The sequence below is a fragment of the Pantoea sp. T14 genome, from assembly GCF_036663535.1.
In the GTDB taxonomy this organism is placed as follows: Bacteria; Pseudomonadota; Gammaproteobacteria; order Enterobacterales; family Enterobacteriaceae; genus Pantoea; species Pantoea phytostimulans.
On record NZ_JAWUEB010000008.1, the window covers coordinates 1 to 94,682 of the forward strand.

General features: G+C 49.3%; 76 protein-coding genes and 5 pseudogenes. 39 read left to right on the forward strand and 42 right to left on the reverse strand.

Going from position 1 to position 94,682, the window contains the following annotated elements; all coding sequences use genetic code 11:
- The 4 genes and pseudogenes from SC127_RS02160 to SC127_RS02175 form a co-directional block, all read right to left on the reverse strand.
- Nucleotides 1-119, reverse strand: a pseudogene (locus SC127_RS02160) (type 1 glutamine amidotransferase domain-containing protein); the annotation flags it as partial.
- Between the two features lie 330 nt (nucleotides 120-449).
- Nucleotides 450-1,865: an NAD-dependent succinate-semialdehyde dehydrogenase gene (locus SC127_RS02165; RefSeq protein WP_332624987.1), complete on the reverse strand. Its 1,416-nt coding sequence runs from the start codon at nucleotides 1,863-1,865 to the stop codon at nucleotides 450-452.
- Nucleotides 1,866-1,964: 99 nt separating this feature from the next.
- Nucleotides 1,965-2,777 (reverse strand): helix-turn-helix transcriptional regulator, encoded by an 813-nt coding sequence (locus SC127_RS02170; RefSeq protein ID WP_332624988.1) that lies wholly within the window; start codon nucleotides 2,775-2,777, stop codon nucleotides 1,965-1,967.
- A gap of 286 nt (nucleotides 2,778-3,063) precedes the next feature.
- Complete coding sequence (locus SC127_RS02175; protein ID WP_442955734.1) at nucleotides 3,064-3,267, reverse strand: N-acetylmuramoyl-L-alanine amidase; 204 nt, start codon at nucleotides 3,265-3,267, stop codon at nucleotides 3,064-3,066.
- A gap of 64 nt (nucleotides 3,268-3,331) precedes the next feature.
- Here SC127_RS02175 and SC127_RS22540 point away from each other — a divergent pair.
- Nucleotides 3,332-3,418 (forward strand): annotated as a pseudogene (locus SC127_RS22540) (Tn3 family transposase); the annotation flags it as partial.
- A gap of 1,270 nt (nucleotides 3,419-4,688) precedes the next feature.
- On the opposite strand, the gene SC127_RS02180 reads toward SC127_RS22540, so the two are convergent.
- Nucleotides 4,689-5,330, reverse strand: a complete 642-nt coding sequence (locus tag SC127_RS02180) for an HD domain-containing protein (protein WP_332624992.1) — start codon at nucleotides 5,328-5,330, stop codon at nucleotides 4,689-4,691.
- A 113-nt stretch (nucleotides 5,331-5,443) separates the two neighbouring features.
- Between SC127_RS02180 and SC127_RS02185 the strand changes: the two genes are divergently transcribed.
- The 3 genes from SC127_RS02185 (at nucleotide 5,444) to SC127_RS02195 (ending at nucleotide 8,812) form a co-directional block, all read left to right on the forward strand.
- Entirely contained in the window at nucleotides 5,444-6,424 is a 981-nt protein-coding gene (locus tag SC127_RS02185; protein WP_332624993.1) for a GlxA family transcriptional regulator, read from the forward strand.
- Nucleotides 6,425-6,779: 355 nt separating this feature from the next.
- Entirely contained in the window at nucleotides 6,780-7,670 is an 891-nt protein-coding gene (locus SC127_RS02190; RefSeq protein ID WP_243080062.1) for a LysR family transcriptional regulator, read from the forward strand.
- Between the two features lie 149 nt (nucleotides 7,671-7,819).
- On the forward strand, nucleotides 7,820-8,812 hold the full coding sequence (locus tag SC127_RS02195) for a zinc-dependent alcohol dehydrogenase family protein (protein ID WP_332624996.1): 993 nt from the start codon (nucleotides 7,820-7,822) through the stop codon (nucleotides 8,810-8,812).
- 228 nt (nucleotides 8,813-9,040) lie between these two features.
- Here the strand turns inward: SC127_RS02195 and SC127_RS02200 are convergent.
- The 4 genes and pseudogenes from SC127_RS02200 to rtcR form a co-directional block, all read right to left on the reverse strand.
- Nucleotides 9,041-9,276 (reverse strand): annotated as a pseudogene (locus SC127_RS02200) (GNAT family N-acetyltransferase); the annotation flags it as partial.
- Between the two features lie 209 nt (nucleotides 9,277-9,485).
- Nucleotides 9,486-10,181 carry a cyclase family protein gene (locus tag SC127_RS02205; RefSeq protein WP_243080060.1) on the reverse strand — a complete coding sequence of 232 codons (696 nt, stop codon included), beginning with the start codon at nucleotides 10,179-10,181 and terminating at the stop codon, nucleotides 9,486-9,488.
- A gap of 1 nt (nucleotide 10,182) precedes the next feature.
- Complete coding sequence (locus tag SC127_RS02210) at nucleotides 10,183-11,532, reverse strand: MFS transporter (RefSeq protein ID WP_243080059.1); 1,350 nt, start codon at nucleotides 11,530-11,532, stop codon at nucleotides 10,183-10,185.
- Nucleotides 11,533-12,077: 545 nt separating this feature from the next.
- A complete protein-coding gene (rtcR, locus tag SC127_RS02215) occupies nucleotides 12,078-13,652 on the reverse strand; it encodes an RNA repair transcriptional activator RtcR (RefSeq protein WP_332624998.1) in 1,575 nt (524 codons plus the stop codon).
- A 188-nt stretch (nucleotides 13,653-13,840) separates the two neighbouring features.
- On the opposite strand from rtcR, the gene SC127_RS02220 reads away from it, so the two are divergent.
- From SC127_RS02220 to SC127_RS02255, 8 genes and pseudogenes are all read left to right on the forward strand, one after another.
- Nucleotides 13,841-15,064: an RtcB family protein gene (locus SC127_RS02220; protein WP_243080057.1), complete on the forward strand. Its 1,224-nt coding sequence runs from the start codon at nucleotides 13,841-13,843 to the stop codon at nucleotides 15,062-15,064.
- Between the two features lie 21 nt (nucleotides 15,065-15,085).
- A complete protein-coding gene (locus SC127_RS02225; RefSeq protein WP_332625000.1) occupies nucleotides 15,086-15,889 on the forward strand; it encodes a nucleotidyltransferase domain-containing protein in 804 nt (267 codons plus the stop codon).
- Between the two features lie 12 nt (nucleotides 15,890-15,901).
- Nucleotides 15,902-17,482, forward strand: coding sequence for a hypothetical protein (locus SC127_RS02230; protein ID WP_332625002.1), 1,581 nt, complete (start codon nucleotides 15,902-15,904; stop codon nucleotides 17,480-17,482).
- A gap of 618 nt (nucleotides 17,483-18,100) precedes the next feature.
- Nucleotides 18,101-18,380: pseudogene (locus tag SC127_RS02235) on the forward strand (IS3 family transposase); the annotation flags it as partial.
- 641 nt (nucleotides 18,381-19,021) lie between these two features.
- Complete coding sequence (locus tag SC127_RS02240; RefSeq protein WP_332625003.1) at nucleotides 19,022-20,041, forward strand: RepB family plasmid replication initiator protein; 1,020 nt, start codon at nucleotides 19,022-19,024, stop codon at nucleotides 20,039-20,041.
- 858 nt (nucleotides 20,042-20,899) lie between these two features.
- Nucleotides 20,900-21,076 carry a hypothetical protein gene (locus SC127_RS02245; protein WP_243080054.1) on the forward strand — a complete coding sequence of 59 codons (177 nt, stop codon included), beginning with the start codon at nucleotides 20,900-20,902 and terminating at the stop codon, nucleotides 21,074-21,076.
- Nucleotides 21,077-21,307: 231 nt separating this feature from the next.
- Nucleotides 21,308-22,516: an AAA family ATPase gene (locus tag SC127_RS02250; RefSeq protein ID WP_332625006.1), complete on the forward strand. Its 1,209-nt coding sequence runs from the start codon at nucleotides 21,308-21,310 to the stop codon at nucleotides 22,514-22,516.
- Nucleotides 22,513-23,493: a ParB/RepB/Spo0J family partition protein gene (locus SC127_RS02255; protein WP_332625007.1), complete on the forward strand. Its 981-nt coding sequence runs from the start codon at nucleotides 22,513-22,515 to the stop codon at nucleotides 23,491-23,493. Before SC127_RS02250 ends, SC127_RS02255 begins: the two co-directional genes overlap by 4 nt.
- A 324-nt stretch (nucleotides 23,494-23,817) precedes the next feature.
- Here the strand turns inward: SC127_RS02255 and SC127_RS02260 are convergent, their stop codons facing one another.
- Nucleotides 23,818-24,837 carry a LacI family DNA-binding transcriptional regulator gene (locus SC127_RS02260; protein ID WP_243080051.1) on the reverse strand — a complete coding sequence of 340 codons (1,020 nt, stop codon included), beginning with the start codon at nucleotides 24,835-24,837 and terminating at the stop codon, nucleotides 23,818-23,820.
- Between the two features lie 400 nt (nucleotides 24,838-25,237).
- On the opposite strand from SC127_RS02260, the gene SC127_RS02265 reads away from it, so the two are divergent.
- The 3 genes from SC127_RS02265 to SC127_RS02275 are packed head-to-tail and all read left to right on the forward strand — an operon-like array spanning nucleotide 25,238 to nucleotide 29,080.
- On the forward strand, nucleotides 25,238-25,957 hold the full coding sequence (locus SC127_RS02265) for a gluconate 2-dehydrogenase subunit 3 family protein (protein WP_332625010.1): 720 nt from the start codon (nucleotides 25,238-25,240) through the stop codon (nucleotides 25,955-25,957).
- Nucleotides 25,958-25,995: 38 nt separating this feature from the next.
- Nucleotides 25,996-27,768: a GMC family oxidoreductase gene (locus SC127_RS02270; RefSeq protein WP_243080049.1), complete on the forward strand. Its 1,773-nt coding sequence runs from the start codon at nucleotides 25,996-25,998 to the stop codon at nucleotides 27,766-27,768.
- A 1-nt stretch (nucleotide 27,769) separates the two neighbouring features.
- Nucleotides 27,770-29,080, forward strand: a complete 1,311-nt coding sequence (locus SC127_RS02275) for a c-type cytochrome (protein ID WP_332625012.1) — start codon at nucleotides 27,770-27,772, stop codon at nucleotides 29,078-29,080.
- 202 nt (nucleotides 29,081-29,282) lie between these two features.
- Here the strand turns inward: SC127_RS02275 and SC127_RS02280 are convergent, their stop codons facing one another.
- From SC127_RS02280 to SC127_RS02310, 7 genes and pseudogenes are all read right to left on the reverse strand, one after another.
- Entirely contained in the window at nucleotides 29,283-30,293 is a 1,011-nt protein-coding gene (locus SC127_RS02280) for a Gfo/Idh/MocA family protein (RefSeq protein ID WP_243080047.1), read from the reverse strand.
- Between the two features lie 30 nt (nucleotides 30,294-30,323).
- Nucleotides 30,324-31,145 carry a TIM barrel protein gene (locus SC127_RS02285; RefSeq protein ID WP_332625015.1) on the reverse strand — a complete coding sequence of 274 codons (822 nt, stop codon included), beginning with the start codon at nucleotides 31,143-31,145 and terminating at the stop codon, nucleotides 30,324-30,326.
- 136 nt (nucleotides 31,146-31,281) lie between these two features.
- Nucleotides 31,282-32,742 carry a sugar porter family MFS transporter gene (locus SC127_RS02290; RefSeq protein ID WP_215845120.1) on the reverse strand — a complete coding sequence of 487 codons (1,461 nt, stop codon included), beginning with the start codon at nucleotides 32,740-32,742 and terminating at the stop codon, nucleotides 31,282-31,284.
- Nucleotides 32,743-33,302: 560 nt separating this feature from the next.
- Nucleotides 33,303-33,467: pseudogene (locus tag SC127_RS02295) on the reverse strand (transcriptional regulator); the annotation flags it as partial.
- Between the two features lie 1,074 nt (nucleotides 33,468-34,541).
- The gene (gene pckA / locus SC127_RS02300; RefSeq protein WP_332625019.1) at nucleotides 34,542-36,173 is read right to left on the reverse strand and encodes a phosphoenolpyruvate carboxykinase (ATP); all 1,632 of its coding nucleotides are present in this window, start codon (nucleotides 36,171-36,173) and stop codon (nucleotides 34,542-34,544) included.
- A gap of 178 nt (nucleotides 36,174-36,351) precedes the next feature.
- Nucleotides 36,352-37,731, reverse strand: coding sequence for an MFS transporter (locus tag SC127_RS02305; RefSeq protein ID WP_332625021.1), 1,380 nt, complete (start codon nucleotides 37,729-37,731; stop codon nucleotides 36,352-36,354).
- 240 nt (nucleotides 37,732-37,971) lie between these two features.
- Nucleotides 37,972-39,198: a LysR substrate-binding domain-containing protein gene (locus SC127_RS02310; protein WP_243080045.1), complete on the reverse strand. Its 1,227-nt coding sequence runs from the start codon at nucleotides 39,196-39,198 to the stop codon at nucleotides 37,972-37,974.
- Between the two features lie 127 nt (nucleotides 39,199-39,325).
- On the opposite strand from SC127_RS02310, the gene galB reads away from it, so the two are divergent.
- The 15 genes from galB to hpaI all read left to right on the forward strand — a co-directional run bounded on the left by galB (nucleotide 39,326) and on the right by hpaI (nucleotide 57,056).
- Nucleotides 39,326-40,066, forward strand: a complete 741-nt coding sequence (galB, locus tag SC127_RS02315) for a 4-oxalmesaconate hydratase (RefSeq protein WP_332625024.1) — start codon at nucleotides 39,326-39,328, stop codon at nucleotides 40,064-40,066.
- A complete protein-coding gene (locus SC127_RS02320) occupies nucleotides 40,063-40,779 on the forward strand; it encodes a 4-carboxy-4-hydroxy-2-oxoadipate aldolase/oxaloacetate decarboxylase (protein WP_332625026.1) in 717 nt (238 codons plus the stop codon). Before galB ends, SC127_RS02320 begins: the two co-directional genes overlap by 4 nt.
- Nucleotides 40,780-40,781: 2 nt before the next feature.
- Nucleotides 40,782-41,864: a 4-oxalomesaconate tautomerase gene (locus tag SC127_RS02325; RefSeq protein WP_243080042.1), complete on the forward strand. Its 1,083-nt coding sequence runs from the start codon at nucleotides 40,782-40,784 to the stop codon at nucleotides 41,862-41,864.
- Nucleotides 41,865-41,873: 9 nt separating this feature from the next.
- On the forward strand, nucleotides 41,874-42,746 hold the full coding sequence (locus SC127_RS02330; protein ID WP_243080041.1) for a DUF1932 domain-containing protein: 873 nt from the start codon (nucleotides 41,874-41,876) through the stop codon (nucleotides 42,744-42,746).
- 437 nt (nucleotides 42,747-43,183) lie between these two features.
- Complete coding sequence (locus SC127_RS02335; RefSeq protein WP_332625029.1) at nucleotides 43,184-44,929, forward strand: tannase/feruloyl esterase family alpha/beta hydrolase; 1,746 nt, start codon at nucleotides 43,184-43,186, stop codon at nucleotides 44,927-44,929.
- A 461-nt stretch (nucleotides 44,930-45,390) separates the two neighbouring features.
- Complete coding sequence (locus SC127_RS02340; RefSeq protein WP_243080039.1) at nucleotides 45,391-46,623, forward strand: MFS transporter; 1,233 nt, start codon at nucleotides 45,391-45,393, stop codon at nucleotides 46,621-46,623.
- A gap of 414 nt (nucleotides 46,624-47,037) precedes the next feature.
- Nucleotides 47,038-48,018, forward strand: a complete 981-nt coding sequence (locus SC127_RS02345; protein ID WP_243080038.1) for a VOC family protein — start codon at nucleotides 47,038-47,040, stop codon at nucleotides 48,016-48,018.
- A 576-nt stretch (nucleotides 48,019-48,594) separates the two neighbouring features.
- Complete coding sequence (locus SC127_RS02350) at nucleotides 48,595-49,332, forward strand: PadR family transcriptional regulator (protein WP_332625032.1); 738 nt, start codon at nucleotides 48,595-48,597, stop codon at nucleotides 49,330-49,332.
- A gap of 349 nt (nucleotides 49,333-49,681) precedes the next feature.
- Entirely contained in the window at nucleotides 49,682-50,701 is a 1,020-nt protein-coding gene (gene hpaD, locus SC127_RS02355) for a 3,4-dihydroxyphenylacetate 2,3-dioxygenase (protein WP_332625034.1), read from the forward strand.
- Nucleotides 50,702-50,800: 99 nt separating this feature from the next.
- On the forward strand, nucleotides 50,801-52,036 hold the full coding sequence (locus tag SC127_RS02360) for an MFS transporter (RefSeq protein WP_215845105.1): 1,236 nt from the start codon (nucleotides 50,801-50,803) through the stop codon (nucleotides 52,034-52,036).
- A gap of 48 nt (nucleotides 52,037-52,084) precedes the next feature.
- A complete protein-coding gene (locus SC127_RS02365) occupies nucleotides 52,085-53,371 on the forward strand; it encodes an FAD-dependent monooxygenase (RefSeq protein ID WP_332625036.1) in 1,287 nt (428 codons plus the stop codon).
- 38 nt (nucleotides 53,372-53,409) lie between these two features.
- Nucleotides 53,410-54,456, forward strand: a complete 1,047-nt coding sequence (locus SC127_RS02370) for an amidohydrolase family protein (RefSeq protein WP_243080034.1) — start codon at nucleotides 53,410-53,412, stop codon at nucleotides 54,454-54,456.
- 130 nt (nucleotides 54,457-54,586) lie between these two features.
- The gene (locus SC127_RS02375; RefSeq protein WP_332625039.1) at nucleotides 54,587-55,462 is read left to right on the forward strand and encodes a fumarylacetoacetate hydrolase family protein; all 876 of its coding nucleotides are present in this window, start codon (nucleotides 54,587-54,589) and stop codon (nucleotides 55,460-55,462) included.
- Nucleotides 55,463-55,465: 3 nt separating this feature from the next.
- The gene (hpaH, locus tag SC127_RS02380) at nucleotides 55,466-56,269 is read left to right on the forward strand and encodes a 2-oxo-hept-4-ene-1,7-dioate hydratase (protein WP_332625041.1); all 804 of its coding nucleotides are present in this window, start codon (nucleotides 55,466-55,468) and stop codon (nucleotides 56,267-56,269) included.
- 7 nt (nucleotides 56,270-56,276) lie between these two features.
- A complete protein-coding gene (gene hpaI / locus SC127_RS02385) occupies nucleotides 56,277-57,056 on the forward strand; it encodes a 4-hydroxy-2-oxoheptanedioate aldolase (protein ID WP_332625042.1) in 780 nt (259 codons plus the stop codon).
- Between the two features lie 51 nt (nucleotides 57,057-57,107).
- Here hpaI and SC127_RS02390 read toward each other — a convergent pair whose 3' ends face one another.
- From SC127_RS02390 to uxuA, 9 genes are all read right to left on the reverse strand, one after another.
- Nucleotides 57,108-57,965 carry a DUF2218 domain-containing protein gene (locus SC127_RS02390; RefSeq protein ID WP_215845101.1) on the reverse strand — a complete coding sequence of 286 codons (858 nt, stop codon included), beginning with the start codon at nucleotides 57,963-57,965 and terminating at the stop codon, nucleotides 57,108-57,110.
- Nucleotides 57,966-58,171: 206 nt separating this feature from the next.
- Nucleotides 58,172-58,558, reverse strand: a complete 387-nt coding sequence (locus SC127_RS02395; RefSeq protein WP_215845100.1) for a RidA family protein — start codon at nucleotides 58,556-58,558, stop codon at nucleotides 58,172-58,174.
- A gap of 25 nt (nucleotides 58,559-58,583) precedes the next feature.
- Nucleotides 58,584-59,915, reverse strand: a complete 1,332-nt coding sequence (locus tag SC127_RS02400) for a hypothetical protein (RefSeq protein WP_215845099.1) — start codon at nucleotides 59,913-59,915, stop codon at nucleotides 58,584-58,586.
- A 163-nt stretch (nucleotides 59,916-60,078) separates the two neighbouring features.
- On the reverse strand, nucleotides 60,079-61,305 hold the full coding sequence (locus SC127_RS02405) for a DUF3500 domain-containing protein (RefSeq protein ID WP_332625046.1): 1,227 nt from the start codon (nucleotides 61,303-61,305) through the stop codon (nucleotides 60,079-60,081).
- 15 nt (nucleotides 61,306-61,320) lie between these two features.
- Nucleotides 61,321-62,178, reverse strand: a complete 858-nt coding sequence (locus SC127_RS02410; RefSeq protein ID WP_243080028.1) for a fumarylacetoacetate hydrolase family protein — start codon at nucleotides 62,176-62,178, stop codon at nucleotides 61,321-61,323.
- A 29-nt stretch (nucleotides 62,179-62,207) separates the two neighbouring features.
- Entirely contained in the window at nucleotides 62,208-62,585 is a 378-nt protein-coding gene (locus SC127_RS02415) for a nuclear transport factor 2 family protein (protein ID WP_332625049.1), read from the reverse strand.
- A gap of 17 nt (nucleotides 62,586-62,602) precedes the next feature.
- Nucleotides 62,603-63,385, reverse strand: coding sequence for an SDR family oxidoreductase (locus SC127_RS02420; protein WP_332625052.1), 783 nt, complete (start codon nucleotides 63,383-63,385; stop codon nucleotides 62,603-62,605).
- A 529-nt stretch (nucleotides 63,386-63,914) separates the two neighbouring features.
- Entirely contained in the window at nucleotides 63,915-65,246 is a 1,332-nt protein-coding gene (gene gntP, locus SC127_RS02425; protein WP_332625054.1) for a gluconate permease GntP, read from the reverse strand.
- A 78-nt stretch (nucleotides 65,247-65,324) separates the two neighbouring features.
- Complete coding sequence (gene uxuA / locus SC127_RS02430; protein ID WP_243080025.1) at nucleotides 65,325-66,389, reverse strand: mannonate dehydratase; 1,065 nt, start codon at nucleotides 66,387-66,389, stop codon at nucleotides 65,325-65,327.
- Nucleotides 66,390-66,822: 433 nt separating this feature from the next.
- Here uxuA and SC127_RS02435 point away from each other — a divergent pair, with 433 nt between their 5' ends.
- From SC127_RS02435 to SC127_RS02445, 3 genes are read left to right on the forward strand one after another with little or no spacing between them, the layout of a single operon-like run.
- Nucleotides 66,823-68,181 (forward strand): MFS transporter, encoded by a 1,359-nt coding sequence (locus SC127_RS02435; RefSeq protein ID WP_332625056.1) that lies wholly within the window; start codon nucleotides 66,823-66,825, stop codon nucleotides 68,179-68,181.
- Nucleotides 68,182-68,215: 34 nt separating this feature from the next.
- Nucleotides 68,216-69,571 carry an NAD(P)H-dependent oxidoreductase gene (locus tag SC127_RS02440; RefSeq protein WP_332625058.1) on the forward strand — a complete coding sequence of 452 codons (1,356 nt, stop codon included), beginning with the start codon at nucleotides 68,216-68,218 and terminating at the stop codon, nucleotides 69,569-69,571.
- A gap of 57 nt (nucleotides 69,572-69,628) precedes the next feature.
- Nucleotides 69,629-70,513 (forward strand): NAD(P)-dependent oxidoreductase, encoded by an 885-nt coding sequence (locus SC127_RS02445; RefSeq protein ID WP_332625060.1) that lies wholly within the window; start codon nucleotides 69,629-69,631, stop codon nucleotides 70,511-70,513.
- Here the strand turns inward: SC127_RS02445 and SC127_RS02450 are convergent.
- The 6 genes from SC127_RS02450 to xylF all read right to left on the reverse strand — a co-directional run bounded on the left by SC127_RS02450 (nucleotide 70,506) and on the right by xylF (nucleotide 79,263).
- Nucleotides 70,506-71,549, reverse strand: a complete 1,044-nt coding sequence (locus SC127_RS02450; RefSeq protein ID WP_243080021.1) for a LacI family DNA-binding transcriptional regulator — start codon at nucleotides 71,547-71,549, stop codon at nucleotides 70,506-70,508. The genes SC127_RS02445 and SC127_RS02450 overlap by 8 nt on opposite strands.
- Nucleotides 71,550-72,128: 579 nt before the next feature.
- Nucleotides 72,129-73,811: a methyl-accepting chemotaxis protein gene (locus SC127_RS02455; RefSeq protein WP_332625062.1), complete on the reverse strand. Its 1,683-nt coding sequence runs from the start codon at nucleotides 73,809-73,811 to the stop codon at nucleotides 72,129-72,131.
- Nucleotides 73,812-74,262: 451 nt separating this feature from the next.
- Nucleotides 74,263-75,441, reverse strand: coding sequence for a D-xylose utilization transcriptional activator XylR (gene xylR, locus SC127_RS02460; RefSeq protein ID WP_215845198.1), 1,179 nt, complete (start codon nucleotides 75,439-75,441; stop codon nucleotides 74,263-74,265).
- Nucleotides 75,442-75,524: 83 nt separating this feature from the next.
- The gene (xylH, locus tag SC127_RS02465) at nucleotides 75,525-76,700 is read right to left on the reverse strand and encodes a xylose ABC transporter permease XylH (protein WP_215845074.1); all 1,176 of its coding nucleotides are present in this window, start codon (nucleotides 76,698-76,700) and stop codon (nucleotides 75,525-75,527) included.
- Nucleotides 76,693-78,219, reverse strand: a complete 1,527-nt coding sequence (locus SC127_RS02470) for a xylose ABC transporter ATP-binding protein (protein ID WP_332625063.1) — start codon at nucleotides 78,217-78,219, stop codon at nucleotides 76,693-76,695. Before SC127_RS02470 ends, xylH begins: the two co-directional genes overlap by 8 nt.
- 57 nt (nucleotides 78,220-78,276) lie before the next feature.
- Entirely contained in the window at nucleotides 78,277-79,263 is a 987-nt protein-coding gene (gene xylF, locus SC127_RS02475; protein WP_332625065.1) for a D-xylose ABC transporter substrate-binding protein, read from the reverse strand.
- Between the two features lie 379 nt (nucleotides 79,264-79,642).
- Here xylF and xylA point away from each other — a divergent pair, with 379 nt between their 5' ends.
- Genes xylA through SC127_RS02490 form a run of 3 tightly spaced genes read left to right on the forward strand, consistent with a single transcriptional unit; the run spans nucleotide 79,643 to nucleotide 82,778 of the window.
- On the forward strand, nucleotides 79,643-80,965 hold the full coding sequence (gene xylA / locus SC127_RS02480; protein ID WP_332625067.1) for a xylose isomerase: 1,323 nt from the start codon (nucleotides 79,643-79,645) through the stop codon (nucleotides 80,963-80,965).
- Nucleotides 80,966-80,978: 13 nt separating this feature from the next.
- Nucleotides 80,979-82,439 (forward strand): xylulokinase, encoded by a 1,461-nt coding sequence (gene xylB, locus SC127_RS02485; protein ID WP_332625069.1) that lies wholly within the window; start codon nucleotides 80,979-80,981, stop codon nucleotides 82,437-82,439.
- A gap of 39 nt (nucleotides 82,440-82,478) precedes the next feature.
- Complete coding sequence (locus SC127_RS02490) at nucleotides 82,479-82,778, forward strand: hypothetical protein (RefSeq protein WP_332625070.1); 300 nt, start codon at nucleotides 82,479-82,481, stop codon at nucleotides 82,776-82,778.
- A gap of 280 nt (nucleotides 82,779-83,058) precedes the next feature.
- Here SC127_RS02490 and SC127_RS02495 read toward each other — a convergent pair whose 3' ends face one another.
- Complete coding sequence (locus SC127_RS02495; protein ID WP_332625072.1) at nucleotides 83,059-83,322, reverse strand: hypothetical protein; 264 nt, start codon at nucleotides 83,320-83,322, stop codon at nucleotides 83,059-83,061.
- 398 nt (nucleotides 83,323-83,720) lie between these two features.
- Between SC127_RS02495 and SC127_RS02500 the strand changes: the two genes are divergently transcribed.
- From SC127_RS02500 to SC127_RS02510, 3 genes are all read left to right on the forward strand, one after another.
- Entirely contained in the window at nucleotides 83,721-84,740 is a 1,020-nt protein-coding gene (locus tag SC127_RS02500; protein WP_442955735.1) for a tyrosine-type recombinase/integrase, read from the forward strand.
- A gap of 296 nt (nucleotides 84,741-85,036) precedes the next feature.
- A complete protein-coding gene (locus SC127_RS02505) occupies nucleotides 85,037-85,468 on the forward strand; it encodes a DUF2382 domain-containing protein (RefSeq protein ID WP_215845061.1) in 432 nt (143 codons plus the stop codon).
- A gap of 3 nt (nucleotides 85,469-85,471) precedes the next feature.
- On the forward strand, nucleotides 85,472-86,431 hold the full coding sequence (locus SC127_RS02510) for a YsnF/AvaK domain-containing protein (protein ID WP_332625075.1): 960 nt from the start codon (nucleotides 85,472-85,474) through the stop codon (nucleotides 86,429-86,431).
- 246 nt (nucleotides 86,432-86,677) lie between these two features.
- Here the strand turns inward: SC127_RS02510 and SC127_RS02515 are convergent, their stop codons facing one another.
- The 9 genes from SC127_RS02515 to SC127_RS02555 all read right to left on the reverse strand — a co-directional run.
- Nucleotides 86,678-87,826, reverse strand: a complete 1,149-nt coding sequence (locus tag SC127_RS02515) for a Fic family protein (RefSeq protein WP_243080072.1) — start codon at nucleotides 87,824-87,826, stop codon at nucleotides 86,678-86,680.
- Nucleotides 87,827-88,326: 500 nt separating this feature from the next.
- Nucleotides 88,327-89,067, reverse strand: coding sequence for an SDR family oxidoreductase (locus tag SC127_RS02520; RefSeq protein WP_332625077.1), 741 nt, complete (start codon nucleotides 89,065-89,067; stop codon nucleotides 88,327-88,329).
- A 19-nt stretch (nucleotides 89,068-89,086) separates the two neighbouring features.
- Entirely contained in the window at nucleotides 89,087-90,217 is a 1,131-nt protein-coding gene (locus SC127_RS02525) for an alkene reductase (RefSeq protein WP_332625079.1), read from the reverse strand.
- A gap of 71 nt (nucleotides 90,218-90,288) precedes the next feature.
- Nucleotides 90,289-90,969, reverse strand: coding sequence for a type 1 glutamine amidotransferase domain-containing protein (locus SC127_RS02530; protein ID WP_332625081.1), 681 nt, complete (start codon nucleotides 90,967-90,969; stop codon nucleotides 90,289-90,291).
- A 125-nt stretch (nucleotides 90,970-91,094) separates the two neighbouring features.
- Nucleotides 91,095-91,700, reverse strand: a complete 606-nt coding sequence (locus SC127_RS02535; RefSeq protein WP_215845057.1) for a TetR/AcrR family transcriptional regulator — start codon at nucleotides 91,698-91,700, stop codon at nucleotides 91,095-91,097.
- A gap of 69 nt (nucleotides 91,701-91,769) precedes the next feature.
- On the reverse strand, nucleotides 91,770-92,030 hold the full coding sequence (bhsA, locus tag SC127_RS02540) for a multiple stress resistance protein BhsA (protein WP_215845056.1): 261 nt from the start codon (nucleotides 92,028-92,030) through the stop codon (nucleotides 91,770-91,772).
- Between the two features lie 144 nt (nucleotides 92,031-92,174).
- Nucleotides 92,175-92,996: an alpha/beta fold hydrolase gene (locus SC127_RS02545; RefSeq protein ID WP_243080069.1), complete on the reverse strand. Its 822-nt coding sequence runs from the start codon at nucleotides 92,994-92,996 to the stop codon at nucleotides 92,175-92,177.
- A gap of 135 nt (nucleotides 92,997-93,131) precedes the next feature.
- Nucleotides 93,132-93,887 (reverse strand): alpha/beta hydrolase, encoded by a 756-nt coding sequence (locus SC127_RS02550; RefSeq protein WP_243080068.1) that lies wholly within the window; start codon nucleotides 93,885-93,887, stop codon nucleotides 93,132-93,134.
- 156 nt (nucleotides 93,888-94,043) lie between these two features.
- The coding region (locus SC127_RS02555) for a type 1 glutamine amidotransferase domain-containing protein (RefSeq protein ID WP_332625085.1) at nucleotides 94,044-94,682 on the reverse strand (639 nt) is incomplete at its 5' end.

Here is a 94,682-nt window from a genome sequence, read left to right on the forward strand (position 1 = left end):
TCTGCGCCTGCATCTTTAAAGGCGTAGTAAGGTGCGGCCAGCTCTTCCAGCCAAAAGCCGGTCTGGCGGCCGGTGTCACCCAGTTTGTCGTGTGAGGTTAAGACCATAAGAATTTTCATGATTACTCTCCTGCATTTCAGATTGATAGTTTAATTAGACCGGTCGTCTATTAAGTTCTTAAATAAAAATGTTATTACCCGTGCCTAATATTCCGGCCAGCTCTGCGTGCTGTTTCGTTCTACCGGAACGGCTGTCGTGCTATGTCACTCGGTCGCCGTTGGCATGTGTATAAGCTAGCAACTAATAGACCGGTCGTCTATAGATAATTAAAAAACTTTTTTCATCTTTTATGTGCCAAGCACCTTCTCATAGCGGGTGCCTGTCACGATGAGTTAAGCCGTTAATTTTAATACTTATTCAACTGCGTTTTTCATGTGTCTATGATCCACTTAGTCGACTTTCTTTGCCCAAACTGCCTGAGCATTTGTGAATTCACGCAGGCCAAAGTGCGAGAGTTCGCGACCATATCCACTCTTTTTTACACCGCCAACCGGGATGCGTGCATTAGTGGCAGAAAATCCGTTGATGAATACGCCTCCTGTTTCTAAGCGCCGCGCGATTCGCTGGGCACGAGAAACATCGCTGGTCCAAAGGTTGCCCCCTAAGCCGTAATCGCTGGTATTTGCCAGCTCAATGGCATGCTCAACGTCATCTGCGATAGTGAGAGCGGCAACAGGACCGAAGGTTTCCTCATCAAATGCAGCCATTCCCGGACCTACATCGCCCAATACGGTAGGCTCATAAAAGTTGCCACTGCCCGCGATTTTATTCCCCCCAAGAAGTAGTGTCGCGCCTGCTGCGAGAGTTCGTTCTACTTGATTATGTAATTCATCACGCAAATCTTTTCGTGCCATTGGCCCGATTCTATTTTGCGGGTCCAGCGGATCGCCAACCTTCAACAGTCTGACGGCCGCGATGAATTTTTGTGTGAATTCCTCCGCGATGGGTTTTTCCAAAATAAACCGTTTCGCGGCTAAGCACACCTGGCCAGCATTTTGGAATCGCGCTTCAACAGCAGCTGTAACAGCCAAATCAATATTGGCGTCAGCTAGCACAATAAATGCGTCTGAGCCACCTAGCTCAAGCAAGCTTTTTTTCAATGCCTTGCCTGCAATCGCCGATACGGCAGACCCCGCCCGCATACTCCCTGTCAATGTCACTGCTGCAATGCGATCATCCTCAATAACTTCTGCAACAGTTTCGTTATCAGCAATAAGATTGGCGAATAAACCTTTAGGGAAGCCTGCTCTCTCATAAGCATCCTGCAAAGCATAGGCAGAGCCCATAACATTGGGCGCATGCTTGAGGATAAAACCGTTACCCGACAGCATAATCGGGCCCGAAGCGCGAATGACCTGCCATAAAGGAAAGTTCCAGGGCATTACGGCCAAAATAGAGCCAATCGGCAGATATGAAACATGTACCTGATCGTCATTTTCGACTGAAACAGGTTCATCTGCGAGGATTGCTGGGCCATTGCTGGCAATCCAATCAATAGTAGCTGCACACTTCTCAACTTCTGCGCGGGCTGCTGCTAGTGTTTTCCCCATTTCAGCAGTGATGATCCCTGCCAAAATTTCTGAGCGCTCGCGCAGAATCGCTGATAAACGACGATAAGCTTCTACGCGTGTCGACATGGGAGTAGCACGCCACAGGCGAAAAGCCGCGTTATTATCTGCCAGCATGCCTTCTACTTGATCTGCAGTTTGAAATTCATAAGTCGCGATCAACTCGTCCGTCGTAGGATTACGTGAAGTCGCGACATCAAGAGACAGCGTATTCTGTGTAACATGTTGAGATGACATAGTTTTTGCCTCATAAACGGTTTAAGAGAAGCACGTTGTGTGCTTCGATAAAATCCAGTTTATGCAGGTCTAATCATCCCTGGAAGGCATCTTGTTATCCTATGACTGGGAGTCATAGGCAACGTGTCGAGGAATATAGGTCACCAGAGAGAGGTCGGGTCTCCCCTCTGGCGTGAGTGCGACGTAGGTAAATTCAATATGTCCAGAAGTGGGATGCATAAGCCGCTTGCTCCCCTCTCCCATGCCTTTAACTTCCGTATCCTGCCACCATGCTTTGAATTCCGGGCTTTTTTCAGAGAGTTCTTCAATGAGATAGTCAAAAGGCTTTTTGTCCTGAGCATGGGCGCGTGATGCGCGGAAAACGGAGATCATCCCTCGTGCCATCTGCTCCCAATCCAGGATCTGCGTGCGATACGGACGATAAAGAAACAGCAGTCGCAACGTATTACGCTCATGAGGTTGCAGCGAACCATAATCGATAAACAAATCAGCAATAGCATCATTCCAGGCGAGAATATCAAGTCGGGCATTTCTCACATATGACGGAATGGGATCGATAGCGCGCACTAAACTTTTCAGGCCATCACTCACTCCATCCTCGAGGGGATGTGGTAACGGCTCTTCGCGCGGTGAAAGGGCAAAAAGATGGGATGATTCAATTCTGTTAAGTTTAAGAACTTTGGCTATACGTTGGAGTGCATCTGCCGAAGGTTTAATCTCTCTCCCCTGCTCCAGCCAGGTATACCAACTCACACTGACTCCAGCCAGCACAGCAACTTCCTCGCGACGTAAACCGGGCGTGCGGCGAGTGCCCTGATGCATGCCAAAGTCCTGAGGATTTAGCCGTGCGCGCCGGCTTACAAGGAAAGCACCGAGTTCACGACGCTGCTCTGAAGTGGTTTTTTTAACCATAATAGTTTGCCTATAAATGTGCCTGTTTGGCCAACGCTTCATCAAAATGCTGATGAATCTCTTCTTTTTTCATCTGAACCCTATGCTCAACAGCATAATTTATGCACAAAAATCCTTCACTTCCGTGGCTAACGTTGGTTGCCACGGGCGTAGAAAACTGTGTCCGACTGGAATTGCCTTCCTATCAACGAGGCAAGGATGCATCGGTTCTGCACCTTTATGTATTCATCTTTTTAAATCAACTTACTAAAGAACGTCCCAAAAGGGTCTCAACTCAGCAAATTATTTATATTTCATTGAGGAAGTAACTGTTAATGCCGGTCGCCAGTGCGCGGGCCATATTCTTCTGAAAGTCAGGTTCGCCAAGCATTTTCTCTTCGTGCTTGTTGGTAATAAATGATTTTTGCGCCAGCACCGAGAGAACTCGCGGCGATTTCAACACCGCAAATCCCGCCTGCTCAGGGGTAGTAAGTGATAGCCTGCAGCATATTGATGTCCGCTATACTCGTTGCCTCGGCCAACGTATCAGGAATCCATTGATGCAGTAACAGCACAGCGCCGTGGGCTTCGGCCTGTTCTGGTCATTGGGATACCAATTCTCACCGCGATTGGCAGATGCCGGTGATGCTGTTTTCTGGCGAGCAGTGTGCTGCCGCCCTCTCCCCTACCTACCGCGCAAACCCCACCATACCCTGCCAGACGCCGTTGAAGCAGCGACCTATCAGGCGCACAGAAGCCAGGCGGTCGCAGACAAAAGAAAGCACCCGCGACACCGCTAACAGCAACCCCGAAGCAAGTAGTTACACCATTCATTAATCAACAACTCCATTACCGGCCCTCCGGGCCGGGCGGCGAGGGCTGTTCAGTGGGGGCAACTGGTCTTCAAGCCGGCGCTGGTTTTTCGTGGAGAGGGGCATGGGGTTTCAGGTCCGGCTCGGACGAAAGGTTAAACGGAAATATTAACGGATGATGTAACTAGTACACTTTACCCACCGCCAGTCGGCGGGTGCTACTTCAGATTCTGAGTAGCGCGGCCGCTGGAGGCGAAGGCATTGAATTTATCCTCGAAAAATACGGGAGAACAGTGAGGGGGTAAGTAATTTAAGCTATTACTTTATCTGATTACTGCTGCCTCAGGAGGTAAGGGCTGACAGACTTGTCCACCGGTTGATGCAGCAAAACATCTCCGTTTCCACAGCAGAACCATTCAGCCCCTCAGATAGCGTGCCGCGCGCTATTCGCCTCGCTCTTGGCACAGCCACAATTAACCAGCTAAGCGAGGCATTCACTACGATTAAAGAGACTATTGAGTAGGAAAGAGATTTCTGAGCTGATGTCCGCTTTTCGCTCGTAGAAGACTGTGCCCTCTCGCCTCGTCCGTAACTGAGAACACCACTTAATTTGGACTCAGGACATTGACCATTTTCCCTTTTTTCGGCCTCATTTGAGGCCAGCCTGCGCAGTCAGCAGCAGGAACGTGCTTTACCGTTGCCATCAGACCCCAGCCGCCAGGCCCGGAACACATCTTTTCGCGGTCCGGCGGAGCTTACCGGCTATGACGGATGGCTGAGTGTCGCTGTCGACCAGTATCGGAGCCGGATGGAGCCATAAATCTGCTGTCGCTTCAGCAGGTAAAACGCATTATTCAGAACCGTCGGCAGCACCGTAAAAGCCCCGGTATGGTGGGGATAAGCATCAGTAAATAAGAAAAGAGCAGGAGGCAGCGACTGGGAGGGAAAAAGCGCAGGCAACAGGTTATGATATCTGCCTTTTGTACCAGAGTAGTTACCTGTGCCCGCATTTATGCCTTTATCCTGTTAACCAGTACTTTGTGAACCGACCGATTCGTAATGTCTGTCCTTCGCCTCACACTTGTAAAACCAGTATCAGAAGCTGACTTTCTAATTAAAATTAACCCTGCCAGCGGGACTGCCGAATGACATTACAGAAATTCAGCGGAGAAAAATCCGGCTCTTTCTCTCTGATCACGTCGGCTTTGACGTTTCCAAAAGTAGTCTGCGGTTTGTGTCTGATACCCTCATAAAAAGCCTGAATAATTTCCTCTTTGAACGCCGCAGGACGCGGATAGATTTCAGTCACCGCACCGGTTTCTGCCTCAGTGAAATTCTCAAAGCCGATACCCAGCACGTCCATTTCCACCCCGGCGGTCACGAGAGCAATTTCAGGTGCCATGAATTCTGGGATACCTGGCGTGGTATGCAGCGCAATGGCTGTCCAGACTTTATCAATGTCAGCAGGAGCTATTCCATATCCTTCAAGAAAAGCACGCGCGGCATTAGCGCCATCCACTTCGAAACGTTTGTCGCAGCTGCAATGTTCATGGGTCAGGCCAATGTCATGGAACATACAACCGATGTATAACAACTCCCTGTCTACGCTGAGTCCACGCTGCTGACCGGCAAGCGCCCCCCAGTAATAAACCCGGCTGGAATGATTAAACAGCAGATCTGATTCAGTATCACGAATGAACTCTGTTGCTTCACGCGCCATTTTGCTGTCCGGAATGCGAATACCCGTAATTTCAAAGCTCATGATGTGTCTCCTGTTGGTTGTCTTTTTTGAGCATATAGCGCACCCTCTATGTCTTAAAGTGCCTTTTAAAGACGTTTAAAGACATTGCGACTTTTTACGACATGGAGAAATCAATGAGCCATGAGATAGCCGTTCTGGCGGTGCCCGGCGTACAGCTACTGGACGTCTGTGGACCGCTGGATGTTTTTGCAGAAGCGAACCGCCTTCTTAAGCGTCAGGTTTACACGTCTAAGGTTATTTCTGTGGGCGGACTCGTCGTTCACGCTTCGTCAGGCGTCAGGCTGGCAGCGGACATGGTGCTTACTGAGACGGCAGACTATACGCCGCATACGTTTTTGATAGCCGGCGCACCGGGAATCGACAGCTTTGTTCCGGATGCTGCAACTCTTGATTCTCTTACCGGCTTATGTGAGCGCAGTAAACGGTTCGGCTCTGTTTGTAGTGGCGCACTGCTGCTTGCACGCACCGGCATGCTAGCAGGAAAGCGAGTCACCACTCACTGGGCATGCGCCGGTGCTCTGGCAGCTCTCTATCCCACGATTACGTTAGATGCGGATGCGTTATGTATCACTGATGGTCGGGTCCGCACCGCCGCTGGCGTGACCTCAGGGCTTGACCTGGCGCTGCGACTGGTTGAAGAAGACCTGGGACGAGAGATTGCTGCAGATATTGCGGCTCAGCTTGTCATGTTTTTTCGCCGCCCGGTCAGCCAGGCTCACTTTGTCCGCAGCAACAGGCTGTCGCTTAACGGGCGCTCGGCATTACAAGAGTTACAGCGATGGGTTATTGCCCATATTGATGTGGTCAGAACGGTAGCGGAGATGGCAGAACATATGAATATCAGCGAAAGACATCTGAGCCGCCTGTTCCGTCAGGAGGCCGGCATAACACCCGGTCAGTGGCTTGAGCGTGAGCGCGTCGCGAAAGTTAAACAGCTGCTGGAGCAAAAAGCTCAGCCTGCAAAAACACTGGCGATGCAGTGTGGATTTTCCGGCGCAGATGTTATGCGCCGCGTTTTCAGCCGGGTGACAGGCATGACGCCCGCAGCTTATGGCAAGCTTAATCGCGCTAAGGAAAGAAATGAAAACAATTAACTGATCATTAGCTTAATCCTGCCGCGGCTTGTTTTAAGGATTCGGCCCTCTCGTTAAGTGCAAATTATTTGCGTTTTTTTGTCCTCAGACCCCAGCCGCAATGCTTTTCCCGAAACTTTTCACGGTCCGCTGGTCCTGTCGGTTAGCGAAGTGGGGCTGACGACCCGGCAACGCCGGGGAGCCGGAGGGGGCCATCAGGATAGTGATACTGATGTCTGCTTTGTGCCAGGAGCGGACATTGTGAGAGCCTGAAAGTCCTTATCTGGCTGGAAAGGATTAATACTTTTGGGATGGTTTTACTTACAATGCCTGCCTGAAAGGGCTTAAAAAGTCAGGTGATCAATTGCATTCCAACATGATTGAATATCTAAATATTTTCATACAGGTTGTTGAGCAGGGTAGCTTCACAAAGGCCGCTGACATTCTTCAAATACATCGTCCAACTGTGAGCAAAGCGATACAGCAAATAGAAGACGATCTGGGCGTAAAACTCATTCATCGCACAACCCGAAAGCTGAGTATTACAGCTGAAGGGGATGAGTTCTATCATCATGCCAGACACGTTCTGGCCGAAGTTAATGACATGATGGCCAGTTTTTCACCGACTCTGCCACCGCGAGGGCGCCTCAGGTTGGATGTTCCGCTGGCGCTGGCTCATGCCATATTGATTCCAAACCTCAAAGATTTCCAGGCACAGCATCCCGGCATTGAAGTTGTGTTGGTCTCATCGGATAAAAAAACTGATTTGATAACAGAAGGCGTAGATTGTCTTGTTCGACTGGGCGCGCTTCAGAATTCAAGTTTTATCTCCAGGCGCATTGGTGATATCAGGATGGTCACCTGCGCAGCTCCGTCTTATCTGCAACAGCACGGTCGGCCAGAGACACTGGCAGATTTGAAGCAACATCAGGCGGTTAACTTTTTTAGTGATCACAGTCGTGACGTTATGGAATGGAAGTTTATTGAGGACGGGAGCGTCGTGTCGCTGCGTCCTACCAGCAGCGTGCTGGTAGATAATTCCGACATTCTGCTCTCCTGTGGCCTTGCCGGTCTGGGCATTATCCAAGCCACCTGCGATGCCCTTGCCCCCCATATCGCTTCCGGTGCTCTTGAAGAGGTTCTGACACAATACCCTTCGGTATCAAAGCCCGTATCAGTGATGTATCCGGACAGGCGCTACCTTTCTCCAAAAGTCCGGGTCTTTATCGACTGGTTCAGTGATGTTCTGGCCATGCAACTCCGCTGAAACAGCTGGATTGTTAATGGATAATTAACACTGAAGTTCCATGGCGGCTATTTTTCGTGCATCCATAACAACGTAGATTGCTCTCAAACAATTTGGGTACGTCTTCAGCATTATTATGAAGATATGCCGCTAACTGACGAGAGCTGAACATGTCTAAAGTTGTTACCTTTAACCGCACCGGCGGTCCGGAAGTACTGGAAATTACTGATGTAGAGGTGCCCGCGCCAGCAGCGGGTGAAGTACAGATTCGCGTACATGCGGTTGGTCTTAACCGTGCAGAAATTATGTACCGCAACGGCCAGTATGTCATTGAGCCAGAATTTCCAGCACGTCTTGGTTATGAAGCGGCTGGCGTCGTGCAGGCTGTTGGTGAGAACGTTGAAGAATTTGCCAGTGGAGACCGGGTGAGCGTGATACCTTCATTCATGTTTAATGAATACGGCATGTACGGCGAACTGGTCAATGCACCGGTGCACGCTGTCGTGAAGCATCCTGAAAATCTTTCATTCGAGGAAGCTGCTGCAAGCTGGATGATGTATGTCACCGCCTATGGTGCGCTGGTTGAATATGGCAACCTTCAGGCCGGTCAGAACGTGGTGATCCGCGCAGCATCAAGCAGCGTGGGCTTGGCTGCCATACAGATAGCTAATATGTTGGGTGCAAAACCCATCGCGCTTACGCGTACCTCTGAAAAAAGCGAAATGCTCCTGAAAGCCGGTGCCGCCGCCGTCATTGCTACTGCGGAGCAGGATATGGTTGCTGAAATCAGTCGTGCAACAGATGGCGCGGGCGCTCATATTGTTTTTGATCCCGTCGGCGGCCCTGACGTGGCAAAACTAACTAAGGTAATGGCTCCGCAAGGCATGTTCTTCCAGTATGGCGCGCTCGACAGCCGTGACATGCTTGTGCCTGTATTTGATATTCTCGGTAAGCATCTGACTTTACGTGGATATGAGCTGTTTGAAATCACAATGAATCCTGAAAAAATGACTCGCGCAAAAGCCTTTGTCACGGAGGGTTTACGCTCGGGCAAACTGAAGCCGGTCATTGATAAAACGTTCCCGCTTGAAGAAATTGCTAACGCCCAGCGTTATATGGAAGCAAATGGTCAGGTAGGAAAAATCATCGTGGTCGTTGAGTGATTTTTACCTCAACCTTTTAAAAAATGAGTTTGGTGAAGCCTGGAAATCATCCGGGCTTTTTATCATCTTTAATTTCGATCCGATGGCTCAATAACTGTTTTACCGCAAACTGACATTGATATTCACTGCTTCCTAATTAAATGTCCGCTCCTGGCACAGAGCGGACATGCGCACGCTGCACAAACAGGGGCATTCAGCCGAAGTACGCTTACGTTGAGTAGCTTTATATCAGTCTTGTAATGGATTAGAGAAACATACATCCATTTCCCGGCCTATGTATGGTCCGTAATTCTCAATGCGGATGTAGCCATTTTTTTTATAAAACTGTACAGCCCTGTGGTTAACAAGCCGGGTTTCAAGCCAGAGCTCGGTATACCCATTCTCTTCGCGGAAGTTTCGAGGAAAGTAAGTAAAGCATTACCCGGAGAGCTCCGGTCTGAAAACATCCTTTTAAATTTGCTCACAAAATCAATTTTACGTGAGGCACAACTGCTCGTTATCATGCCGCCGGGTGCAAAAAGCATATTCTGAGCCCCTGAAAGCGGTCAGCCTGTAGATACCGGTTACCGACCCGCCTGATACAGCCAGGCTGGCTGAGAATAAAATAGACGGTAACCGGATTAATCCTGCGCCTCTAACATTGCGTCCTGTTCAGGCAAATGCGTGTGCCATTTTACGCCACCAGCGCCACTGCCCGGATTGGCGAAGCCGATGCCCCTTTAATCCTGAGCGGCAATGCCATGAAAATAAATTCGGAAGGCAAGGCTTGCAGGTTTGCCAGATTCTCAATGATCAGGCAATCAGAGCCGAGAACGGCAAGATGAGCCGGGTGTGCTTCATTACTGTATCTGTCCAGCGACATGGCATCTGTACCGAAAACAGTAACGCCTTTTTCAATCAGATAATGTGCACCTTCGCCTGACAAACCCGGCCAGTTTTGCAAAAATGGCGCCTGGTTTGGACGACAGCGCCACTTCTGATCATAACCCGTTCGAAATATCACAATATCTCCTGCAATGATTTTCCCTTTATCAGCTTCCCATGACTGGATCATTTCTACAGTGATGTCACTGTTCTCTGCCAGATGTGACATATCCAGGCAGCGTCCCCGTCCGGTGAGCTGGCGCACATCGACCTGTTCAATCGTTTTTCCACCTTCAATGAAATGAACAGGCGCATCCACATGAGTACCGCAATGATCGCCGAGGCTGAGCTGACAGTTATAGTTGCCATCACCAGCAATGTAGTCTTCGGCACGGCTGCAGAAGAATTTTCCATGCGTTGGCCAAACGGGCATGAACTCTTCATAGAGATGGTTTAGCTCAATAAGTTTATGGTGACGTAATAACGTGATCAGATCGCTGGTCATATCAGGCCTTTTTTAACGTTACGGTTTCTTTAATGAACCAAAGTGGAATACAAGAGAGGAGTAACACCGCGACAATCACCAGATAGTGCACGGTGAAACCGTAGCTGTGGATAATCCAACCGCTAACGGGCGCGACCAGAATACCGGCGATGCCAACCGCGAGGCCGATCATTAATCCCATGCTTGACGCGGCAGCACGAGGAGATGAGTCGATAAGCAAAGCATAAGCCACGGGATAAGGTGAGTTGCGAAACAGGCCCCAAAAGATAAGAATGGCCCAGCCAAGCGTAGCGGAATGGATGAACATGCACAGCGCCGCTGCCAGAACCCAGCCCGTAATAATGATACCCAACGAGCGCTTACGCCCTTTCACATCAGAGAAGCTGCCCCACAGAATCTGTCCAATCCAGCCGGTCAATCCCGATGCACCAGAGATGATTGCTGCGGTCGAGAGATCGAGTCCAACTTCACGCGTCAGTTGCAGCGTCAGAAAGTTAGCTATCCCCATCTCTGCCCATGTAAAACCAAAAATCAGCAGAATAGCCATTTGGCAGTTACGATTTTTCAAACAGGAAGCGGCATTAGCCCATACAGAACGCTTCTCAACGGTGTTCTGCAAGGATTCGGTAACGGGCGGCGTCAGCTTGTTATCAACGATCCAGTCATTAACCTTCTGGTGATTTTTACGTGTGCCAATGATGAGTTGTGCCACCAAAATAACTAAGCCAATCAGCGGAATAAACAAAAAGGCTTCACGCCAGGTCGCAAAAGCCAGAATAGCGGCGATTAGGATAGGACCGATAAATTGCCCCAGCGGAAATCCGGTGTGATGCACCCCAATAGCAAATCCACGGTTCTCTTTCTGCCACCACTCGCCGAGCAGAGCGACGTTAATCGGTTCCGACCCACCAGTTCCCATGCCCATCGTGACACGCAGCACCTGAAACGCTCCCAGCGTTTTACAAAAAGCAGTCGCCACACCTGAGATAATTTCCACCAGCACCGTCACGCACCAGCTGTAACAGCGCTTATGTCCGGCACCTAACCAGTCTGAGAACAAACCGAAAATCACTGCGCCGGCTAAGGTTCCAACAAAGCTAAGTGAATTGAGCCAACCCGCCTGAACTTCTGTCAGGTTAAATGACTGCATAATTGCCGGAAGCAGAGTAGGAAGAATAATCCGGTCAATTGAGTTCATCAGGATCGCAAGCGTCGTAATGACCAGCATCCACCAGGAGAGAGGGTGCGCTCTGGGCAGAAAGCGATACAGCCCGCTGCGTGGAACGTGTTCAGCGGCAGTAGCGGTCTCTTTTGTCGGTTGTTGTGTCAGTTCAGATGAGGGAGGTGTCATATCCAGTGCCTTAGAAAAATCATCATAGTCTGCAGCCTTACCCTGATGCTATTGGCCAGGCCACGCCCTGTTTTGTCGTTATTCTTGTAATGTTTAAAATTTAATCAGCAGAGCAAAAATTAAACACGCTGATAACATAATTATCAAGACTACTACCATACAAGTGGGCATCGATTGATACTGGACCTTGATCACAGTTAATCGATAGTTGGATAAAAAAAGCACAAGAGAGATCACATTGTTTAGGCAGAGCGGTGAGGTGTCCTGATCGGTTTACTCGTTTTTTTATAAAAATTTAACCGTTTGCAGGGTTATGCCCGCAAACGAATGCCTGGATTTTTCACGGCATTAACCCGCAAGATGATTCAGCGATGACCCGCAAGCTAAGCAGGGCTATGCACCCTCTTCTGGCGGAGCTGTTTTCCTGTTGGAGATGCGCTAATATTTTTCGGGCGTTAATTAACTCAATGCGAAAGGGCGTCAGTGCATAGGCAATGAGCGAGGTCGCGCTCCCAGGAACAGACACAACCCTGCCTGCAGTTAAGTCATCCCTTTTGCATATCCTCCCAGCTTAAATCAAAACGCATGAGGTATTTACGCAATCGGTCCGCATCGTTTGGCTGTTTTTTCTGTTGGCGGGAGATGGCGAAGAGCCTGCGGCCAGCCTCTGAAAGCGAGGCTGAGCGCCGGCAAACGTCAATAACCGTTTCCAGCTGCTTTTGATCAAACAGATCGATCTCATTATCGACTGGTAATGCCACCAAAGATTTCTCTTCTGTATACCAGTTTGCCTGCAAACGGATGATCTCTTCATCCACCAGCGCGACTGTAATGCGTCCGTTTTCTGCCAGCGTTGCCATACGCGCTACGCTGGCACCGAGTTCACGAAAATTGCCACGCCAGACGGCGTCATCTGAGTTCGCAAAACGCAGGTAATGGCCACGCGCGTCCTTATCGAAGCGTACCTGACTCTGCTGGTCGCGCATGAAGCGCTGAAGTTCGTACTCGATGTTAGGTTCAATGTCTTCACGGCGTTCGGCAAGGCCCGGCAGGCTGAATGTCCACATATTGATGCGTGCGTACAAATCTTCACGAAAGCGCCCTTCTCTTATCCATTGCCGCATATCCCGATGCGTGCCCGCGATCAGCTGGAAATCGCTGCTGACTTCACGGTCTGCACCAAACGGGAAGAAGCGCTTCTCTTCGATCGCACGCAACAGCATGGCTTGTTCATCGAGCCCTAACTCTGCGATTTCATCCAGGAAAAGGATGCCGCCATCAGCCTCACGCAGTAATCCCATGCGCGCAGCCAGTGCGCCGGTAAATGCCCCTTTGACATGGCCAAACAGCGTCGACATGGCGTTATCGCCACGTAGCGTAGCGCAGTTTACTGCCACAAATTTCCCTTTAACCTGATGACGGGACTGCCGCAACCGGAAGATACGCTCTGCCAGAAAAGATTTCCCTGCCCCCGTTGGTCCCGTTAAAAGAATAGGTGCACTTGATCGCTGCGCCACACGTTCGATTTGTTCGATAAGCACGTTAAACGTGGGGTTGCGGGTTTCAATACCTGATTTAAGAAATGAAACTGAGCTCTGCTGCTCATGCTGAAAGCGACTGGTTAATGTGGCATAACGACTCAAATCCAGATCAATGATCGAGTACACGCCTTCTGGCGTTACTTCGCCCTTTAGGCCCGGTCCGGTCTGCAACAGGCTGGCTGGCAGGTAATGCGCTTCTGTCAGCAGGAACCAGCAAATCTGCGCCACGTGAGTCCCTGTGGTGATGTGCACCAGATACTCTTCGTTCTCAGTATCGAAGTGATAACGGCTGGCGAAATCAAGAAATGCACTGTAGACCTCTTCGAAATCCCATGGGTCAGCAAGACTGACTGCATGCGGTACGACCTGCGTCTGCGGCGAGACCTCTCCAATATCTTCTGCCAGTCGTTCCGCCAAACTGATGTCACCCGGCTGGTGTAACAACTCGAAGCGGTCAATGGGTAAATCCGCGTGCTGGCACAGCGCCACGCTGGGACGCCATTTGGTCCAGCGATGCTGACGTTTGCCGCGCCTGTCAAGTTGAGTGCCCAGAACGCCAATCACGACTCGTCGCTTCATGCCTTATCCTCTAAGATAAATTCTTATTTAATAAGATAAGAATATCTCTCCAAATTATCCAAGACAAATCTGCTCATTTAAATAAAAAACATTAAAATCAGTAATTTATTCATATTTTTTCATGAATATAATTTCTGGCACGTTATTCGCTATGTATAGAGTCACTGATACTGCAAAAGAAAAAGAAAATGAAACCTCAATTTGAAGTACTCAATTCTGTCTCGGGTGCGCCGATAAAAATGTGGACACAGGGCGTGCCGGTAGAGCCTGAAGCCAGACAGCAGCTGCTTAACACGGCCAGCATGCCCTTTATTTTTAAACATATGGCAGTCATGCCCGATGTACATCTGGGCAAAGGCTCAACAATTGGCAGTGTAATACCGACACGTGGCGCCATCATCCCGGCGGCAGTAGGCGTAGATATTGGCTGTGGCATGATTGCCGTGCGCACCTCACTGGTTGCAGCCGATCTGCCCGACAACCTGTTGGGACTGCGCAGCGCCATCGAACAAGCCGTACCCCATGGTCGCACCAGCACCCGAAGCAAGCGGGATAAAGGTGCCTGGCACGACACGCCAGCCGACGTTGATGCGCACTGGGCAAAACTGGCGTCCCGGTTTAAGCATCTGACGGACAGGTATCCACAGCTGCTGAAAACCAATAACCATCAGCATCTGGGTACGCTTGGCACAGGCAATCACTTTATCGAGATCTGCCTTGATCAGGCTGACCGGGTATGGGTAATGCTGCACAGCGGCTCGCGCGGGGTGGGTAATGCCATTGGCACACTGTTCATCGCACTGGCACAGAAAGACATGCAGCAGCACATCGCTAATCTTCCGGATCGTAACCTCGCCTATTTCAGTGAAGGGAGTCGTCATTATGAGGATTACCTGGAAGCGGTGGGTTGGGCACAGGATTATGCGCATCACAACCGCGAGGTCATGATGAATCGCGTACTGGCTGCCATGTCCGCCTGCATAACTAAACCGTTTGCCACGCATCAGGAAGCGGTGAACTGCCATCATAACTACGTGCAGCAGGAGCAACACTTTGATGAGCAGGTGCTGGTTACGCGTAAGGGTGCGGTGTCCGCGCAAAAGGGACAGATGGGTATCATTCCTGGTTCGATGGGTGCAAAAAGTTTTATCGTGCGCGGCCTGGGAAATGAAGAGAGCTTTTGCTCCTGTAGCCACGGCGCAGGACGCACCATGAGCCGTACTGCCGCTAAAAACCGCTTTACCCTTGACGATCAAATACGTGCTACAGCCCATGTGGAGTGCCGTAAAGATCGTGACGTGATAGATGAAATACCTATGGCCTACAAAGACATTGATGCCGTCATGGCAGCGCAATCCTCACTGGTAGAGATCGTTCATACGTTGCGTCAGGTGGTGTGTGTAAAAGGATAAAAGGATAAAAGGGAGAACAGGATGAATATAAAAACAGGATTACACGGCGTTGATGAAACCATGCGCGAGCGCGTTCGCGGCGTCCTGCAACAGATAGAGGCCGAGTACGACGTACGTGTGCTGTTCGCCTGTGAATCAGGCAGTCGTGGCTGGGGATTTGCGTCACCGGACAGTGATTATGATGTGCGTTTTCTCTACGTGCACAAACCGGAGTGGTACTTGCGTGTTGAATCGCCGCGAGACGTTATCGAAAAACCGATAGATACCGAACTCGACGTCTGCGGCTGGGAGTGGCGAAAAGCGTTGGGTCTTCTGAAGCGTGCCAACCCGACCCTTATCGACTGGCTGGATTCACCTGTTATATACCGGCAGAACGACGATGTAATGGCTCGTGTGAATGCAGTTAGCGATCGTTTCTTTTCACCGGAGCGCGCGCGCTGGCACTACCGGTCTATGGCGCACAAAAATTTTCGTCACTATCTGCAGGGTGATGAAGTCAGGCTGAAAAAGTATTTTTATGTCCTGCGCCCTCTGCTAGCCGTGCGCTGGATTGAAGCGGGTAAAGGTGCACCACCCATGCGCTTCGATCGACTGCTGAAGGAAACAGTGCATGAAGGACCGTTGCTGCAGGAAATTGCTGAGTTGCTTACCGCGAAACAGCGCGCCGGGGAAGCGCAATATGGACCCCGCCGGCCCATTCTGCACGCTTTCATCGAAGCTGAGCTGGCACGAACTGAAGCAACACTTGCCCCGTCACCTGGCAAGCGCGATGACGCATTGCTGGACGCACTGCTGTTTGAAACAGTTCTGGGACATCACGCATAACAGGGAAGGGATATGAACAGCTGGCTTAACCGGTTTCTGGGGAAAAAAACACAACATACCTTCCCGCTGGTGTGGGATACACAATTGGCATCGATCTATGCACGTCTTGAACAGGCCTGTAATCAGCCACAACCACTGGCATGGGATAACAGCGTTTTAGAGAACCAGCCGTTAGGTGATTCAGATGAAGCGTTTTGGGCACCGGGTGCGCTTGAAGGCACGATGATTTATCACTTCGGTGTAGGAAGTGAAGGCCCAAGTGCAGAGGACATTCTCTCTGCGTTGCAACAGGTGCTTGCAAAACCGGACTTAACGGCAATGCAGGGGCTGTATGACCTGATAAATCATGACTCACCGCTGCATTACATTGATGACCTGTTGAAAGCCATCTCAGATTCTCGTGATCTGCGAGCGGATAAGCTCAATGAGCTGGTGTTATTACTCTGCACCCAGAGCCCGGATTGTAATGCGGTAAAGTTTGCCATGGCGGTTTTGGCCTTCTTTCCACATCCGCGCAGTGTTGAAGTATTGCAGGTGCTGGCAAGCCATGATGAGTTTACGCTGTATGGTATTGTCGCGCTGCGCGTTATGGTCGAGCCAGAGCAGTATGCTGATATCTGGTTTGACATGGCGCTACGTGTCAACGGCTGGGGACGTATTCATCTGATGGAGCGTATGCCAGACACAATGGATAAAACGATTTGTGACTGGCTATTGCGCGAGGGCTTCGCCAATTCAGTCATGAACGAGTACACCGCGGTGAACAGTGCGGTACGCGGAGGGCTGGCGGATGCGCTGGCAACGGAACACGACGATGCCCTTCTGTTGGGTGCAGCGGAGATGATTTATGCGCTGTTAAACGAAGGTCCGGTTCCCGGTATGTCAGTTTACGATGATGGTGCTAAGGTCTGCCTGCTCTATTTGCACCATGTTATTGCCTATCAGCCCGCTCATCCCCTGCACTATCTCACTGCCAGCCGGATCGGGGAGTGGGCACAGAGTGAGGAATCAATGGAGACAGACCTTTCCTCGCAATTAGTGGCAATAAGCGCCGGAGTACTGGCGTTAACGATTTGGGATAAGGTGATTAAACTGGCTCTGGCAGGCGACGAAGATTACGCATTCAATCTTGCTATTGAAGTGTGCCGCGCTCGTCAAGAGGATCCCTTCCCTGCTCTGTTTGCACGCCAGCGCGATAATCCTGAGTCAACCCTCTGGTACCAATTGATGCAAACAGAGGACGCAGGCCAGGCCAGCCGCGTATGCAGTCTGGCAGAAGCACAGTTTGATCTTAAGGCGATTGCGAGTGGGCCGACGCTGAGCAGCGGCATGGGCCCGAAATGGAATTCTCAACGTCATCTGGATTCGGTATTACAGGAAATGAAGCGCTTCCCAGAAATGGGATGGCCTTTACTTGCAGCTGCACTGCGGAGCCCGGTGATCAGAAACCGTCAGATGGCAATTAACGCTCTCGAAGTGTGGCCCTCTGACAGCCTGTCGGTTCATCGTAAGTACATTGTAGAATGCGCTAACGGTGAGCCTCATGAAGAGGTGCAGCAGCGTCTGAAAAGTTTGCAGGAACGGTTCAATTAAATCCGCCTCAAAAATGGAAAACCCGCTTTTTAGCGGGTTTTCGCTTTATCTGAAAAAGCCATCCACTGCTTCATTACACTCTTGATTTTCTGTTATTAGCGGTCAGCAAAAAGCTACTCCAGCAGCATCCGATTCTGCCGTCGAAATGAGCCTTAGCTGTAGCGATTTCCGCAAAAAGGAACTGGGAATTTCAGTGTGAAATAAATTATAAAAAGTGATTTAAAACAAAAGCTTATCATAGAAAACCTGCAGGGATTTTTTTAATCTTTAGAGATACAAAAATTGTCTCCAGATTTAAATCATTCAACTATCCGCGATAACGTGCAAAGGGTAGGGGGCTTGAATAGACACTAAACTAAGTTCGTTTTAATTCAGCTGCCAGTTAAACGTTGCAGCTAAAGACAGATACTCGAGATAATAAATGAGATGCACTAAGGTTCTGACGTGCTCTCCATTGATTAATACCTCACGATGTCAGTAATGTCTTTATCAGTAACATGAGGACCTCTCCGTGAAGAAGCGTTTTTACAACGAACAGTGCATCCAGATTCTCCGCAAAGCCGAAACCCCGATTTCCGTCCGTAATCACACCATCTCAGAATCGTGCGGTCACTAAGTTATCCTGCAACGATAAGAACCGATCAGAGTCCTGAATTTACATGTCGGACACTGGATCAATCGGCTTATAAACATGCCTTGACGCTGCGGTTAAGTCAGTCTGGTAAGCCAATACAGAATGGGTTCAGCGACAGCATTCACATCAGGAAATGATTAAAGACTGGCGGCAGGACAATAACGTATGCAGGCCACATTCAGCACTGATTTTCAGACGCCATCAGAGTTTGTAGTGGGCTGGCGAAACGGAGAATTTGAAAGTAAACACACTACCATGAGTAACTGGCGGCTCTGTCTAATACCAAGAGCAGGCAGAACCTTCATGCCCGCGCTAAAAACAGTGTGTTAAGTATGGATTGATTACATGAAGTAAATCGAGCGAGCCTTGGAGCCAGGCAACGAATTCCTCATTCCAGCTCCCACTGACTGCAAGGCACAAGATACGTTGAATGAAAGCTCCATCACTGCGGTTTTCAGGTGACATGGGACTAAATGTAAAAAATACGTTTTAGTAAAACTGCATTCAGACGCTTCTTTCAATCTTTTAATGATTAGTTGTAGGTTCTGACGTGCTGATACATATCGATTGCGTATCCGCGGCTTCCCGCATCCTTCCTGTGAGTCTGCTTTTTACTTATCCCCGTTATCAACAGGATAGATCCAGTAATACGATCTTAATACGATCTAATATCGATCCAAAAAAGCCTAAACGATCCCCGCACCTCTGCAGCCCTTGCTGTGTCTGGCTTAAATGGCAATTGAGGTTATCCGTCATATGCAAAAAATTATCAGTTGTATGCATTTGGTTACTGTTCGTATGCTTTAGGTTATCGGTTATATGCTCTTTGATTTCCATTGGTATGCTGATAAGGTTATCCGTCGTATGCAGCGTAGAATTCACCTGTTGATAAACGGAAGTTGTTTATGACCAAAAAAGTCAATGACTTAGATAGCATGACTGATGAAGTGAATAAAAAGACGGGTGAACTTGTCCACCTCAATCCTACGGCTAACGCAACGGTTCAGCCGGTCGCCTTAATGCGCCTTGGGCTTTTTGTTCCCAATACCGACCATGCAAAATCTAAATCCTCAGTAAGCACGGTTAAATCGACCGTGGATGCATTTGAGGATCTTTACCATCTGGAAGTGGTTAAGCGGGAAGGCTACAAGGATATCTCTATTCGTTCCGAACGGCTTGATATGGCCACTGACTTTCGGGTGTGGTTAGGGATCATACGTTCCATCTACGATAATGGCAGTTTCGCAGGTAAGCTGAAACTGCCATTCACAAAGTTTCTACAGAACTGCGGGTTCGATTCGAAGCGCTCTAACAAAGACATGAAGAAGCGTATAGATGAATCCCTTATGCGTTTACGTGGCGTGACGATACAGTTTCGTAATGAGACCGGCTCTCTTACAACAGGTCTTGTAAACAGCGCGCATTACAGCATGACAAAAAATGAAGTCGAGATAGAAGGCGATCCTCGTCTTACTGACCTCTATCAGATGGACTATAAGGTTTATCTCCGTCTTAAGGCAATTGACCACCTTCCCCGTAAAGAATCTGCCCAGGCGCTTTACACGTTCATTGAGAGCCTACCGAAAAATCCGGCTCCGGTTTCAATGAAACGCCTTCGGGAAAGATTACGCCTGAAATCGCGCATTGCTTATCAGAATCATATTGTGCGTAAAGCCCTGGCTGAATTGAAGGAAATCAATTATCTGGAGTACAGCGAGTTTAAGCGCGGGAGATCGGTATATTTCAATATCACAAAGAGAAATCCGAGCTTAGTGCCTGATAAAGCCTTAAAAATGAATGATACCTATGCTGCTGAACCTCAAATTCTTGATGAGGCAATGATATCTAAAATCAGTAAGCTCAAGGATTCAGGTTTTACAGAGGAAGAGATTGCAAAAATCCTGATCACCCTCGATAGCAAATGACCAGTAACCAGCGTTAGCATACGACTGCCAACCTTTCCAAAATAATGAGCTTATTCAAATGATTATGAATCAGCTCATCAGCATAATTTCATTTCTCATGAGTGCTTGGCTGGCTTTCGGCTCGTTCCAGGTCCCTTTTTAAACAGACGCCCGCATACGACCGATAACCTTTAACGTAATCTCTTATGTTAGAGCATACGACGGGAAACCTTTGCGGATTCAGTCATACCTCAGACAGCATGAAAACGTTGCTGATTACAATTTTATCTCATATAAAAAACAGTTTAAGTTATTGAATTTAAATAATTATAATTTAAATTTTATGTAAAAAGATGACCACAGCGCTGTGGCTTAGGGCTTAGCAATATGTTTTTGAAATTGCATATGGCTGATAACCCTCGCGCATACGACTGATAACCTTCTCTCAATCCTCGCCAGTCAGATACTTCATAGCCCCGCCTGAATAACAGGAATATGCATACGACCGATAACTTTCTGCATGCGAACGATAACTACCAGCATATTACCGATAACTTTCCCAGATACCCTTTTTAAGGATAATCCACCCTACTAACACCCTTCATTAAAGCCTTCTCAAGCATATAAGTGATAACTTCTGCATACGACTGGAAACTTTTTTTGCGGGAGATAAGCCTATTTCGAGTCCTTTGTTACAGCAGCAGATTATGACCAGAGAGTTTCTTACCTAAGCAGTGTTTTTCATTGGTAGGGCAGGGCTATTACACCGTAATTAGCATACGACTGATAACGTTTGGGCCAATCGTCAACGTTCGTTGTTGGCATCAGAAGTTAGAGGGTTGGCGCTCTGCGCTTTTCCAGCCTGAGCGGAGCATACGAATGGAAACCTATGTATTACGCAAAACTTACTTACCAGGGAGTAGACCAAATGATTTTTATAAAAATAGTATTAAGTTAATGATTTATATAAAAAATATTCAACAGGAACACATCATTGAGGCATTAAAATCTAATCAAGAACAGACGACCACGGTAAAAAAGAGATGCTTAGCCTGAACCTCTAGCATATGACCGATAATCTTTAACCCTTTTCCGTGGCCATGCTTACTCAGCAACTCAACAAAGATCAATCTTAGGAGCCCGGTACAGGTGATAAGCCAGGCTAAACCCTAAGCTGACGGTGACAAAACTTATTGCTATGTACAACTTTTTCCTGAATATCGAAATTTATTGCACATAACAATACTGTGTGTACACTTACGGAAAATTTGCCAATGGAGTAGCGGGATGAAAAGCAATTACGGTGGCGTAGACGAGACGGCTCGCAGGGCAAATGCCATGCTGCGCAGCATGAGCGACGACATTATCGATAAACGCCAGGAATTTGGCCTTGATCGGTACTATCAGACTTTCACTCGTAACTCTGTGGCAAATATGCCTAAGCTCAGTCGTCGAGCCGTTGAGCAGGCTATAGAAGAGATGGAAGCGAAGGGGCATTTGTTCGGTAAAAAGGATGCGGGCAATGCCAAGCATTACGCGCTGACCGTGCAGGATGTGGTCGATATTTATGCGCATCGTAAGGTGCCGAAATATCGTGACCTGCATGAAGGGGAAGGCCCGTTTGTGATTTTCGTGGTTAACCTGAAAGGCGGGGTATCGAAAACCGTGAGTACGGTAACCCTTGCCCACGGGCTTCGCGTTCATCCAGATTTGTTACAGTATGACCTACGTAACCTTGTGATTGACCTGGATCCACAGGCATCCAGCACGATGTTTTTGAATCATACCAACAGCATCGGTTCAATCATGGAGACCGCAGCGCAGGCCATGCTTAATGACCTGGATGCTGAACAACTTCATAAAGATATTATCCAGCCGACTATCATTCCGGGTGTCGATATCATTCCCGCCTCCATTGATGATGGCTTCGTGGCCAGCCAATGGAACGACCTTGTTCATGAGCATCTATCTGGCGTGCTGCCCTCAGAGGTTCTGCGGCGTAATATCATTGATCGGGTCGGTAAAGATTATGATTTTATCTTTATCGATACCGGGCCGCATCTCGACGCCTTTATGCTTAATGCCATTGCCGCCAGCGATCTGCTTTTAACGCCAACGCCGCCAGCTCAGGTCGATTTCCACTCCACTCTTAAATACCTCACTCGTTTGCCAGAGATGCTCGAGCAGCTGGAAGAGGAGGGCATTAATCCTCGAATTAAGGGCAACATCGGCTTTATGTCGAAGATGACCTCCAAGCGCGACCATGAAATGACGCATGGCCTGGCTCGGGATGTTTTCACTTCTTATATTCTGGACGCCACACTACCCCGCTTAGACGGATTTGAGCGCTGTGGAGAGACTTTTGACACTATCGTCAGCGCCGATCCGCAATCCTACCCAGGGAGCGCGGAGGCACTGAAAAATGCAAAACGTGAAGCTGAACGGTTTACACAAGCGGTGTTCAAGAGAATTGAGTTCGTAAGGGGTATCAAATGACAAAAGTAATGAAAAAGATGGGCCGTACGCTGGGCAATTCAAATTTCTCGAAAATGCTGAGTGAGACGGAAGGCGCTCGGGTATTCGTACTGAAATCAGGTGCCGAAGCACGCTTCGTTCTCACAAAAATATTGCATGATGATATTGAAGCCCAGACCTATGTAGATGCCTCAGTTAACGGTCGGGACCAGTCGTTACTTACGCCTGAATCCGTTAGTGACATTGCCCGTACCATTAAGCTGCAACAGTTTTTTCCTGCAATTGGCCGGGAGATTGATGGTCGTATTGAGGTACTGGACGGTTCTCGCCGCCGCGCAGCGTGTCTCTATAATGGTACTCCTTTTGAAGTGCTGGTAACCAAAGATGATCTTGATTTAGCCGATGCGCGCCAGTTAGCGAAAGATATCCAGACAGCTAAAGAACACACGCTGCGAGAGCTGGGAAAGCGCCTTCAACTGATGTATCCGGAAGGTATGAATCAGTCGGATATTGCCAAAGCCGAAGGACTTTCCGCTGCAAAAATAACCCGCGCTTTTCAGGCTGCAGCGGTGCCTGATGAAATGATTGCCGTGTTTCCCTCAGTAAGTGAGCTTTCCATTACCGATTATCAGGCATTACTCGATATTGCAGACAAAGCTAGCGTTCAAAATATTGAAATAGGGGAGTTGGTTGACAGCGTACGTAACCGAATTGAAAACGGGATCGCACTCGATTTCGACGATCCAACAAATAAAACCAAAATTATCGGCTATTTTCGCGTGGCAAGTGCTGGCAGGAAAGCCACGAAAGTAGATAAAAAGATTGTCACTGAGAAGATGGGAGAATTTGCTGATAAAAAGCAATTTGCCCGTAAGAAAGTTGATGTTGAAAAGCGATTAGTCACCTACGAGTTCTCACGCTTACCGGCTGCTTTTCAGACTGAGCTTGATGTGGCTGTTAAAAAAGTGATTGAGAAAATGCAGTTACAGGAGAAATAAAAGCTTTAATCTTTTAAATCTCATACATGATGGGCCACAAAGCTGCGCTTGCAGTTGAAGTGGTCCTTTTTCTATACCATGTGGCAAAGTCATATCCGCTGAAAACATTTCCCAATGATTTTTTCATCTAACAGTATGTTTTTGAAGATTAAAGTGTTCATATTTCAGTCTGAAATTCCCTCGGATTTCAAAAGCATTGAACCTGACGGCAACAGATTAATGTTAATTGAAAGCCAATAAAAACAACCTTTATCAACGCATGTTTGATATGAGATTGACTCATTGGCGTTCATAGAATTAACACGGCTTTACCAAGAAACGGTATTAGGACATGTTTTCACTCGTAACAATCCTCAAATCAACATTGCCATCTGAATAGGTATCAGGTTTATAACCTTGTTCAAGATGCCTGAGCATAATATGTATGGCTGAGGTAGCATGATGATGAGCATTTTGATCAAGCGTATAGTCAAGTTGATCACTTTCTAATAATTGACGCGTTACTGATGAAAGTTCATGGGTAATATAAAGGCATGATTTATCTAAGTGATAATGGCGTAGTATTTTGCTTATATCACTATTTCCCGTACCAGTATTATATAAGCCAATAATATTATCGTTCCGTTTCAAAACCGTATTTAAAAGTGATCGAATTTTGTCAGGCTCATCCTGCCCAGCAAGCACCTCATGAAGTGCCAGATGTGGAGCGCGTTGTTCAATCATATCTCGAAAGCCTGCAACACGCTGAATATGAGCATGAAAATCAACACGCCCGCTGACCATGATTATGGTACCTGGCGTGGTGCGGCTCTTACTCATCAATAATCCCGCAGTTCGACCGGCCTGGTATTGATTGATACCTACATGGCAAAGCCTGTTGGCATTGGGTAGATCGGTCGCGAGTGTAATCACCGGCACACCTTTTTCCATGCAGTATGTGAGCGCTTCGTAAATTATCGGATAGTTATGTCCAAAAACGATTATTCCATCACGGATGTGACTGCTTTGTTTGATTTTTTTGGCAAGCTTATCGGGCTCAGATTCTGGGACTAAGGTACGATGAAGTGTTATTTTACGATAGCCAAGGTTATTCGCGACCAAAGCAAATTCTTTTGCTAACTGGCGAAAGAAAAAGGATTCAAGGCTGCTCAAAAACACTTCAATTTGCCAGGGATGACTGTTTTCTTCAGGTAATAAGCGCTGAAGGCCGGCAGCACGAGCCGCTATTAACACTTTACGAACAGTTTCAGGTTTTACTCCGCCGCGCTCATTTAACACCCTGTCAACCGTGGCGATTCCAACACCCGCTTTTTCAGCCAGCATTTCCAGGGTCACTTTTTTCATTTTTTCTCCACAACGGTGCAAAAGGAATCAGGAATTGATTTTTAAATGTACAGAGCAAAGCTTATTATTATCCTAAGCACAAACACTCAAATAAGTGAATAGATGCCGCCAAGACACCGAGTATTTTTTCAGAGCGTTCATATATTACTCATGATGGAAAACCATCAAGAAACTCCTTTGAAACTTAAGGGGAAGTCCTTAGCATTGCGCCGCTGTTAAATTTTCTTTAAGAAAACTTTCGAAAATGTAAACAATAAAAATATATAAGTCGGAAGTTTAGAATTAAAAATACCTCATGGAAATGTTCCGCTTTCAGCGGTTCCCTAATCAATTTTGGCAATTTGTGTTTGTTCTTTTAATTAGTCCATTTTGATGTGGCCAATTCAATAGCAGGGATAATATGAAACGCAGAGAATTTCTCACTTCCATGACGGCGCTGGGAGTGGCCTCTTCTATACCTACAGTTGCTAAAGCTGATGTGATTAATGGCGGCCAGCCCTGGCAGCCAGGTCAAGTAAATACCCCGCCTCCACCTCCAAGACAAGGAGGATTGCAATATTTAACACCCCATGAATTTGCAACCGTTGGTGCTATTTCTGAGCGCTTTATTCCTGCTGATGAAATGAGTATCAGTGGTAAGGATGCGGGCTGTGCGATCTTCATTGATAGACAACTTGCAGGCGATTATGGCAATGCCGTAGCCGTGTACCGTCTAGGGAAGTTTGTGAAAGGCACACCAGAGCAGGGGCCGCAGTCTGCGCTGACGCCTGCTCAGCGCTACCGACTTGGCATTGCCGCATTGGATCAGGCTACCCAAAAACAATACGGCAAAGCCTTTGTTGATTTATCGGGTGATCAACAGGACAACGTTTTAACAGCAATGGAAACGAATCATATCAATTTGGGTGAGGAAGTTGAGACCAAGGTATTTTTCGAATTACTGCTTCAAAACGTCCGCGAAGGGTTCCTGTCCGATCCTATTTATGGCGGAAATAAAGATATGGCTAGCTGGAAAATGATTGGTTTTCCCGGCGCGCGTTATGACTTCCGCGACTTGCTCGCTAAGAAAGGGAAAAAGCTCAAAATCATCCCAACCAGCCTGATTGATAACACCCTTTAATTCACCGACGCTATTGTTGCGCAAGTACGAGTTTTAAAATGAAAAATATTCGACCAAAAGCTGACGTTGCCATCGTCGGCCTGGGATGGTGTGGCTCTTTAATCGCCGAAGAGTTAACACGTGCTGGTTTAAATGTCGTCGCTATTGAGCGCGGCCCATGGTTTGAAACCGCAACTGATTTTCCCCCTTCGATTGATACTGACGAACTGCGCTGGGATACCCGCCGCAGCATGCTACTGCCACCCGCAGTTGAAACCACAACGTTTCGCAATAACACAACGCAAACCGCACTGCCTTCCCGTGACTGGAACCTGAATGAGCTGGGATATAACGTTGGCGGTTCTGGAACACACTGGGCGGGCATGGCATGGCGCTTTACGCCTTTCGACTTTGAGCCCTACAGCCAAACTGTAAAGCGCTACGGTAAAAAGCAGATTGCTAAAGGCATCATTCTTCAGGACTGGGGAGTGACCTATGACGAGCTTGAACCATTCTATGATCGCTTTGAACGTATCGCAGGCGTTTCAGGTAAAGCGGGAAAACTCAACGGTGAAATTGTTCCAGACGGCAACCCATTTGAGGGCAACCGTAGCACTGAATATCCTTTGCCGCCGCTTGAAGGCATGCGCTTAACCGATATTTTTCGTGACGCGTCAAAATCTCTGGGCCTGAATCCCTTTATGGTTCCTGCAGGCCAGGCTTCACGCGCTTATGTGAACCCATTGGGTGTCAGGATGGGACCTTGTACCTATTGCGGTTATTGCCTCTACTATGGCTGCGGTAACTTCTCAAAATCCAGCCCTAATGCCTGTGTTATTCCGGCTTTAATGCAGCGTGAAAACTTCACCGTACTGACTGATTCCGCTGTAGTGCGTGTTAATAAATCTGCTGACGGCAAGACTGCTACTGGCGTGACTTATCTTGATAAAAATAAAAAAGAGTGGGATCAACCCGCTGACATCGTCATCCTTTCTGCCTTCCAGATGCAGAACGTCCGCCTGTTGCTTCTTTCTAAAATTGGTAAACCTTACGACCCTGTAAGCAAAACGGGTGTAGTAGGGCGAGCGTACAGCTTCCAGACGGTATCTGGTGCCAGCTTATTCTTCGAAGATGAAAACTTAAATCAGTACATCGGTGCTGGGGCACTTTCACAGCAAGTTGATGACTGGAACGGCGATAATTTCGATCACACCGGGATGGACTTCATTGGTGGTGCCGGCATTTTGGTTGTTGCACGTGGTGCCAGGCCCATAGGCAATGCTGATGTTCTTCCTCCGGGTACGCCGCGTTGGGGTAAAGAGTGGAAAAAGGCTTATACCCACGCGTTCCAGAATGGCACGTTCATCTTTGGGCAGGGCACCAGTTTCTCTCATGAGGATTACTACCTCGATCTCGACCCAGAATACAAAGATGATAACGGCAATCCGCTGCTGCGTGTCACTTTTGACTACAACGATAATGATCGTCTTTCCGCAAAGTTTATCGAAGAGAAAAGTGTCGAAATTGGTAAAGCGATGGGCGCAAAAATTGTTATTGGTACCAATTCCGCGTCAGGCCATTACTCACCGTATAACTTCGCAAGTGACCACACTATCGGCGGTGCAGTAATGGGCGTTGATCCTGAAACCAGCGTACTCAACCGCTATCAGCAAAGCTGGGATATGCACAACCTGTTTGTTCTGGGTGCCTCTTCTTTTCCAAACAATGCCGGATATAACCCGACGGGCACGATTGGCGCACTGAGCCTGTGGACGGCGAAAGCCATTATCGAACAGTACATGAAGAATCCCGGCCCGTTGGTAAAGGTGTGATATGAAAAAGACAACGATTGTCGCTGGGGTTGCTGTTGTAGCTGCCACCGTTGCTGCTGCTCTATTGTGGGAAAATGGTGATACGTCATCAGATAATGTTGCCAGCACTGACGTTTTAACCAGCCAGCCTCCCTCCGCCTCTGATGGCGAGTCAGTGGCGCGTGGTCGCTATGTGGCTGTTGCGGGAGATTGTATCGCCTGCCACACCGCGCCCGAAAGCAAGCAGCCATTTTCCGGTGGTTACTCAATCAGTACACCCTTTGGCGGTATCTATGCCAGCAACATCACCCCTGATGCAGAGACCGGCATTGGCAAGTGGACCGAACGCGATTTCTACCGTGCCGTTCGTCATGGCAAAGGTAAGGAAGGTGAAAACCTCTATCCAGCCATGCCTTATAATGCGTATGTAAAAATCAGCGATAAAGATATGCACGATCTCTGGATGTACATGCGGTCAGTCAAGCCAGTGAATTATAAAGTGCCAGAGACTAACCTGAGTTTTCCTTATAACATCCGTCTGGCAATGATGGGGTGGAACCTGCTGTTCTTCAAAAATCAGGGTTTTCAAATTGATACTGCAAAGTCCCAGATCTGGAACCGAGGCGCCTATTTAGTTGAAGGTCTGGAGCACTGTGCTGCATGCCATACAGCCAAAAATATCATTGGTGGTGATACCAGCGACTATCTACAAGGAAGTAACCTGGCCGAGTGGCATGCTCCCGACATCACCCCTAACACGTATACAGGCATTGGCCGCTGGAGCCAGGATCAAATCATCGATTACCTGAAGCTTGGCAGTAACCACGTTGCGGTAGCCTCTGGTCCTATGGCTGAAGCGGTAACAAATTCCACCCAACACCTGACAGATGAAGACCTGCGTGCGATTGCTGTCTATTTGAAAGCTGTTCCAGCTTCAAAGAATAAAGCGCCAGCGGCGTTATCAGTCAGTAATGCCCAAATGAAAATGGGTGAAAACGTTTATTCAGCTAACTGTACTGCCTGCCATAATAGTGATGGTAAAGGCATTCCAAACCTTGCAGCGAGCCTGGCAGGTAACTCAGGGTTGATGGCTGAAGATGCATCTTCCATTATCACAACGATTCTACAGGGTGGGCGTGGCGCGGTGACTGTCGGCAATCCTACCAGCGGTGCTATGCCAGCCTTTGACTGGAAATTATCAGATGAGCAGGTTGCAGCTGTCGCAACCTATCTGAGAAACAGTTGGGGTAATGCGGCAACGGCTGTCCCGGTAGAAGATGTTACCGAAAGCCGGAAGTTACTGAAGTTAAAACCGCAGGTGGCAGCGCATTAAGGTGACATGATGTCCTCAGATCAGGACGACGGATAAAGCCTGACTGGTTTGATAGGCTGAGGATTTTAAAGGGTTCATTCTGTTCATGAACCCTTTTTTAATACGCAAATTTAAGTGCGGACCCTGTTCCAATGAGCATTAAAAATGATATGGCGAGACCACGATAACCGCGGCCACGCCGTAAAGCCGAGTCATACTCTAATCAGGCATAAAAAGCAGGTTTCGGCGGCATCTTAACAGGCAGAATTTCACCTGAGTTCTGGGCTGCGACACAGGCATCTGCAGCAACAGCTGCGGCATAACCATCCCATGCCGAGGGTCCGGTCATTTCACCTGAAGCCACGTTATCAATGAAGTCCTGCAGCTCTACATCGTAGGCATCAATAAAGCGTTTTTTCCAGTCAGTGAGAATGGCTGTTGACAATTTTGCTGCGCTACGCGTTTGAACGGAGACGGGTTCTGGTAGGCGTGCAATACCTAATTCGCCAACAACTTCACACTGGATATCATAGCCATAATCGCAGTTCACGAAGATTTCGACATCAATGCGGGTTCCCCGGGTTGTTTCAAGCAGCACGATTTGTGGATCGCGTAAGTGTGATGAAGCATTGCGTGTTTTACGCGGGAAAATAACCTGCGCACTGACGTAATCGTCATTCAGTAGCCAACGCAGGACGTCAAGCTCATGGATTAAGGTATCGGTAATGGCCATGTCCGTGGTGTAAGCGTCACCAACGCTGGGATTACGATGCGCACAATGCAGCATTAATGGCTCACCAATATCTCCACGGGTGATTACCTCTTTCAGGGCACGGTATCCGCTGTCATAGGGGCGCATGAAGCCCACCTGTACCAACTTTTTACCTGCATTAATTTCAGCTTCAACGATGTTCAGACAACCTTGTGCCGTCACAGCAAGTGGCTTTTCACAGAATACTGGCTTACCTGCTTTGATACAGGCCAGCACAAACTCTTCATGGGTGGGCCCCCAGGATGTCACCAAGATAGCCTGGACAGCAGTATCGTTAATGAGATCATGCGCGTTGTCGTAAATTTGCGCATCAAGTCCTAATTCATTAATCACCTGTTCGCAGTTGCTGCGGTTTATATCGTTTAATGCCACTACGCGCGAGTTTTGAAGAACCTGACTGCAACGACGGATATGTTCACGTCCAATTGCGCCGGTTCCGATAACACCAATATTAATCGTCATAAGTTTATTTCCTGTCGTTGCTATATCAATTTATTGATTCAAGAAAAGAATGCTGTTCTTAATTTCACGAGCAATATCTTCTTCAGTCCATGAGTCCATAACAGATGAGAACGGTTCAAATGCGTAAATACCGCGATAGCCCATCTGCTCAAGCCTGTTTACCTGCTCTTTGGATTTAAGAAGATCGCCTTCACTAAGCATGATGCGTTCTTCATCAGTCAGGAGGTGAGTCGCACGCGTGTCAGTCACGCCAGACAGATGCACCAGGCCAATTTGGGTAATATCAATATCCTGCTCGAAGTCATTCTCAGCATCTTCGAAGAGATGATGATGGAAGGTATCTAAAACGAGTTTAAAGGGTACACCGGCTTGTTTAATCAGGGACTGGGCAACAGTGGCAGATCGTAAAGAGCTTTGAGGAAAGCCCAGCGGCTCAACCAATCCCTGAATGCCATATTCCGCAAACAAAGGCGCGAGCGTTTTCAATGCGGAAATCGTTTCGTCATCTGAGATCTGGGTACCGTCATTAAGCGGGCACAGCACCAGGGATTCGGCACCCACGTCACGTGCATCACTCAATAACTGACGAGTCCGACTCAGAACGTCATCATTCAACTGATTAAAGGGATACACTGCGTTGATCGTGATGATTTTTATGGCAGCTTTGTCGGCCATGTTCCTTACCGCATCGCCACCTTTACCGTCAGTCACGCTTCCGCCGTTCATATCGTTGCGAAGCTCAACTTTATTCAAACCAAGCTCTTTCACCAGCTCGAAAAAACGTTCAATACTGATGGACGGTGCTATTTTTCGGTTAATGCAGAAACGGTCATTAGTAATGTTGATAGACATAAGATATTCCTGAATGTTAATTCTTCAATAGAGGGCTAGTTTTGTATTTATCAATAATTTAAAACGCTAAGGTGTGTTTTTTTATCAGCATTTCGCAGGCTTGAGGCTAATTAAAAAATATATGCTTAACGCAGGGTTATATTTTATTCAGAGCAGGCTTTTTATGGTTATAAAGCTCATAGAAATAATGCTCCACTTGCTCAAGACTTCTTCCTTTTGTTTCTGGAATAAATCGTATGACGAAAACGCTACCTGCAATCCCAATAACAGCGAAAATTAAAAACGCGCCGGCAAGGCCGAATGCGGCTAGCAGCAAAGGAAACGCCATCGAAATAGCAAAGTTGGCGATCCAGAGTGAGAACACTGCGCCTCCCATGCATATTCCACGCATTCTGGCTGGGAATATCTCTGAAAGAAGTAACCAGGTAACGGGTGAAAGCGCACCCTGCTGGAAGCAGAGAAAAATTAGCATGCCAGTGAGCACCAGATAAGCACGAAGTAAGTTAACCTCGCCAAGATGATATTCAGGCATAAAGAAGCAAATGGCACCGATGAAGAACAGGCTACAGGTACAGCCAATCTGACCAATCAGCACGAGGGGACGCCGCCCAACCTTTCCAATTAGCCAGATACCCACCAGCGTCATAACAACCGATATGACACCATTGGAGATCGTAGCAAACAGAGCGGCATCATTACTCAGCCCAGCCGCGGTAAGCATGGTTGGAGCGTAATACATAATGGTGTTCACACCAGTAAGCTGCTGTATGGCGGCAATACCGACGCCGAGAAAGAATATCTTCATCAACCATGGCGTGGCTAAATCACGAAGACGACCTTTACCCTGTTGTCGGTTTTCCTCGATAGTCTCTTCTATTTCTTCCAGTTCCCACTCAACATCTTCAGCAGCACGCGTTTTTTCAAGTACCTTGCGTGCTTCATTTGAGTTCCCTTTCATTACGTGCCAGCGTGGACTCTCGGGCATAAAAATCATGCCGAGCCATAACAGAACGGCCGGTACGGTAGAAAGGGCGAGCATCCAACGCCAGGTATTTTCCCCACCCCATATATCATTGAATGTTGCGTTTGAGATGTAGGCGAGCAACTGCCCTGAAACGATCATCAACTCCTGAAGGGTAACAAGCTGGCCGCGTTTATTTGCCGGGGCAATTTCAGCGATGTAGACAGGCACGGTGGCGGCAGCACCACCCACGGCGAAGCCTAAAAATAGTCTTGAGGCAATCATCCATTGCACGTCTGGCGCAAAGGCTGAACCGACTGCACCCACCGCAAAAATAATCGCAAGAATGATGATGATACGTCTTCTTCCTACGCTGTCGGAAAAATGACCCGCAGCCAGCGCGCCAAACGCGGCTCCAAATAACAGGGAGCTCGTAACCAGGCCAGTTGTGAAGGGGGTGAGTTCTAAATCACCACGCATGAAAAGTAGAGCGCCGGAAACAACACCGGTATCGTAACCAAATAGCAGTCCGCCCAACGTGGCGACGATAGCGATGATCTTAACAAACGGCTCAGTACGGGTAGCGCTGTTAGGGCCAGATGCAGGATTCGACGAGATGTAGAGTTCTTTATCCATGAAACCTCCTGGTAAAAACGGCTAAGAAACATTTAAGAATGTTAAGTGGCGCTCACCCTACCGGTATTTATATTCCGAGTTAAATATTATATGAAATTTTACTTTCATTTTGTGAGCTCAAGCATTTCATAAACTTTATTTTGATGGGTTCACATCAATCACAAGTGTTGTCCGTGAATTGTTACCTTTCACTTATTATTGATATAGGCTTGCCGAGTTTTTATGAGGTATCCGGTTTTAATGAGCCAGATAGAAGCTACTTAAAATATTCAGATAAAGAGTGATGCGATCATGCATTTTTGATTAATTTAAAAAGTCCTCTAAAAAATCATCTATACACGCTTGATTGTTTTGATTTAACGATCTTCCGACAAAGATATTTGATACCAATTTTATGTGAATGCAAGAGTGTTAAATATAGTGTCTTAATTTTATAAGGTTCGGTTAATTCTACTGCGTTGCCGAAAGAAAGTAATTCCCATTGAGATCTTATAACTGGCAATAATATGTAAATCAGCGCATTCATAACACGATAATAAATATCATTCTTTAAATTTACGTTAAGCACTGTTCTCGGAGGTATAAATCACAAAATCTACTTTGCCCTCCGCGTAGGTATCCGGTTTCTCGCCTCCTTCCAGATGACGCAGCATGAGCTCTAGTGCCAGTTGAGCATGTTGCCGGGTATTTTGATCCAGTGTTAGCGCGATACTTTGCTGAGCCAGCAAAAATTCAGTATGACGCAGGAGCAACGCAATCTCGCTGGATCCCGGCCTCCTGAACAGAGGCTGCCCTACTGCAGCTAATCATTGAATTATGCGTTGTACTTCAGTACGCAATTTGAGATCAGCGATCTGTTTAGTGCGCGTGCGCTTGATACAATCATTGGCTGTGGTGTTGCAATAACGGCACCACGTGCGGCTTTCCACCAAGTTAATGCTGAAATCAGATATACGATCAGCGTCGCACAGTATTTAACCATTTCATTGGCGCAAGACAATAGCGCATCTTCGGATTCCCTCAATGCCAGGCGAAACCTGCATCACCATACTATTGTTTTACAATAAGTTACTGATGCTGAAATCGATGCAGTCAGGCAGCGACAGCATGAGTCCCTTCCCATTTTGACGGCCGTTAGTGCAACAGAAAAACGGGTCTGGAAACTGTAAGTTCATGCCGGGTTATTCTTGCAGAAAAAATGCATGGTAATGACGTTCTTAAGACTCCCCGCGACTACATACAGACTGCGCAGTGGCTGGAGAAGCTGCATCGACAGCGCGAAGCGGAAAATATCCCTGCAAAATAAGCAGGACTGAGATGAGTTACGCGACATCAAGCGACCCGATGACTCTGCGTGCTCATGGCAGTAGGCAAAGCGAGCGTAACGGAATGAACAGAATATCTGCATTGGCGGGTGCGGCAGCATTGGTAACTTATTTCAGGTTCATTATCAGAAGGCAAGCTGCGTTCATTTGTTGATGACCCCCCTATATAAATAAGGGGGTAAAAAGCCGATGTTGATGCAAGCGTTTTACTGAAGCATTGTATGTACCAACGTCACACGCATGCCATAAAACAGGGAACACGCTTGTACCCGGAAATAGAGCATGTGTTACTCGTGTATTTTGTCGGCAGGAGCAATGGACAGAAATCGCTGTTCGCATCAGGCCAGTGATTTAATCGAACCTCTAAAACCATCTTTGTTTGCATTATCGATGATGTTTAAACTGGCAAATCTGCTGCGCCAGCGAGCGTTTCCACCTGCTACTCTTTATGGCTGAATGCCACATAGTAGGCTTTTAACTTTCCTCACGTAAATCTGGTCCTGCAAAAGCCAGCAGTTTGCCCGCTTCTGTGTCACTGTATTGCTTAAAGTTATCAACAAAAAGCTGCGCCAGCTTGTTGGCTGCTTCCAGCCATTCCTTTTCCGAGTCCCAGCTGTTACGCGGATCGAGCAGGTTATTATCAACGCCCGGTATGTTGTCTGGTACAGAAAGATTAAAGACAGGAATTTCTTTATAAAGTGTATTGCTGACAGAACCGTTAAGGATGGCACTGATAATGTTGCGGGTGTTGGTGAGAGATAAACGCTCGCCTTTGCTGTTCCAGCCCGTGTTAACCAGCCAGGCTTGTGCGCTGGTGTCAGCCATTCTGGCTTCAAGCACGCTGGCATATTGTGTCGGATGAAGCAGCAGAAAGGCGGCGCCATAACAGGCTGAGAACGTTGGAGTAGGATGCGTAATACCTCTTTCTGTACCCGCCAATTTTGAGGTAAAGCCGGAAAGGAAATGGTACTGCATTTGCTCGCGGTTCAGACGCGATACCGGGGGTAATACGCCGAATGCATCGGCCGTCAAAAATATGATGTGCGCCGGGTGGCCTGCGTGTGAAACCGGACGGACAATATTGTCAATGTGCGAAAGTGGATAGGAAACGCGCGTATTTTCCGTTTTACGACCATCAGCGTAGTCCACGCTGCCGTCTTCTCTCACAACAACATTTTCCAGTAATGCTTCGTGACGAATGGCTTTATAAATTTCAGGCTCAGCTTGCTCGCTTAAATTAATCGTTTTTGCATAGCAGCCACCTTCGAAATTGAAGATTCCGTCATCATCCCAACCATGCTCATCATCACCGATAAGCTGACGTTCGGGATCGGTAGATAACGTCGTTTTCCCCGTTCCTGACAGACCAAAGAAAAGGGCCACATCGCCATTGGCACCTCGGTTGGCAGAACAGTGCATTGATGCAATGCCACGTTGGGGAAGAAGGTAATTCATAACGGAGAAAAGGCCTTTTTTCATTTCTCCGCCGTACCAGGTGCCGCCAATCAACTGGATCTTCTCTGACAGGTTAAAAGCGACAAAGTTTTCGGAGTTGAGGCCCTGAGCCTGCCAGTTTGCATTGGTACATTTGGAACCGTTTATTACCATGAAATCGGGGGTAAATTGCTCAATTTCTTCGGCATCAGGAGTAATAAACATATTTTTTACGAAATGGGCCTGCCAGGCAACTTCGGTAACAAAGCGCACAGCCAGTCGCGTAGCAGCACTCGCCCCGCACCACGCATCAATCACATACAGTTTTTTGCCTGAAAGTTGAGAGGCGACGAGCGATTTGAGTTCTGCCCAGACTTCAGGTGACAGCGGTTTATTGTCATTACGTCCCGTTCCGGAGTTAGCCCACCACAGGCTATCGCGCGTTGTATCATCCAGGACGATATATTTATCTTTAGGCGAGCGTCCGGTGAATTCGCCAGTGTCCACAGCAACTGCACCGGAAGTGGTCATCACTCCGCGCTCGTAGCCCTCCAGTTCTGCTGAAGTCTCATGCTCTATAAGAAGATCATAATTAGGGTTATAAATCACTTCTGCTGTTTCATTTATCCCAACTGACAAAAGTGTTTTTTCAACAGCCTGCTGAATATTCATATAATTTCTGTCCCATATACAGATGACGTCTTACTAAGATTTTTTTAAACAGAAGAATCACGTCCTATCAATTCTTTGCCGATCTTCTTGCTACTTGCTCGATTAACGAGAAATCCGATGACCAGAGTATGAGAAACCCTAATTCCACGAATAAGCTGAGCCATAAGAGCGGCTTCACTTATCGGTTATTCAACGTTTGCGACAGGGCCGGAATTTCACCAAGTCCTGCGCCTTTTACCTTCATGGATAGTTGAATATTGCGATGGAAAACGATGCTGATCGCGGCAAGCAGCGCGGGCAGGGCAAGAATAAAAAAGATGGCTGACTGGCCCGGGAAAGCCCCCATCAACAGACCACCCAGTGATGAGCTGAGGATAGCGCCAATACGACCTATCCCGTGCATCCAGCTTACGCCCGTCGCACGGATCTCGGTTGGGTAGTATGCAGGCGAGTAAACCTGCAGCCCATTTTGCGCGCCGTTAATGCACATGCCGGTGATAAAAATAATCACACCCAGCGCCACGCCACTCAGTCCAAAAAGACCTTGCGTAATGAGACAGACACAGCCGATTAAATACACCACGCCAATAACCCATTTCGCGCGCAGTTTATCCATCAGCGCACCAACAATGATGCCTCCCACCGGGCCACCTAGCTGGAACAAACCGGCAATAATGGCGGCTTGCTCCAGTGAAATACCGCCGGAACGCATGATGGTTGGCAACCAGCCATTCAGCAGATAAATAACGAACAGCCCCATAAAATAGGTCAGCCAGAGAATGATGGTGCCGCGCGCAAAGCCGTGACGAAACAACTCTGCAATGGTGCTGTTGCGCTTAATACTGGGAGAGTTAAGGATAAAGGCACTCTCATCAGTGAAATGTCCGCCCATACGGTTCAGCAGCGCGGCAATTTGCGCACGCGGAGCCTTGCGTACCACCAGATTCAGCGCCGATTCCGGTAACAGCCAGGCAATAACCGGCAGCATGATCAGCGGCAGCGCGCCACCGAAAATCAGCACGGCAGGCCAGTGATAATGAGCCAGTAGCCCGGCGGCGATAAATCCGCCCAGCCCCGAACCAATGTTAAAACCGCTGAACATCAACGTGATCATGATCCCTTTACGACGCTCGGGCATGTACTCCGACAATAGAGTCACGCAGTTCGGCATCACTGCGCCTAATCCTAATCCGGCAATAAAGCGCAACAGGGCCATTTGTGTGGGCGAAGCGGCATACGCACAGGCCAGGCTGAAAGCGGAGAAGATCAGCACCGACAGTAAAATGACCCGCTTCCGGCCATAGCGATCGGACATTGGCCCGGCAATCAGTGCACCCAGTGCCACGCCAAACATTGCCGCACCGAGAATCGGCCCCATTGCTGAGCGACTGATACCCCAGTGTTCAATCAGCGCCGGGGCAATAAAGCCCATTACGGCAGCGTCATAGCCGTCAAACATAATGATAATCAGGCACAGCACCAGTACGCGCCACTGAAAGGACGAGATGGGACGTACATCAATCCACTCTTTTACATTAACCAGGTTATTCGCTGTCATCGGGTACGCTCTCTTCTGTGCTACCTACGGCAGCTATCGTTGTGGTGAGAGAAAGGCAACAATCGAATAACACGTTAAGCGGGGTAAACAGCCATGTCTGTCAAAAAAGGCTTTTAGAGATATGAGTTAGCTTTATATTGTGATGCGTTTAACATTGTCGTTAGGTCATTAAAATGGCGCAAATGGGCATAAATATTGAAGCCTTGCGCCTGATACGTTTAGTGGATGTATGAGTTTCGTTTAGGTTGTGCGAGTCAGCGTCTCATCGATGCAGTCTAAGAGCGCTTTTGCCGCAGGAGAATGCAACGCCCCGCGACGAAAAGTCAGACCAATTTCACGGCGTGTGTCAGGCAGATTAAGCGCCAGAGGGGTAAGGATTTTAGCGCGTAATTCATACTCAAGCTGATGCGAAGAAACGGCTGCCACCATATCGGAATCAAGAAGTAGCCCGCGCACTATCGCCAAATCTCCGCTTTCCACTACCGGTTGTGGGGCAGACATGCCTAACGTTTTAAAGGCACGGTCCAGTAAATGTCGTGCGGGTGAGTTATCGCGCGGCAGGATCCACTGTGTCAGCTTCAGGTTATCTGGGGTTAAGGGTCGGCCAGCCAGCGGATGCTGCGGCCGTGCCAGTAAAATAAGTTCTTCATCGAATAAAAGCTGATTTTGAATATCCGGCACCGCGTCGTGCTGACGCAGTGCGCCAAGAATAAAATCAATATCGCCAGCGCGTAATTCAGTGATCAGCGCGCTAAAGGCGCTTTCATTGGTCACTATTTTGATACCGGGATAGCGCGTCACTAGTCGGGTAATGGCCAGAGGCAACACGCTGCTGCGGCAAAGCGGCAGCGCGCCGACATGTACTGTGCCGGTAAGGATCCCTTGCTGAGCAGCGAGATCTTCAGGTATATGCCGCATCTCGTTCAATGCGCGACTGATAAACGGGGCGATTTCTCGTCCGGCGGGCGTAGGCATCATGCCTTTGGGCGTGCGCTGAAACAGCGTTAATCCTGCTCCTTTTTCCAGTACTTTCAATGCTGCGCTGACAGCCGGCTGGCTAATACCGATTGATGTTGCCACGCTCTGAGTGTGATGGAGCTTGAACAGTTCAAGAAAAATTTGTAGCCGTCTCAGATTGAATAGCCAGATCGGCTCAGCCTCTTCACGACCGTTGTCACGCTGTTTCAATTTGCTGAGTACCGAGGGGATCAGGTGCAATTCCTGTATAGCGCGCTTGGCTCTCGGCAGAACACATTTTCCCATTTCCGTCAGCATCATGCCGCTTGCGTGACGCTCGAATAACGGCGTGTTTAAAGTGTGTTCAAGGTCACGAATTGATCGGGTGATTGCCGACTGGGTACGAAATAATTTGTTCGCAGCCTCGGATACAGTTCCACGTTCAGCGATCATACAAAAAGAGCGTATTTGCATGATTTTTAACTGATTTTCTTCATTAGCCTTTTTCATTTTTATCGCCGAGAGTTTGAGGTCTGAATCACAACATAAATAAAAGTCATAACTGACGCAATGAAAGGCATTACCCGCACGTTAGACCGCATGTCAGGATGAAAAAAACAGCAAAATGCAGGATGACATGATGGAAAAGATCGCAAAAAAGAGTGCTTTAGTCGTCAGTGCCCACTCCGCTGATTTCGTCTGGCGTGCAGGTGGCGCGATTGCGTTGCATGCCTCTCAGGGTTACGACGTGCATGTGGTATGCCTTTCCTATGGTGAGCGCGGCGAATCAGCAAAGTTGTGGCGCAAAGGCAATATGACTGAAGCAATCGTGAAGCAGAGTCGACAAGAAGAAGCCGAAGCTGCGGCCAAGATTCTCGGGGCAAGCATTGAATTCTTTGATCTTGGCGATTATCCACTACGTGCAGATAAAGAAACGCTGTTCCGCCTTGCAGACGTGTTCCGTAAAGTCCAACCGCACTTTGTTCTGACTCATTCAGTGAATGACCCCTATAACTACGATCATCCGCTGGCCGCTAACCTGACTCAGGAAGCCCGCATCATTGCGCAGGCCGAAGGTTATCGTCCCGGTGAAACCATTATCGGTGCACCTCCGGTTTACTGCTTTGAGCCACACCAGCCGGAGCAGTGCAACTGGAAACCCGATGTTCTCCTGGATATTACGTCGGTCTGGGATAAAAAATATGCCGCCATCCAGTGCATGGCGGGGCAGGAGCACCTCTGGGAATACTATACGCGCGTGGCATTACAACGTGGTGTACAGGCTAAGCGTAACGTAGGGATCACCTCATCTAAAGTGATTAGCCACGGCGAGGGCTATCAGAGCCTGTTTCCGCGCGTAACGGAGGATTTGTCATGAGCATCGTGAATAAAAAAGGTGTAGTCGTGAGAAATATTGAGCGCGCCGAGTCCGAGCTGGTCGCACAATTTGCACGCTATGGCGTGGCGACTACACATGAAGCGCAGGGACGAAGTGGCCTGCTTGATGTTCGTGTGCGCCCGGTTCAGCAAAACCGCACGGTCGCGGGCAGCGCCGTGACCGTGCTGGTCTCACCCGGTGATAACTGGATGTTCCACGTTGCAGTAGAACAGTGTCAGCCGGGCGATATTTTACTGGTAGCGCCGACCTCAGATTGTCATGACGGTTTTTTTGGCGATTTGCTGGCAACGTCATTGCAGGCGCGTGGTGTGGTCGCTCTGGTAGGCGATATCGGTATCCGTGACAGCCAGACGTTGCGTGACATGAATTTTCCCGTCTGGTCGCGAGCTGTTTATGCGCAGGGTACGGTGAAAGAGACATTAGGCTCGGTAAATGTGCCGGTAGTCTGTGCCGGGCAACTGGTCAGTCCGGGCGACATCGTGGTGGCCGATGATGATGGCGTGGTCATTGTGCCGCGTGAGCAGGCTGAGGCAGTTAGTGCTGCGGCACAAAAACGCGTTGATGCGGAAGAAGGCAAACGTCAGCGACTCGCCGCCGGTGAGTTGGGTCTGGATATTTATCAGATGCGGCCAGCGTTAGCTGAGAAAGGGCTGCGCTATGTGAATTCCCTTGATGAACTGAAGAAGGGCTGACGATGAAACAGACCTTGCTCCCTTGCGTCCTAATGCGTGGCGGCACCTCTAAAGCGGCCTGCTTTCTGGCATCAGATCTGCCCGCCGATAACGCCACGCGCGATCGCGTGTTACTGGCCGTCATGGGTTCACCCGACACGCGCCAGATTGATGGTATCGGCGGCGCCGATCCGCTGACCAGCAAAGTTGCGATTGTTTCAGCCTCAACGCGTCCCGACGCGGATGTTGATTACCTGTTCGCGCAGGTTAACGTGAATAAAGCCGTAGTAGATTACGGGCAAAACTGCGGCAACATTCTCGCTGCGGTCGGGCCGTTCGCAATTGAAAAAGGGCTGGTGGCGGCGCAGGGAGAGGTCACACGGGTGCGCATTTTTATGGTGAACACCGGGCAAATCGCAGAAGCATGTATCGCCACGCCTGAGGGAGCTGTGGAGTATGAAGGCGATGCGCAGATTGACGGTGTGCCGGGTTACGCAGCTGAGCAGATACTGAATTTCCAGGATATTGCTGGCTCCAGCTGTGGTGCGTTGCTGCCGACGGGGAATGCACGCGACAGCTTTGACGGAATTGATGTGACCTGTATTGATAATGGCATGCCTGTGGTGTTGTTACGCGCAGCCGATCTGCAACGAAGCGGGCTGGAAACGCGCGAACAGTTGGACAATGACGACGAGCTGAAAGCGCGGCTGGAGTCGATCCGCCTACAGGCTGGCCCACGAATGAACCTTGGCGATGTGGCACAGCGTACGGTGCCAAAAATGACGCTGATTGCCGCTCCGGAACAAGGCGGTGCCCTGACTACACGCACCTTTATTCCGCACCGCTGTCATGCATCCATTGGCGTATTAGGCGCGGTGAGCGTGGCAACCGCCTGTCTGATCCCCGGCTCTGTTACGGAAGGGCTTGCTGAGGTCAGCACTGCCCATGAACAGAGACTGGCTGTTGAACATCCCACTGGCGAGTTCAGCGTAATACTGACACGTGATGCGGCGGGCAACGTTATTAATAGCGGACTGATTCGCACGGCACGCCTGCTATTTGAGGGTCGAGTAGCCATTCCGGGAACACTCTGGTCAGGCAACTGAGGAGTACACATGACAGGTATTGCGATTATCGGTTTTGGTGAAGCCGGACAGGTTTATGCTCAGGATTTAGCGGGTATTGCAAACGTGCGTGTCTGGGACAAAAAGTTTCTCAGCCAGCACGCTGAGCATTTGCGCGGGCTGGCGGGGCAAATCGCCGTTCAACCAGCAGGTTCACTGAATGAGGCGCTGGACGGCGCAGATTTAGTGTTTTCCCTGGTAACAGCATCCAGCGCGCTGGACGTCGCAAAACAGGCAGCGCCGCTGCTGCGTGCCGGCCAGATTTTTCTGGACTTTAATTCCGTTGCACCGGAAACCAAGCGTGCTGCCGCTGAGGTAATAGCAACAGGGGCAGGAGCGTATCTGGATGTTGCGGTCATGGCACCGGTGCCGCCAAAGCGGCTTGCTACACCGCTGCTGATTGGCGGGTTTGCAGCGTCTCTCGCTGCGGACACGTTAAGTGCGCTGGGTTGCAACGCGCGCGCTGCCAGTGAGCATATTGGTGACGTGTCGGCGATCAAGATGTGTCGCAGCGTAATGATTAAAGGTCTGGAAGCCTTAACCACCGAATGTCTCAGTGCGGCGCGGCAGTATGGTGTAGAAGAAGCCGTTTTAGCCTCTCTGCATGCCAGTTTCCCGTCGCTGGGATGGAACGATCAATTGCCGCATTATCTTATCAGCCGGGTTGCGGAACATGGCGTCAGGCGCGCGGAAGAGATGGGCGAAGTGGTGAAAACCTTGCAGGATGTCGGCGTGGCGGGGGTAATGAGTCAGGCGACACAGCAGGTGCAGGCCGGATTGCCGGCAAGAATGGCGGAGCAGTGCGTTCGCTACAGTGATTTTACGCCATTCGTCTGGCAGGAAGCGTTAGATCGTTTGAGGTAATTGATCATGAGAGCGTCTACAAGCTACTGAGTCGTTGCTTAAAACCCGGCCTCAGATTTTCATTGCAGAGAAGATGAATAAAGGCCGCTTTATTCATTAACTCTTCTTCTGTCTGCTCATGCGCTAAAGGCCATAACAACCGAGCTTTTGCTGAGAATGTGGCAGAGCTGGCGGTAAAAAAGGTGCCGGCTTTAGTCAGCGCCTTTTTGCGTGGCGTGATTAACACGGTAACAGGGTGCTATTTCCGCCGCCAGCTCGGCCAGCAATGAATCATTCGCACCATACGGCCTGCGCCTACTACTTCACCGTTGAACCAGGTAAAACATATTTCCTTACGCTGCTTATCTAAATGCTGACTTTCTCCACGAAAAGATTTCGCAGTGAAAATATGCAATAAATTTATACTTGCCACACACGGTATTACCTCAGGGAACCTTATGAAGAACAAGCTTTTTTACGGTCTGCAGTTGCTGTCACTGCTGGCCGTTTTTTTAATATTGCCGGAAGCACATGCAGCCAATCTGGCAATGATGAAACCCGCGGTCAGCTGTGACAGCCTGAAATCTACTGACCTGACAGAGATCGGTGGTAAAGGCAGTCAGGTTAACAGCACCTCGGTTATCAAACTGAACAATGCTCAGTGGTGCAAAGTAGAAGGGACGCTGGCTCCGGAAATTAGTTTTCGTCTTTTATTACCCGCAGACAGCTGGAATCAACGATATATGCAGGTAGGCTGTGGCGGCTTATGTGGCTCCATTACGCTGCAGCCCGGCGCAGCGGCAGGATGCGCACCGCTCAACAGTAACGGCTTTGCTGTGGCGGCGACAAATATGGGGCATCGTGAAGAGGAAGCGGACTGGGGAAATGACAGCCAGAAACGCAGCGATTTTGCATGGCGGGGACAACATTTGACTGCGCTGGCCGCTAAAAAACTCATCGCCGCGTTCTATCAAAAACCGGCAGCATTTGCTTACTTCAACGGCTGCTCCGACGGTGGGCGCGAAGCGCTGATGGAAGCGCAGCGTTTCCCGCATGATTTCAACGGCATCATTGCGGGTGCGGCAGCCATGAATTTCCAGGTGCAGAACGCGATGTATCATGCCTGGCAGGTAGTCAGCAACCGGGACAAAGACGGCAACGCACTACTGACGTCAAAAGACCTGCCGTTGATACATCAGGCTGTGCTGAATCAGTGTGATGCGCTCGACGGACAGAAAGATGGCCTGATTGCCGCGCCGGAAGCCTGTCATCCCAACCTGGATGTGCTTCGCTGTAAAGCGGGTCAGCAGGACGGTAAATGCTTGAGCAACGTACAACTTACCGCGCTGAAGAAACTCTACGACGGGCCACGCGATGCAAAAACCGGTCGTAAATTGATTGTCGGCGGGCCGCAGTATGGCTCTGAACTTGCCTGGCAGGGCGTGTTTATTCCTGAAGAAAAGAGCCAGCCAGTGATGAGCTCAATGATTTCGCTCTCTTCGCTGCGTTACGTTAATTTTGTCACTAACCCGGCACCGTCTTTTACACTTAATGAGCTGAAATTTGATCAGAAAACTTTCGATGAGCTCAGTAAGTTGCACAGCCTCTATGATGCCACCAATCCTGATTTGCGCGCGTTCGCTAAGGCAGGCGGCAAGCTGATCATCTGGCACGGCTGGGCCGATCCGCATATTTCTCCTCTCAATTCAATTGCATACCACAATGCGCTGGGCAAAGAGATGGGCGCATCACAGCGCCAGGCCTTTGAACGTCTGTATTTGCTGCCCGGTGTTTACCATTGTTCGAATGGAGAAGGCCCGAGTCTGGTCGATTTCCTGACGCCCGTGATGAACTGGGTGGAAAAGGGCCAGGCACCTGACGCTGTCACTACCTGGCAGGCCTCACCGCAGCAGAAAAACAGCTTTGGTCAGCCTGTCGGCGCGGATGGTAAGCTGCCTTTGAAAGCCAGCCCGATGCAGGGAGGAAAACCTCCAGTGATGGAACGTCCAGATATGAAACTGGAAACCATCCCGTCTAACGCAGCATCGCGTCCTGTTTATCCTTACCCGCAATATGCGGTGTGGAACGGCAAAGATAATGTAATGCAGGCGGCGTCCTATGTGCCGAAAACGTTACCTGTAATCAACAAGCATTACGATTGGGCAGGATCGCATTTTTATCAGCCTTATCAATTTAGTCATTAAAATCAGTTAAAATGTAAATATAAAAAGCGTCGAGATTGCGGCGTTTTTTATTTTAGCGCGTTAGAAGTTTGATGGTATCTATTAATTCAGAGTGTTTTTTATTTTTAGAATTGACGCCTTTATAAGCATGTTGGTTGTAAAAAAATAACTACTTTTAATTAATATTTATAAGGATGAAGGAAGAACGTATCTGTAGCGAGTAAATAGGTGTGTTGGTTTATTTATAAATAAAAATCATGGCTGGATAAATATTAGTGATTGGCTTTTTTCTTGCGCTTTAATAATGGATTGAGTGTTGTTTTTGATATTGTAATTTTACCGCGGCAGCGATCACAAAAAACTATAAAGGTGCTGTTATCAATCCTTATTTTAACCTACTTCTGTATGTCGTTAAACGATAATAATGAGCCTTACCTGAAAAGGTGGCGAGCTATTTTTTTGTAGCCAACGGCGGGTGGAAAATGAAAACAGGATGGTACGGTGAACTCACCAGAAATGAAAAGAAAACCTGGTGGGCCTGTCTGGGCGGGTTTACTCTCGACTCGATGGATAGCACTATTTATTCGCTAGTCATGCCAATATTATTAAGTCTGGCAATACTGACTAAATCCGAAGCTGGAATATTAGGATCGGCATCCTTAATAGGTAGTGCTTTGGGGGGCTGGAGCGCTGGCATGCTGGCCGATCGCTGGGGGCGTATTCGCGTCATGCAGTTAACGGTGTTATGGGTGGCCTGCTTTACAGCACTGACTGCACTGTGTGGCGAGTTCTGGCAGTTTCTGATCGTACGTTTTTTACAGGGCCTTGGTTACGGCGGCGAAGTTGTCGTTGGTGGTGTCTTAATCAGCGAAGTGATCCGGGCGAGTTATCGTGGTCGTGTTGGAGCATCAATTCAGAGCGGATACGCACTCGGTTATGCCATTTCATTGGCCGTACTGCCGGTGTTACTGAATTTTTTCCCGCAGGAAATTGCCTGGAAATTATTTTTCCTTATCGGCATTGTTCCGGCTGTTCTGGTGTGGTTTATTCGTCGCTTAGTGCCGGAGTCACCCGTTTTTTCAAATACGCCGCAAAATAAACAACCTAAAAAGATAACGGAGATCTTTCAGGCAAAGCACCGGCGTATTACCGTGACCGCAACTTTATTGGCCAGCGGAATATTTGGTGGTGCTTATATAATGATTACCTGGTTGCCAACCTATCTGCGTATGGAACTGGGATTGCCGGTAGTATCAATGTCAGGCTATTTAGCGATAAATATTTTGGGTTCGCTGATAGGTCCCTTTCTCTATGGCCGTTTAAGCGATAAGTTTGGCCGATGGAAAACCATTATTCTGTTTCTGTTGTGTCAAATGATTGTTGTCAGTATTTATATGTTCGCTAACGTCAGTCTGAATATGACGCTTGGATTGGGTTTTTTTCTTGGGGCATTACAGGGTGGTTTGGCTTCAGGTTTAACCCCCGCCTTTTCTGAATTATATCCTACACACATTCGCGGTAGTGGGGCAGGATTTTGCGCCAGTTTTGGACGCGGCTTCGGTTCGCTAATGCCTGCCCTGGTAGGTATTGTCTCGAGTCAGGTTCATTTAGGATATGCAATGGGAAGTCTGGCGATTGCTTCTTATTGTATAGGGATCATTGCCGCTCTGTGCCTGCCAAATGCAACGGGCGTTAATCTCGCTGAAGTTAATTAAAGCGAATTCTTTTTAATTCTCGTCAGCAAAACATTTTTAGCGCAGTGAATGGTGAAACGGATGCGGCTTATACAGCGCACTACACCTGTAAACTGACAGGGGCGGTCGGTGATGTTGAGACGCAACCATCAGTCGCGTGACCAGCAGGGGAACCGCAGCGGCTATTGCACGTTAATCTGTTTCGGTTATGTAAAATTCCTTTCGACTGATCCCTGTGATCATGCAACCTGTTTGCGTATATAAACGTGGGGTTGCCGCTTCTTTACCCAGCCTGTCGTGTTACCGCTGTCACATTATAAAAGAAACTCATACCTGCAAAGGTAAAACCAACTCTCTTGTTGGGTGAAAGGCGGATAACTTACCTCTTAATTAAACAGAGAACATTGGTACGCCTACACAAGAAAGGAGGTCCTTATGACAAATCAAATGACGGAGCCCTGTCATGATATTGCCCATCTGGCACATGTCGAGATTTACACTGACAAATTTGAAGAGAGCCTTAATTTCTTCGTCAACGTCTATGGCCTTACCGTCTCGGCGCAGGATGAAAAGCATGCATGGCTGCGTGCCTGGGATGACTATGAATTTCATACCCTGAAGCTGACGCGTCATCATACGACTGGAGTAGGGCACATCGCTTATCGTGCCAGCTCGGAAGCAGCGCTGATGCGACGTGTGGCCGTCATTGAGGCCAGCGATTATGAAATAATTGGCTGGGTGAATGACGATCAGGGACACGGTCGCGCCTTCCGCTTTGCCGATCCTTTCGGTCATGTTTTTGAAATTTATTATGAAACCGTACGCTATCAGGCTGAAGTAGGTGAGAGCCCGTCACTGAAAAATCTTGCGCAGCGTTACCATGGACGTGGTGCTTGTCCTCGCCGCCTCGATCATCTTAATTTGCTTGCAGCGGACGTAAGTGAGTTTAAACGCTTTATGGAAACCTGCCTCGGCTCGCGGGTTACAGAAATGATTCAGCTTGATAATGGCCGGATTGGTGGCTGCTGGTTCACCATCAACAATAAAACTTATGACCTGGCATGCACGGAAGAGCATGGCGGCGGCAGAGCACGTCTGCACCACGTGACTTATGCCACAGACACCCGAGAGGATATTCTGCGCGCAGCCGATATCTTTCTCGAAAACGGCGTGCATATTGAGACGGGCCCGCATAAGCATGCGATTCAGGGGACCTTTTTCCTTTACGTCTGGGAGCCGGCGGGGAATCGCGTTGAGCTGGCAAATTCCGGCGCTCGCCTGATACTCGCCCCGGACTGGCAGACTGTGGTATGGACAGAGACCGAGCGTAAAAAAGGGCAGGCGTGGGGATTAAAGACTATTGAGACTTTCCATACGCACGGCACACCACCGATGCCAAAGGAAATGAAAGAGTAATTTCATAACCAAAGACTTTTTTAAAAAGAATATAAGGCTTGATTATCTTAGTAAGCGTTCAGCGGCAAGGTGCGTGACCAGCCGCTGGCCGGTAATGTGCTAAATAACATTCAGCCGGTTAACTTCGTTCAAGGTAAAAAACCGCAGCAAAGGCCGCATCACAAGCTCCTCACCCGAACACCCGAAGCGGCAATGTCAGCTTAGCTCCTCACAATGTATGTTAAGCACTTTTAAGCCTACTAACGGTAGATTTTATCCTTTTTTCCTTAGCTATTCTGGCTTTACGGAATTCCTACATGTATGGCCAGACTTAACTACGTCAAAGCCATGCCGATCCGGCGGCGCACTCTCTTTCAATCTTATTTAGTCCTTTTTCAAACGTAATGAAACAACCCTAGAACACGCGCCTCTCTGCTCCAAACTGATCTCTATCTCTTTTTGTTCAAGCTCATTTTGTTCAGGAAAATGTGCTGTGTTACGCGTTTTGGTTAAAGCCTGTTGCATTTTACTATCGTAAGATATATAAGTTTGTATCTTACGACACAGTCGTAAGACACATTTAATCAGGAGAGACCTATGTTTAGAGATATGTTTAATGAACGCCGTGGCGGCTGTGGTCGAAAACACACGCACCGCAATGAATTTGCTGATCAGGTTGAAAGCCGTACAGAGAAGCCAGAAACAAACGTTAACCAGTGGCATCAGGCGATGCGCGGTGAACGTCATCATAGACGTTTTGCCGGTCCACATGGCGGACGTGACGGGGGTCATCGCGGGCATCGCCGTGGGGGTGGTGATTCCGGTCATCGCGATCGTCCCTCTTTCCTTCGTGGCCGTAAATTTGGTGCGGATGAGTTACAGATTTTATTACTGACGTTGTTGAAAGAGCAGGCCAGCTACGGCTATGAGCTGATCAAAACTCTGTCAGAGAAAAGCGGCGGTTTTTATAAACCAAGCCCGGGCGTGATTTATCCCGCCCTGACTTACCTTGAAGATGTGGGTCATGTCACTGTGCACCAGGAAGGTAACCGCAAACGCTATGCAATCAATGAGCAGGGAGAAAGCTGGCTGACCGACAATCAGGCAATAGCGGATGCGTTGCTTGCTAAACTGGCGTTGTTCGCTCAGCAGAGCGAAACCGTGAATCAGGCAATGTCTGAGCAGCGTCAGCCGTTTGAACCGTCATTAATGCAGGCGCTTCATGAACTACGAAGCCAGTTACATAGCTATCATGGCAGTGATGAAGAGACGCAGCGACAGGTTGCCGCCATTTTGCAACAAACGCTTGCACAGCTTAAATCTGTAGAATCTTAATTTGTATCAAGCTCGCACTAACGCATTATAAAATAATAACTTTCCTTCACATGCTGATCCTGCCAGTACGGACAGCATCATAAAAAAGGTATTGAGTGATCCCTCACTTAATACCTTTTTCGCTTTGCTGAGCGCTGCAACTTCAACGTTTTTTAACCTTCATCCTGAATTGTGCGCTTGATCTCCAATTCATCGCAAACAATGAGATATATCTATTAACACGATATATCTAAATTATCGCTTCCTCGTAACTGAAGTCAGTCGTAGTGGCGGGGGCAAAAGCGGGCCGGTTATGTCATTGCTGGCTCACATAACAATACTGACAATCGCTTCGTCTGAAAGAGAGAACATGCCCATGCCACAGATTGATGAGTTGGTTTTGGAACCCCCCTTTAATGTAACGCGTGCCAGCCACGTCGTGCTTAACGTCCGCGACCTTAATGCCAGCCGGCATTTCTATACCGAGCTGGTCGGGCTAGTGGTGAGTGATGAAGATGATTCGGCTGTCTATTTACGCGGCCTCGAAGAGCGCGGGCACCACAGTTTAGTGCTGCGTAAATCATCTGAAGCGACATGTGCATGTATCGGAATGCGCGTACGTAATGAAGACGATATCTATAAAGCACAGGACTATTTTGCCGAACAGGGCAAAACGGCGACGCTGGCTGATGTGCCTTATCAGGGGCTCACGCTGCGCGTCAGAGACAATGTGGGTGTGCCACTCGAATTTTGCGCATCAATGGAACCGCGTGAACGGATGCTGAAACAGTATCAGCATTATCGCGGGGCCAGCGCGCAGCGACTTGATCACTATCAGCTGCAGGTCAGCGATGTTCGCCAGACGTGGGGTTTTTATCAGGCGCTCGGATTTCGCGTCAGTGAATATACCTATTCGAATATTAGTGAGATGCAACATTTATGGGGCGTCTGGCTGCAACGGAAAGGCAATCCGCACGATATCGTTTTCACCCAAGGGCCAGGCCCGCGCCTGCATCACTTTGCTTATACCCTGCCAGATTCCAACGACATGATCCGCGCCTGTGATGTTGCCGGTGCGTTAGGTTATGCGCCCAATCTGGAGCGTGGCCCTGGCCGGCACGGTATCAGTGGTGCACTGTTTACTTATTTCCGCGATCCTGACGGGCATCGCATCGAATTGTTCAATACGCATTATCAGCACATCGATCTGGAACCCGCGCTCGGCTGGGATTTAGCTGATCCTAAACGCGCCGATCAGTGGGGACTTCCCGCCCAGAACAAGTGGTTTACCGAAGCCACGTCCTTTACTGAAACTGTTCTCACTCAACCGGAAATCCGTGTCGATCCTCCTACGCTGGAACGTTTTCTTGCCTTGGCTAACGATGGTTAACCGTTCTGCAGTAACGCTGTAATACGCGTGGCGCAAAGCCCGCTATCCCACTGTTTCTGCATCAGCAGACTGTGATATCAGCTTTAGGGAGACAGGATCGTGAGTACATTCATTCAAAATCCACTTGTCAGAATTCTCGTTGCCTACGCCCTCGGCGTAATGGCTGCAATGACCGTTAGCGAAGCCGTAACTGAATTAGGTTCTATTGCTAAAGAGTTTCACGTATTCGACCACAGCCAGATGGGCCTCATTATGTCCCTGCCTTCGCTGATGGTTGCGTTAGGTGCACTGTTGGCCGGGTACATTGTTGATCGTGCCGGGGACCGTATTGTTCTGTTAGTCGGTGCCGTCGTTATTGTCATTGGTGATGTTTGTGTTGTTGCCGCCCCCACATTCAACTTACTTTTAGCCGGGCGAATCGTGACAGGCATAGGTTACGTCATGACGGCCGTTGCCGCTGTAACGCTGTTAATTCGTATTACGACCGGCAAACAACGCAATATGGCGATGGCATTATGGTCAACCTTTGTTCCCGCCAGTTTTCTGCTGCCCTTTCTCTCTGCCGGTCTTGCGGACCACTTCAGTAACTGGCGCGCTGCGTTTATTGCGCATTCGCTACTGACGCTGCTGCTGGCATTCATCGCCATGATTAGCCTGCCGCGTCGGAGTGCAGAAGAGAAAGCGCAGTTTTCACGCACGCGTGGTCTGCGCGCTGTTCTGAGAAGCCCGCTGATCTATCTGCTCGGTATTTCATTTGGTGCCGACGCCTTTTTGCAAACCGGCATTATTTCCACACTTGCACCTTATTTATCGAAACGCTACAGCGTACCGCTAGTGGAAGTGGCGCACTGGAATGTGGTGGCGATGATATGTAACGGCATTGGCTGCCTGATGGTAGGTGCAATGCTTAACCGGGGAGTAAAGGCCGCCGCGATTGGATTCGTTGGGCTTATCCTTACCGGCATTCCAGCCCTCGCAATTTACATGTTGCCACTCGGTTTCATGCTCTCGGTGGGCGCGTCATGGCTGTTTATGTTTGGCAGCGGCCTGCTGGTGGGCATGTGGGCACTGGCACCAGTCGTCGCGCCAGCACGTGAAAGCATTGGCGCCACCAGCGGCTTGATCACACAACTGACGCTGGTTGGCGTGTTCTTGGGTCCTCCACTGTTTATCGCGGCACAACACAGTGGAAGCATGCAGTCGCTGGCAGTGTTGGTCATCGGTGGGCTGGTTGTTTGTCTGGCAGGCGTACCGATCTGGCTGCGCGATGTCAATCATCAGCCCGGACGCGACGCCCATGCTGGAGACCGTAGCACCCTGAAAAGCCATATCTGAATTTCCTGAACGCTGAGCTTAAAAATTCATAAACAAGAGGACGTCACTATGTTGGATATCGTCATCATCGGTGCGGGCCCGGCTGGCCTTGCCGCTGCCCTGCGCCTGCATCAACAGGGTTTTCGCCCGCGGCTGTTTGAAGCCGTTGCAGAGATAAAACCGCTGGGTGTCGGCGTTGACATCAAACCCTATGCAGTCAGGGAAATTACCGAGCTGGGTTTATACGACGCGTTTGTCGACATTTCGGTTGAAGCGAAAGAATCGATCTTTTACACCGGCCACGGACAGCAAATTTTTGCAGAACAGTGCGGCCGTCATATGGGCTACGACCATGACCAGCGATTTGTTCATCGGGGTCGTCTGCAAATGATGCTCTACAAAGCGGTACAGGAAAGGTTGGGTCAGGATGCCATTACGCTGGGCTGTCGTTGCAGCGGAATTGAACAGGATGAAAACGGCGTTACCGTACATTTCGATAACCATCTGAATCCCGATGCGCCACAGAGCGTCCACGCCGATGTGGTCATTGGCGTAGACGGTATTCGTTCTGTGATCCGCAGCAAACTGCTGCCCGAATCGGCACGCAGTCATTTCTCCGGTTTGACGCTTTACCGCGGTGTCACAGTGATGCCGCCATTCAAAACCGGTGGCAGCATTTTGCATATTGGCGATCCGATTCGTCAGGGCACGCTGATCGTTTACCCGATACAGGACAACGTAGATGGCAACGGTAACCAGTTGGTCAACTGGGTTATCGAGCAGAACGAAAAGCCGCAGAGCGAAGAAGACTGGAATCAGAAAACCGGTGTGAAAGAAATTGAACATGTATTTGACGACTGCAAGCTCGATTTTCTTGATGTCAGCGAAATGATCCGTAATGCCAGCGAATGCTACCTGTTTCCGCTTATCGACCACGATCCGTTACCGCAATGGTCGTTTGGTCGTATTACGTTGCTGGGCGATGCCGCGCATGCCATGTATCCCCGCGGCGGTAACAGCGTGTGCCAGGCGTTTGTGGATGCGCGAGTGATCGCCGAAAAACTGGCGTCTGTTGCCGATCCGGTGGAAGCACTCAGAGCTTATGAAAATGAGCGTCGCGAGAAGGTGAACTGGCTGGTTGTTGCCTCACGAGGTGAAGGGCCGGAAGTCGTGCGCCGTATTGTAGAAGAACGCAGTGGGGGCAAACCGTTTGAAGATATAGAAGCTATCTTCCCCCACGAAGAAGCCTTGTCGATTTTCAGCGAATACCACGCCAAAGCGGGTATGCGTATACCAACAGAGAAAGAGACAGACCAGCCGGCTAAATACAAGTCGGTCTTTGCCACACAAAAATAACGTGAAGCAATCTTAACGTAGACAGAAAGGAACGGATTATGAGCAAGATTATTGATTCCAACATGCACTGGCTGCCGGGTGAACTTTTCTCCGACAAGAAACTTCTTAACTCTTTCCTCGACTGCGTACCCAAACAATACGGTGTGCATACGCGGGTGGAAAAAATTGAAGGAACGGCGCTGAGCCAGTTGATCATTGAGCAACCTAAAGGCTATGTGAATCTCAACTATGCCGAGGGTCAGTACACGCTGGAAAGCCAGCTCGCCGACATGGAAAAAGCTGGCGTGGATCACGCTATTTTCCGTCTGCCAGTGTGGCAGGAATGGCTCGATTTAGAGACCTGTAAAGAGGTCAACACTCGCATGGCAGAGTATGTGAACCGCAGCGAGGGCCGGATGTCGGCGTTGGCAGTGGTGCCGCCATGGGGAACCGATGATTGCCTGCGTGAAGTGGATCGCTGCCTGAATCAGCTCGGTTTTCGGGGTGCACAGATCGTGGCGCACTATGGTCAGATCTATCTTGATGATGCGGCGTTTCGCCCCTACCTAAAATTCCTCAATGACCTGAATGTGCCGGTTGTGGTGCATCACACACCGCTGCCGGTCGATTTCAATTCGGTACTGCCTTATACCAATCAGCGTCGTCAGTTTGGACGCTGCGTTGATCAGGCTACTGCAGTAGGACGTGAACTGTTCAGCGGCATGTTCGATGAGCTGCCGAACCTGCGTTTTATCCATTCAATGCTGGGGGGTGCATTTTATGCCTTCGCCGACATGCTGGTGCCACCACAACATCAGTTTAACGATGCGGTCGACCGTTTCCAGACCGGAACCGGAAACCTGCGCGCGCAACTGAGCAATAACATTTTCTTCGACACGTCAGGCGCACCGCAGTGGGGTAAAGCGCAGCTCGAAGCGGCAGTGAAAGTCATTGGCGGCAAAAATATTCTCTACGGCAGCTCATATCCGATCCGTAAAGACTGGTTCTTCAAGGGCATTGAAACTATTCGGAGTCTGGACATCAGCGAAGAGGATAAAGCCAGTATCCTGGGCGGGAATGCCGCGCGTATTTTCAAACTGGAGTAACGCGTTTCGGCGCTGCGTCAACGCCGTAAAACCCTCTGTGTCTTATTTACTGCTCAGCCACCATGCTGGGAGCGGCGGGCTTCTGTTCGCCGCTTTTTTGTCCGGCAGGACGAAATAAAGGAGATTTCCATTGGAACCGATCAGATTTGTCAGTTTCTCCACGCTTGATGGACGGGTTAAAGGTTATGGTCTGATAAAGGGACAGGGTGTGATTGACCTCAGTAAACGCGTTGGCGATCGCTGGCCAACACTTGATGCGATCATTGCCGATAATGCCCTGCAAACATTGTCCGCCGACGCGGAAAACCTGCCCGTTGACTATGCGCTAAGCGAGATTCAGTTTGAAGTGCCGCTCACTCATCCCGGTAAGATTTTATGTGTGGGGGTTAATTATCCCAACCGTAATGCCGAGTACAAAGATAATCAGGTCGCGGCTGATTACCCTTCTCTGTTTGTCCGTTTTCCAGAGTCACTCACCGGACATCTTCAGCCTTTGCTGCGTCCTGCCGAAAGTGAACAGCTTGATTATGAAGGCGAGATTGTGATCGTTATAGGTAAAGCGGGCCGCCGCATTGCCCAGAACGACGCAATGGATCATATTGCGGCCATTACGCTGGGCAACGAAGGCACGGTGCGTGACTGGGTCCGCCACAGCAAATTCAACGTCACTCAGGGTAAAAATTTTTATCATTCCGGCGCGATCGGTCCCTGGCTGGTGCCCTTTACCCATGCCGCTCAGCTGAATGATATCCATCTGGCTACTTACGTGAACGGTGAGCTTCGCCAAAACGACCGTACCAGTAATATGACCTTCTCTTTCGCCTGGATCATCGCTTACGTTTCGACTTTTATTCCGCTGAATCCCGGCGATATCATTTTTACCGGTACGCCTACCGGTGCGGGTGCGCGCTTTGAGCCTCCCATCTGGCTCAAGCCTGGTGATGTGATTGAAGTACAGGCGGAAGGGATTGGGACGCTGCGCAACGTTGTTCGCGATGAGGGGTGAATCATGCTTAGCCAGTCAGATATTTTGAGTGTGGCTGAAGCACTCGATAACGCAGAAAAATCACGTCAGCAAATTGGATTAGTCTCCCTTCTACATCCCACCATGACGCTGGATGAGGCCTATGCCGTTCAACGTGCGTGGGTGAAACAAAAAAAAGAGACGGGGCGTAAGGTTATTGGCTGGAAGATTGGTCTGACATCAAAAGCGATGCAGTATGCGCTCAATATTTCCACACCAGATTCAGGCGTGCTGTTTGATGACATGCTGTTTGAAGATGGCGACACGATCACGGCAGATCGCTTTATTCAACCGCGTATCGAAGCTGAACTGGCATTTATTATGAAAGCGCCGCTCAATGGCGAGAATGTTAGCGTCAGCGATGTCTTAAACGCCACCGCGTATATCGTGCCTGCGCTGGAAATACTGGATACGCGCATTGTGCGAAGCGATCCCGCCAGTGGTAAATCGCGCACCATTATTGATACCGTTTCTGATAATGCCGCTAATGCCGGCATTGTATTGGGCAGCCAGCTTTTTGCGCCTGATCAGATTGATTTGCGCTGGACAGGGGCCATTGTGTCGCGCAATGCAACGGTGGAAGAAACCGGTTTAGGTGCGGGGGTGCTTAATCATCCGGCACGTGGCATCGCCTGGTTGGCAAACCGGCTGTCACAATATGGCGATTACATTGAAGCCGGGCAGATCGTGCTGGCGGGCTCTTTTATTCGCCCGGTTGAAGCCCGTCATGGGGACACTATTCATGCTGATTTTGGGCCACAGGGTTCAGTCAGCTGCTATTTTGAGTGAGGTCAAAATGCCTGCACCCGTAAATCATTTTAAACAAGCGCTACTCAGAAAAGAGCCGCAAATTGGACTCTGGCTGGCGCTTGCCAATCCTTATGCAGCAGAGATCTGCGCCGGTGCCGGGTTCGACTGGTTGCTGCTTGATGGTGAACATGCGCCGAATGATGTGCCGCTATTGATGAGCCAGCTTCAGGCACTCTCTGTTGCGTCGGGACATGCCGTTGTTCGCGCGCCGATGGACGCACCGTGGCTGATAAAGCAACTGTTAGATATTGGCGCCCAGACATTATTAATTCCCATGGTCGAGAACGCAGAACAGGCACAGGCTCTGGTGAAAGCCGTTCGCTATCCACCGCAGGGCATTCGTGGGGTCGGCGCAGCACTGGCCCGTGCATCCGCTTTTAATCGTATCGCAGATTATCTGACATCCGCGAATGAACAAATCTGCTTGCTGGTACAGATTGAAAGTCGCGCCGGTCTGGAGCAGTTGGATGCAATAGCCGCCACTGAAGGTGTAGACGGGGTGTTTATTGGTCCCGCCGATCTCGCTGCGGATATGGGATATCTTGGCCAGCCAGCCGCAGAAGAAGTCCAGCAAGCTGTCGAGCAAGCATTAAAACGAATTCAGTCACATGGCAAAGCGGCAGGTATTTTAAGCGCCGATCCCTTACTTTGCGCCCGATATCTTGAGCTGGGCGCGACGTTTGTTGCGGTAGGCAGCGATGTGGGATTGCTGGTGAAATCCACCAGCGTGCTGGCAGCAGATTTCCACGCCAGGTTAAAAGAGTAAGCCATAAAAATGCAGACGAAACGGATCCTGTCTGCATTTTACTTCATTACATTAAACAGACTGCCAGGTTACATCCAGCTTTTCACGTACTGCCGCTTCTTCCAGATGACGCACTAAAATGTGCTGCATCTCCTGAAGATTTTCTGCGTTAAGCGCGGTTAAGCTCACGCGGAAAATGCCTTCCAGTGCCTCCATGCGCACTTCGCCCATACTCATGCGAAAATGGCCGCTGCTCTCATCGGTCACAACGGGTGTTCGGTGTTGAAAATGGCTACAAAGGCGGCGTAAATAACGTTCGCCATTTGGGGTTGCGATATCAGCAACGCATTTTTCTGCGCCCTCGCTTAACACCGGCAGGTTGAACAACGCTTCAATTTGATTTGCTGCGACATGAATAATATCGCCTATACGCGCAATCACTTCGTCGGCAACCGGCTCCATTTTAATGCGCAAACTCAGTGCGCGTTTCAGGTGATCCATCGCCTCTACGATTGCCTGTGGCGATTTGCCATGCGCTTTCGGCACGACACGTGCCATCAGCATATCGGTCACGCTTTTATTCGCACTGAGAAATGCTTTACCTTCATCGGTAATACTGTAGCGTTTACGCCCGCCCTTTTCTAAATCGATTTCAGTGTAGCCGCGATCGTAAAGCCAGGTTAAAGCCGGATAGATAACACCCGGGCTGGGCTTATACGTGCCGCCCAGGCGCTCTTTTACTTCGTGGATCAGTTCGTAGCCGTGGCTGGGTTGTTTGGCGATCATTGCCAATAACAGCAGGCGCAGTTCACCATAGTCGAAGGCGCGCGTGCGCCGGCCTGGTTTACCGCCGACCTGTGTTACAGCACTGTCGGCTTGCCCGGTGCTGAGATTATCTGCAATCTCATCCGAACGGCGATTCTGGACCATTATTACCCCGTTCAATAACCACACTATATAACTGGATTTTAAATATATCGGAAATGTTGTAACTGACCAAGCCAACACGCGACTTGATAAGATTTTCCAATCAGGTTCGTTGGACTGAGTCGCAAAAATGCGCTTAATTTTTTACTGTCAGATGCACAGGCAATATAGATAAACAGGCGGGCAGACACAAATGCTGCCCGCAATTTTCATTCTCCCAGCACAGCAGTAAAATCGCACTGAATGAGCGTATTGCCGGTGAAATTACCCTCTAATGCATGACGGGCAGGGCGGGCGTTGGCGTCAGGAAAGGCTTTCTCCCAGTGACGGTTCACCGTTTCGCGTTGAGATTTATCCTGCATCCACAACGTCATTTTAATCACATCCTCAAGCGTTCCCCCTGCGGCTTCTACAATGCTGCGCACATGCATAAACATCAGTTCACACTGTTGTTCCAAATCTTCGGGTACCTGCTGCGTATGCGGATCGCGACCATAGATAACGCCAGAACAGAGCATTGGCCCGATGCGGCAGGCTGCCGGAATGGGATTAGCATGGGGAAAACCATCAATATAAATACTTTGCCGTTTAGCCATAACCTTCTCCTGAAGTCAGTCAGAATTAATAGTCGTCATCCGCCATCTTTGCGCCAAAGCGATACACCAACCGCAAGCGTTCGGCGTGATAATTACCGGTGACTTCTGAAGGGGAATGCACGTAATCCAACTCAAATTCCAGATGCAGGCGCGGAGTGACGTTATAACCAAGGATCATAAAGGCTGCGTTGATGTTCTCAGCAGGCAGCGGATAATAGATGCCGGTAGAGTCTTTCAACTCCAGACGCGTTACGCCTAATACGCCTAACCAAGTTTCATCATGATAGGCGTAGCGCAGTGCAAACGCGTTACCAGGTTGGTTGGTGGTGACCATAGAAACCAGCGGCTGTCCGCTCTCCAGCGGCGTATGGTCATAAATGCCATAACTGTAAGGTGCAAAGAAGCCACCGCTCAGGAAAGCATCCTCTTTGGATGGCACATAGGTGGCAGCAAAATAGATGTCGTGATTGCGCGAACGCATGCCGATGCGTCCTGAATAGAGATCGGTATCAACGTTGCGATACGGCGAGGCTTGATCGCTGGCATCCCACTCATGCAGATATTGTGCGCCCCAGTAAGGCGTCCAGTTGCCGAACTTTAGCCCAGCGACAGGAATTTCCGCGCCACCATAAGCGAGTTGTGCGCGTTTATCAAAATTGTAATACCAGGCTTCTGCGGTGGTGTTCCAGCGCCGGCCATAACGTAAACCCAACGTGGTAAAACCATCGCTGTCAACCGAGGGAACGCTGGTATCTTCTATTTCCGGATTGCCCGCATCACCCTTTTCAAAATGCTCTGAACTCAGCGGTTTGAAACGATAGATACGGTAAGCATTGAGTTTGAAATCGCCTTTCTGATTTAGCGCGTATGTACCGCCAAAGCCCTGATATAGGGCAGGGACCATTGTCCAACCTTCGCCCTCGTTCGCAAAAGGGGTATCGATGCCAAAACGACCAGCCTGAAGATCAAGCCCATATCCCTGATAGCGCAGAAAAGCTTTTCCGAGCACCGTCGTGTTATCGGATGGCAGATAGATTTCAGTTTTCTCAACGTCAGAAGGATTCATTCCCAGGTTATAAGCACCATAAGCGCCCAGCCCAACGCTGAATCCACCGATTTCCGGACTGCGATACTGAATATCACCGCCCAGCGAACTGGTGCGCTTGTTCGGTAACGTACCGCTGAACTCTTTGAAAAAAGTCATGGTCTTCAGCTCGCCAGATATATTTCCCTGAGCGAGCCAGTCGTTGAAGCTGTCTGATTCAGTAGCCGGTAATGCTTCGGCGTAACACGCACTGCAAAACAGTGCCAGAGGCACGACGGTTAAAGCAGTTGTTTTAAATTTTTGGACACGCATTGCCTGATAACCTCGTTTTATAAATATGTAGGGTTAATGTCTATTAGGGTTTTTAGGCGCAGCGAAGCCTTCCGCTTCATCAGGAAGCAGTCAACAAACGCTGTGGATTACCCGGGCAAAACGACGTCACCCGGTACGACGGAAATTCAGGCTTTGCAGCCTGTTATTGCTTCTGATATTGCATCAGCAAGGCCTTGCCGTAATCGTTACCGTTCGGGATGCGGGTGATGGTATGAATATGAAAGCGTGCTGGCTCTTCATTGGTAAGCCACATGCCGCTGTGATGATCGAATTCCAGTAATACCACTGGGCTTTGAATGCGGTAATAAAACACGTCGTCATTGCCGCAACCGCCGATCCAGCTCCACCAGGTTGACTCCAGGTGCTGCTCAATCTGTTTGAGACGAGCCTCACGCGGTCCGTCAGGTAAAAAATCGAGAAAAACGCGAATGGTTTCCATCAAACTGGCGCGCTGTGATGCGTTAAATTCTGCTACGCAAATGCCCTCCAGCGGTATAACGCGATTATCCTGGAATGCGCCGCCCAAGTGTCGCTGATCGGCAAAGTTGAAACGCTCTGGAGGCATCAGCGGATCTTCCATCTGCTGATAAAGGGTTGCTCGCGCCTGCTGATCCGGGTTGAGGGATTGCATCAATGCCAGACCACGCTGCTCCTCTTCGGTGAACAGCACGCAGTCAGTGTCATCACCGCGCGCAATGACGTTTGGCTCTACACCCATAAATGTGGGGGCGATAACCAGTTGCCGCCCTATGATAAAGCAGCAAAACGCCACATGATGGCCATAGATACTCCAGCCCCAGGGCTGCGTAGCAGACGGTTCCCCGAAGAGCATGAAGTGAAAACTCCAGCGGTTCATGATATTGGTGAGGTCGTAAAGTTCGCCCAGAAAATGATTAGCATCCATCAGCTGCTGCACTTTGATAAAACCCCGTTCACTGGTGCAACTGCGTAACAGCTTCAGGAAGGCTTCACGGGTTGCTGTTGAGGTTTCTTCAAGCCGTACGCCGTAATCATTAAACGGGATTTCAGGATTGTACCAGGCGCGCCACTGTTTGGCCTCTATAGGGTAACACGCCTCTATCTGCACCTGAGGCGCCAGGGTTTGTAAAAGAGCCTGGGCGGCGGCAACAGCATTTTCAACGGCAAAGCCCTCATCCTGCAGGCGATAAAGATCGGGTTGGATTTCACCGTTGCTGGTAATGCCGCGAAAGGTTTCATCCAGCATCGCCTGCCAGTGTGCTTTCAATTTTTGCGCTTTATCGGTTGCAAGCATGCGTTCGCCATAAGTATGCACGTCGACGCCACGAGCAAGACCAATACGATGCGCATCCGCTGGCATTAAGTAATCACGAAAGTTTCGGCTGGTCATAACATCCTCCGGCGATTAAGAGTGAGCGGCTTCTGCCACCACACGATTTTCTATATGGCCCAGGCCTTCTATCTCCAGCCGCATGACATCGCCGGGTTGCAGGAAGCGGCCTGTTGGTGCGCCAATGCCCGAAGGTGTGCCGGTAGCAAGAATATCGCCCGGCTCAAGCGTCATCACCGTTGAGAGGTATTCTATTTGCGCATAGATGTCGTAAATCATGTCGCCGCTGCCGGAATGCTGACGCAGCTCTCCGTTCACATAGAGTTTCATATCCAGATTAAGCGGATCGGGAATTTCGTCTGCGGTTGTGAGCCAGGGGCCTGTTGGGCCATGAGTATCGAAGGATTTACCCAAGGTGAAGGTGGGTGATTTGTGTAACCAGTCTCGGGCTGAAACATCATTCACGATAAGGTAACCCGCAATGACTGCAGCCGCATCGCTGGCTTTGACGTGACGACAGCGTTTACCAATCACAACGCCCAGCTCAATTTCATAATCCATTTTATCGCTGACATCAGGCTTTACGACTGGCGAAAATGGACCGTTTATGCAGGATACCTGCTTGTTGAACCACATCTGACTTTCAGGGATCGTTATGCCAGCCAGTCGGGCTTCATCCGCATGTTTACGGTAATTCATGCCAATCCCGAGAAATTTCTGCGCATCCTGTACTGGCGCTTCTAACTGAACCTCTGACAGTGGAAAAGCCGGTTCGCTGGTTTCTTCAAGCACTCTCCTCAGCTGCGGCAAATCAGTAATCAGCTGTCGCATTGATTCAGACACGCCCGACACAGCGGAGAGATCGATTACCCGATCGTTAATGACTTTGCCAATACGCGTATAACCCTGCTCCGTAAAACGTACCAGTTTCATGCTGTTCTCCTTTATTGAATAAGTAGCCTTTACGTCTGATAAGGGGTCAGTTGAGAGAGAACGATCTGCCAGCCCTGCGGCATACGTCGCAGTACCAGTGTGGAGAAGCCAAACCGTACTTTTTCCTCGCCCGTTTCCAGCAGCCGAACGGTGTTACGTGTATTGCCGGTGAGGATGGCAATATTGCCCTCCAGACGAATTTCAGGGGTAGCGCGTGAAATGGCGATAAAGCCACCCATGCGTTCAATATGTGTCAAAAGTTGCTGCTTGTTATGGACCATGCCGGTGCTGTGAATGTGGACAAGATCCTCTGCCAGTAAACGTTCCAGTAAAACCAGGTCGGGCCGCGTTAAGGCCTGCTGGCGCTGCTGTTCGAATTCAAGCAGCTCGCTAAATTGCGGTTTCATTATCTACATCACCTCCATTAAATCAGGCCGTCGTAAGAACCACCGTCGAGTTGCAGATTCTGGCCCGAGATAAAAGAGGCTTGCTGACTGCATAAAAAAGCGCAGGCGGCACCAAATTCTTGCGGCGAGCCATAACGCCTTGCGGCAATAGATTGCACATTGCGCAAGCGAGCCTCTTCACGACTGATACCCTCTTTCGCGATTAAACGCTGAAGCATAAATTCCTGCCGGGGCGTATCAATCCGCTCAGGTAACAGGTTGTTAATCGTGACATTGTCTTTCGCCACGTCCTGACTGATGGCTTTACATATTGCCGTTAGTGCGGTGCGCGCTGAGGTTGATAACCCCATCATGTAATGGGGCGATTTCACCATGGCGGAGGTGATGTTAACGATGCGGCCAAAGCCCCGGGCCTGCATACCCGGAAGCCAGGCACGTATCAGCTGAACGGCGGGAATAAAATTGGCTTCCATTGCATTGCGTAAGGCATCCTCGCTCCAGTCAGATAACGCACCAGGCTGAGGCCCGGCATTATTCGTGACCAGAATGTCTACTTGCTGTAACGAAGAAATGATTTTTTCCCTTCCCAAGGATGTCGTTAGATCCGCAGCTATATAACTGACGACCGTTTTTGGATCATTAAGGCGAAGCCGTTGCACAACGCTTTGCAGTTTGCTTTCATCACGCCCGTTTAAAATGATGTGTACGTTTTCTGCCGCTAATGCCTGAGCACAGGCCAGTCCCAGCCCCTGCGATGAAGCACAGACAAATGCGATCTTGTTTTCTATGCCTAAGTCCATGATTACTCCGTTATTTATCGAATTCTTCAGGGTTATATCAATCACTGAACTTTTTGGTGTGCAGCCCTATTCAGCTTGGCGTTACTTGATATTAGATATATCTGTTATTGCGATATGTCTAGATATTGCGCCTCTCTGAGAGCGAAAACTCAGAAGTCGGTCACGGATCGTTAACAGGAAAAATAGGGGTGATCAGACGTTGTTTTGAAGGGGCGTTAGGCAGTCTCAGGGAAAAAGGGTCTGGATAGCAAAAACAGCTATTTAGACAGGTAGGGTGAAGTTATCAGCGTTGCGAGGGGGTGATGCGCCTACCGCTTCTCAGCGGTAAGCGTGGGGACGAACCAGCGAAACTTTCGCGTGACAGCGTCAGAATACGGAGCCGGAAAGCTTCAGGATGCCGGTTGTTAGCTGGCTGACCACGTTTTCGCGTCGCGACTCCGGCTGCACCTTCTCAGCCCTGGAAGATATCCGTATCTCCGAACACGACATTATTGCTGTGGGCTGAGAATCAAAGTATGCGTAATGTCATTTATAAAAAATAACTGATCAGTATGACCATGCTCAGGCCTACAACTGAATTTATTAGCTCCAGTAAACCCCAGGTTTTAAATGTGTCTTTCATCGATATACCAAAGGTTTCTTTAAATAACAGAAAGCCACCGTCATACATCAACGTAATAGTATTACTGCCACAGGCTACAGCCAGAGCCATTAACGCTGGATTAAGATTAAAGGCGCCAATCATCGGTGCAACAATGCCTGCTGATGTAATTGCTGCAACAGCACCTTGTCCGGTAAGAATTCGAATAACAGCGGTAATTAACCACGCAATAATAAAAGGTGAAAATGGAACATGACTCATAACATGAACGATGCTGTCACCTACATCTGAATCAATAATCACTTGTTTGAGAATTCCACCGGCGCTGATGACAAACAACACGTTGGCAATCTGAGCGATCGCCACACTGACTTTTTTCGTGATCGCTTCTGATGTTAATCCCCGCTTAACGCCCAGTACCCAAATCGCTGCGCAAGTCGCCAATAACATGCTGATTTCTGCGCTGCCCAGTAATTCACAAATGTGTGTGAGTTCAGAATCCTTACCCGCGAGCGGTTTTATCACTGAAGCCAGAATCATCAATACCGCCGGTATCAGTGGAATCATGACACTGGTTCTGAAAGAGGGTAAATTATGCGTATCCAGTTCTTCAATGGGCTTAATCATTGAATTAAGCGGGATGTTATTAATGCCTGGCAGCAACTTTGGCAACAGAATTCCTGCACAAAATAAAGCAGGAATAATCACTAATACACCATAAAAATAAACCTGAACGATGTCTGCACCAAATGCACTAATTAATGCAACAGGGCCTGGCTGCGGTGGAAATAGACTGTGCCCCATCGTTGCACCCACTACGGTAGGTATAACCAGTTTCATATAAGGAATGTTGGCTTTCTTCGCAATATTCATAACCAGCGGCATAGCGATAAGAAATGCGACTTCATAAAACATCGCGATGCCAAATATCACACCGATAAAGATCAGGCCAACAGAAAGAAAACGCGTGCCGCAGTGGCGGATAACCGTATCCGCTATCTGCTGACTGGCCCCTGACTCCGTCATGAACTTGCCGATGATCGCACCAAATATAATGATCAGCGCCAGGTGCCCCATAATACTGCCAATACCTTGCTGTACCGTGGAGACTATTTTGTCTAACGGAATGCCTACTGCGACAGCAACAAATATCCCGGCAATAAGCAGCGAGAAAATATTATGAAATTTATATTTAATATTGAGCACGACCAGCAACGCAATACCTGCCAGCACCCAAAAAAGTGATAAGAAAGGTGACATGATGATCCTTAACTATTTTGTAGGCGTTTTTATAATGAGGTAAAACAAGACAGCGGGAGCATGTCCCGCTGTGAGGGGTTATTTTTGACTGACGGCTTCCCATAATCCGAGAATATAAGTCACACCCAGCGCACGGTCATAAAGACCGTAACCGGGTCTGCCTGTTTCTCCCCAAATAAAACGTCCGTGGTCAGGCCTGATATATCCATCAAAACCATTATCGTGCAGGGATTTAATGACGCGAAGCATATCTAATGAACCATATTGCGTCGGATGAGCTGACTCGTAAAAATCTTTATCTTTTATAATTTTAATGTTTCTGACATGGGCAAAGTGAATGCGCTTGCGGCGTGAAAACTCGCCAAGAATGGCATAAACATCATTTTCCGGATCTTCGGCGATGGAGCCGGTGCACAACGTCAGGCCATTGGCTTCTGAATCAACAACGTTGCAAATCCAGTCCAGATCGTCACGGTTTTTGACTACGCGAGGTAAGCCAAAAATTGAATAAGGCGGATCGTCTGGATGGATTGCCATCTTGATGCCGACTTCTTCACAGACAGGAATAATTTCTTTCAAAAAGTAAGCCAGATTTTCCCGCAGTAGCGCATCGTCAACGTCTTTGTATTTTGCAAACAACTCCTGCACTTTTGCCAGGCGTTCAGGTTCCCATCCCGGTAAGGCAAAGCCGTTTGAATTTCCCAGAACTTCTTTGACAACGTCATCCAGACTTTTATCGATACCGGCTTTTTCAAATGCCATCGTCAGCGAGCCATCAGGCAGAACATAGTTCATGTCTGTTTTCATCCAGTCAAAGACGGGCATGAAGTTATAGCAAATAACTTTTACACCGAACCCGGCCAGGTTACGGAGAGTTTGCTTGTAGTTGGAAATATAGCGATCGCGGGAAGGTAAACCAATCTTGATATCGTCGTGAATGTTAACACTCTCGATGACTTCCATTGTCAGACCCGCAGCATGAGCCTGTTCAACGAGTTTCTTAATCTTTTCCTGGGGCCAGACTTCACCGACGGGCACATCATAAAGCGCACCGACTACGCCTGTCACGCCTGGTACTTGCCGTATATGTTCCAGCGGAATTTTATCTTCTTCTGGTCCAAACCAACGCATCGTCATCTGCATATGAATTACTCACCGTATAAAATGTATGTGTCTATCTACCATTCTAGTATGTGTTAAGAAGATGTTTTTTAAGTTGACCGCACTCACATTATGAACACGCTGGGACGCAGTTTGAGACGGTTTTTAAGACAGATGCCAGCAGCGACAAGTCTCTCCCGGCCGCTGCTGGTATGGCTGTAAAGAGGATACTGATGCTTATCACTTTCAAGGAAGTGAGTCATTTTGGTCCTCGCGGCAACGCGTATTACCCCTGGCGAGCACATGCGTTAACTCAGTCACAATTTTTTAACTTCACTCTTCCATCTCTTGACTGTTAACCGCTCTGTCGTAAAACTCGTAAAAAGTAAAACGTTTTACTTTTCCACTCAGGCGTCGCGGTATATATGCATTTTCCGTGATATTTCCGGGGGTTATAACTCTACTGGGATACATCATGAAACACGTAGAAGAGTACGATAATTCACTGGTCGGCATTGATGTTGTGCCGGATCATCCTCAGCCAGAAATATCATCACTGGCGAGTGGCGCGATTAAAAAAGCCCGGATGCGCTTAATGCCGCTGATCCTGATGATGTATCTGCTGGCGTTTATTGATCGTTCTAATATTGGCATGGCGGCATTAACCATGAACCAGTCTTTAGGGTTAACGCCTGAGCATTTTGGCTTCGCTGTAGGCATCTTCTCTTTTGGCTACATCCTGTTTGAAATTCCCAGTAATGTTCTGCTGGAACGTTATGGCGCACGCTTTTGGTTAGCCAGGATCATGATCACCTGGGGCGTTATTTCGATGGCGATGGCGTTCGCACAAGGTGTGGTGAGTCTCAGCATCCTACGATTTTTATTAGGTGTAGCTGAAGCGGGCCTCGCACCTGGTATTGTTTTTTATCTCACCACATGGTTCCCCAAGAAAGAGCTGGCCAGGGTTTTTTCCATTTACTATTTAGGTGTTCCGCTGGCCGCTATTATTGCCAATCCTTTATCGGGATATATTCTCGACAATTTCCATAATGTAGGTGGGCTGGAAAGTTGGCAGTGGCTGTTTTTAATCGAAGGATGTCCGCCGGTGATTTTGTCGGTGATCGTTTTTCTTTACCTCACGGATAAACCGGCTAAAGCCTCCTGGCTTAAGCCTGAGGAACGTCAGGCCTATCAGGAGCTGATGGAAAAAGAGCAACAAGCAACATTAGCGGTGGGGCACTCGGGTTTGAAAGCGATGTTCAAAGACCGCCGAGTGTGGATCTTAGGCCTGGCTTACTTCTTTACAGTCATTGGCTTAACCGGTCTCGGTTTCTGGATGCCGCAGTTTATTAAACGCTTTGACTATTCAGACACTGTGGTAGGACTGCTTGGCACTATTCCCTATATCGTTGGTGCCGTAGTGATGTGCTGGTGGTCAAATCATTCTGACAAAACGAACGAGCGCACCTGGCATTTCATTCTGCCTTCGCTGGTGTTTTCTGCTGGTTTCGTGGTCGCAGCCATAAGTGATTCTCCCGTTATATCAATGCTGGGACTGACGCTTTCGACTGTTGGCATGCTGGCATGTGTTCCGACGTTTTATACTCTGCCCGCCTCCTTCCTAACCAGCCAGGGTTCTGCGGGTGGCCTGGCGCTCATCAACTCTATTGGGAATATTGGCGGTTTCTTTGGCCCTTTCCTGGTGGGTCTCACTATTTCCCTTACCGGTAAATCACAAAACGGCCTTTATCTGTTATCGATTCTGGTGCTGTTCTCGCCGTTACTGATTTATCTCCTGAGTAAAAGTCGCCGTCAGGCCGCTGGCTGGCGTTAAACCCCACGCATCAAACCCTGTCAAGGAGTAGAAAATGAACTTAGCAGCACTGTTAGCTGAGCGTGCCTGTGCCGTGAATTCAGGTACAGCACAACCGGTCCGAGTTGGCATCATTGGCGCAGGTAAATTTGGATCGATGGTTCTTGCCCAACTGCGCCATCTGAACGGTTTGCAGGTGGTGGCCATTGCCGATCTCGACGTGAGTAAAGCCCGTGCAGCCCTGGCGCGAGTGGGCTGGCCTGAATCTCAGTATCAGGCACAAACTATCGATGCTGCGTTGCGCGAAGGGTCAACCTGTGTGGTTGAGGACGCGGAAAAATTGTTCCGCTGCGAGCAGATCGATTGCATTGTTGAAGCCACAGGCCATCCGCTGGCGGGAACCCGTCATGCACTCCATGCTGTTGAACATGGCAAGCATGTGGTGATGGTAAACGTTGAGGCCGATGTGCTGTGCGGCCCCTTAATCGCTGAGCGTGCGCGTCAAAATGGTGTGATTTACAGCATGGCGTACGGGGATCAACCCGCCATTATTTGTGAACTGGTGGATTGGGCCAAAGCCTGCGGATTTGAAATTGTTGCGGCCGGTAAAGGCATGAACTTTGAACCACGCTATCGCTATTCTACTCCGGATACAGTATGGGGTTTTTTTGGCTGGAGCGAAGAAGAAGTGGCGGCCGGAGACTTCAATCCTAAGATGTATAATTCCTTCACTGACGGCACCAAAGCGGCAATTGAAATGGCGGCAGTGGCCAACGCGACCGGACTGGATTGTCCTGATAACGGACTGGCTTTTCCTCCAGCCGGTGTGCATGACCTGGCGCGGGTCTTTTCACCTGAGTCTGACGGTGGACGACTGAGCCGTAGCGGTCTGGTGGATATTGCTGCCAGCCAGGAGCCTGATGGACGGGAGGTGCTGAACAACATTCGCTATGGCGTATTTGTCACGTTTAAAGCCCGGGATGAATACAGCCGCGCCTGTTTTAAACAGTACGGACTGCTGACCGATCCCAGTGGTTGGTATGCCTCTATGTGGCGTCCTTTCCATCTCATCGGCCTTGAAACCAGCATCAGTATTCTCTCTGCGGTACTCCGTAATGAAGCCACCGGTTCGGCTTTAAGCTTCCGGGGTGATGCTGTCGCAACGGCTAAACGAGACCTCAAAGCGGGCGAAATGTTGGATGGCGAAGGTGGGTTTACCGTCTGGGCCAATGCACTGCCAGCCAACATCAGCGTGGCGCAGGATCTGTTACCCATGGGATTAGCGCATCACGTTCGTCTGGTTAAAGATGTCGCTAAAGACAAAGCGGTACGTTTTTCTGATGTTCAGTTTGATAACAATCTGGATATCGTAGAGTTGCGTAAGCAGATGGTCAGTCTGGCGGGATTATAAACAGTGATATTACCCGCTATTGCCGTTGCAGTAGCGGGTAATGTCTGGAGAAACAACATGGCTTCAGAAACACGTATTGGATTGGCTGGCGCCGGATTAATGGGACAGCCAGTGGCACGGCGCTTAGCCGCTGCCGGCTATTCCGTTGCGGTGTGGAATCGTTCTAAAGATAAAGCGCATGCTCTGGAAAAGTACGGTGTTACGGCTGTAGACACTCCCGCCCAGTTAATGGCAGGCAGTGATGTCATCATTTGTTTATTGAGCGATGCGCAAGCCTGTAACGATGTCCTTTTTAATGATAACGCGCTGAAGCACATCAGGAAAAAAGCCGTCATCATTATGATGAGTACCCTTTCGCCACAGATTGTGATTGAGCAGCAACACAAGGCGAACGCAGCACAGGCGGACTATCTCGATATGCCGGTATCAGGTGGCACGACGGGGGCAGAAAACGGCACATTGTCATTGATGGCCGGTGGTAATGCAGAAACTATTGACCGGTTACGCCCGCTGCTGTCTCACCTGGGTAAAGTCACGCGTGTGGGAGAGGTGGGCGCTGGCCAACTGACTAAACTCGCCAATCAGATAATTGTCGCAGGCACGCTGAGTTTGTTGTCGGAAGCCTTTACCCTTGCCCAGCGCGGCGGAGCCGATCCGGCAAAAGTGCGTGAAGCATTGCTGGGTGGTTTTGCTGACTCAACCCTGTTGCAACAGCAAGGTGAACGTATGGTAAACGAAGACTTTAAGGCCCGCGGCGCGGCAAAGTGGCAGCTTAAAGACACGCGCAGCAGTGTGGCGCTGGCTGAGCAATTTGGTCTGACATTACCGCTGACTGAGACGGTGAACCAGCTTTTCAGCCAAATGATTGACGCTGGGGATGGCGACTTAGATCACTGCGCCATTATCAGGCAAATTCAGCGTTTAAACGGCATGCCTATTTAACCCGGGCCACGCTCTCACGCTTGATTAACGTGCTGTTTAGTTCACAGGGCTTCTGCCACTCACCGGAGAGACTTAAGAGTGCCTTATCGGCCAACTCTTCAAGAGGGTGTTTGATAACGCTAATTGACGGGCTCAGGAGTCGGCTCCAGTGGCTGTCATGGTAAACAATCAGCGAGAGGTCTTCAGGAACAGAGAGCTTCAACTGCCGGATGCGCGACATAATCATCGGTGCAATCGACGTATTTCCAATAATGATTGCAGTCGGTGGTTCCTGAAGCGATAACAACTCATCAAGCGCCTGGCTGGCTAGCGGATCACGAAAGTTCTTCACTACCGCATACTGTTTTTCCCAGTCAATTCCATAGGCTTTCAATCCTTGTTTATAACCCTTCAGCCTTTGCAAAGAGGTCGAGGTATTCAGCGGCCCGCTTATCCAGCCAATACGGCGATGGCCTTGCTGAGCAAGATAACGGGTAGCCTCGCAGGCGGAAGCTTCATTGTTAAAGCCAATGACACTGGCATGTGTCACCTCGCTAAGGTAGCGATCGATGAAAACGATAGCGATGCCCATTTCGCTAATGGATTGCCACATATCGCTATTCGCGCTGGTGGGCGTTGCTATGATGGCTTTAACCCGTTTTTGCATTAACATGCTCAAGCTTTCCCGCTCCAGCAGCGGATCTTCCTGCGTAGTAACCAAAATGACGTTCATGGCCATTTCTCTGGCGCGACGGACAATGAGATCGGAGATCTCAGAAAAAAAATCGTTTGCGATGTCTGCTACAACCAGGCCAATCGTGTTGTTCATACTGGTTTTAAGCTCACGAGCGGCACTCTGAGGGGTATAATTCAGCGTTTGCATTGCCTCCAGAATACGCTGACGGGTGCGTTCAGATACTGAACCTGAACCGGGGTTCAATACCCGAGAAACCACACCGATCGACACCTCTGCTAAGGCCGCCACCTCTTTGATGGTACTTTTCTTTTTATCTGTCAACGCAACACTCAGCCTCATCATCAGGTTAGCTAAGTTCATGTTAGATTAATCACTTCACAAGATAAACGTTCTTCAGTGATCGGCCTTCTTTAGTCTGCGTGAGGCTGCATTTCTCTGCTTTAGAGGGTGTGGTGTTGGCAGGAGATTGTTAAGGCTGTTTTGAGATGTCCGGGTTTTAGCCAAACTGAAATATCCGTCAGATCTTGCCGCTGTGATGTAAGCGAGGTAGTAAGCCGTCCTCAGCCAAGAAATCCTGGATAAAGGACGATAATGCGGACATCTCACTATAGCTGCCATAAGCTAAAGTACGCATAATGTAATTTATGTTAAATTTATAATTAGATCATGCAATTGGCCGAAGACCCAGTGAAAAACACAACGGGTCGTCCCGGCGAAGGATTTGCGGTAAATCCCTAAAGAGGTACTGACAGAGAAAAGACGGCCATAAATAATTGCTTCTTTGAAACGAACGAATGATTAATGTCAAAAGGAGCATGTCTGGCATGCTCCTTTTTTACAGGAAGGTAACAAAGAGACAGTAATTTTAGACAGGCAGCTTTTGTTGCAGGATTTTTAGACAAAGCATTCAAAACCCGCCGTCTGGCTCAAATCGTTCAATTAAAATGATTCCCAGCTTCCCTCTGTAGCGGCCGTTTTGCCAGGTAGTCGTGGTGCCTGACGGACAGTGCTAAATTGCTGCTGAGTGGCGACCGAGACAGGAACGCTGACCGTTTGCGTACGGTTTATAGTGCTTCCTTCATTTAAGCGAAACATGCTCACAATCTCCTGCAACACTTGGGTTTGTTCCTGCATGGAGGCTGCAGCAGCCGCAGACTGTTCTACCAGAGCAGCATTTTGCTGAGTAGTCGTATCGATTTGCTCCATGGCGCAATTGATTTGCTCAATGCCATCATTCTGTTCCCGGCTGGCTTGAGCAATTTCGTTAATCAGTTGTTCCATGCTCTGCACGTTTCTAACGATGCTCGTCATGCCCTTATCAGCCTTGTCCACTAATGTGGTGCCTGCGTTAATGCGCGATACAGATTCATCTATCAGCGTTTTGATTTCACGTGCAGCGGAAGCACTGCGTTGGGCCAGTGTGCGTACTTCACCGGCGACCACAGCAAACCCTCGGCCAGATTCACCCGCGCGAGCAGCTTCCACAGCCGCATTGAGGGCCAGTATGTTGGTCTGGAAAGCAATGCCATCGATGACAGAAATAATACTGGACATTCTGGAGGAGGATTCATAAATCTCCTTCATCCGGGTGGACACATCATTCATCAGCTCGCCATTCTCTTTTACAATGCCAGCGGTTTCAGAAACAAACTGACGTGCCTGCGCCGTGTTTGCTGCGGTATTGCTGATGGTGGCGGTCAGTTCCTCGAGTGTTGCCGCTGTTTCTTCCACGCTCGCTGCCTGTTCTTCAGTGCGGGATGAGAGATCCTCGTTACCGGTGGCAATTTCATCAGCAGCCGAGGCTATGCTGTCTGATCCTGCACGCACTTTTTGCACAGTCTTACGTAGACTTTCAGTCATTTCACGCAGGGCGGCCATCAACTGCCCTAACTGATCATGAGAGTCTACCCGCACATCGACGGTCAGATTACCGGCTGCCACTTCGCGCGCTATACCCACAGCAGATATCAGTGGGCGCGTAATGCTACGCGTGATAAGCAATGCAAGAAGCGAGCCCATAATTAACGCAACAATACCTACCGCCACCAGTGTCCAAACGGCAGATGTACCTGCACTCTGGATATGACCACCATTCTCATTAATGAGCCTTTGCTGGTTGTTAGCCACAGCACGAACAGCATCGGAATAAGCGCGCATAGCAGGTAGCAACTGGCTACGAATAACTTCAGCGGTCGCGTTCACATCTCCCTGAGCACTGAGTTTCAGGGCAACATTGCGCGCTGCGGTATTCCCTTTACGTGCCTCACCCACTCCCTTCATTAATTCTTTGCCGTGATCAGACGTGATCATATTTTCCAGCTTTTTTTGTACCGCGCTGGCTCGCTCAGAGTTCTTCTTCATTTCCTCTGAAGCATATTGTTTAATACTTTCAGCGGGTGAGGTCATTACGACAAGGGCCAGAGCGGCGTTAGTGTCAATGATGGATAACCATTCGGTCGATAAGCGCTCCCGCACTAAATAATCATGCGTAACACTTTTTGTGGCCTGCATCATGCCGCGCAGATGCCATCCTCCAGTAATGACCATCGCAATCATCAGAATAAGTACCAGTGAAAACCCTGCACCCAGACGGGTTCCAATTCCCAGGTTATTTATTTTCATTATTTATCTCATCTAAGCCAGTTTCGTGATAATGAAGCTGATAGCCATAAAGAGTTTAGGTAGCCACAGCGGCTCATTTAGCGCCGGACGACATCCAGTAATAATTCTGATAACGCTATGTCCGATTATTGTTATCGGTTTATGCATGGATAAGTTTATGGTTGAAGTAGAAATAGACACTTTTGAGCAGGGGTTTGCTCGAGTTGCGCTGAATATTAGAGAGGGCTTCTCAATAAAGGAATTGGGATTGGTCAGCTGCCAGCAAACGACGCACTGATATAAGCGAAGCAGTCGAAAATATGTCGCTATTACGAATTAAGCTAATTGCCAGTTCGCTGTTACGGAACTTTTAGCGATGGCGGAGCAACTATGTGCATTAACATAAGCGCAGTTGAAAATGTTCAAATTATTGACAGGTAACACCTGTCAATAATAATAGAAAATATCGAGGTTAAACGGCCATTTCGCTATAACGCTCCCGGTACTCTTTCGGTGTAAAAGCGTAGACTTTTTTAAAGACCGAATAAAAGTACTGCAAAGAGGGATAGCCGCACACCTGCGATATTTCATTGATCGAAAGCGATGTTGAAACCAGCAGCGATCGTGCTTTTTCTAGCTTTTCTGTATGAATTACCGCGTGGATGGTTTCTCCTGTTTCATCCTTAAAGCGTTTCTCCAGGTTAGAGCGCGACATACCCACGGCATCCAGCACTTGCTCTACCTTGATTCCTTTGCAGGCATTGTAGCGAATAAAGTGCATCGCCTGGATTACCGCCGGATCAAGTAGAGAACGATAATCTGTTGAGCGTCGTTCAATAACCTTCACAGGCGGAACCAGCACGCGCTGAAGAGGAAGTTGGCGTTGGCCCAGCAGGCGATGCAGCAGTTTAGCCGCCTGATATCCCATCTGACGCGAGCCTTGAGCCACGGATGACAGCGCTACCCGCGAAAGAAAGCGCGTCAGCTCTTCATTATCTATACCGATCACGCAGAGCTTTTCCGGCACCGGAATATTGAGGTGTTCACATACCTGTAACAGATGGCGCGCTCGGGCATCAGTAACGGCAATAATCCCGGTTTGTGGGGGTAATGTTTGTACCCAATCGGCCAGCCGATTTTGTGCGTGCTGCCAGTTATCTGGCGCAGTTTCCATTCCCTGATAAACCACGCCCTGATAACGCTCTTCAGCGACCAATTGTCGAAAAGCGTACTCGCGTTCCTGTGCCCAACGTTTGCCGCTGGAAACGGGCAAGCCGTAAAAGGCAAAACGGTGCACACCTTTTTCTTTCAAGTGTAAGAAGGCACTTTTAACCAGCGCGTGGTTGTCGGTAGCGATGTAATGCACTGCCGGATAATCTTCTTCCCGGTGATACGAGCCGCCGACACCGACGATAGGTACTTCAACATTTTTCAGTAACTGTTCGATCTCCCTGTCGTCAAAATCAGCAATCACACCATCGCCCAGCCACTCTTTGATATTGTCGATACGGCAACGAAAATCTTCTTCGATAAAAATATCCCAGTCGCTTTGCGAAGCTTGCAAATATTCGCCCACGCCTTCGACGACCTGTCGGTCATAAACCTTATTCGCATTGAAGAGCAGAGTGATCCGATAACGTTTCTCAAACATGGCTGTTTCCCACTGTTTATTCTGCTTTTTGAATAGCACAGTGCGCTTGTCACCAGGAATAAATTCGTCGGACATGTGATCCTCTACACGCGACGCTTGGTGGCAGAGTCCATCCAGACTGCCAACAGCAGTATCGTGCCTTTAACGATGTACTGCCAAAAGGTGGGGACATCCATCATGCTCATACCGTTATCCAGCGAAGCCATAATAAAGGCGCCCATTACCGCACCGGCCACACTCCCTATTCCACCCGCGAGACTGGTTCCCCCGATAACGCATGCAGCGATAGCATCCAGTTCTGCAATATTACCCGCCGATGGCGAACCTGCACCCAACCGTGAACTGAGAATTAACCCGGCAATGGCTACCATTAATCCGTTAATCGCAAAGACCGCTAGCTTGGTTCGCGCCACGTTAATGCCGGAAAGCCTTGCGGCATCAATGTTGCCGCCGATAGCGTAAATGCGGCGACCGAAAGCAGTACGTGTGGCAATAAACAGCCCGCCCAGCATCAGTAATGTCAAAATCAATACTGGCGTAGGCACGCCACGGTAATCGTTGAGCATCCAGATGGCACCGAGCACAATGACAGCGGTCAACGCCTGGCGTATCAGCGTGCCGGAAGCAGCAGGAAGCGATAAGCCAAGTTTTTGCCGGCGCTGACGAAGTCGCCATTGCCAAAGAACGAACAGCACCAGCCCTACCACACCAAAACCGAAGCCGATGCCTGATGGCAAATAGCTTTGCCCAATTTGCGACATTCCCGGACTGATAGGTGACACCGTTGTACCATTAGTGATGCCGACCAGAATGCCGCGGAAGGCCAGCATTCCGGCCAGAGTAACAATAAAAGAGGGAACCTTACGATAGGCGACCCACCAGCCATTCCATGCACCCAGTAACAGCCCCATCACCAGCGTTACCGCAATGGTCAAGGGCAAAGGCCAGCCGAACCAGACATCAAAAATAGCCGCCGCGCCGCCCAACAGCCCCATCATGGAACCAACGGAAAGATCGATCTCCGCAGAGATAATGACAAACACCATGCCCACCGCCAGGATGCCGGTAATTGCTGTTTGTCTCAGCAGGTTTGAAATATTGCGTGCGCTAAGGTAAGAGCCGTCAGTGGTCCAGGTGAAAAAAGCCACAATTAACACGATGGCGAGAATCATCACGCCAACTTGTAGATTAAGCCGCGCACCCGCCCATTTTCGCGTAGGCAACGGCGTAGCGGGTTGTGTTGAATCGGTTTTAAGCATGATGTTCACTCCTGAGTGCCGCTTCCATAATTTTTTCCTGGGTCAGGTCCTGGTTTAAAAGGTCAGCTTTAATCTGCCCCTGATGCATCACCAGAACGCGATCGCTAAGGCCTAACACTTCGGGAAGTTCGGATGAGATCACAATGATGGCAATCCCTTGTTGCGCCAGTTGATTGATCAGCTTGTAGATTTCATATTTTGCGCCGATATCAATACCGCGCGTTGGTTCATCAAGGATGAGAATGCGTGGGTTGAGCAACAGACATTTTGCCAGTACAGCCTTTTGCTGGTTACCGCCACTTAGCCGACCAATGGCCAACTCGGGTGAGGCGGTTTTGACCTTAAGGCGAGCCAGCGCATCCTTAATGACCTGTTGTTCTTGCGCTTCATCCAGCACTGAAAACACGCTACTGAATTGAGCCAGCGACGCGAGAGTGATGTTTTTTCCAACGCCCATCACCGGCACGATGCCATCCCTTTTACGATCTTCCGGTACCATCGCAATACCGTGCGCAATGGCCTGCTGGCAGTCATTGAGGCTGACGGATTTTCCATCAATCCAGACTTTACCTTCCCAGCGGCCTGGCCAGACACCAAACAGACACTGAACCGCTTCGGTGCGCCCGGCGCCGACTAAGCCAGCAATGCCAAGAATTTCCCCGCGCCGCAGGCTAAAAGACAGGTTATCCACCCGTTTGATGCTGCGATTGATCGGATGCCAGGCTGTCAGGTTCTCTACCCGTAAGATCTCGTCGCCGACCGGATGCGGTTCGACAGGATAAAGCGAGGTCAACTCGCGGCCTACCATCATGGTAATGATGTCATCCTCACTCATCGCATCCGCGCGGCGTGTGCCAATATGTTGCCCGTCACGGATCACGCAGATGGTGTCAGAAATATCCTTTACTTCGTTGAGCTTGTGCGAGATGTAGACGCAGGCGATACCGTGATTGCGCAGATTACGGATAATATCCAGCAGTACCTCCGTTTCCTGTTCGGTTAACGAAGAGGTAGGTTCATCCAGAATCAGTAGGCGAACCTGCTTGTTTAGCGCCCGGGCTATCTCAACTAACTGTTGCTGACCCAGCCCCAGTTCACCCACGCGTGTCTCTGGCGAGACGTTGAGCCGCACCTGTTGCAACAGTGTCTGGCAGCGCAGCGTCATGCTGTCTACATCTAAAACGCCGCGTTGTGTCAGTTCGCTGCCGAGAAAGATGTTCTCCATTACCGTCATCTGCCGCACCAGTGCCAATTCCTGATGAATGATGACAATGCCTTTGCGTTCGGTGTCGCGGATATTAGTCGCACGCAGTTCTTCTCCGGCAAAAAAGATATGACCCTGATATTCACCGGCGGGATAAAGGCCACACAGCACTTTCATTAAGGTTGATTTGCCAGAGCCATTTTCACCACATAGCGAAATCACTTCGCCTGGCTCCAGCGTCAGCGAAATGTTATCAACGGCCTTCACAGCGCCGAAAAGTTTGGTGATGTTTTTCATTTCAAGCAGTTTGGTCATGACATCTCTCCAGGCTGCCCTGAGGAAAATCCGCCGTGTTTACGGCGGTTAACAGGATCAGAGCTCGCTCTTTTTATGGAAGCCGTCTGCGACCACCGTGCTTTCAATATTGGCTTTATCAACGGCAATTGGCTCAAGTAGCCAGGCAGGAACCTCTTTGGTGCCGTTGTTCAGCGTTGCATTGGACTTTGGTTGCTTCCCTTCTCCCAACTCCACAGCGATATTCGCCGCATTATCAGCGAGTTTGCTGATCGGTTTATAAACCGTCATGGTTTGCGTACCGTTATTAATACGCTTGATGGCGGCGAGATCAGCATCCTGACCAGAAATTGCGACTTTACCGGCCAGTCCTTGCGCGCTTAGTGCCTGTATTGCACCGCCTGCGGTGGCATCATTTGAAGCGACAACGGCATCTATTTTATTGCCGTTGGCGGTCAGGGCATTTTCCATGATTTTCAACGCGTTTTCTGGCAGCCAGGCATCAACCCATTGATCACCCACAACCTTGATTTTTTTGCTATCGATCAGCGGTTTCAGCACCTTCATTTGCCCATCACGGAACAGACGTGCGTTATTATCGACCGGTGAACCACCCATCAAAAAATAATTACCTTGCGGCACGCGCTTAACCAAGCTTTGCGCCTGCATTTCACCCACTTTTTCATTATCAAATGAGATATAAAAATCGATATCAGCATTATTTATCATGCGGTCATAGGCCAGCACTTTAATTCCTTCACGTTTAGCCTCAGCAATAACATTGCTTAATACCTGACCGTTGTAGGGAATAATAACTAAAACATCTACGCCGCGATTAATCATATTTTCAATCTGCGCCATTTGCGTTTCTTCATTGCCATTAGCGGACTGAACAAAAACTTTCGCACCAAGCGATTCCGCTTTCTTGACGAATATATCGCGATCTTTCTGCCAGCGTTCGAGACGTAAATCATCAATCGCCATGCCAATCTTCACCTCTTTTGCGAAGCCAGCATGGCTGAACAGACTGAGTGCGGCACACATCGCCAGTATGGTTTTTTTCATTTTTTATGGCCCTGTAGGTTGAAGTAAGGGTAAAACCTGCCAATGCGCTAATAGGCTGATGAATTGTTATCTTTCAGTTTCATATCAGCAATTATAGATTTTCGTCTTTCTATTATGTTTTTTGGTTTATTTAAGAAAGTATGAAGTGGATCGTATTTTTCCCTTTTTCAGGCAAATTACGTCTTTTATTTTTTCGAGGCGAATCAGAAAGTGAAAAGGTATTTTCTGCCTGTATTTTGCGAGCTGACGCACATTTAATAATTATCTCAATGGCAGTGTTAAATAACGTAATTGAGCGTCAGGGATTCACTCATCACAATCATCTTCACATACCGCTGAGTATTCAGCTGTCCTATGGGTAAGGTTAAAGGAGTTACACATGCAATCCTGGTTCGATCAGCTCGATCGCGTCCGCTATGAAGGAACGCAAAGCACTAATCCTCTGGCTTTCCGCCATTACAATCCCGAGGAACTTATTCACGGAAAACGCATGGAAGATCACCTGCGTTTCGCGGCCTGCTATTGGCATACTTTCTGCTGGAACGGGGCTGATATGTTTGGCAGTGGGGCTTTTAACCGCCCATGGCAGGGGCCGGGAGATGTGCTGGAGCAGGCGAAGCGCAAGGCCGATATTGCCTTTGAGTTTTTTCACAAGCTGAATGTGCCGTGGTACTGCTTTCATGACGTTGATGTCTCACCCGAAGGCGATTCGCTGAAAAGCTATATCGATAACTTTTCGACCATGACCGATGTGCTGGAAGAGAAGCAGGCACAGAGCGGCGTCAAACTGTTATGGGGCACCGCTAATTGTTTTACCCACCCACGCTATGCTGCTGGGGCAGCGACTAATCCCGATCCAGAGATTTTTGCCTGGGCCGCCACGCAGGTTTTTACCGCCATGAATGCGACACATCGGCTTGGCGGCGAGAACTATGTGCTATGGGGCGGACGGGAAGGCTATGAAACCTTGCTCAACACCGACCTGCGCCAGGAGCGTGAGCAGATTGGCCGCTTTATGCAGATGGTCGTGGAGCATAAACACAAGATTGGCTTCCGGGGCACGCTGTTGATTGAGCCCAAACCGCAGGAGCCAACTAAACATCAGTATGATTACGATGTTGCTACGGTATACGGCTTCCTGAAGCAGTATGGCCTTGAAAAAGAGATCAAAGTTAACGTTGAGGCAAATCATGCCACGCTGGCTGGCCACTCTTTTCATCATGAGATCGCCAGTGCTATTGCTCTGGGTATTTTTGGCTCAGTCGATGCTAACCGTGGTGATCCACAGCTCGGTTGGGATACTGATCAGTTCCCTAACAGCGTGGAAGAAAATGCGCTGGTGATGTATGAAATTCTTAAGGCGGGCGGCTTCACGACAGGCGGATTGAATTTTGATGCGAAGATTCGTCGTCAGAGCATTGATAAGTATGATCTCTTTTACGGTCATATTGGTGCTATGGATACGATGGCGTTAGCACTTAAGGTGGCTGCTCGCATGATTGACGATGGCGAACTGGACCGCCGCGTAGCTCGCCGATACAGCGGCTGGAATGATGAGGTGGGCCAGAAAATCTTAAAAGGCGAGTTTTCACTCGCTTCGCTGGCGCAATTTGCTTCGGAACATAGCCTGAATCCGCAACCGCAAAGTGGTCGTCAGGAACAACTGGAAAATTTGGTCAATAACTATCTTTTTGCACAATAACGGAGTCGCCATCATGTACATCGGGATAGATTTAGGCACTTCAGGCGTCAAGGCCGTGCTGCTGGATAACGCTGGGCAACTGATCGGCAGCCAAAGCCAGAAGCTCACTGTTTCACGGCCAAAGCCGCTGTGGAGTGAACAGGATCCCGAAAGCTGGTGGCAGGCAACCGATAGCGTTATGCGCGCACTGGCGAGTCAATATGATTTAAGCCAGGTGCGCGCCATTGGCCTCAGCGGGCAAATGCATGGTGCTACGCTGCTCGACAATGTGTGTGATGTGTTGCGCCCCGCCATCCTTTGGAACGATGGGCGCAGTGCAGAGCAGTGCCAACTACTGGAAAAGCGGGTTCCTGATTCGCGAGCTATCACTGGCAACCTGATGATGCCGGGCTTTACTGCACCGAAGCTGTTATGGGTCAAACAGCATGAGCCTGAAATTTTTGCTCAGATTAGCAAAGTGTTGCTACCCAAAGATTATTTGCGCTGGCGAATGAATGGCGCCTTCGCCACTGATATGTCCGACGCGGCGGGTACGATGTGGCTGGATGTGGCAAAGCGAGACTGGAATGATGAACTTCTCTCCGCTTGCGGATTGACGCGCCAGCAGATGCCGCAACTGTATGAAGGCAATCAGTTCACCGGCACCGTACATCCGGAAATTGCGGCGGGCTGGGGACTTAAAGATGTGCAGGTCGTGGCGGGCGGCGGTGATAATGCGGCGGGCGCAGTCGGCGTCGGTATGGTTAATGTCGGACAAGGCATGCTCTCACTCGGTACTTCTGGCGTTTATTTTCTGGTGAGTAACGGCTTTATGGCAAATCCAACCTCGGCGGTTCATAGTTTTTGTCACGCATTGCCACAACGCTGGCACTTGATGTCAGTGATGTTGAGTGCGGCTTCCTGTCTTGATTGGGCGGCAAAACTGACCGGCTGTAATGACGTTCAGCATCTTCTCGACGAAGCAGAACTGGCGCAGAAGGATCTGCCACCCGTCTGGTTTTTGCCTTATCTTTCTGGTGAGCGTACCCCGCATAATAATCCTGAAGCAAAGGGCGTATTTTTTGGTTTGACCCACCAGCATGGTCGCGCAGAACTGGCAAAATCGGTGCTGGAGGGAGTCGGCTATGCTTTGGCGCAAGGTATGGACGCGGTACACAATTGTGGCATTGCGCCGCAGAGCATTATGCTGATTGGCGGCGGCGCCCGCAGTGCCAGGTGGCGACAAATGTTGGCAGATATCAGCGGACAGACGCTCGACTTCTGCTCAGGCGGTGATGTCGGCCCCGCGTTGGGCGCGGCGCGCCTGGCGATGTTAGCGATGTCACCCGAGCGCGATGTGGCAGAGCTTTTACCCACATTGCCACTTGAAAAACGCCATGAACCGAATGCCGCGCAACATGATGCATATCGCCTAAAACGAGAGGTATTCGCGGAATTATATAGACGACTCGTACCGATGATGGGGCGCAGTTAAAAGAGCCACTATTTTAACGTTAACCGCTGGAGCCAGCGCATGGCAGAGCTCGATTCTCATGTTGTGGCCGCCAGCTACTTCGATAACGTGCTGCTGGCATTTATTTGCCACTTCCTGCCGCGCCTGCTTAAAGAACAGGCGGTCTGCAAAGACATCTACCAGCGCCCAGAACTCGTCGCGCGCGCGACCGGGATAGGTTTTCAATACAAGTTAATTAATGCGATGCGTCGTAAAGACGCCGCTCAGGTTGAAAACACCATGCGCCAGCATAGGCAGTACGCAGAGGAGGCAATGCTGAAGCTGGAAGCCTCGATCGAAGAGTTTTTTATGAACGAGTAAATACAGAATAACGACTGCGAAATAAAATAATCGATTGATTTTGATGCCGTTGTGCTGGCTAATTTTGAATTTACTTATTATTTTAAACAAGGTGTCTGATTACACACCTCGTACTGAATTATGTTTTAACCTGCCTGTACTCTTCTTTTATAACGAAACATCCTTCACCCGTTGGATTAACAAAGATAATGACTCATCTATAAGTCATTAACCTCCTTTATGACTCATACAAAAGCCATGCGTACAGCCAAACCTTAGCACCTTCGCTATAGTGAGTTATCTATAATACATAAAGCATCCTAACGGCCTTTAAGGCGGTCAAAACGGCCAGACCATTACAGAGAGTATATTCAATTGGTGTATAGGAAAAATAAAATCCAGATAATGCGATTAAAGTTATGGATGCGAGCACAATGTCTAAATAAGAATATTCCTCAATGAATCGTCCCAAGCTTGATCCAAGTTGTGGTTTATTATTTGGTTTCTCTAGTTGTAATTCATCGAGTATTATATTCCCATCCAATACTTTAACAAAATCTGTCATAATATACTCTCTTAAATTTAGTTGTTAGCGCGCACTCTTAAATTTCCCAAGTTGAATGAATAACACCTGAAAATAATTATCGCTAATTACCCTGAGGAGAAAACTCATATTTTTCTCCCGCTTCATTTTGCAAGGTGAGTGTTATCCAACCTTATCTAATTACATTTATACAAGCCCAGCCCCCTTCCTACCGATTAAATCACTAACTTCGTATAATTATACTTATACGAAGTTAGGACAAAGGCAGGCTCGTTGCGATAAGATGGGCGCATTCAGGCGGCGCAGAAAACCGGCAGCGCTACGTGAATTCTGGCGGGTTATCCCCCGTCTTTCTTTCCAGAATTCACGTAGCGCGATCAACAACAGTTTCGTTCATTAAACAGGCAAACATGACAAAAATGACTCAGCTGGCGGCGCTCAGTGCCACCGGCGATGCTGACATCCGGGAGCGGTTAAGGGAGTTTGTTCAGGACAGGGAGGCGTTTTCGCCCAATACCTGGCGACAGCTGCTGAGCGTCATGCGCACCTGCAACCGGTGGGCGGATGATAACCAGAGGACCTTTTTGCCGATGTCTTCCGCCGATCTGCGCGATTACCTGACGTTCCTGCAGGCAAGCGGGCGGGCTTCATCAACCGTTAATGCACATGCCGCGCTGATTTCGATGTTACACCGTAACGCCGGACTGACGCCGCCTAACTCTTCGCCGCTGGTTTTCCGCACGATAAAGAAGATAAATCGTACGGCCGTCATCGCGGGCGAGCGCGCCGGGCAGGCCGTTCCCTTCCGCCTGCCCGATCTGCTGGCGCTGGATGCGCAGTGGTCAGGCTCAGCACGGCTGCAGGAAGTCCGCGACCTGGCGTTCCTGCATGTGGCTTACGCCACGCTTCTGCGTATCAGCGAGCTGTCGCGCCTGCGCGTGAGGGATGTTACGCGGGCGCCGGACGGTCGCATCATTCTAGATGTGGCGTGGACCAAAACCATCGTACAGACCGGCGGACTGATCAAGGCGCTGAGTACCCTGCCTACGCAGCGGCTGGCAGAGTGGATCAGCGCGTCTGGCCTGGCGGCCGAGCCGGATGCGTTTTTATTCAGTCGTGTGCACCGTTCAAACCGGGCGCAGCTTTCATCTGAGGCACCGTTAAGCACGCGCGCCCTTGAAGATATCTTTGCTCGGGCCTGGCGCACGTCGGGTTTAGCCGAGCAGTTCAGAGCGAACAACAAGAATCGCTACAGCGGCTGGAGCGGACACAGCGCACGCGTCGGCGCCGCACAGGACATGGCCGGACAGGGCTATCCGGTTGCGCAGATCATGCAGGAAGGAACGTGGAAAAAGCCGGAGACCCTGATGCGCTACATCCGCCATGTTGACGCGCACAAAGGCGCCATGGTGGACTTCATGGAAAAGCACTCAGGCTAAATGTATAGCAATGGCATTCTGAAGCGCTAAACCGACTCGCTTAACGACCCGACTTATCCACAGAAAAAGTGGACAGCCTGTGTACAGACATGTACAGATTCTGCTCATCACTTATCTGTCAGCATACCGTCCTTCCTCTGGCGTCTGTATAAATCCAGCCCTCGTGCTTTTTATCGCCCGGCAGTGTAAATCCCTATTAATGTGCCATGATTAATTTGTCAGCCAGCTTATTACACTTAAGCATGGCTTAAGTCTGGCTGTTTATATCAGTTGGTCACACAGGTGAGCGGGCAATTATGAGCAATCAGCCTTCAGGCGAGTTACCAGAGAAAAATGACGAGGTTACTTTCAGCCTTGCGGAAGAAGAACTTCAGGTTACGCGGGAGCAGTCTGTAAAAAGCCGGGTCAAGGTGACGCGCTCAACTTCAGTGCATGACGAAACGGTAAGCATGCTGTTACGGCGCGAAAAGGTGAAGGTTACTCATGTTGCTAAAAATCAGCGCGTTAGTGCTGTACCTGAAATCAGGGAGGAAAATGGCGTGCTCATCGTGCCGGTTGTGGAAGAAGAGGTTGAGATTATACGAAGGCTGGTGCTCAAAGAGGAACTTCATATTCACAAAGCTGAGGAGGAAATTCCCTTTGAAGAAACCGTTTCCCTTCGCCGTCAACAGGTAAGTGTCCAGCGGGAAGATGGTGACGTTACAAATCCGGAAAAAACCGAGGAATAATCCATGGCACATGAAAAAATCGTAACAATGTTCAGTAATACTGCTGATGCAGAAGGTGCAAAACGAAGCCTGCTTAAGGCTGGCTTTGATGACAATGATATTGATGTGATTTCAGGTGACAGGCTCAATAAAGAGGAACACGAAGCTCGCCATCCCGGACTCTGGCAGCGTTTGTTTGGCGATACGGTCGATGAAGAGCAGGCTGAAGTTTATGAAGATGCACTGCGTACCGGTGGTGTGGTGCTGACGCTCAGAGCAGATGAAGAACAGCTTCCACGTGCCTTAAGCATTATTGACGCACATGACTCAGGAAATATGCAGCAGTATGGCGAACCGGGCCTGAGAAACGATACTGATATTCAGTCATCCGCCGGCGTGCCCACTGACGAACTTTATACCGGCGAGGTTCAGCCGACTGGCGTCACGCCTGTCAGGACTTCCCTGACCGGAGATGAAACCGAAGAGGAAGTGCTCCGCCTGGCTGAAGAAAGGCTTGAAGTCGGTAAGCGTCTGGTCAGTGAAGGATCGACGCGTGTAAGGCGTTATACCGTTACTGACGATGTGTCAAAAGAAGTCTCCCTGCATGAACAACATGCAGATATTTTTCGCCGTCCACTGACTCAGCACGCTTCCCCGGATGATGTGGACTGGTCTGAAAAAACAGTCGAAGTCGCTGAAACTCATGAGTTACCCGTGATAAATAAAACCGTACAGGTGAAAGAAGAAGTCGTGGTCCGTACAGACCAGAGCGAGCGGGTGGAAACGGTCAATGATTCGGTTCGCCGTCAGGAAGTCGATATTGACCATGCCGGAGCTGTAAAAGAAGGAGAGGAAAGTCCCCTGCCAGACACAGTCTCAACACCGGTCAGCCCGACTAAAGACGCCGAGCAAAATAAAGTACAGACAATTAAGCCCGGTGACGAACTGACCATTCAGAAAAACAAGTTCGATGAGAAGTTTTAGCAACGAAAAGCTCTGCCCTGTCGGCCAGGGTACGGCTCGGCAGAGCGTTTATCGGCCTCGGTTTATAAAAATACGGATACGACTTCTGCACAACGCGTAAGAAAAAATGCTGTTTAGCAGGTCGATAAGGACATTCAGGAAGGCACATATGCATGTTTGAAGCACACTCATGGGTGGGCTAATGGAAGACAATACTGGCCGGACTGACCCGCTTCTTTTTAGCTGCGTTGTCAGTCCGTATGCGGATCAGTCGCGAAGAAGCTCAACGTACCGGCTGTAAACGTAGCTCCTGTGTCGCGCCCTGCCTGACGTTTCAACAAGTACACCGGCTTCTACCAGACTTTTGACGGCGTTGTTCGCTGTCGGATAGGTTACCTCCAGCAGCTCAACGGCACGCTCAACTGTCAGCTTTGGCATCGTCGGCAGGAATTCAAACAGACGGATGGTGTGTACCGACGTTGAGCTCATTGAGAGGATTTTTTTTCTGTCGTCGGCAAACAAGGTCGCAATCCTAATTATCCCCTGCTGCGCCTCTTCTGCTGAAAAAGTGACCGCTTCAAGGAAAAATGCCACCCACTGTTCCCAGTCACCCTTTGATCGGATATCAGTTAAGCACTGATAGTAGTACCTCTGATGCTGTTTCAGGTACCCGGAAACGTAAAGCAGGGGTTCTTTCAGCAGCTGCCATTCTTCCAGCAGCATGGCTATAAGCAGACGACCGATGCGCCCGTTTCCATCCAGGAAAGGGTGAATGGTTTCGAACTGCGCATGTACCAGTGCGATACGTACCAGAGGTGGCAGCGAGGGTTGCGGCTCATGTATGAATTTTTCCAGATCGGACAGTAGCTCACCTACCTCTTCCGGCGGGGGCGGTACATAGGAGGCGTTGCCCGGTCTCGTCCCGCCAATCCAGTTCTGTGTCGATCTCACTTCGCCCGGTTGTTTTACGGCGCCGCGGGCACCGGATAAAAGCACCTGATGCGCATTTTTCAGCAGGCGTACGCAGACCGGAAGGCCTGAGGGAGAGTTCATCTGATCGTGCACGAATTTATAAGCCCGCAGATAGTTAGTTACTTCCTCCACATCTTCAACGTTCGTCACTGAAAGCCCCGCTTCTTCATCGAAGATATCTGTTAACGTTGCCTGGGTTCCCTCCAGCTGTGAGGTGAGCAATGCTTCCTTTCGGATAGCACTGTAAACAAGCCATTCGCTTGAAGAGACCAGGCCTGACATACCGGACAATCGGGCAAGCGACTTTTCCGCCTTTTCATTGAGTTCCTGATAAGAGACAGGGTCGAGAACGGGTGCAGCAGGAGGCAAAGGTGCAGGTATAAATGCACGAACCGTTTCATCATAGCTGGCGGTTTCGGTAAATTGTCCTGACACACGTTTCATTAAAAAATCCCTTGATTACTACAGGTGTTATTAAAAATTATTTTAATTATGCCACGCCTTATTAAAGGATTCTTTAATAACGGCGAAGCTAAGGTAAATTTCTTTTAATACGATCACGGCTGTGGAGGTGGCCTGTAAGCGGGGTTCGGGAACCAATGGAACGAAAACGTACGCTAAGCATCATGGCCTTCATTACCCAGTTTAAGCAGGTATGACAGGCAGTATTGAGCGAAAGGCGAACATAAAAGATTTGGCTTATGCTGCTGCCCTTACTGGCAGAATTTTGACCCGAGATGCTCGAAAGTTGGCCTTTAGGACATAGTCGGGTTACCCGATAATCACTACAATTTATTATCGGGCCATAGTTGCCGTGGCTCTTACCGATTTTAAGAGCATTCGGGAGGACACGCTGTTCGATTCTGGCACATAGCGGCCCCCTATTTAACTACTGAAAAAAGCACGTTACTGAGGGCCTGCTAATATTGTTGAATACCTAAGGCTCAGAATTCTTGACGAGTCGGACGTAGAACGATTTCATTAATATCAACATCTGCCGGTTGTTCAATGGCAAAAGCGATTGCGCGGGCAACAGAAGCTGCAGGTATAGCCTGTTTATAAAACTCCAGGACAGTTTCTGATGCCGTACCGGACGTTGAATACTTCAGATCACTTTCTACTGCGCCTGGCTCGATTGACGTCACGCGCACTTTATCTCCAACCTCTTGCCTTAAACCTTCTGAAATTGCCCTCACGGCAAATTTGGTGCCCGAATAGACCGTACCGCCGGGTGCAAATACCTTAATACCTGCGACTGAACTCAGATTAATGATGTGCCCACTCTCTTGTGCCAGGAAGCGAGGCAACACGGCAGCGATACCATAAAGTGTGCCTTTCAAGTTGACATCAATCATGGCGTCCCATTCGTCAGTATTGACCTCTGACATAGGGCGGATTGGCATCAGACCTGCATTGTTAATAAGAACGTCAAGTCTTCCAAAATCTCTTATAACGGCTGAAACTACGGACTCAACTTGATGCTTATCAGTAACATCGAGCGAATAACCTCTAACATCCCCACCGGCGCGGGTAATTTCCTCAATTACTTGCTCTGTTTTTGATTGTCTGCGTGCTGCGATTGCAACCTTAGCACCACGACTGGCAAGGAGTCGAGCAACCTCAGCACCGATCCCTGTATTACCGCCGGTGATTAAAATAACTTTATTTTCAATTCCATTGTTCATGATATGCCCCTTAAATTTTTTAACGCTGCGCGTTGTAAATCGGATAATCAGTAAAACCTTCACCCGCCCCGCCATACAGCGTGGTGGCGTTAAGATTGTTAAATGCCCAACCATTCGCAATGCGTTTAGGGAGATCAGGGTTGGCGATAAATGGACGACCAAATGCTATGAGATCAGCCAACTGTTCCTCGACCATCCGGGCACCACGTTCTGCTGTGTATCGACCGGCATAGATGATGCGTCCACTAAATATCGTGCGGATCTCACGGCGGAACGCTTCGGGCAAGTCCGGAGCATTTTCCCAGTCGGCTTCGGCTATAGACACATAGGCAACACCGGCGTTTTCCAGGATTTTTACAGCTTCTACGTAGGTCTTATGCGGATCACTTTCAACCAAGCCGATATAGACGCGGTCTTCATCTGTGCTGGAAAATAAAGGCGTGAAGCGAACGCCCAGACGGTCTGCCCCTATTGCATTAGTGATAGCCTGAACAATTTCATCCAGAAACCGCAGTCGATTTTCAATAGAACCGCCGTATTCATCCTTACGCTGGTTTGCATGCTCTGAAATGAACTGATTAACCAAATAGCCATTCGCAGCATGGATCTCGACCCCGTCAAAACCTGCACTGATGGCATTTTTCGCCGCCTGGGCATATAAATTCACGAGATCTTTAATTTCTGACCGAGTCAGTTCGCGGGGAATCGAAGGGATAACCAACGTGCCCGTACCTGGCCCTGTCTCAATAAAAGCCTTTGCTTGTTCAGCCTGAATCGCTGAAGGAGCAACGGGGGCACTTTCTTCTGGTTGCAGTGCAGAATGGGAAACGCGTCCCACATGCCAAAGTTGTGCAAAAATAATCCCCCCTTCGGCATGGACCGCGCGGGTCACTTTTTTCCAACCCTCAATTTGTTGCTCAGTATAAATTCCCGGTGTCCAGGCATAACCTTGTCCACGGGGCTCAATCTGAGTGCCTTCAGTGATCATGAAACCTGCACCCGCGCGTTGACGGTAATATTCGGCCATGAGGTCGGTGGGTACATTACCGGGTTGTTCACTTCTTTGGCGCGTCAGCGGTGGAAATACAATGCGATTTTTAAGGGTATAAGGACCAAGCTTGGTTGGCTCGAATAAGGCTTTATGATTCATAAGGATTTTCCATGAGTGAGCAGCGTAAGAGGTGACAGGTGGGCATCCTGTCACCTTAACTTCGTCAACAGTTATGCACCCAGCTGCTTAAGCAGCTGAGCCGCCGTCGCCGCCGAGGACGTTGGGTTTTGCCCGGTGATCAGCAGGCCGTCACTGACCACATAAGAACTCCAGTCCACCCCTTTCGAGTAAATCCCGCCTTTGGCAATCAGCTCGTCTTCTACCAAGAAAGGCACAATCTGCGTCAGGCCCACGGCTTCCTCTTCGCTGTTGGTAAAACCTGTGACCTTACGGCCTTCTACCAGCGGTTTTCCCTCCGGGGTTTTGACGTGGCGCAGCACGCCAGGCGCATGGCAGACCAGAGCAACGTGCTTGTCTGCCGCCAGGAATGCTTCGATAAGGGCGATGGAGTTTTTATCTTCGGCCAGGTCCCACAGAGGTCCGTGACCACCCGGATAAAAAACGGCGTCGTAATCAGCTTGTGAAACGCTGTCGAGGCGAACCGTTGAAGCCAGGTGTGCTGTTGCTCCGGCGTCTGCCTCGAAGCGGTGGGTCTGCGCGGTCTGGAAGTCAGGCTCATTACTTTTTGGGTCTAACGGCGGGTTACCGCCTTTCGGTGAAGCCAGCGTAATTTCTGCGCCTGCATCTTTAAAGGCGTAGTAAGGTGCGGCCAGCTCTTCCAGCCAAAAGCCGGTCTGGCGGCCGGTGTCGCCCAGTTTGTCGTGTGAGGTTAAGACCATAAGAATTTTCATGATTACTCTCCTGCATTTCAGATTAATAGTTTAATTAGACCGGTCGTCTATTAATTGCGGGCAATATTAGACCGGTCGTCTATAGAGTGGGTGCAAAAAACGGCTCTATACTGATTACCCCCTTGCTAGGGGGTAATATGAATAATTTTTCTTGTCGTGATCAGCGCTGAATCAAACGGGCCAGTATTTCGAACAATCTTGACCATTACGCTTGCACCAACCCAAAGCTGGTAGAGGCTTTCTGCCACAGTACGAGGTGTATCTTCAATCGTGAGAGACCCCTCGGCTACGCCCGTTTCTAACGCTTCGGCCAGACGCGAGATTATCCCTGAAGTGCCTGCCTCTAGCGTTAAGCGCATCGTGTCCGAAAGATCGGCAACTTCAGCACCTAGTTTCACGGCAAGACACTTACCCTGACACTCAGAGAAAGACTGAGATTCTCGCCACTGCTGCCAGTAGTTCATCAGTCGCTGAGCCATATTGAGACCAGGCTGGCTCAGTGTCCTGTCGATATCGGCTAGATAATCATCAAAATAGTGTGCCAGCATATCTACGCCAAAAGCTTCTTTCGAACTAAAGTAGTGATAGAAAGAGCCTTTAGGCACACCAGCATCTTTGAGTATTTCATTCAATCCGACCGCAGAAAATCCTTTACCAGCCATAATACGCTGACCTGTTGCAAGAATGTGCTCGCGGATTTCATTGTTATGTAGTTGAGATGTAGTATTCATATGTTTAATCTACCAAGAACTAGACCAGTCGTCTATAGGTAAGTTAAAAGCATTCCATTTTGCTAAAGCTTATTTGTAGATTTCAGCAGTACCGTACAGATGGTTATCGCCACCGGCCGAAATAATACGGTATGACGTTGCACCATGTTCAGTCGCTTTCGCCGCCAGTTTGTCCTGCAGGTCGCTCAAATTAGTTCCGACAGCTGAAGCGTTGATCACCCCTATACTTTGCCCCTTCACAGGTACAGCGTTGACTTCGGTCGCGGCAACAGTGGCAAAAGAAGCGGCAGTTAGTACGATTACGGCAAAGGCTTTAGTTACGTTTTTCATGGTTATATCCTCATTAAATTATTTTTAAGCACACTTTAAGCGTGGGTAAGTGGGTATATTTTTAGGCACTGAATTTTTTTTTAAAAATTCGTTCAAGACCTGGAAAAACGGGTGTAAATGGGGCCTTGTATGTCCCTTATCGCTTTACTCTTCAATGAATCGCAGCAGGTCTTCATTAATCGTCCCGGCTTGGGTGATTGTCATTCCGTGGCCAAATCCTGCATAGACCTTGAGCTGCGCATCTTTGACAAGTTGCGCGGACAGAATGGCCGAGTCGGCCAGCGGAACGATCTGATCGTCATCACCGTGCATGATCAGGGTTGGCACATCGATTTTCTTAAGGTCATCAGTGAAATCAACCTCAGAGAACTGTTTGATACAGTCATATTGACCTTTGATCCCACCCTGCATACCCTGAAGCCAGAAGCTTTCTCTCACACCATCAGAAGGCGTCTCTGACGAACGGTTATAGTTGAAAAACGGCGTGGTCAGATCCTTGTAGAACTGAGAACGGTCTTTTTCGACCGCAGCACGGATGCCATCAAACACTTCCATAGGCAGACCGCCAGGGTTTTTCTCACTTTGCAGCATAATCGGAGGTACTGCGCCGATAAGTACTGCTTTGCTGACGCGTGCCGAGCCATACGTACCGATATAGCGTGCGACTTCCCCACCGCCAGTAGAGTGTCCAATCAGAACAACATCGTTGAGATCTAACTGTTCGATGAGTGATGATAAATCTTCAGCGTAGGTATCCATATCATTGCCGTCCCACGTCTGACTCGAGTTGCCATGGCTGCGGCGATCGTGAGCTATTACACGGAACCCCTGCTGACCGAAGAACAACATTTGCGCATCCCATGCATCACTTGATAATGGCCAGCCGTGGGAGAAAATAATGGTTTGTCCCTTGCCAAAGTCTTTATATGCAATCTTAGAACCGTCTTTTACCTGAATAGTTTTCATCTCTTTATTCTCTTTTCTGTTGGCGACGCCTCATGGGCGGAGCATTTGATTTAGAAGTCTTTTTTTTCTTATATTTGCTTTTACACTTGGCAATCATTCAAAGAATGACTGGCCAATAAAGCATTTAACTAATGTTTACTGAGATAAACTTTGCGCCGCTTTTTCGATCAGGGTCGCAATTTTTTCCGGCTGCGATGCGTAAATGGCATGGTTGCCTTTCAATTCAGTGATGGTGCTGTGCGCGCGTTTAGCCATGAAGCGCTCCAATTCTGGATTAATAGCACGATCCTGCGTCGCCACTACGGCCCAGCTTGGCTTCGTTTTCCATGCCGGAACGCCTGCCGGGGCAGTGAATGCTGCTACTGCAGGCATGAGTTGAGATTGTGCCAACAGATTTGTTTCTTTGACTGGCAAGTCAGCTGCAAAGTCCGCGTGGAAATTTTCCGGTTTGATATAAAGGAAGTGATCTGGCGTTTCAGTAATTGACTGAGCAGCTGGCGGATATTTTTTGGCCAAACTTAGCAATGAGTCACCTTGCTCTGGCTGGAACGCTGCGATGTAAACCAGACCGGCAACAGAGGGATCATTTCCCGCGTCACTGATGATCATTCCGGCGTAGCTATGGCCAACCAGTAATGATTTACCACTTTGTAACGCGAGAGCGCGCCGAGTCGCAGCGACATCATCCGCCAGCGAGGTTTGAGGTTCCTGAACAATCGACACTTTGTAGCCTGCTTTATTCAGAATGCGAGCCACTGGATTCCAACCTGAGCCATCAACAAAAGCGCCATGTACCAGAACTATGTTTTTTACCGGCGCAGCCATTGAAGACTGAGCATAAACTGACAGAACCAGGCTTAAAGCCAGAGTAGTAAATGATTTTTTAAACATGATTAATTTCCTTCAATTGTCATTTTTTAAGTTAACACCCATGACATCTTGGCTCCCTGACTTACATGAAAGCGGACGGACATTCAGGTGTGTGATGTTGTCTAGATTTACTAAGTGGGAAGTGCTTAAAGAACTCCCTCCCCACGTGATTAACAGTTATGCACCCAGCTGCTTAAGCAGCTGAGCCGCCGTCGCCGCCGAGGACGTTGGGTTTTGCCCGGTGATCAGCAGGCCGTCGCTGACCACATAAGAACTCCAGTCCGCCCCTTTCGAGTAAATCCCGCCTTTGGCAATCAGCTCGTCTTCTACCAGGAAAGGCACAATCTGCGTCAGGCCCACGGCTTCCTCTTCGCTGTTGGTAAAACCTGTGACCTTACGGCCTTCTACCAGCGGTTTTCCCTCCGGGGTTTTGACGTGGCGCAGCACGCCAGGCGCATGGCAGACCAGAGCGACGTGCTTGTCTGCCGCCAGGAATGCTTCGATAAGGGCGATGGAGTTTTTATCTTCGGCCAGGTCCCACAGAGGTCCGTGGCCACCCGGATAAAAAACGGCGTCGTAATCAGCTTGTGAAACGCTGTCGAGGCGAACCGTTGAAGCCAGGTGTGCTGTTGCTCCGGCGTCTGCCTCGAAGCGGTGGGTCTGCGCGGTCTGGAAGTCAGGCTCATTACTCTTTGGGTCTAACGGCGGGTTACCGCCTTTCGGTGAAGCCAGCGTAATTTCTGCGCCTGCATCTTTAAAGGCGTAGTAAGGTGCGGCCAGCTCTTCCAGCCAAAAGCCGGTCTGGCGGCCGGTGTC

Coding starts and splice junctions, on each gene's coding strand:
- SC127_RS02165 (WP_332624987.1), bottom strand. CDS start 1,865: ATGTCATCTCAACATGTTACACAGAATACGCTGTCTCTTGATGTCGCG.
- SC127_RS02170 (WP_332624988.1), bottom strand. CDS start 2,777: ATGGTTAAAAAAACCACTTCAGAGCAGCGTCGTGAACTCGGTGCTTTC.
- SC127_RS02180 (WP_332624992.1), bottom strand. CDS start 5,330: ATGAGCTTTGAAATTACGGGTATTCGCATTCCGGACAGCAAAATGGCG.
- SC127_RS02185 (WP_332624993.1), top strand. CDS start 5,444: ATGAGCCATGAGATAGCCGTTCTGGCGGTGCCCGGCGTACAGCTACTG.
- SC127_RS02190 (WP_243080062.1), top strand. CDS start 6,780: ATGATTGAATATCTAAATATTTTCATACAGGTTGTTGAGCAGGGTAGC.
- SC127_RS02195 (WP_332624996.1), top strand. CDS start 7,820: ATGTCTAAAGTTGTTACCTTTAACCGCACCGGCGGTCCGGAAGTACTG.
- SC127_RS02205 (WP_243080060.1), bottom strand. CDS start 10,181: ATGACCAGCGATCTGATCACGTTATTACGTCACCATAAACTTATTGAG.
- SC127_RS02210 (WP_243080059.1), bottom strand. CDS start 11,532: ATGACACCTCCCTCATCTGAACTGACACAACAACCGACAAAAGAGACC.
- rtcR (WP_332624998.1), bottom strand. CDS start 13,652: ATGAAGCGACGAGTCGTGATTGGCGTTCTGGGCACTCAACTTGACAGG.
- SC127_RS02220 (WP_243080057.1), top strand. CDS start 13,841: ATGAAACCTCAATTTGAAGTACTCAATTCTGTCTCGGGTGCGCCGATA.
- SC127_RS02225 (WP_332625000.1), top strand. CDS start 15,086: ATGAATATAAAAACAGGATTACACGGCGTTGATGAAACCATGCGCGAG.
- SC127_RS02230 (WP_332625002.1), top strand. CDS start 15,902: ATGAACAGCTGGCTTAACCGGTTTCTGGGGAAAAAAACACAACATACC.
- SC127_RS02240 (WP_332625003.1), top strand. CDS start 19,022: ATGACCAAAAAAGTCAATGACTTAGATAGCATGACTGATGAAGTGAAT.
- SC127_RS02245 (WP_243080054.1), top strand. CDS start 20,900: ATGGAAACCTATGTATTACGCAAAACTTACTTACCAGGGAGTAGACCA.
- SC127_RS02250 (WP_332625006.1), top strand. CDS start 21,308: ATGAAAAGCAATTACGGTGGCGTAGACGAGACGGCTCGCAGGGCAAAT.
- SC127_RS02255 (WP_332625007.1), top strand. CDS start 22,513: ATGACAAAAGTAATGAAAAAGATGGGCCGTACGCTGGGCAATTCAAAT.
- SC127_RS02260 (WP_243080051.1), bottom strand. CDS start 24,837: ATGAAAAAAGTGACCCTGGAAATGCTGGCTGAAAAAGCGGGTGTTGGA.
- SC127_RS02265 (WP_332625010.1), top strand. CDS start 25,238: ATGAAACGCAGAGAATTTCTCACTTCCATGACGGCGCTGGGAGTGGCC.
- SC127_RS02270 (WP_243080049.1), top strand. CDS start 25,996: ATGAAAAATATTCGACCAAAAGCTGACGTTGCCATCGTCGGCCTGGGA.
- SC127_RS02275 (WP_332625012.1), top strand. CDS start 27,770: ATGAAAAAGACAACGATTGTCGCTGGGGTTGCTGTTGTAGCTGCCACC.
- SC127_RS02280 (WP_243080047.1), bottom strand. CDS start 30,293: ATGACGATTAATATTGGTGTTATCGGAACCGGCGCAATTGGACGTGAA.
- SC127_RS02285 (WP_332625015.1), bottom strand. CDS start 31,145: ATGTCTATCAACATTACTAATGACCGTTTCTGCATTAACCGAAAAATA.
- SC127_RS02290 (WP_215845120.1), bottom strand. CDS start 32,742: ATGGATAAAGAACTCTACATCTCGTCGAATCCTGCATCTGGCCCTAAC.
- pckA (WP_332625019.1), bottom strand. CDS start 36,173: ATGAATATTCAGCAGGCTGTTGAAAAAACACTTTTGTCAGTTGGGATA.
- SC127_RS02305 (WP_332625021.1), bottom strand. CDS start 37,731: ATGACAGCGAATAACCTGGTTAATGTAAAAGAGTGGATTGATGTACGT.
- SC127_RS02310 (WP_243080045.1), bottom strand. CDS start 39,198: ATGAAAAAGGCTAATGAAGAAAATCAGTTAAAAATCATGCAAATACGC.
- galB (WP_332625024.1), top strand. CDS start 39,326: ATGATGGAAAAGATCGCAAAAAAGAGTGCTTTAGTCGTCAGTGCCCAC.
- SC127_RS02320 (WP_332625026.1), top strand. CDS start 40,063: ATGAGCATCGTGAATAAAAAAGGTGTAGTCGTGAGAAATATTGAGCGC.
- SC127_RS02325 (WP_243080042.1), top strand. CDS start 40,782: ATGAAACAGACCTTGCTCCCTTGCGTCCTAATGCGTGGCGGCACCTCT.
- SC127_RS02330 (WP_243080041.1), top strand. CDS start 41,874: ATGACAGGTATTGCGATTATCGGTTTTGGTGAAGCCGGACAGGTTTAT.
- SC127_RS02335 (WP_332625029.1), top strand. CDS start 43,184: ATGAAGAACAAGCTTTTTTACGGTCTGCAGTTGCTGTCACTGCTGGCC.
- SC127_RS02340 (WP_243080039.1), top strand. CDS start 45,391: ATGAAAACAGGATGGTACGGTGAACTCACCAGAAATGAAAAGAAAACC.
- SC127_RS02345 (WP_243080038.1), top strand. CDS start 47,038: ATGACAAATCAAATGACGGAGCCCTGTCATGATATTGCCCATCTGGCA.
- SC127_RS02350 (WP_332625032.1), top strand. CDS start 48,595: ATGTTTAGAGATATGTTTAATGAACGCCGTGGCGGCTGTGGTCGAAAA.
- hpaD (WP_332625034.1), top strand. CDS start 49,682: ATGCCCATGCCACAGATTGATGAGTTGGTTTTGGAACCCCCCTTTAAT.
- SC127_RS02365 (WP_332625036.1), top strand. CDS start 52,085: ATGTTGGATATCGTCATCATCGGTGCGGGCCCGGCTGGCCTTGCCGCT.
- SC127_RS02370 (WP_243080034.1), top strand. CDS start 53,410: ATGAGCAAGATTATTGATTCCAACATGCACTGGCTGCCGGGTGAACTT.
- hpaH (WP_332625041.1), top strand. CDS start 55,466: ATGCTTAGCCAGTCAGATATTTTGAGTGTGGCTGAAGCACTCGATAAC.
- hpaI (WP_332625042.1), top strand. CDS start 56,277: ATGCCTGCACCCGTAAATCATTTTAAACAAGCGCTACTCAGAAAAGAG.
- SC127_RS02390 (WP_215845101.1), bottom strand. CDS start 57,965: ATGGTCCAGAATCGCCGTTCGGATGAGATTGCAGATAATCTCAGCACC.
- SC127_RS02395 (WP_215845100.1), bottom strand. CDS start 58,558: ATGGCTAAACGGCAAAGTATTTATATTGATGGTTTTCCCCATGCTAAT.
- SC127_RS02400 (WP_215845099.1), bottom strand. CDS start 59,915: ATGCGTGTCCAAAAATTTAAAACAACTGCTTTAACCGTCGTGCCTCTG.
- SC127_RS02405 (WP_332625046.1), bottom strand. CDS start 61,305: ATGACCAGCCGAAACTTTCGTGATTACTTAATGCCAGCGGATGCGCAT.
- SC127_RS02410 (WP_243080028.1), bottom strand. CDS start 62,178: ATGAAACTGGTACGTTTTACGGAGCAGGGTTATACGCGTATTGGCAAA.
- SC127_RS02415 (WP_332625049.1), bottom strand. CDS start 62,585: ATGAAACCGCAATTTAGCGAGCTGCTTGAATTCGAACAGCAGCGCCAG.
- SC127_RS02420 (WP_332625052.1), bottom strand. CDS start 63,385: ATGGACTTAGGCATAGAAAACAAGATCGCATTTGTCTGTGCTTCATCG.
- gntP (WP_332625054.1), bottom strand. CDS start 65,246: ATGTCACCTTTCTTATCACTTTTTTGGGTGCTGGCAGGTATTGCGTTG.
- uxuA (WP_243080025.1), bottom strand. CDS start 66,389: ATGCAGATGACGATGCGTTGGTTTGGACCAGAAGAAGATAAAATTCCG.
- SC127_RS02435 (WP_332625056.1), top strand. CDS start 66,823: ATGAAACACGTAGAAGAGTACGATAATTCACTGGTCGGCATTGATGTT.
- SC127_RS02440 (WP_332625058.1), top strand. CDS start 68,216: ATGAACTTAGCAGCACTGTTAGCTGAGCGTGCCTGTGCCGTGAATTCA.
- SC127_RS02445 (WP_332625060.1), top strand. CDS start 69,629: ATGGCTTCAGAAACACGTATTGGATTGGCTGGCGCCGGATTAATGGGA.
- SC127_RS02450 (WP_243080021.1), bottom strand. CDS start 71,549: ATGAACTTAGCTAACCTGATGATGAGGCTGAGTGTTGCGTTGACAGAT.
- SC127_RS02455 (WP_332625062.1), bottom strand. CDS start 73,811: ATGAAAATAAATAACCTGGGAATTGGAACCCGTCTGGGTGCAGGGTTT.
- xylR (WP_215845198.1), bottom strand. CDS start 75,441: ATGTTTGAGAAACGTTATCGGATCACTCTGCTCTTCAATGCGAATAAG.
- xylH (WP_215845074.1), bottom strand. CDS start 76,700: ATGCTTAAAACCGATTCAACACAACCCGCTACGCCGTTGCCTACGCGA.
- SC127_RS02470 (WP_332625063.1), bottom strand. CDS start 78,219: ATGACCAAACTGCTTGAAATGAAAAACATCACCAAACTTTTCGGCGCT.
- xylF (WP_332625065.1), bottom strand. CDS start 79,263: ATGAAAAAAACCATACTGGCGATGTGTGCCGCACTCAGTCTGTTCAGC.
- xylA (WP_332625067.1), top strand. CDS start 79,643: ATGCAATCCTGGTTCGATCAGCTCGATCGCGTCCGCTATGAAGGAACG.
- xylB (WP_332625069.1), top strand. CDS start 80,979: ATGTACATCGGGATAGATTTAGGCACTTCAGGCGTCAAGGCCGTGCTG.
- SC127_RS02490 (WP_332625070.1), top strand. CDS start 82,479: ATGGCAGAGCTCGATTCTCATGTTGTGGCCGCCAGCTACTTCGATAAC.
- SC127_RS02495 (WP_332625072.1), bottom strand. CDS start 83,322: ATGACAGATTTTGTTAAAGTATTGGATGGGAATATAATACTCGATGAA.
- SC127_RS02500 (WP_442955735.1), top strand. CDS start 83,721: ATGACTCAGCTGGCGGCGCTCAGTGCCACCGGCGATGCTGACATCCGG.
- SC127_RS02505 (WP_215845061.1), top strand. CDS start 85,037: ATGAGCAATCAGCCTTCAGGCGAGTTACCAGAGAAAAATGACGAGGTT.
- SC127_RS02510 (WP_332625075.1), top strand. CDS start 85,472: ATGGCACATGAAAAAATCGTAACAATGTTCAGTAATACTGCTGATGCA.
- SC127_RS02515 (WP_243080072.1), bottom strand. CDS start 87,826: ATGAAACGTGTGTCAGGACAATTTACCGAAACCGCCAGCTATGATGAA.
- SC127_RS02520 (WP_332625077.1), bottom strand. CDS start 89,067: ATGAACAATGGAATTGAAAATAAAGTTATTTTAATCACCGGCGGTAAT.
- SC127_RS02525 (WP_332625079.1), bottom strand. CDS start 90,217: ATGAATCATAAAGCCTTATTCGAGCCAACCAAGCTTGGTCCTTATACC.
- SC127_RS02530 (WP_332625081.1), bottom strand. CDS start 90,969: ATGAAAATTCTTATGGTCTTAACCTCACACGACAAACTGGGCGACACC.
- SC127_RS02535 (WP_215845057.1), bottom strand. CDS start 91,700: ATGAATACTACATCTCAACTACATAACAATGAAATCCGCGAGCACATT.
- bhsA (WP_215845056.1), bottom strand. CDS start 92,030: ATGAAAAACGTAACTAAAGCCTTTGCCGTAATCGTACTAACTGCCGCT.
- SC127_RS02545 (WP_243080069.1), bottom strand. CDS start 92,996: ATGAAAACTATTCAGGTAAAAGACGGTTCTAAGATTGCATATAAAGAC.
- SC127_RS02550 (WP_243080068.1), bottom strand. CDS start 93,887: ATGTTTAAAAAATCATTTACTACTCTGGCTTTAAGCCTGGTTCTGTCA.